A 115343-nucleotide genomic window follows, 5' to 3' on the forward strand; every position below is an offset into this window, starting at 1 on the left:
AGACTGTAGACGCATGCATGCGCCGACCAGAACAACAAAAACGGCATATCGGCTTTAACCGGCGAGTATAACGGGATGAACGCAGATGCGAAGGCGCTGGCCGCAAGCTTCGACCTCGAGAAGCTGACGCCGGAGTTCTACGACAACCCCTATCCGACCTATCGTGCACTGCGGGAGAACGAGCCGGTCAAGCGCCTGCGGAGCGGCACCGTGTTCCTGACCCGCTACGATGATCTCGTCACGACCTACAAGAACACGAAGTCGTTCAGCTCGGACAAGAAGCGCGAGTTCGCGCCGAAATACGGCGACACCCCGCTCTACGAGCACCACACCACGAGCCTCGTGTTCAACGATCCGCCGTCCCATACCCGCGTCCGCCGCCTGATCATGGGCGCGCTGTCGCCGCGCGCGATCGCCAGCATGGAGGGGGACCTGATCAAGCTGGTCGACGGCCTGCTCGATGCCATCGAAACCAAGGGCGCTTGCGAACTGATCGAGGATTTTGCCGCTTCGATTCCCATCGAGGTGATCGGCAACCTGCTCGACGTGCCTCACGAGGAGCGCGGGCCGCTGCGCGACTGGTCGCTGGCGATCCTGGGTGCTCTCGAACCCGTAGTGTCGCCCGAAGTAGCTGCGCGCGGCAACAAGGCGGTGGCGGACTTCCTCGCTTATCTGCAGACGCTGGTGTCGCGGCGGCGCGCGAAGCCGGGCAATCCCGAGCGCGACGTGCTGACGCGTTTGATCCAGGGGGAAGAGAACGGCGAGCGGCTGACCGAGAAGGAGCTGCTGCACAATTGCATCTTCCTGCTCAATGCCGGCCACGAGACCACCACCAACCTGATCGGCAACGGCCTCGTGGCGCTCGACCGCCATCCCGACCAGAAGCAGCGCCTGATCGAGAACCCGGACATGATCAAGACTGCGGTCGAGGAGATGTTGCGCTACGAGAGCTCCAACCAGCTCGGCAACCGCATGACCACCGAGAAGGTCGAGCTCGGCGGCGTCATGCTCGATGCCGGCACGTCGGTGACGCTGTGCATCGGGGCTGCCAATCGCGACCCCGCGCAGTTTCCCGACCCCGAGCGTTTCGATATCGCGCGCACGCCGAACCGGCACCTCGCCTTCGCCACAGGCGCGCATCAATGCGCAGGCATGGCCCTGGCGCGGCTGGAAGGGGCGATTGCGATCTCGCGCTTCCTGGCGCGCTTTCCGAACTATGCCGTCAGCGGTCAGCCGGTGCGCGGCGGACGGGTGCGGTTCCGCGGCTTCTTGAGCGTGCCCTGCGCGCTTGGCTGAGGGGCCGGCAACCAAACTGCGAAAACAACCCCATGCACAGTAGAGCCTGGGTCGCGGAACGGTGCCCTGTGGCCCGGCAGAACCACCTGACATTTCGGGACTATCAGGCCGCGCCGCGCCATCGGCGCATCAAGGCTTCCGAGCTGACAAACCGATACCCACATTCATTTGGGCGCGACCCGCCGGTGCAGTCGATTGACGCCCCCGCGCGCAGCAATGGAGTGACGGCAGATGAGCTCGTCGGTCATTGATTTCATCGCAACAGAAGCGCGCTTCGGGGCCCGTAATTACGAGCCGATCGGGGTCGTCCTGTCGCGCGGCGAAGGTGTCTGGGTCTGGGACACCGAAGGCAACCGGTACCTTGATTGCCTATCGGCCTATTCGGCGGTCAGCCAGGGCCACTGCCACCCCAAGATCCTGGCGGCGATGGTCGAACAGGCGCACAGGTTGACGCTCACCTCGAGGGCCTTCCACAACGACCAGCTCGCCTTGTTCTACGAGGAGATCGCCGCGCTCACCGGTTCCCACAAGGTGCTGCCGATGAACAGCGGCGCCGAGGCGGTGGAAAGCGCGATCAAGTCGGTCCGCAAATGGGGCTACGAGGTGAAGGGCGTGCCGGACGGCCAGGCCGAGATCATCGTCTGTGCCAACAATTTCCACGGACGCACGCTGGGCGTCGTCGGCTTTTCAACCGACCCCGAGACACGCGGACACTTCGGGCCGTTCGCGCCGGGCTTCAAGGTCATCCCGTTCGGCGACGCCGCGGCGCTTGCGGAAGCAATCACCCCAAATACGGTCGCCTTTCTGGTCGAGCCGATCCAGGGCGAAGCCGGTGTCGTCATTCCTCCGGCCGGCTATTTCACTGAGGTCCGGGAGCTCTGCACCGCCAATAACGTGATGCTGGTGCTCGACGAGATCCAGACCGGGCTCGGTCGCACCGGCAAGCTGCTCGCCGAACAGCACGAGGGAATTGAGGCGGACGTGACGCTGCTCGGCAAGGCCCTGTCCGGCGGCTTCTATCCGGTCTCGGCCGTGCTCTCGAACAACGACGTGCTCGGGACATTGCGACCCGGGCAGCACGGCTCCACCTTCGGCGGCAACCCGCTTGCCTGCGCCGTGGCCCGCGCGGCGATGCGCGTGCTGGTCGAGGAAGGCATGATCGAGAACGCGGCGAGGCAAGGCGCGCGCTTTCTGGAGGGCTTGAAGGACATTCGCGCCAATACGATCCGCGAGGTGCGCGGGCGCGGCCTGATGCTGGCGGTCGAGCTGCATCCCGAGGCCGGGCTGGCACGCCGCTATTGCGAGGCGCTTCAGGGCAAGGGCATCCTCGCCAAGGATACCCATGAGCATACGATCCGCATCGCCCCGCCGCTCGTGATCACAAGCGACCAGGTCGACTGGGCGCTGGAGCGGTTCGCCGCGATCCTGACGCAGGATTTCTCTTGAGACTGGCTGCGTCGGAAGATCGCAATGCCGGCCGTGGCCAAGGACGAACGATTCCACAGTCTGTGCGTTGAAAGTCGTGGGCGATTACGAGTTGGGAGCTAGGATCATGCTTCCGCGTGGCGTTTGCCTGACGGCTGTTTTGGTTGGCGTCTCGATGCTGACGACGAGCGCGCCAGCCCAGGGACCTCTCGGACACGGACGGGGTGGAGGACCACCAGGACCAGCCGCAGCGCCGCCATCAGCACCACCGGCCATGGCCCGCCCGGCAGCACCACCGGCTATGGCTCGTCCAGCCGCACCGCCAGCAGCACCGCCAGCCATGGCACGTCCGGCGGCTCCGCCAGCCATGGCGCGTCCCGCCGCGCCGCCAGCCATGCCGCAGCGACCGGCGATGGCGCCACGTCCGGCGCCCCACATCGCCTCACCGCCACCGCGTCCGACCCCACAAATCAGTGCCCCCCGAGCCGCCCCGCAGGTGGCAGCGCCCCGGCGCGAAATCCAGCGCCCGCCGGCAGCGCCGCAACGTCCGGCGATGGCGCCGCGGCCGACGCCGCAGATCGCCGCCCCTTCGCGCCCAAGTGCACCCCCGGCCGTGAGCGAGCGTTCGGGACCGCCGCGTGAGATGCTTTCGCGCCAATCCGCGGAACGCCAAGACCGCATCGACCGCTTGCAGCAGCGCGTGCAGCAACTGCAATCGCAGAAACCGGAAGGCGCAAGGGCGCAGCAACAGCAGCAACGGCTGCTGCAGTCGCAGAGCCGTCTTCTTGAGCGCGAGCAACGCGTGCAACAGCGCTCGCAGCACGTCGAGCAGCGGCAGCGCGACATGCTGTCGCGCCAGACGACGGAGCGCCAGGCCCGCATCGAACGCCTGCAGCAGCGGGTGCAGCAATTGCAGTCGCAAAAGCCCGAAGGCGTGCAAGCGCAACGGGCGCAGCAGCGAATGCTCCAGGCGCAAAACCGCTTGCTTGGCCGAGAGCAGCGCGCGCAGCAAATTGACCTGGCGCGCCAGCAGCGGCTTGGGCTGCAGGCTCCGGCGGAGCGCGCTCCGGCACTTGCAGCCGCTGCGCAGGCCGCCGAGCGCGGACGGTTTGCGGAACGCTTCCGCGAGCAGTCCACTGCGCTGACCCAAGCGGCTCTCGTCACGCGCCAAAGCGGCTGGGCACCCCGGCAGGCCTGGCGTCACCGTCATCCCGCGGTGTTCGTGGCTTGGCTTGGGCCCGTGTTCTGGCCTTACGCCTATTCCGACATCTTCAACTACACATTCTGGTCGTATGGCTACGAGCCCGGATATTGGGCGTACGCCTATGACGACTTCGTCGACACCGTGTTCTGGGGCGGTGACGGCCCCTACTCCGCTTATGCCAGCACCAACTCGTATGACTACCCTCAAGCCGGCGGCGGCTACCGCGCGCGCCAGCGTGCCAGCGTGAGCCCGCAGACGCTTCAGCAATTGTGTGCCACGCCGGACAAGGGCGTGACCGCCTGGCCGCTTGCCGATATCGCACAGGCGGTGCGGCCGACGCCGGAGCAACGCGCATTGCTGGACGAGCTCAAGACCGCGGCGGCCAACGCTGCCGGTGTGTTCAAGGATTCCTGCGCGGAGACTTATGCACTGACTCCCCCTGGCCGCTTGCGCGCGATGATGAACCGCATCAGCGCGACGCTTGAAGCCGTCAAGATCGTTCGACCGGCACTGGAGAATTTCTACAACTCGCTCAGTGACGAGCAGCAGGCCCGCTTCAACGCGCTTGGCCCCAATGTCGGCGAGCGCTCGCCGCAGCAGCAGGAGGCGAGTAGCGAGGGCTGTGGCGATCCGAAGTCCGGGCTGACGCAGTTGCCGATCCAGAGGATCGAGGCTGTGCTCCACCCAGCCGGCAAGCAGAAGGAGGCGCTCGACCGCCTCAGCGAAGCGACGGCGAAGGGCGTTGAGGGCCTACAGGCGGCCTGTCCGAACGATGCGCCGCTGACACCTGTCGGACGGCTGGAGACGATGCAGCATCGGCTCGAGGCCATGCTGACGGCCGCCAAGCTGGTCGAACCCGCCCTGGACGAGTTCTATGCCACGCTGAGCAGCGAGCAGAAGGCGCGCTTCAACAGGCTGCAACAGTTCGCAGCCCAATGAGGGCGTCGCGTTCCCTCGTTGCAATTTGCAGCGGTCGAACGACGTCAGGTGACGTAATCGTTCTCCAACGAAAGCAAGCCCGCGATTGAGGGAGGGATCATGACAGCCTTAGCTTCCTCCATAAAACACGACATTGCTGCGGCGTACGCCGCGTGGGATTCAGCATTCAACAAAGCAGATGCCAGGGCTATCGCGGCGACTTACGTGCCAGACGCCAAATTGTTGCCGCCGACGCATCAAGTGATATCCGGTCCGACAGAGATCGAGAGCTTCTTTGCTGGGCTGTTTTCAAGCGGATTCACCGATCACAGGTTGGTCGTCATCGACACCGGTGGAGATGAGAAGATCGTCTACGGCACGGCCCATTGGAGCGCCAACGGTAAGACACCGGATGGCACCCGCCAACCTGCAGGCGGCATCGCAACCCACGTGTTTGAGCGACAGGAAGATGGTTCGCTGAAGCTGAAGTTGCATACTTTCAATTGAGCTGACCGTCGCCTGATCCGGCACGAGGAGGCTTCTCGTGGATATCGCGCAATGGCTTCGCGGTCTCGGGCTGGAGCGCTACATAAAGACCTTTTGTGACGCTGAAATCACGTCCGAAATTTTGCCAGAACTGACCGAAGCCGACCTGCGGGAGCTTGGCTTGCCACTCGGCCCACGCAAGGCTGTGCTAAAGGCAATCCATGCACTCGCTGCGCCGATCACCCCGGTGGCGGTCGAGGCCAATCGCCCTGCCGGCTACGTGAAGCCATCGATCCCTTCGGACGCGGAGCGTCGACAGCTCACAGTCATGTTCGTCGACCTGGTCGGCTCGACTGCACTTGCTTCAGGGCGCGATCCCGAGGAGCTGCGTGACCTCTTGCAGGCCTACCACAACACCGTGGTCGGCGAGATCGACCGATTCGAAGGCCACATAGCCAAGTTCTTGGGCGATGGCGTACTCGCTTATTTCGGCTGGCCGCGGGCGCACGAAGATGAGGCGGAGCGCGCCGTTCGCGCTGGGCTTCGGGTGACCAAGGCGGTCGCATCGCTTACCGAACCCAGTGGTGCAGCGCTCGCCGCTCGCGTCGGCATCGCAACCGGTCTGGTCGTCGTCGGCGAGTTGATTGGCGAGGGAGAGGCTCGCGAGCGCGCAGTCGTCGGCGAAACACCAAACTTAGCAGCCCGACTGCAGGGTTTGGCCGAGCCCAGTGACGTGGTGATTGCCGAGTCAACGCGCCGCCTACTCGGAGAAGCTTTCACATACCACGACCTCGGCAGAGTGCCTCTCAAGGGGTTCCCGGAATTGGTGCAGGCGTGGCTGGTCATTGGTGAAGGCGCAGCAGAGAGCAGGTTCGAGGCCCAGCACGGCATGGCAACGACCGCACTGGTCGGACGGAATGAAGAACTTGCATTGCTCTTGGACCGCTGGGAGCAGGCAAAGGAGCGGGAAGGACAGATCGTCCTGCTCGGCGGCGAAGCCGGCATTGGCAAGTCGCGGCTCGTGCGAGCCTTACGCGACCAAGTCGCACGTGTGCCGCACACGCCACTGAGCCATTTCTGTTCACCATTTCATACCAACACCGCATTGTATCCCGTCGTTGGCCTCCTTGAACGAGCAGCGGCAATACGGCGGGAGGACGCTTCCGACGAACAGCTCGACAAACTCGAGGCCATGCTCGCGCTTGGTACGGACGATGTGCAGGAGAGCGCGCCGATTCTCGCGGACCTCTTGGCAATCCCGACACGGGACAGATACCCACCCCTTGCACTTAGTCCACACCAGAAGAAGGAGCGAACATTCCAGGCCCTTCTGGAACAGATACAAGGCTTGGCGGCAAGACAGCCGGTCCTTGCCATTTACGAGGACGTCCATTGGGCGGACCCTACCATGCTCGAATTTCTCGATCGGCTTGTCGACGAGATGCAGCGGCTTCCGATCTTGATGATCATTACCTTCCGGCCCGAGTTCGTTCCGCGCTGGACGGGTCATGGACACGTGACAGCGCTCTTTCTAAGCCGATTAGGACGTAGGCAAGGGGCGGCAGTCGTTGACCGGATTACGGGCGGCAAAATACTCCCCCAGGAGGTGCTTGAGCAGATTTTGGCCAAGACCGATGGCGTGCCGTTGTTCGTCGAGGAGCTCACCAAGGCCGTCGTGGAATCCGGACTGCTCAAAGACCACGGCAGCCGCTATGAATTGATCGGCCCGCTGCCGCCGCTAGCGATTCCGACGACGCTGCAGGACTCGTTGATGGCCCGCCTTGATCGGTTGGCGCCGGTCAAGGAGGTTGCCCAGATTGCAGCTTGCATCGGACGCGAATTCGGACACGATCTTCTCCGCTCCGTAACGGCGCTCGACGAACACGCGCTCCAGCATGCTCTCAATGATCTATTGGCGGCGGAACTGATATTCCGTCGTGGCGTGCCTCCGAATGTTGGCTACAGCTTCAAACATGCGCTGGTGCAGGACATCGCGCACGAGAGTCTTCTAAAGAGCAAGCGGCAGCAGATCCATGCCCGCATAGCTGCAGCTCTCGATCAACATTACCCTGCCCGTGCTGAGGCAGAGCCGGAGACGATCGCTCTGCATCTCACCGAGGGTGGACTGGTAGGAAAGGCGGTGGACTATTGGCTGCGGGCCGGCCGCATTGCGGCTGGGCGTTCCGCAAATCTCGAAGCGATCACTCATCTCACAAGGGGGCTGGAGGCGCTCAAGTCCAATCCACCAGGCCCGGAGCGCGATCGTCAGGAACTCGCTTTGCAAACAGCAATCGGAGGTCCACTGATTGCCATCCACGGATACACGGCTCCGCAGCTTGGCACAGCCTTCAACAGGGCTCATGCGCTCTGCTATGAACTCGACGACACGGGTGCGTTGTTCTCCACCCTTAGCGGCAAATTCATCTTCCACTTCGTGCGCGGCGACTTTGCTGCCATGCAGAGCCTCGTTGCCGAAACGCAGCGCGCCGCCGAGCGCACCAGTGACACAGCACTGGAACTAGCTGCGCATCGTCTGGCTGCGCTCACCGCCATGCATGCCGGTGATTTTCTAACCGCACGCTCGGAGTTCGAAACGATCTTGAGGCGCTATCAACCAGGGGCGCATCGGCCGCCGCCTGTGCACTACGTACATGACCCGAAGGCCTCGGCGCTACCCTACTTAGCGATTGTGCTTTGGATTCTGGGTTACCCCGAACAGGCTCAGCGGACTAGCCGTGCCGCATCTCAATACGCTATTGAGTTGAATCAGACGAACCTTACCGCGCATGTGCAGGTCTATGCCGGGGCGGCCACTGCGGAGCTAATGGGTGACGTGGCGGCCGTCAAAGCGCACGCCGAGGCCATCATCGATCTCGCCGATCAGAACAGCTTGAACTATTGGCGCGAGAGCGGCCTCATCCTGCGGGGCTGGGCCATGGCCCAAGAGGGCAACGTGGAGGGCGGCCTGGAGCTCATGCGCCTCAGTCTGAACGAGCGGAACAGGCTCGGAGCCAGTTGGTACCAGGTTCGGTACTTATGGATGCTCGCGGCCACCTACCTCCACTTAGGTGACTACGACAACGGCGTCGCTGCCCTTGCCGAAGCAAAGGTCCTTGCCGCGCGCAGTGACGAGCATATGTGGGAGGCAGAACTTGCATGCATCGATGGCGAACTGCACCGGATTCGTGGTGCTCCAGCTGACGAGGTCGAGGGGTATTTGCAAACTGCACTCAAGGTCGCCCAAAGCCAGAGCGCAAAGTCCTTTGAATTACGTGCCGCAATGAGTTTGGCTCGGCTTTGGCACGACCAGGGTAGGATAGCCGACGCGCGGTGCCTTCTTGGCTCGGTTTACGGTTGGTTTACGGAAGGCTTCGAAACGCCGGACCTTCGTTCCGCCAAGGCGCTCATGGAGGAGCTTTCCCGATCATGATCGCGCGCCTTTTCAAGCTTCAGACGTTGCCGCACAGCGAGCACACAGATGATACGGCAACCCTGTACTTGCGTTATTGGATCTGGACACGAGGCAATTCCGCTGTGGGTCACAAGCAGTGCTGCTCTGGACGATCAGCCCGACTTCCTTTTATGAGTACACGGCCTTTCTGTCCTCACGCGGCGGAAATCGTCTTCCGCTCAGCACTTCGCATCTGTGATCGCTTGAGGCTGCTCTACCTCATTCAAGCCAATGGCGTTGCATTGTTGGAAATGGGAAGATAGCTCGAGGTCAGCCAGATGATACCAGTATTCTGCCTCTGCGAGCAGCTTCCATTTGTTCATGCTGTTGTACGCGGCCTGTTGACGGCACAGTGAGCTCATCGCACGCAAGCGTCGCACTTTCTCCACCGCGAACCTCCCTCCGCGCCCGCTTGGTCGCAAGCGCATTTGTGTCGGCAGAGCTTCGCAGATCGAATTGACGAGTGATAGTCCGGGATTCGACGGTAAAATCGATGATAGCGCAATCGTCTGACTTTTCACGAGACACTCGAGGCAACTACACCACCGTCCGATGTCGCTGGATGCAGGTCTTCAGCACCTCGTCCATCGGCTTGCCCCACCATTCGTTGGAGAAGATCTCGATCTCGGAATAGCCGGCAAAGCCCTGCGCTTCGACCGCTGCACGCACCGATTTGATGTCGATGACGCCGTCGCCCATCATGCCGCGGTCGTTGAGGATGTCCCTGGTCGGCACCAGCCAGTCGCAGACATGGAACGCCAGCAGGCGGTCCCGGCCGGCGCGTGCGATCTGGTCCATCAGCTCCGGGTCCCACCAGATGTGATAGACGTCGAGCGCGACGCCGAGCATGCCGGTGCGGCCGGGGTCGAGCCGGTCGCAGATATCGAGCGCCTGCTTGGTTGTGTTCACGCAGGCGCGGTCGGCCGCATAGGCCGGATGCAACGGCTCGATCGCCAACGGCAGCTTGGCTTGCCTCGCGTAGTCGAGCATGTCAGCGAGCGCTTCCTCGACCTGCCCGCGCGCTGCCACCAGATCCTTCGAAGCCTCACTGCCCAACCGCGAATATTGCGGCAGGCCGCCGACGACGAGGACGATGCAGGGCGCGCCCAGTGCCTTGGCTTCATCGACACAGCGCCTGTTATCGTCGCGCACTTCGCCCCGGCGCGAGACATCCGAGGTGAACATGCCGCCGCGGCAATAGCCTGAGAGATCAAGGCCAGCCTCGCGCACCGCGCGCGCGACGCGGTCGAGACCGACGTTCGCGACCTGGTCGCGCCAGGGATCGATGGCTCGGATGCCGTGCTTCGCGCAGGCCTCGATGATGGCGACGAGGTCACCCTGCTTGCGGACGGTCGCCGTGTTCAGCGACAGCCAGCGGTGGTCGGACGAAAAATCGCGCATCAGGATTCGATACCGTGGGTGGCGAGCACGGTTTTCATCCGTTGCGTCGCGAGTTCAGGGTTGGCGAGCAGGCCGGCCTTGTCAGCGAGACGGAACAGTTCGGCCAAATGCAGCGTGGACCGCGTGCTCTCCTGTCCGCCGACCATGGTGAAGTGATCCTGGTGTCCGTTGAGATAGGCCATGAACACGACGCCGGTCTTGTAGAACCGCGTCGGCGCCTTGAAGATGTGACGCGACAGCGGGACCGTCGGGCCAAGCACGTCGTGGAAGCCGGCCTCGTCGCCTGCCGCCAGCCGCGACAGCGCGTAGGACGCCGCCGGCGCGATGGCATCGAAGATGCCGAGCAACGCGTGTGAAAAACCTTCGCTATCGCCGGCGATCAGCTCCGCGTAGTTGAAATCGTCGCCGGTATACATCTTGATCCGCTTGTCCAGACGCCGGCGCATGTCGATCTCGCGCTGCTTGTCGAGCAGCGAGACCTTGACGCCGTCGACCTTGGCGGCATTGCCGTTGATGATGGCGACGGCAATGTCCATGGCCTTGTCGAGATCCCTCGTGCCCCAATAGCCCGCCAGCGCCGGATCGAACATGTCGCCGAGCCAGTGGATGATGACGGGCTCACGGACTTGCGAGAGCACGCGGTCATAGACTTTGGCGTAATCGTCGGCATTGCGACCGAGTTTTGCGAGGGCCCGCGAGGCCATCAGGATGATGCGGCCGCCGACTTTCTCCACCGCCGAGATCTGCTCTTCATAGGCGCGGATCACGTCGTCGAGGCTCCCAGCGTCCTCGACCGCGAGATGATCGGTGCCTGCACCGGAGAACACCAGCGCATTGCGCCGCTTGGCGGCGGCGACCGAGCGCGTGATCAGCTCCAGCGAGGTCGGCCAGTCCAGCCCCATGCCGCGCTGCGCGGTGTCCATGGCTTCGGCAACGCCGAGGCCGAGGTCCCAGACGTGCTCGCGGAAGGCGATGGTCTTGTCCCAGTCGACGGCGGCCGACAGCCAGGGATCGTTGTCGGCAAAGGGATCAGCCACCGTGTGCACGGCCGAGAAGGCGATGCGGTTCAGCGGCCCCTCGAGCTTTGCGGGGAACGTGCGCGAGGCCGCGAGCCGATAGGTCTCGATCGAGCGATCGGCTTTGGGCAGCTTCAGCGACAAAGACGACATCGGTTGGACTGGCTTGTTCATGATTTCGAACCTCTCCCCGTCATTGCGAGCGAAGCGAAGCAATCCAGACTGCCTCTGCGGAAAGATTCTGGATTGCTTCGCTTCGCTCGCAATGACGGCTCAGTAGACATCGGGATTATCCGACTGACCTCAAACCTTGATGGGCGCGACGTCGATCCAGCGCCGCTCCTTCCAGCTCTTCAGCGCGCATTCGGCGAGCTGAACGCCCTTGGCGCCTTCGAGCAGTGTGAACTTGTAAGGGGCGTCCTCGTAGACGTGGCGGATGAACATCTCCCATTGCTCCCTAAAGCCGTTGTCGTAGGTGACGTTGTCGGGCAGCTTCTGCCAGTCGCCGTAGAAGTCGTGCAGCCGCTTCTCGTCGGGATTCCACACCGGGCGCGGTGTCGCCTGCCGCGCCTGGATCATGCAATCGGTGAGGCCCGCGACCGCCGAGCCGAGCGTGCCGTCGACCTGAAAGGTGACGAGGTCGTCGCGATAGACCCGCGTCACCCAGGACATGTTGATGTGGGCGATGATGCCACCCTCCAGCTGGAACGTGGCGTAGGCGGAATCGTCCGCGGTTGCCTTGTACTTCTGGCCCTGCTCGTCATAGCGCTCGGGGATGTCGGTGTTGCCGATGCAGCTGACGCTCTGGACGTTGCCGAAGAGGTTGTCGAGCACGTAGCGCCAGTGGCAGACCATGTCGAGGATGATGCCGCCGCCATCCTCATCGCGATAGTTCCAGGACGGCCGCTGCGCCTCCTGCCAGCCGCCCTCGAATACCCAATAGCCGAACTCGCCGCGCACCGAGAGGATGCGCCCGAAGAAGCCGGAATCGCGCAGGAAAGCGATCTTCTTCAGCCCCGGCAGGAACAGCTTGTCCTGCACCGTGCCGTGCTTGACGCCCTTGGCATTGGCGAGCTTGACGACCTCGACGGCCTCCTCGAAATTCGTCGCGATCGGCTTCTCGCAATAGACGTGCTTGCCGGCGTTGATGGCCTGGGTCAGCAGGCCGGGCCGCGCCTGCGTCGTCGCGGCGTCGAAGAACATGGTGTCGTTCTTGTCGGCGAGCGCGGCATCGAGATCGGTGGTCCAGCGGGTAATGTTGTAGCGCTTGGCCAGCGCCTCGACCTTGTCGGCGCTGCGGCCGACCAGGATCGGGTCGGGCATGACACGGTCACCGTTCTTCAGGCGCACGCCGCCCTGGTCGCGGATCGCGACGATCGAGCGGATCAGATGCTGGTTGAGCCCCATCCGGCCGGTGACGCCGTTCATGATGAGGCCGAGGCGTTGGGTGGTCATGCCAATTGCTCCTGAGATCTTGGCTGGGCGAGCGGGCGCAATGCCAACCAGTCCGGATGGACCGACGAGGCGAAGCCCGCGCAATGAAGCGATCCCGTCAGGAGATCGCCGTCGTGAATGGAGAGCCGGATGCCCCGCCTGGCATCGGCATAGAGATCGGGATGCGCGGCGGCGAAGGCCTGAGCTTCTGCTATGGGCGTTTCACCGAAGCCATCGACGTAGTGGTGGCCGTTCCGCTCGGCGTGGGTGACGCCGATGAAGGCACCGAGCGCAAGATCCTGCTGCACGGCAAGGCCGGCCTGGCAGGTGAGGTCCTCACCAGTGATGAAGAAGGCTTCGCCTTGCGCGCTCCATTTCGCCACACGCGTGGCGTTGATGATGGACTTGTAAAGTCCCTTGCAAGATTTCGAGGAGATGCCGCGATAGCCGAGCGCCCGTGCTGCCGGGAACGCGTCGTAGGAATCGTCGGCTTCGTCGATGATGAAGCCGCGTGTGCCCAGCGCGCCGAGCGGCGTTCGCCGCGTAATGTCGCGCGGCATCGGCTGCTCGACATAGAGCAGGCGCGCGGCAATCGGGCGCAGCGCGGCGTCGCGATTGAGCCCGTCCATCAGCGCCTGTAACGCGGCGAGATCGGCATACTGCTCGTTGGCATCGAGCGTCACCTTGTAGTCGCGTCCAAGCGTGTCGAGCTGCTTGCCGATCCGGGCGAGCCGCGCCGCATCGGCAGCCGGATCGCCGGACAGCTTGAGCTTGAAAAAGCGCGCGCCGGTATTCTCGCGCGGATCGGCAATGCCGCCCTCACCCTCGACGACATCATCAAGGCCGACGGTATGCCTGATGGCAACACGCGCCAGCGGCACCCGGCCGGCGAGAAACGTCCTGATGTCCCGCTCGCTCAGGTCAGGAGAAAGCCGCGCATCGATGCCGGCGATGTTCGCGGCCATTCCTTCAAAGAAGCTGGTCCCTATCGCGCGCAGCAGCGCATCGAGGATGGCCTTGTCGATCTCCGCCGGGCCATAGGCCGCAGCCAGCCCCGGAATGTTCTCTTTCGCGCAGGTCGCGATCTGGGCACCGATGCAGGAGGCATGCAGATCGAACGCCGTCTGGAAGCCGGTCCGTGCCAGATAGAGTCCGCGCGCGATCTCCAGCGAGCGACGCAACTCGTCCACCGTCTGCGCTGGCGACAGCTCCGGCCGCTTGTCGAACCACTTTGGTACCAGCAGCTCGGCGCTGACACCGACGGCGGTGCCCCGGCCCTCGACCTCGATCTCGGCCCGCACGAACAGCTGCGGCGTCGCGTTGATCGTGATCGCACCGAAGCGGAACGGCCGCGCGAACTGCACGGGACGTTCGAAGAAGGCGATGTCTCGCAGCTTCAGGCGGGGGGACATGGTTTCAGTCCAACGCCCCTTGCGAGAAGAAATGCTTGCGGATGCGCTGCACCAGCTCCGTAAACACCGGGTCGGCCATCGCGTCGAGCGAGCGCGGGCGCGGCAGCGGCACGTCGTAGATCGCGGCGATCGCGCCGGGGCGCTCGGTCATGACCAGCACGCGGTCGGCGAGGAACACGGCTTCCGGAATCGAATGCGTGATCAAGAGCACGGTCTTCTTCGTCTCGCGCTGGATCCGCATCAATTCGACATTCATGCGCTCGCGTGTCAGCGCGTCGAGCGCGCCGAACGGCTCGTCCATCAGCATGATTTTCGGGTCGTGCACCAGCGCGCGGCAGATCGAGGCGCGCTGCTGCATGCCGCCGGAGAGCTGCCAGGGCAACTTCTTCTCGAAGCCTTCGAGGCCGACCAGCTTCAGCAGCGACTTGGCGCGGTCGAGATATTCCTGGCGCGGCAGGCGCTTCATGTCGATCGGCAGCATCACGTTGGAGAGGATGTTGCGCCAGGGCAAGAGCAGCGCGTTCTGGAACACGATGCCGACATTGCCGTGCGGCGTCGTCACCTTCTGGCCCTCGACCAGGATCTCGCCCGTGGTCGGCGCCAGCAGACCCGAGATCAATTTGAGCAGCGTCGACTTGCCGCAACCGGATGGGCCGACCACGACGAAGAACTCGCCGTCATTGATGTGGAAGTCGAGCGGCCGCAGCGACGGCACGTCGCCGTCGCGCGTCCGGTAGGTCTTCGACACGCCCGACAGCTTGATGCCCGACGCATCGCCGGCAGCCCGGTCGCTCACCAGTCTCAGATGAGCGGCCGACTGCGCGGTTTCACTCATGACAGTCGCAGGTTTCACGAGCCGCTCTTCGGCAGGTAATCGCTGGTGTAGAAAGCCTTCGGGTTCTCCTTGGCCTTGGCGTCGAGGCCGCCATATTCGACCAGCAGGTTGACGGTCTCGGTCATGTTCTGGTCGGTGACCTGGAACGGCCGCTTGCCCTTGGTCTCCGCGGTCCGGTAGAGCGGGATGGTCAGCTCAAAACCCTGCGTCAGCGTGTCGATCTTGCCGCCCTTGGGGTTGGCATCGAGGATCGATTGCGCCGCCGCCTTCGGCTCCTTCTCGGCAGCTTCGACCGCCTTGGTCGTCGCCGACATGAAGCGGCGGACGAGGTCCGCATTGGCCTTCACATAGTCGGTGTTGGCGATGACGCCCGAGGAGACCATGTTGATGCCGTAGTCGGCGAACTTGATCGGATAGACATCCTTGCCGGTGGCGTCCTTGATCTTCATCGACTGGTCCATGACGTAGCCGAGCAGGAGATCGGCCTGGCCGTTGATGACGGCGTTGAGCTTGGTCTGGCCGTCGCCGGCGACGGTCTTGAAGTCGCTTTCCTTCAGGCCGGTCTTCTTCAGGAACAGCGGCCAGATCTGCGTCATGGAATCGGCCGGCGTGATCGCCACCGTCTTGCCCTTAATGTCTTCAGGCTTCCTGATGTTCTTGTCGGCGAAGCCCATGGCGGACATCGGGCTCGTTTGCAGCAGCACGCCGGTTGCGACCACGGGCGCGCCCTTGATCGCGGCGCGCATCATGGTGGGGACGTCGACATAGCCGAAGTCCGCGGTCTTGGCGGCAACCGCCTGCGTGGTCGCAGCCGAGCCGCGGCCTTCCTGGATCTCGAGCTCGATGCCTTCGGCGGCGTAGATGCCCTTGGCCTTGCCGTAATAGAACGGCGCGTGCTCGCCATAGACGTACCAGTTCAGCATCAGCACGACCTTGTCGGCTGCCTGCGCCGGCATGGCTGCGAACGCCATCAGTGCTACGGATGCAGCTCCAATCAACCGCTTCATCGTTTTTCTCCCTTGCCGTTGGTTGCGTCGGCCGTTGGTGGCCGCTCGTTGCTTTAGTCAGGATGCAAAGATCATGTCCTCGCGCTGGCTGACATGCCAGGGAATGACCAGCTTCTCGACCCGGTCGACGATCCAGAACAGGACCACGCCGAGCAGCGCCAGGATCACCAGCGCCGCGAACATCGTCGGCAGGTCGAAAGTGCCGATCGAGCGCTGCATCACGTAGCCGATGCCGGAATTGGAGCCGACGAACTCGCCGACCACCGCGCCGACCACGGCCAGCGTCACCGACACTTTGAGACCGGAGAAGATCGCCGGCAGCGCATGCGGCAGGTTCACCGCGCGGAACACCTGCAGGCGGCTGCCCTGCATGGCACGGGCGAGATCGACCATATCGGGATCGACCGATTTGAAGCCTTGCACCGCGGAGACCACGACCGGGAAGAAGCCGAGCAGGAACGCCGAGATCACCTTGGGAATGATGCCGAAGCCGAACCACACCACAAACAGCGGGGCGATCGCGATCTTCGGCACCGATTGCGAGAACACCAGCAGTGGATAGACGTAGCTCTCCACCGTCTTCGAGCCCGCGATCAACATCGCGACGGGAATGCCGAACAGTGCCGACAGCAGGAAGCCGCAGACGGTCGCATAGGTGGTCGGCCAGGACTGGCGCAGCAGCTCCGGCCATTCGGTGCGCAGCACGGCGACGACGTCGAGCGGCGCCGGGATTTGGTACGCGGGGATTCTGAACAGCCGGATCGCGAGATCCCAGGCGACGACGATGAAGACCAGGAACAAGAACGGCCGAACCCAGGCTGCATTCAGCAGCTTGGAAACAGCGTTTTGCGGCTTCGGCTCGGCCAATTTTCACTCCCGGCAGTCTTTTCGTTATGGGGAGAAATTAACCCGTTGGATAAATACTGTCCAGAGCTTTCCCTGTGACGTTTTGTGCTCGGGGTTCCGGGAGCTTTTGGGGACGGGACTATCGCCTTCCGTGTCCCGGACGCGCTGCAATGTAAGCGTTGCTGCGCTGCGTCGGGGCACGGGGGCGGAGTGAGGTGCACGCGCCTCCACGTGGTCATTGCGAGCGCAGCGAAGCAATCCAGAATCTTTCCGCGGAGACAGTCTGGATTGCTTCGCTGCGCTCGCAATGACGGAGCAAGGCGCCCCATCATGGCTACGGGCTACACCGCCTGCACGACCGCGGCGCGCGACTTCGGCGTCTTCGCGATCTCGAACAGCGCCGCGGATTGCCCCGTCAGCGCGGCCAGCACCAGGCCCACCATATGCGCCAACCGCTCCTCCTTGGCCTTCTTGTCCAGGAGATCGCGGCCAAAGATCACGCTGAGCGTTGCCGAATTGGAGAGATAGAAGAAGCTGAGCGCTGCAATCGAGATGTAGAGCTGCACCGGATCGACCGCGACCTGGAAATCGCCGCTATCGACGCCGCGGCGCACCACGGTGCGGATCATCTCGACGAAGGGCGAATGCATGGACTTGACCTTGGTCGATTTCTTCAGGTGCTTGGCGCGCGCGAGGTTCTCGGTCTGCAGCAGCGAGAGGAATTCGGGATTGCGCAGGAAGTAGTTCCAGGTGAACTCGATCAGGCGGCGGATCGCCTCGGGCGGATCGAGATGTTCGAGGTCGAGCCCGCGCTCCTCGCTGCGGATCTTGTCATAGGCGCCTTCGAGCACCGCGAGATAGAGCTCGTCCTTGTTGCCGACGTGATAGTACAGCATGCGCTTGTTGGCGCCGGCCTTGGCGGCGATGCGGTCGACGCGCGCGCCGGCAAGGCCATGGGCGGAAAACTCCTGCTTGGCGGCTTCGAGAATGCGCAGCCGCATCCCCTCGGGGTCGCGCTGCCATTTCAGAGTTCGCTTTGCCTTCGCCAAACCGGGTGCTCGCTGGGTGCCGACAAGACGCGTGTAGCACGCGAGCGTGAGTTTGAGAATGTTCGTCATTCCGGGGCGCGCCTCTTGGCGCGAGCCCGGAATCCATTGGGCGGCAGAGTCAGCCGCGAAATGGATTCCGGGTTCGATGCTACGCATCGCCCCGGAATGACAGAATCACTCCACCGGCTTCGGCGAACGCTCCAGCAGCACGGTCTGGATTCCGCAGGTGCCGTTGCGCACGGTCATGATGCGCGTCCCCGGCTTGCGGCCGGTGCGCACATCGCTGACGTCGAGTCCGCTCGCGATCAGGCGGGCGCGGGTGGCGTCGATGTCGCCGACCCGCCAGCTCAGGCCCCAGAGCCGGTCATGCGCGGCATCGCCGCCCGCGACCGGGCGGCGCACCACCTCGACGATGAGGTCGCCGCAGCGGAAGAACATCAACTGGCCCCAGTCCTGGTGCGAGCGGTCGAGCGCGAGATCAAGACCGAGCCGGGCGCCGTAGAGCGCGGCGGCGCGCTCGGAATCCTCCGTGGTGACGACGACATGGTCGAGCCCCTCGATCGGCGCGATGTCGGTCACGGCGGACTTCGGACGCTCGTCGGCCAGTTCCAGGAAGAACATGCGCACGCCGCGCGTCAGCTCGGTGGCGGCCCGCGTGCGCTTCCAGTGCAGCACGGCGTCGGTGGCGGCGTCGCTGCTCTCGACCTCGGCGACCGTATCAGGCCTCAGGGCCACCCGCTCCAGCCGCCGGTGCATCTTGCCGATGTCGGCGACACGAAAGCACAGGCTGGCGAGGATGCCTTCCTGGTCGCCGAGCAGTGCGCGCATGCGGTCGGCGGTGACGCTGAACCCGTGAGGGGCCATCAGCTCGACGGTCACGTTGTCGAGGGTGAACAGCACCCGGTCGGCGCCCTCGCCCGAGTTCTGCCAGGCCGGCGCGCGGGCGAGCAGCGTCTGATAGGCCGCCTTGGCCGCACCGATATCGCCTACGAGAACGACGATGTGATCGAGGCCGATGATCATTCTGCACCCTTTTTGTGGACGGGGAACCCCGGGAGCGAAAGACGGCGTTTGTCCGGGCTTGGCATGGGCCAGTGATGGTCGTATTCCCGGACCATGCTGACCTCAAGCGCTTCGGGCGGCAGATTTGCGAATAATTTCAGCGTCCCCCCGGAGCGGAACCGGTGCTAGAGTAATCTCGCCGGCCGGGACCACAAGCGCATCACGGACAAGCAATGCAGGCTCTCTTCATCGGACAGACCTATATCGACGTCGTTTTCATCACCGACCACATGCCGACCGGCGACGAGAAACACGTGGCGCGTGACTACGCGGTCTCCTTCGGCGGCAATGCGGTGACGGCCGCGTTCTGCTGCGCCAAGCTCGGCATCGTGCCGGACCTGATCGCGACCGCAGCCAATGACTGGCTGGGGCGCATGTTCCAGGACATGTGCGCGAAGTACGGCATCTCGCTGCATGGGCGCAAGGTCAACCAGTCCTCGCTCTCCTTCATCATGCCCAAGGACGGCAAGCGCGCCATCGTCCGCTGCCGCGACGACGAGCACATCCACCCCTTTCCGATGCTCAATCTCGGCGGCTGCCGCGCGCTGCATGTCGACGGCCACCAGCCGGATGCCGCCATCCACTACGCCAAGGTGTGCCGCGAGGCCGGCATCCTGACCTCGCTCGACGGCGGCGGCCTGCGCACCAACACCCATGAGCTGCTCGAATTCATCGACGTCGCCATCGTCGCCGAGCGCCTGTGCGAGCAGATGGATCTGACGCCGGAGAAGATGCTCGACTATCTCAAGAGCCGCGGCTGCAAGATCGGCGGCGTCACCATGGGCGAGAAGGGCCTGTTCTGGTACGACGAAACAGGCACGGTGCAGGTGATGCCGGCGATGCCGATCCCGCGCGAGCGCGTGATCGACACCAACGGCGCTGGCGACGTCTTCCACGGCGCCTATGTCTATTCCTACCTCGCCCATCCCGGCAAAAGCTGGCGCGAGCATTTCGACTTTGCCCGCGCCGCCTCGACCTACAAGATCCAGCGCCTCGGCAACGAGGCCGGCTTGCCGACGCTGGTCGATATCGCCAAGGTCAGGCACGAGTTCGAGGTCAGGGTCTAGAAAGAGATGGGGCGGGTCTTCGTTGCCGGCAGCATCAACATGGATGTGGTGGCGACGGCCGATCGCCATCCACGAATCGGCGAGACCGTCGCCGGCCGCCAGGTCCTGTATTTCCCAGGCGGCAAGGGCGCGAACCAGGCGGTCGCGGCCTCGCGGTTAGGGGCGCGGACCACGCTGATCGGGCGGCTGGGCAGGGATTCGTTGGGCGCTGAGCTGAAGGCCTTTCTCGGCGACCAGGGCATCGACCTCGGCTATGTCGTGGAGACGGCCGAGGCGCACACCGGGACGGCCATCATCACGGTGGCCGAGGCCGACAACACCATCGTCGTCGTTCCCGGAGCGAACGGGCTGGTCGGCGCTGATGACGTCAAGGTCGTGCCGCTGCTGAAGGGCGACGTCGCCGTCAGCCAGTTCGAGATTCCGCTGCCGACGATCGCTGCCTTCTTCCACCGCGCCCGCGCGGCGGGGGCAGTGACCGTGCTGAACCCGGCGCCGGCGCAGAAGATGCCGGGCGAGCTGCTGGCGCTGGTCGACATCCTCGTGCTGAACGAAACTGAGCTCGGCTTCCTCGCCGGCGTTGAGCTCTCCGAGAGCGACGCGGCCGACCGCATCATCGATGTCGCGCGAAAACTTCAGGCGCGCGAGGACCAGACCATCTGCGTCACGCTCGGCAAGCGCGGCGTGCTCGCGCTCGCCGGGCACGAGGAGATCTCGGTGGCCGGCCGTGTGGTGAAGGCACTCGACACCACCGGCGCCGGCGACTGCTTCGTCGGCGCGCTCGCCGCGCAACTCGCTGATGGCGCGCCCTTGCGTGAGGCGCTGACGTTCGCCAATGCCGCCGCCTCGATCAGCGTGCAGCGCATGGGCGCCGGACCGTCGATGCCGACGGGGGCGGAAGTGGCGGCGATACTGTAGAGGCCTCTTCGCCTCTCCCCGCTTGCGGGGAGAGGTCGGAATTTGCGAGAGCAAATTCCGGGTGAGGGGGACTCTCCGCGAGTCCGACTGCTATCCTATGCGCGGAGAAAGCCCCTCACCCCAGCCCTCTCCCCGTAAGAACGGGGAGAGGGAGAAGAACTTCATGCCAGCGCGCTCTTGAGGTCGAAGCTCTCGTCCGCGGCCTGCTCCGGCGTGATGGAGCGGTCCATAGCCTGCAATCTCCGGCCGAACATGTGATCGCCGGCGCGGTTGATGGATTCGATTCCGAGCAGCTTGTCGCCGTGATAGCAGAACGCCGAGAATGCCTTCTTGGCGGGATCGCCGCGCAGCACGACGCGGTCGTAGCCGGTCGTCAGCCCCGCGATCTGGAGCTTGTCGTCGCCCTGATCGCTCCAGAACCAGGGATGGCTGTCGTACGGTTTCTTATCCCCGGTCAGCTTTGCTGCGAGGCAGCGGGCCTGATCGGTGGCGTTCTGCACCGATTCCAGCCGCAGCGATCCGCCGAAGCGCGGGCTTGCGAACAGCGCGCAATCGCCAATGGCCGAAATGTTGGGATCAGCCGTCGACAGATATTCATCGACGATGATGCCGGCGGCGACCGGCAGCCCTGCCTCGGCCGCGAGTTCGATGTTCGGCAGCACGCCGACGCCGACCACGACGAGGTCGGCCGGCAGATGCCGCCCGTCGCTCAAGGACACGCCGGTGACCTTGCCGGCCTCGGCTTCGATCGAGGTCGCCTGCACACCGAGATGGATACGGATGCCGGCCTCGCGGTGGCGCGCCTGAAAATATTCGGAGACCTCCGCCGTCACCGCCCGCGCCATCACACGCGGGGCGAGCTCGAGCACGTCGACCTCGAGGCCCTTGATGCGGGCGGTCGCGGCGAATTCGAGGCCGATGAAGCCGGCGCCGATGATCACGGCGCGCGTCTTCGACGGCATGATCGCGCGCAGCGCCTCGCTGTCATCGAGAATGCGCAGATATTTCACGTCGGGCAGATTGGCATTGGGCAAATCGAGCAGGCGATTGCGCGCGCCGGTCGCCAGCACGAGGTGCCAATAGTCCAGCGTCTCGCCGGATGCGAGATGCACCTTACGCGCGGCGCGGTCGATCGAGGCGGCGCGGCCGGCGATCAGTTCGATGCTCTGGTCCTGGTAAAACTTCTCAGGCCTGAACATCAGGCTCTCCGGGCCCGCGGAGCCCTTGATGTAGGCCTTGGACAGCGGCGGCCGCTGATAGGGCAGATGCGGCTCGTCATTGATCAGGCAGATGCGCTCGGCAAAGCCGGCCTGGCGCAGCGATGCCGCGATCTGGTAGCCGCCATGGCCGGCACCGACGATGATCACCGGGCCAGTCATCGGACAGCCCATTTCCGGAAGACACGAGCGTGACCCATGCCGCCTCCTCTCTCGCTGATTTTGCTTGCTGGCCTTGCGAGGAGCCGGCGCTCGTGTCCGTCCCTTGGCGAAAGCGGCTCCATTTGAGCCTATCGTTCCGCCCGGCGCAAGAGCGGTGGTTCGGGGATTGTCACCCCTGCCCTTCTGCGATTTAGTTCGAGCCTCGACCTCCTGCCGGAGAATCCAGATGACCGCTCCCGTCTCAAAGCCCGACGATCCCGCCCTGCTCAAGGTCGACGGCCCGATCGCGACCATCACGCTGAACCGCCCTGCCGCATTCAACGCGATCGATCTTGCGATTGCCCAGAAGCTCGAGCAGCTCGCAACCTATATCGAAGGCGCCGACGACATCCGCGTCGTGGTGCTCGAAGGCGAAGGCCGCGCGTTCTGCGCCGGCGGCGACCTGCAGACGATCGGGGCCGCCGCCGAAGCCGGCACGGTGACGCCCGTCGTCGGCGAGCTATTGAAGCACTATCACGCCTTCATCGAGATCATCAGGCGCATGCCGAAGATCTCGCTGTCGAGCGTGCACGGCTCGGCCGCCGGCGCCGGCATGGGCCTCGCCTTCGTCACCGATCTCTGCATCGCCGCTGACGATGCCAAGTTCACGCCGGCCTATGCCAAGATCGGGGTGTCGCCGGACGGCGGCTCGACGGTCGGCATCGTCGGCACGGTCGGCTCCCGCCGGGCGCTGCAGATCTTTCTCGCCGAGGATAATTTTACCGCGCAGCAGGCCTATGAATGGGGCTTGGTTGCCAAGACCGTCCCCGCGGCCGAGTTGAAGACCGCGACGCGAAAACTTGCCGAGCGTCTCGCGCAGAACCCGCCGGCTTCGATCGCCGGCACCAAGCAGCTGGTCTATCAGGCGGCGACCACGCCGGTGAAGCAGCAGCTCGATGCCGAGGAGCACAAGATCATCATGGCGATGAACACGGAAGCGTTCCGCACCGCCGTGAAGAAGTTCACGAGCAAGGGGAAGTAGCGAGGCGGTGGCTCAGCCCTTCGCGGGGCCATTCCTCTGCATGAAGTCGAAATCGCAGCCCTCGTCGGCCTGCAGGATGGTCTCGTTGAACAGCCAGGCGTAGCCGCGCCGCGCCTCTTCCGGCGCGGCCACCGGCTTCAACGCAGCGCGGCGCCGCTCCAGCTCGGCGGCGTCAACCAAGAGCTCGATGCTGCGCTTGGCCACATCAAGGCGGATCATGTCGCCGTTCTCAACCAGCGCCAGCGGCCCGCCGACGGCGGATTCCGGGGTGATGTGCAGCACGATGGTGCCGAACGCGGTGCCGCTCATGCGCGCATCCGAGATGCGCACCATGTCCTTGATGCCGCCGCGCGCGAGCTTCTTCGGGATCGGCAGATAACCGGCTTCCGGCATGCCCGGCGCGCCCTTCGGGCCGGCGTTGCGCAGCACCAGCACGTCGTCGGCGTTGACGTCGAGATCGGGATCGTCGACCCGCAAGGTCATGTCCTCGACGGATTCGAACACGACGGCGCGCCCGGTGTGCTGCAGCAGCTTCGGGCTGGCGGCGGATTGCTTGATGACCGCGCCGCGCGGGGCGAGATTGCCGTGCAGGATGGCGAGGCCGCCCTCCTTCTTGATCGGATTATCACGCGGACGAATCGCATCCTGGCCTGGCACGTCCTCCGCATTCGCCGCGATCTCCCGCAACGTCTGGCCGCTGATGGTCTTGGCATCGAGGTCGACGAGATCGCCGAGCTGCGCCAGCAGCTTCGGCACGCCACCAGCGTGGTGGAAGTGCTCCATATAATGCTCGCCGGACGGCTTGAGATCGACCAGCACCGGCACCTCGCGACCGATCTGGTCGAACGCTGCGAGATCGAGCCGGTGCGGCGAGCGATGCGCCATCGCGGTCAGATGGATCAAGCCGTTGGTCGAGCCGCCGATCGCCTGCAGCACGACTTGCGCGTTCTTGAACGAGGCCGGCGTCAACACGTCGCTCGGCTTCGGGCCCTTGGCCTTGGCCATCTCCGCGGCAACCTTGCCGCTGGCCTCGGCGAGACGGAAACGCTCGGCATGCGGCGCGGGAATCGTCGCGCTCATCGGCAGCGACAGGCCCATCGCCTCGATCATGCAGGCCATGGTCGAGGCCGTGCCCATCACCATGCAGGTGCCGACCGATGGCGCCAGCCGGCCGTTCACCGCCTCGATCTCGGCATCGTCCATGTCGCCGGCGCGATATTTCGCCCAGAGGCGGCGGCAATCGGTGCAGGCCCCCAGCACCTCGCCCTTGTGATGACCGACCACCATGGGACCGACGGGGATGACCACGGTCGGCAGATCGGCGCTGATCGCGGCCATCACCTGCGCCGGCAGCGTCTTGTCGCAGCCGCCGATCACGATCACCGCATCCATCGGCTGGGCGCGGATCATCTCCTCGGTGTCCATCGCCATCAGATTGCGCAGGTACATCGAGGTCGGATGCGCAAAGCTCTCCGCGATCGAGATGGTCGGGAACACGAAGGGCATCGCGCCCGACAGCATCACGCCGCGCTTGGCGGCTTCGATGATGTCAGGGACGTTGCCGTGGCAGGGATTGTAGTCGCTATAGGTGTTGGTGATGCCGACGATCGGGCGCTCCAGCGCGTCGTCAGAATAGCCCATGGCCTTGATGAACGCCTTGCGCAGGAACAGCGAGAAACCGGCATCGCCATAGCTCGTCAGACCCTTGCGCAAGCCACTCGTCATCAGGGCGCTCCCTTCAGCTTTTGTCGTGGTGGTAAGGCCAGCGCCCTGATTGTCAATAACTCGACTTGCAGGCCTGACGCTTGGTTTCTGGCACTCCTGAGCACCGCGCGGCATTGCCGCACGGGACGGCGCCGAACGCGCAGGGAATCTCCCGTTTCCAGCCTCTCCAGCGTGGATCGGACCCGACCCGCCGCCCAGCCGAAGTGAATTCCATTGAACGCAACTAAGAATGATTAGCAAGTAGTTGCACGGCCGGCCATTCTGTGGAATTGTTCTTGCGAATGACTTGCAATCGCAGGGGCTTCGCGTGAACCAAGCTCCTTGCGTCGATCAGTGTCCTTGGTTCGCGCGGGTTGGTGGATGTCGTGCTGAGAAAGTTGAGCTTGCGGGGCGCAATAACGGCCGCAATTGTCGTCGCCGGTCATCTGGCGAGTTGCGTCTCCGCCTCTGCCGACGACGGTCCACGCGGCCTCGCCTATGCCTGGCCCGGCTCAGCACCGGCCCCCGGCGTCAGCAAGCTGACGGGAGGTTTGCCGTCGGCTCATTCGGAAATCGACACCGAGCACATCTTCGGTTTCAGCATGGGCTCCGACATCGGCAAGCCCGGCGAAATGGAGATCGAGTTCGAGAATGTCGGCGCATTCGGCAAGCGCTCCGGCACTTACGCAGCCTGGGCCAATCTCAATCAGGTCAAATACACGGTCTCGGACAACTTCCGGATAGCACCCGGATTCGCACTGACCGGACATCACATCAATGGCGTTCCGGGATTTGCCGATCATCGCGACGTCGCTTTCGGCGGGGTGGCGCTCGAACTGCGCTACAAGCTGCTCGATCGTACCGTCGCGCCCTTTGGGCTGACCCTCCATGCGCAGCCCGGCTGGAGCCGGATCGACGACGGCAGCGGCATGCACATCGCGCAATATGGCGCAGAGTTTGCCGCGCTGTTCGATCGCGAGCTGGTGAAGGACAGGTTGTTCGCCGCCTTCAACGTCTGGTACGGGACCGGCGGAACCCGCGAGACCCTGACCAATCTTTGGCGACACGATTCCGAGATGCAGCTCCAGGCCGCGATCTCCTACGCAGTGAATCCCGACCTCCTCTTCGGCCTCGGCGTACGCTACGCGCGGGCCTATGACGGCGGCGGCCTCGACCGCTTTTTGGGAGACGCCGTCTTTGCTGGCCCAACCTTCTCCTACAACATCTCGAAGGAGGTCGGCATCTCCGGCACCTGGCAGATGCAGGTTGCCGGCCAGGCGATCGGCGACGTTCGCAGCCTCAACCTCGATCAGTTCGAGCGGCACCAGGCGCTGTTGCGGCTCAACCTGCATTTCTGATGTGCGGGCCCGCAGTTACGCCCGCGGCCTCCGCGGCGCAACGTTTCCGGGACTGTCGGCCAAGCGCGCCCTCAGGCGCAGCCCTGCGAAGTCGAGAAACGCTCGCAGCTTCGCCGGCATGAAGCGGTTGGGCGAGTAGACGAAGCTGACCGGCTGCGGCGGCGGTTGAAAGTCCTGCAGGACCGCAACGAGCTCTCCAGACCTCAGCGCATCCGACGCCAGATAGGAGAACACGACGGTGATCCCGATGCCTGCGCGTGCGGCATCGATGGCCGATTCCAGATTGCTCGCAATGAAGCGCGACCGCACCGGCACTGCATACTCGGTCTGCCCTCGTTTGAATCTCCACGTGCCCGGCGATTGAAGCGGAGGATAGCTGATGCAGTCGTGGGCGGAGACATCATCGGGAGCCTTCGGCGTTCCCCGCAGCTTCAGATAGGACGGGCTGGCGCAGGCGACGCGGTGAATTTCCCCAACGCGCACGGCGATCAGGCCGCTGTCGGCGAGATCGCCGACACGAAGCGCGACGTCAATGTTCTCGTCCAGAAGGTTGAGCGTCCGGTCCTGCAAGATGAGCTGAACATCCACCTCCGGAAATGCCGCAAGAAACTCGGCAAGGATCGGCTGCAAGCATAGCCGACCGAGCGCGACCAGCGTCGTGATGCTGAGATCACCACGCGGCGTGGTGTATTCGCCGGAGGCAACGCGCTCGGCTTCGGTGAGATCGGCGAGAATTCGCTTGGCCGCGGCGATGTAGGAGCGACCGGCGTCCGTTGGGACGAGCGCGCGGCTCGAGCGATGAAACAGCTTGGTCTGGAGGTGCTCCTCGAGCTCCGAAACCTTCCGGCTCACCGTTGCCAACGGCATTTTCTGACGGCGCGCGGCGGCGGACAGGCTGCCCGCCTCCGCCACCGCCAGGACCACCGACATGCTTTCGAGACGATCCATGGGACACTTCCATATTCTGGAAGGAAAGATCCCGATTTTGCCAGATACCCACCATTTCCGGAAGTGCCTATTCCTTCCCGCACCCAAACCGAAGGAGAGACGAAAATGACCCAGACCAGAACAGGCACTGCCCTCATCACCGGAGCTTCGACCGGAATCGGCGCGATCTACGCCGATCGCCTGGCGAAGCGCGGCCACGACCTCATCCTCGTTGCGCGCAACAGGCAGCGGCTCGCATCGCTCGCGCGCAGGCTCGGCAACGAAACTGGCCGCAAGGTGGAAACGGTGGAAGCCGATCTCACATCCCCTGCCGACCTCCGCCGCGTCGAGCAACTCATCAGAACCAACGGCGACATTTCGGTGCTGGTCAACAACGCCGGCGTCGGCGCCTCGGCCCCGCTGATCGATTCCGACATCGACAAGATGGAAGACATGATCCGTCTCAACGTCGGTGCACTGACGCGCCTGACCTACGCAGCGGTGCCCGGATTCATCGCCCGCGGCCACGGCACGATCATCAACATCGCTTCCATCGTCGCGATCGCGCCGGAGCTGCTCAACGGCGTCTACGGCGGCTCGAAAGCTTTCGTGCTCGCATTCACCCAGTCACTCGTTCACGAGCTCGCCGGGAAGGGCATCCGCATTCAGGCCGTGCTGCCGGGCGCCACTGCGACGGAGTTTTGGGACATCGCGGGCACGCCGGTTCACCAGCTTCCGGCAGAGATCGTCATGTCGGCCGACGACCTGGTCGACGCCGCCCTCGCCGGTCTCGACCTCGGCGAAGTCGTGACGATCCCGGCGCTGGCCGACAAGTCGGAGTGGGATCGCCACGAGAGCGCGCGGCTTGCCATGACGAACAAGCTCTCGAGCACTATTCCCGCCCCTCGCTACAACCTGCACACGCACGTGAATGCGTGAGCGAACAACCGGCATCAAACGGAGATCACCATGTCACGCATCATCAGCCAATCGTCCACCTTATCCATCGCCCTGCGCCGCACGATCAGTTGGCGCGAACAGTCTGAACGCCTGCTCGCTTACGCCGAACCGATCAGCCGGATCGGTCTCTACGCCTCGCTCGCAATCATCTACGGCTGGTTCGGCGGGATGAAATTCACCGACTACGAAGCACAGGGACTCGTACCCCTGGTCGAGAACAGTCCGCTGCTGCGATGGTTCTACACGCTGTTCTCGGTGCGCGGCTTCTCGACCTTTCTCGGCTTCGTCGAACTCAGCATCGGGCTCCTGATCGCGCTCCGCCTGTCCAGCCCGATCTACTCCGCGGCCGGCGGCCTGTTGTCGGCCGGGCTGTTCGTCACCACGCTGAGCTTCATGATCTCGACGCCCGGCGTCGTCGTGCCGGAGCTCGGGGTCCCCGCGATCACGGTCGCTCCGGGTCAGTTCCTGCTGAAGGACGTCGGCCTGCTCGCCGCTTCCTTCTGGGTGTTCACGGACTCGCTGAAGGCCGTCATCCGCAGGTGAGAGCTCAGCCACAGCGCAATAGCCGAACTCGAACAGGAGCCCCGCCATGAAAATACGATTCAACCTCGGCGGGGCTCGCGCTGCTCGCGGTGTTCGCCATCGATAGCAGCGAGAAGGATCCGACCACCGCCATCCAGCAGAATCACCGCCAAGGAGAGAAACATGAGTAAGCGTCTCGACTACAACCAGATCGCGCCGGCAGGCATCAAGGCGCTCGGGGGCGTCTACGGATACGTCCTGCAGAGCCGGCTTTCCGCCACGCTGATCGAGCTGGTTTATCTGCGGATCTCTCAGATCAACAATTGCGCCTACTGCCTGGACATGCACACCCGCGACCTGCTCAACAAGGGAGAAAAGGTCGAGAAGATCGCGCTGCTGCAGGCATGGCGCGAGGCCGGAAATCTCTTCGACGAACGCGAACGGGCTGCCCTGGCCTGGGCGGAAACGGTGACGCGGGTCGCCGAGACCGGCGTGCCCGACGAGGCATACCAGGCCGCACGCGCTGTGTTCGAAGAACGTGAGCTCGTGGACCTCACGATCGCGATCAGCCTGATGAACGCCTACAACCGCATGGCCATCAGCTTTCGCGCAATGCCGGCGGCTGCCGCCGGTTGATGCGCTCACCGACAACATCCTGCACAATCCGAAAGGACATTCACATGACGAAACGTGGAACCGTGGTTGCGGCGGCGCTGATCGCCGCAATCAGCCTGGCTTCACTCTCGGCACGATCCGAAGAGCCACGACTGGGCGACATCAAGCGCACACATCTCATGAAGGAAGCGCTGAGTGCGCCCGGGCGCGAGGTCATCCAGGTTCGCGTCGACTTTCCTCCGGGCGTCGTTGCCGTCAGGCACAGTCACCCGGGCGAAGAGCTCGTCTATCTGATCGAAGGCGAGCTGGAATATCGGCTCGACGGTAGAGAGCCCGTGATCCTGAAGGCCGGCGACGTGCTGCTCATTCCTCACGGAGTGCATCACGCCGTGAAGAATGTCGGCAGCGGCAACGCCGCGGAGCTTGCGACCTACATTGTCGAGACCGGCAAGCCGCTGTTGACGCTCGGCCGGTGAACGATCTCTACCGCTTATTCCAGTCGATCACACGATCCGGATCAGCGTCGAACTCCATGCTGCAGAACGTGCCGCCCTGGAAATAGTCGCCGACCGGGTCCGGCTTCAGCTTGGCCTGCTCGGCCATGGCGTGCTCACGGAAATCTTCGGCGCGGCCGGTGGGGCGATAGCCGAATTCGTAGGCGCGGTGGTTGTCCCACCAGGCGCGCTCGTTGAAAGAGGCGCCGTAGAATATCTCGAAATGGATGTCGGGATGCTCGAGCCCGATGCGGCAGAGCTGCACGAGATCGTCCGGCTTGAGCCAGATCGAGAGCCGGCGCTTGTCCAGCGGCATGTCGCCGAAATTGCCGATGCGAAGGCACGTCACCTTCATCCCATGCTTGTCGGCGTAGAGCGCGCCGACGGCCTCGCCGAACACCTTGCTGACGCCATAGCGACTGTCGGGCCGCGCAGTGACGTCGGTGCCGATCTTGTGATGGCGCGGATAGAAGCCGACGGCGTGGTTCGACGAGGCGAACACCACGCGCTTGACGCCTTTGCGGTACGCCGCCTCGAACAGATTGTAGCCGCCGATGATGTTGGCCTGGAGGATCTGATCCCAGGTGCCTTCGACCGAATAACCGCCGAAATGGAGAATGCCGTCGACGCCCTCGCAGATCGCCTCGCATTGCGCGAGATCGGCAAGGTCCGCGGCCTTGAATTTTTCATCGGGGCCGAGATCGGCCGGCGGCTTGATATCGGACAGAAGGAGATCCGGGTAGATCGGCGGCAACAGCTTCCGCAGGCTGGTGCCGATTCCGCCCGAAGCTCCCGTCATCAAAATACGCGCCATGTCGTCCCTCGCCGTTGGTGATCGAATTTGCGGTCACGTGTCTCTAATGATAGCAGGATTGTCCAGAGGGAACGAAACGAGAGAACCGGCATGAATGAGGCATCGTCCCACACGGAGGAACGGCCAGGCTGGCGGCCGGCGACCTATTACCCCGATCCCGCGATCAAAGCGCTCGATCCCCGCTTCGAAAAATACTGGCTGAAGCTTTCGGCGGTGGAGCGGCTGGCGACCGGCCTGCGCTGGGCCGAGGGGCCGGTGTGGTTCGGCGATGGGCGTTATCTCCTGTGCAGCGACATCCCGAACCAGCGCATCCTCAAGTGGGAGGAAGAGACCGGTGCGGTCAGCGTGTTCCGCAAGCCCTCGAATTTTGCCAACGGCAACACGCGCGACCGGCAAGGCCGGCTGATCACCTGCGAGCACGGCGGCCGGCGCGTGGTGCGCACCGAGTATGACGGCAGCATCACCGTGCTGATGGATCAATTCAACGGCAAGCGGTTGAACTCGCCGAACGATGTCGTTGTCAAATCGGACGGCTCCATCTGGTTCACCGATCCGACCTTCGGCCTGCTCGGCAATTACGAGGGCTACAAGGCCGAGCCCGAGATCGAGCCCAACGTCTATCGGCTTGATCCCGATACCGGCAAGGCGACCATCGTCGCCGAAGGCGTGCTCGGACCGAACGGCCTGTGCTTCTCACCGGACGAGAAGATCCTCTATGTCGTGGAATCGCGAGGCGTGCCCAACCGCAAGATCCTCGCTTACGACGTTTCGCCCGAGGGCACCACGATCTCGAACAAGCGCGTCCATATCGATGCCGGGCCGGGCACGCCCGACGGCATGCGCTGCGACATCGACGGCAATCTCTGGTGCGGCTGGGGCATGGGCGATCCCGAGCTCGACGGCGTGGTGGTGTTCGCACCCGACGGTGTCATGATCGGCCGCATCGCCCTGCCCGAGCGCTGCGCCAATGTCTGCTTCGGCGGCGTCAAGCGCAACCGCCTGTTCATGGCCGCGAGCCAGTCGATCTACGCGCTTTACGTGAACACGCAAGGTGCTGTGGGGGGATAGACGCGCCGCGGGCACGGTCTCGTAGGGTGGCAAAGCGAAGCGTGCCCACCATCTCTCGTTCGTCGCGCGATGGTGGGCACGTCGCGCAAAGAGCGCGCCTTTGCCCACCCTACGAGATCTTTCCTCGGAATGCGAAACTCTCTGGCGTCATTCCGGGGCGCGCCTCTTCGGCGCGAACCCGGAATCCATTGTGCGACGGAGTTTGTGGAGGAATGGATTCCGGGCGCGTCGCTTCGCGACGCCCCGGAATGACAGGACAGCGATAAAAAACGCTGGAGGGGTTGCCCGCTCCGGCGCTTCGTTTGTTCAGACGGAAGAACTTACGCCGCGTTGAAGCCGGCGACGGCCTTCACTTCGAGGAAGTCCTCGAGGCCGAACTTGCCCCACTCGCGGCCGTTACCGGACTGCTTGTAGCCGCCGAACGGCGCGGTGCGGTCGTTGGGCACGCCCTGCAGGTTGACGTTGCCGGCGCGGATCTGGCGGCCGACGCGCTTGGCGTCCTCGACCGTCGCACCCGTGACGTAGCCCGCGAGGCCATACGGCGTATCATTGGCGATCTTGACCGCGTCGGCTTCGTCCTTGGCGCCGATGATGGTCAGCACCGGCCCGAAGATCTCTTCGCGCGCGATCGTCATGTCAGGCGTGACGTCGGCGAAGATGGTCGGACGGACATAGAAGCCCTTGTTGACGCCTTCGGGCAGGCCAGGACCGCCGGCGACGAGCGTTGCGCCCTCGTCGATGCCCTTCTTGATCAGGCCCTGGATCTTGTCCCACTGACCGCGATTGACGACCGGGCCGATGGTGGTGCCTTCGGCGCGGGGATCGCCCGCCTTGGTCTTGTCGGCGACGGCCTTGGCGATCGCGGCGACTTCCTTCATCTTCGACAGCGGCACGATCATGCGCGAGGGCGCGTTGCAGGACTGGCCGGAATTGTTGAACATGTGCATCACGCCGCCGGTCACCGCCTTGGTGAGGTCGGCGCCTTCGAGGATGACGTTCGGCGACTTGCCGCCGAGCTCCTGGCTGACGCGCTTCACCGTGGGCGCTGCGCGCTTCGCAACGTCGATGCCGGCGCGGGTCGAGCCGGTGAAGGAGATCATGTCGATATCAGGGTGCTCGCTCATGGCGGCGCCGACCTCGGGGCCGAGGCCGTTGACGAGGTTGAACACGCCCTTGGGCACGCCGGCTTCATGAAGGATCTCCGCGAAGATCAGCGCCGAGGTCGGCGTGAACTCAGATGGCTTCAGGATCATGGTGCAGCCGGCGGCGAGCGCGGGCGCGACTTTGCAGGCGATCTGGTTCAGCGGCCAGTTCCAGGGCGTGATCATGCCGACCACGCCGATCGGCTCGCGCAGCACCATGGCGGTGCCGACCGGCTCCTCGAAATGATAGTTCTTGAGCACGTCGAGCGTGGTCATGAGATGGCCGAGGCCGGCGCCGGCCTGCAGCTTCTCCGCCATCGGCAGCGGTGCGCCCATCTCGTCGGAGACGGCGGCGCCGATCTCCTTGAGGCGGCCCTTGTAGACCTCGATGACCTTGCTGAGCAGCGCGACGCGCTCCTCGCGGCTGGTCTGGGAGAAGGTCTCGAAAGCGCGCTTGGCGGCGGCAACCGCCTTGTCGACGTCGGCCTTGGAGCCGAGCGCAACCTCGTACATCGCCTCTTCCGTCGCCGGATTGATCACGGCGGTGGACTTCTTGACGGCGGGGTCGACCCAGGCGCCGTCGATGTAGAATTGCATGCGATTGACCATCGTTAACCTCTTCTTGGGGGCTTGGAGGGGGCGTTTCGGCAGGCATCCTTGCACGAAAGCGCCGGCAATTGAACCCGCCATATGCGGGGCCAGCGTTGCGGCGAGCGGAGGTTATATGAGCCGATGGCGGGAACGAGGCAAGGTGGACGACGGCGTCATTCCGGGGCGACGCGAAGCATCGAACCCGGAATCTCCAGATTCTGGGTTCGATGCTTCGCGTCGCCCCGGAATGACGAGGCAGTTACCTCCGCTACACCGCCATCTTCCGATGCAGCACCGGCCCGCCGGTGGTGAGGCTTTCGGCCGCATCGATGATGGCGTTGGCGTCGATGCCATAGTGCCGATAAAGGTCCGCGATGCTGCCGGTCTGGCCGAACTGCTCGACACCGAGCGCCTCGGCGCGATGGCCACGGACGCTGCCGAGCCAGCCGAGCGCAGACGGATGGCCGTCAATCACGGTCACGATGCCGCAGTCGCGCGGCAGCGGCGCGAGCAGCTTTTCGATGTGGCTGAGATGCTGCACGCCGCGGCGGTCGCGCCGCAATTTCCGCGCGGCGGTCCACCCCGAATGCAGACGGTCGGCCGAAGTGATCGCGAGCAGGCCGACGTCACGGCGGCTCTCGCCGATGAAGCCGGTCGCCTCGATCGCTTCGGGCGCGACCGCGCCGGTATAGGCGATCACGACCTCGGCATTCGGGCCCGGCTTGCGCAGCCAATAGGCGCCGTCGGTGATGCCCTGTCGCAGCTCCGGTGTCATGATCCGCTGCGCCTGCTCGATGGCGCGTGTGGAGAGGCGCAAATAGACCGAACCGCCCTCGCCCGGTTCGCGCTGCATGTGCTCGAAGCCGAAAGCCATGATCACGGCGAGCTCGTCGACGAAGGCCGGCTCGAACGAGGCCAGGCCGTCCTGCGCCATGCCGATCAAGGGCGTTGCGATCGACTGATGCGCGCCGCCTTCGGGCGCGAGCGTGATGCCGGACGGCGTCGCCGCCACCATGAAGCGCGCGTCCTGGTAGCAGGCGTAGTTCAGCGCATCGAGGCCGCGCTCGATGAAGGGATCGTAGAGCGTGCCGACCGGCAAGAGCCGCTCGCCGTTAATCTGGTGCGACAGGCCGAGCGCCGAGAGCATGATGAACAGGTTCATCTCGGCGATGCCGAGCTCCAGATGCTGGCCCTTTGGCGAAGCGTCCCAATTGTAGGTCGAAGGAATTTTCTCGCTGCGGAACAAGTCCGCCTTCTCGGCCCGCGCGAACAGGCCGCGGCGGTTGACCCAGGGGCCAAGATTGGTGGAGACGGTGACGTCCGGCGAGGTCGTGACGATGCGCCTGGCGAGCTCGCTGTCGCTGCGCGCGATCTCGTTCAGCACGAGGCCAAAGCCCTGCTGGGTCGACATCTGCGGCGACGGCTTGAAGGCGAGCTGTTGCGGCACCTCGACGACGGGCGCCGTGAACCGGCGGCCATCCTGATTGAACGGCACCCGCGCGAGGAAGGCCTCGAGCTCGGCTGCATCCTGCGGCAGCCCTTCGAACTTGTCCCATTCGTGTCCGGGCCGGATGTTCTGGCTGTCGCGATATTTCTCCATCTGCGCAACCGTCATCAGGCCGGCGTGGTTGTCCTTGTGGCCCTGGAACGGCAAGCCGACGCCCTTGATCGTGTAGGCGATGAAGCAGACGGGGCGGTCGTGGTCGATGGAATCGAACGCCTCCAGCATGCTCGCCATGTCGTGGCCGCCAAGATTCGACATCAGCGCCAGCAGCTCCTCGTCGCTGCGCTTGTCGATCAGTTTTGTGATCGGGCCCTGGTCGCCGATCTCGTCATGCAGATGTTTTCGGAAGGCCGCGCCGCCCTGGAAGCACAGCGCCGCGTAGAGCGCATTCGGGCAATTGTCGATCCACGTCTTCAGCGCCTCGCCGCCGGGCTCGGCGAAGGCCTCGCGCATCAGGCGGCCGTATTTCACGATGACGACGTCCCAGCCGAAATTGCGGAACATGGTCTCGAACTTTTCCCAGAGACCTTCGCGCACGACGGCATCGAGCGACTGCCTGTTATAGTCGACCACCCACCAGGTGTTGCGCAGGCCGTGCTTCCAGCCCTCCGCGAGCGCCTCGAAGATGTTGCCTTCGTCCATCTCGGCGTCGCCGACGAGCGCGATCATCCGCCCCTCGCGGCGATCCTTCATCCAGCCATGCGCCTTGACGTAATCCTGCACCAGCGAAGAGAACAGCGTCTGCGCGACGCCGAGGCCGACCGAGCCGGTGGAGAAGTCGACGTCGTCGACGTCCTTAGTGCGCGAGGGATAGGACTGCGCGCCCTTGAAGCCGCGAAAATTCTCCAGCTTCTCGCGGCTCTGCCGGCCGAACAAATACTGGATGGCGTGGAACACCGGGCTCGCATGCGGCTTCACCGCGACGCGGTCCTCAGGGCGCAGCACGTGGAAGTACAGCGCCGACATGATGGTGGCTAGCGAGGCGGACGAGGCCTGGTGGCCGCCGACCTTGAGGCCATCCGCATTAGAGCGGATGTGGTTGGCGTGGTGGATGGTCCAGGACGACAGCCACAGCGCCTTGCGGCTGAGGGCGGTCAGGATGTCGAGACGGGCGCGGTCAACGGGCATGGCGATGCTCCGGGAAATATGCACCGATCATACGCCTGCGCGGTGCGTCAAACTTCTCAATTTTTCGCGCCATCCCCGCCGATATTGGGATACTTTACCAACGCAGCGGACAAAATGCAGGTTTCATCCCAATGCCCGAGCTCGACGCCATCGACCGCAAGATCCTCAGCCATCTTCAGAACGACAGCCGCCTGACCATGCAGGAGCTCGCCGACAAGGTCGGGCTCTCGGTCTCGCCCTGCCATCGCCGCGTCAAGCTCCTGGAGGAGCGCGGCGTCATCTCGCGCTATGTCGCGACCGTCGACCAGAAGGCGCTGGGACTGCATGTCAGCGTGTTCATCTCGATCAAGCTGGCACGGCAGAAGGAGGAGGATCTCAACCGCTTTGCCCGCGCCATCTCGAAATGGGACGAGGTGCTGGAATGCTATCTGATGACCGGGAACCGCGATTATCTGCTCCGCGTCGTCGCCGCCGACCTCGCCTCCTACGAGACGTTCCTGAAGACCAAGCTGACCCGGCTTGACGGCATTGCCTCGATCGAGTCCAGCTTTGCGCTCAGCCAGGTGAAATATTCGATCGCGCTGCCGGTGTGACCAAGCGTCCGCCGGATTGCATGTTGTCACATGGGCGCAACAAACCCCGCCGATGGTCGTTGTGCTGGTATCCGAGCCGAGAGAAGAACCCATGACCGCAGCCGATCGCAAATCCGAGATATCCAAGCGCGAGCGCATCATCCAGGAAATGGCCGACGATCTCGACGAGGAACTTGAGATGGAGCTGGATGATGCCCGTCTCGACGAGCTCCTCGACGAGACCGGAACGCTGAAACCGACGGTCGATCGCAGGCTCTATTTCCGGGAACTGCTTCGCCTCCAGGGCGAGTTGATCAAGCTCCAGGACTGGGTGCAGAGCGAGAGGAAGAAGGTCGTGGTGCTGTTCGAGGGCCGCGATGCCGCCGGCAAGGGCGGCGTGATCAAGCGCATCACGCAACGGCTCAATCCGCGTATCTGCCGCGTCGCGGCGCTCCCCGCGCCGAACGAGCGCGAGCGTACGCAATGGTATTTCCAGCGCTACGTCGCGCACCTGCCGGCCGGCGGCGAGATCGTGCTATTCGACCGAAGCTGGTACAACCGCGCCGGCGTCGAGCGCGTGATGGGCTTCTGCTCGGAGGCGGAGTACCAGGAGTTCTTCAAGACCGTGCCGGAATTCGAGCGCATGCTGATCCGATCCGGCATCATCCTCGTCAAGTACTGGTTTTCGATTACCGACGACGAGCAGCAATTCCGATTCACCATGCGCATCAAGGATCCCCTGAAGCAGTGGAAGCTGAGCCCGATGGACGTCGAGTCCCGCAGTCGCTGGGAGGCGTACACCAAGGCCAAAGAGACGATGCTGGAGCACACGCATCTGCCGGATAGCCCGTGGTGGATCGTCGATGCCGTGGACAAGAAGCGCGCCCGGCTCAACTGCATCGCACACCTATTGACTCAGATCCCGTACCAGGAGGTCGTGCGGGCTCCGGTGACGCTGCCGCCGCGCGTGCGACATCCCGACTATCAGCGAGGCCCGGTCCCGCCAGAGATGTACGTGCCGGCGAAATACTGACACTCCTACCGCCACGGCTGCACGATGATCTTGGTGTGGGCTTCGGGGTTGGCGAGATCGGCAAAGGCCTTGGCGACGCCGTCGAGGCCGACTTCGGCGGTTACCATCGCGGCCGCGTCCACCTGCCCTTCGGCGATCAGGCGCAGCGACGCAGCAAACTCCTCCGGGGTGTAGCCGAGCACGTATTGGACGTTGAGCTCCTTCATGATGCCGAGCATGGGCTCGCTTCTGTCGCTCTCCATGCAGACGCCGACCACGACGATGCGCGCATCGCGCGGGGCACCCTCGAACACCTGTTGCAACAGGCCGGGCACGCCGACGCATTCGAAGATGATCGCGGGCTTCAACGCGGGCAGCATGGCCTGGAACGGCGGCCGCGCCGCCTTCTCGGCCTCCGACATCTGCGCGTGCTCGGCCCAGGTCGCGTAAGGCTGCGACGTTCGGGGATCGACGACGATGTCGGCACCGAGTTTTGCGGCGAGCGCGCGCCGCGCCGGCGAATAGTCGGCCGCGACGATCGGATGCAGCCGTTTGAGCTTCAGCGCGGCGATCACCGCGAGTCCGACCGGGCCGCAGCCGATCACGAGCGGTACCTCGCCGCCACGGATATTGGCTTTGGCGACGGCATGAACGCCGACGGCGAGCGGCTCGGTCAGCGCGGCATGCTCCGGCGCGAGGCCGTTGGGTACTTCGAGCAGCAGCGCTTCGCTCAGCAGCATCGCCTCGGCATAGCCGCCGATATTGTCGTTGGAGTAGCCGATCCCTTCGATGCCCTGCGGCGTCACCAGCGCGGGAAGCGAGCAGACCTGGGTTCCCGGCTTCAGCTTGCGCGATGTGCCGGGGCCGTAATCGACGATCTCACAGCAGAATTCGTGGCCGAACACGACGTCGCGGCTGAGGTCCATCGGCTTGCGCCCGGTCTTCCGCGCCATCTCCACCATGCGATGGGCGTGCTGGCGCGCGTGCAGGTCGGAGCCGCAGATGCCGCAGGCGAGCGTCTTGACCAGAACCTGGCCGGGGCCCGGCGTCGGCTCGGCCATCCGACCTACGACAATCTCACCGTTCCTGAAAATCGCGGCGCGCATCCGGCTCCTCCCCTTTGGAGCGAGTGATAGCACGAAGCAGGACGTGCAAACTTGCGTCAGGGGTTCGGGGACCGCTCTTCCAGCACCAGCAGCTGGGCGCGGCGCACCCGCTCGCGATGGGCGATATAAAGACCGCTGGCGACGATGAAGGCGGCGCCGACGACCGTCCAGATATCCGGGACCTCGCCGAAGATGAAGAAGCCCAGAATGCTGACCCAGAGCAACTGCGTATAGGAGAACGGCGCCAGCACCGAGGCATCGCCGTAGCGATAGGCCAGCACGATGATCCACTGGCCCACGGTCGAGGCGACGCCGATCACGATGCCCAGCCCGATCGCGGTCCAGCTCGGCGTGACCCAGACGAACGGCACCATGACGCTGAGGATCGCAACGCCGGTCAGCGCGGAATAGGCCATGGTGGTGAGCACCGCTTCGCGACCGCTCATCATCCGCGTCAGGATCAGCGCGGCGGCCCAGCAGAACGCCGAGATGATCGGGAAGAATGCGGCGGCATGGAACGCGCTCGTGCCGGGCCTCAGGATGATCAGAACGCCCGTCAGGCCGATCGCGGTCGCGATCCAGCGGCGCATGCCGACCTTCTCGCTCAGGAAGATGATCGACAGCGCGGTGACGAATAGCGGCGAGACGAAGCCGGTGGCGGAGGCTTCGGCGATGGGCAGAAATGCAAGCCCGGTGATGAAAAACAGCGACGAGCCGAGCAGTGCGGCGCCGCGCATCAATTGCAGACCGAGCCGCTCGGTGCGCATCGCATGCAGTGGCGAGCCCGGCAGCATCACGGGCGTGAATAGCAGCGCGAACGTGACGAAGCGGATCCAGGTGATCTCGATCGAAGGCAGGCTGGTCGACAGATATTTCGCGGTGACGTCGGAGCAGCCGAGGAAGATCGTCGAGAGCAACACCAGCGCAATGCCCTTGAAGGGATGATCGACGCGCGCAGGCGCGCGGCGAGCCTGCTGCTTCTTCTCCGGAACGGGCATGGGAATACTGTCGAGCCTTGCGGCTGCGGCGGGCGGCGGTGTCACGGCTGGAACCCGGGCAAAATGCGAATCGAGAACAGCCGTAAAAAACGACATCTGCTCCGCATTCACAACTTCCGAAAACAGGATGCCGATATGCGCGAGCCGCCGCGCGCGTCAATGCTCCGTTAATCTTGCCCGTTGTGCACTACAGCATGGGCAGGCCGCGCGGCTTCGGCCCGCGCGGAAACACCGCGTCGAGCGCCGCAATCTCGTCCTTCGTCAGCACGAGGTCGCCTGCTGCCGCATTCTCGCCGGCATGTTCCGCAGACGAGGCCTTCGGAATGGCGAACACCGTAGTCGCACGGGTGAGAAAGCTCAGCGCAACCTGACGCGGCGTCGCACGTCGCGCCTCCGCGATGCGCGCCAGCACGGCGCCGCCCTTGCTGCTGCCTGCGGGGAAATCGTCGTGGCCGAAAGGGGAGTAGGCAACGACGGCAACATTATGCCGTTCACACCACGGGATCACCGCATGCTCGATCGCGCGTTCTTTCAGGTGGTAGAGCACCTGGTTGCAGGCGATCCGCCCCTCGCCGGAGACGTCGAGAATCTCATCGAGATCGTCGGCATCGAAATTGGAGACGCCCCAGGACTTGATCTTGCCTGATTGCACCAGCTCCTCGAACGCAGCGACGGTGTCCTCCAGCGGATAGGAGCCGCGCCAGTGCAACAGATAACAGTCGAGCCGGTCGGTCTTCAGCCGCTTCAGCGAGCGCTCGCAGGCGGTGATGGTGCCGCGGCGCGAGGCGTTGCTGGGCAGCACTTTCGAAACGAGGAACACTTCATCGCGCCGGCCTGCGATCGCATCCGCAATGACGAGCTCGGCATCGCCGTACATCTCGGCGGTGTCGATGTGGGTCATGCCAAGATCGAGCCCGCGCTGCAGCGCCGCGATCGCGCGCTTGCGGTCGCCGTGGTCGAGATACCAGGTGCCCTGCCCGATGACGGAGACGCTGGCGCCGATCTCGCCGAAGGGTTTCTTGTTCATGGTCGCTCCGATCTCCGCTGTTATTTTTCCCTCTCCCCGTTCTTACGGGGAGAGGGTCGGGGTGAGGGGCTGCTTCCGCAAACTCGATAGCAAAGAGACTCGCGGAGGCCCCCTCACCCGCCGCGCTTTGCGCGTCGGCCTCTCCCCGCAAGCGGGGAGAGGCGAAACGTCAGCGCTACAATCCGCCGATTTCGGCCACCAGCACGCTGCCGGACGACGACTCCGTGATATAGAGCCGATCCTTGTTTTCGCCACCGATCGCGACATTGGTGCAGTTCGGTCCCGCGCACGATTTGATGCGCGCGATCAGTTCCCCGTTCGGCGCGAACACGAAGACGTGGCCGAGCGAGGGGTGGCCGACGAACAGGCGGCCCTTGGCATCCATGGTCAAGCCGTCGGGGCCGCTGGTGCCGAACAGCGAGCAGAAGCGGCCGACCTTGGACACGCTGCCGTCCTTCATGAACGGCAGCCGCCACACCGCGTTGTCGCGCGTCATCGCGACGAACAGCACGGTTTCGGCTGGGTCGAGCACCAGGCCGTTCGGACTGATGCCGGTGTCGAGCAGGCAGTCGAGCCGGCCGTTCGATCCCAGCCGATAGACCCGGCCACTTGGATCGTGCAGGCCGGTCTGGCCCTGATCGGTGAAATAGATATCGCCGTTTGAGGCGAGATGCAGATCGTTGCAGCCGCGGAACGATTCCGAATTGCGCCCGGTCACGACCGGCTTGACGCGGCCGGCTTCGGCATCGAGCTCCATGATGCCATGCCTGTAGTCGGCGACCAGAATGCGTCCGTCGGATGCGATCTTCAGCCCGTTCGGCCAGCCCTCATATTCGATCACGAGCGACCATTCGCCATGGGGCGCGATGCGAAAGATGCGGCCGAACGGAATGTCGACGATATAGAGATTACCGTCCTTGTCGAATGACGGCCCCTCGATGAAGCTCTCGGTCGGTATGTTCGGCCGATTGGCGTCGGCCCAATCGGTTCGCACGCCCTTGCGGCGAAACTTTTCGGGCATGGCGGTGAACAGCCTGGTCTCGATCAGGCGCGGCGGCGTTTCCAGGTACATCATGGTTGTTGTGGATGTTGAAAGGAGCGCGGCACCATACGGCACATTAGCCGGCGCGTCGATTGGGGTGGTCCACATTGCAATGGTGCGGGCGCTGCGTAGGGTGGGTTAGCCCCGGGGCTGCGCGAAGCGCAGTCCCTTGGCGTAACCCCTCTCTTTCGCTTCCGCATTGACGAAGAGTGGTGGGTTACGCTGCGCTAACCCACCCTACGAGACCTATCCCGCCGCGCTCGCGACCTTCGCCTGCTGTGCAGGCACTTCCGTCATCGCAATCAGGCGTTTCAGCTCGGGGATGCAGGAGCCGCAATTGGTGCCGGCCTTGAGCTTGGCGCCGATGTCGGCGGCGGTGCGCGCGCCGCTGGCGATGCTGTCGCAGATGGTGCCGCGGCCGACGCCGAAGCAGGCGCAGACGATGGGGCCGGTCGAGGCCGCGCCTTCGCTTGACCTGCCCGACAGCAGCATGCGGCGCTGCTCGTCGCTGACCTGATCGGCCGCGAACAGACTCTTCACCACCTCCCAGTCGCCGGCATCGTGCGCGGGGCCGACGAACAGGCAGGTCTCGATTCGATTCCCGACAAACGAAGCCGCGCGAAAAACCCCGCCGCCGAAATCGCGATATTCGGCAACGTCCTCGCCGGCGACGCTCTCGAGCCAGGCGGGCCAGCGGGCGAGATCCGCGTTGTCGGCGAAAAGATAGCCGAAGCCGCCGCTGACGGTCACGCGCGTCCACAACAGGTTCTGCGGCAGATCGAGCGGCTTGCGCGACAATGCAAAGCCGCGGAAGACAAATTCGTAAGGCGCGATCGCGGCCGGCGTCGCCTTGGCTTCCGGCTGCCCCGAGAACGGATCGGTGAACGGTGCGACCATCGCCCCGATGCGGCCGTGCGAGGCGTTCATCGCGCTCCAGTGGATCGGCACGAACAGGGTGCCGCGCTGCTGCCACTCGCTGACGACGACTTTCAGGATGCACTGGCCGTAATCGGTGGTGATGCGGGCATAGCCGTCATGGACGATGCCGTATTTGCCGGCGTCGTCGGGATGGATCTCGACGAAAGGCTCAGGCAGATGCGCGCCCAGGCGCTGGCTCAGGCCGGTGCGCGTCATGGTGTGCCACTGGTCGCGGATGCGCCCGGTGTTGAGCCTTAAGGGGCGCGACGGACCGGTCTCGCCGCGCAGCGCCGGCACCTCCGGCGCAACGAAGCGGCCCTTGCCGTCATTGGTGAAGAAGCCGCCAGCAGCGAAGAAGCGCTCGCCGGGCGTCCCGCCTTCGCGCGCCGGCCATTGCACCGGCTTCAAACCATCGAAGGCTTCGTCCGACAGCGAGGTCAGCGCGCCGATGTCGAAATCGCGGCTGCCATTGTTCTCGAATGCCGAGAGCGCGGCATGCTCGCGGAAGATATCGGCGGCCGATTTGTAGTTGAAGCTGTCGCCGAAGCCGAGGCGCTTTGCGGTCTCACTCAGGATCCACCAGTCGGGACGCGCTTCCCCCGGCGCCGGCAGGAACGCGCGCTGGCGCGAGATGCGCCGCTCCGAATTGGTCACCGTGCCTGACTTCTCGCCCCAGGCCAGCGCCGGCAGGAGCACGTGCGGGCCGGCCGCGACGGTGTCGTTGGAGAGCACGTTCTCGGACACCACGAACAGCTCGAGCTTCTTCAGGGCATCGCGCACCATGTCGGCATCGGGCAGCGACACCGCGGGATTGGTGCCCATCACCCAGAGCGCCTTGACCTCGCCGCGGTTGATCGCCTCGAACAGTTGCACCGCCTTCAGGCCTTCATGGGTGGCGATGCGCGGCGCCTTCCAGAACCGCCTGACGCGGTCGATATCAGGCGGCGTGAAGCCCATATGGGCGGCGAGCATGTTGGCGAGGCCGCCGACCTCGCGGCCGCCCATCGCGTTGGGCTGGCCGGTCAGCGAGAACGGCGAGGCGCCCGGCTTGCCAATGCGCCCCGTGGCGAGATGGCAGTTCAGGATGGCGTTGACCTTGTCGGTGCCCTGCGCCGACTGGTTGACCCCTTGCGAATACAGCGTGACGACCTTCTCGGTGTCGCGGAACATCCTGAAGAAGGCGGCGACGTCCTGCTCGGAGAGGCCCGTGGCGAGCGCGGTCGCAGTGACGCTGCCGGCAATGTTGCGCGCGCGCGCCAGCGCATCATCGAAGCCAGACGTGTTCTGCGCGATGTAATCCTGGTCCAGCACGCCATTGTCGGCGAGATGCACGAACAGGCCTGAGAACAGCGCGGTGTCGGTGCCGGGCTTGAGGCCGAGGAACAGGTCGACATCGCTGGCGGTATCGGTGCGGCGCGGATCGATCACGATCATGCGGGCGCCGCGCTCCTGCCTGTTCTTCAGCATGCGCTGGAACAGCACCGGATGACACCAGGCCGCGTTCGAGCCGACGAAGACGAGCAGATCGGCCTGGTCGAGATCCTCATAGCAGCCAGGCACCGTGTCGGCGCCGAAAGCGCGGCGATGGCCCGCAACCGAGGACGACATGCAGAGCCGGGAATTGGTGTCGACATTGGCGGTGCCGACAAACCCCTTCATCAGCTTGTTGGCGACGTAATAGTCTTCGGTGAGGAGCTGGCCGGAGAGATAGAACGCGACCGCGTTGGCGCCATCGCGCGCCACGATGTGCTGCATGCGGTGGGCGACGTGGTCCAGCGCATCGCTCCAGGCGACCCGCTCGAGCACGCCCTTGCAGCGGATCATCGGATAGAGCAGCCGCCCTTCCAGGCCGACGGTCTCGCCGAGCGCGGAGCCCTTCGAGCACAGCCGGCCGAAATTGGCGGGATGATCGGGGTCGCCCGCGATCGCCGCGCTGCCCTTGCCGTCGGGCGTCGCCAGGACGCCGCAGCCGACGCCGCAATAGGGGCAGGTGGTCTTGGTGGTGCGGAGATTTGGATCGATCGCCGTCATATCACGCCGCTTTCGAAGGCTGCGCCAGCGCGCGGCCGAACATCATGTCGGTGCGGATCGAAGCGACCTTGTCGCGATTGCGGATCAGCTCGAGGTACCAGAGCGCATCGATCGTATCGCCGATCAGCACCGCCCCGGTGAGCCGACCGTCGGCGATGACGAGCTTCTTGTAAGTGCCGCGCCTGCGATCCGACAGCACGAGGCTCTCGCTGCCCTCCCCGCCCATGAAGTCGCCAGCGGAGAACACGCTGACGCCGGAGACCTTCAGATTGGTCGAGACCACGCTGCCCTGATAGGCGGCGGGCCGGCCGGCCAGATGCCGCGCCAGCACGCGCGCCTGCTCGTAGGCGGGCTCGACCAAGCCATAGCAGGTGCCGCGATGCTCGGCGCATTCGCCAAGCGCAAAGATATCGGACGCGGAGGTCTGCATCACGTCGTTGACGACGACGCCGCGGTTGACCGCGATCCCCGCCTCCTTCGCCAGCGCGACGTTCGGCTTGATGCCGGCGGCGAAGATCACCGCATCGGCCTCGATGCGGCTGCCATCGGCCAGCTCGACGGCCTGGACGTGGCCCTCGCCGTGGATGCGGGCCGTCGCGGCATTGAGCATGACGCGGATACCCTTGCGCTCGACCAGCGTCTTGAGCAGGTCGGCCGCGGGCGCGTCGAGCTGACGCTCCATCAGCCGATCCATCAGATGCAGCAGCGTCACGGGCGCGCCGGCCTTGGCGAGACCGTAGGCCGCTTCCAGCCCGAGCAGGCCGCCGCCGACCACGACGACGCGCTTCCTAGCCGCGGCCAGTGTCAATAGCAGGTCGACGTCGCGGGTGTCGCGAAACGTGTGCACGCCGGCAAGATCGGCGCCTGGCACGTTGAGCCGCAGCGGCGTCGATCCCGTGGCGAGCACGAGCTTGGAATATTCCATGCTCTCCTCGCCCGCGATCTTGAGCTCACGGCGGCCGACATCGATCTCGCTGACGCGATAGCCGTAGCGCACCGTGACGCCGCGGTCTCGCCACCAACCGGCCGGCCGCAGCTCGATCTCGTGCGAGCCGGTCTCGCCCGCCAGCACGGAGGAGAGGAGCACGCGATTGTAAGCGAGCCGCGGCTCTTCGCCGATCACGGCGACCGCATAGCGGCCGAGCGCGGTCTTGGCGAGCTCGTCGACCAGACGCGCGGCCGCCATACCGTTGCCGACGATAACCAGCGGTTCACTCACAACGCATCTCCTACTCGGCGGCCTGCGCTTGCGCGCCGTAGGCCTCGGACATCATGTAGCCGGACAGCACGCCATAGGCGTCGGTCCAGGCTGCGGCGAGTTCAGGCGTCCAGGCTTCGCCAAGGCCCTTCTCGAGGGTCCACAGCAAGGTGGCGCCGACCACGGGGTAGTGCTCGGCCTTGGCGCCATAATCGACGTGACGCTTGGCGAGCGCGGAGGCCGCGGGAAGAATCGATTCCAGGTTCGACAAGCCGCCGACTACGGCGGCGAGCATGCCCATCAGCTTCTTGCGCTGCTCGGTCATGTCCTCGGGAAACATCGCGCGCACGGACGGCGCCACCTCGAACAGTCGGTCGTAGAACAGCACCGCGGCGGCTTCCGAAATCGGGGCGACCTTGGCGAAGCTCTGCTGAATGAGAGTAATCTGCTCGGGCGTCATAATGTTCTCCTGTCTGTTTCGGTCTGCCTTCGTCCGCGCCATTGCGGACAAAGTTCATGGATCAAACGTCATCAGAGAGACTTCTCCCCGCGTACGGGGAGAAGCGACATTCGCGCCAGTTTGTCGTGCTCACACACGCGCCTCGGCGAGGCTTGGCGCGCCTTCGCCCTGCGGGCTGCGACGCAGGTAGAACCACCAGGTCAGAGCGAGGCAGGAGGCGTAGAAGGCGAGATAGACCACGAGCGCGAGCTGCGGCCCGCCGGTCATGGCGATCGACTTGCCGAAGCCGCTCGGGATCAGATAGCCGCCGACGGCACCGACCGCGCCGATGAAGCCGACCGCCGCGCCGCTCTCGATGCTCGCGGTCTTCAGGGCAGCGCTGCGTGCCGCATCGCCCTTGCCGCGCACCTTGAACAGGTTCTCCTCGCGGAAGATCGAGGGGATCATGCGGTAGGTCGAGCCGTTGCCGATGCCCGTCGTCACGAACAGGATCAGGAACATCGACAGGAAGCCGATGAAATCCTTGTGTCCGACGAAATAGAGCGCGCCGACCGTGGCGCCCGCCATCACGATGAAATTCCAGAACGTGATGATGGAGCCGCCGACCCGGTCTGCGAGCCAGCCGCCGAGCGGACGCGACAGCGAGCCGACCAGCGGGCCGAGGAAGGCGATCGAGATCGTCACGGTGGGGAACTGCGTCTTGAGCAGCAGCGGAAACGCCGCCGAATAGCCGATGAAGGACCCGAACGTGCCGATATAAAGATACGCCATGATCCAGGTGTGCTTGCGCTTGACGATCGCGAGCTGGTTCTTCACCGACGATTTCGCCGTAGTGAGGTTGTTCATGAAGAACACCGCGCCGAACACCGCGATGCCGATCGGCAGCACCCACATCAGGCCGGCATTCTGCAGGAAGATGCCGTCGACGGGCGTCGCCTGATACAGGTTGAAGACGGCGAGCGTCATCAGGATCGGGGTCAGGAGCTGCACGCTGGAGACACCGATATTGCCGCCGGCCGCGTTGAGGCCGAGCGCCCATCCCTTCATCCGGTCGGGAAAGAAGAAGGAGATGTTGGTCATGCTGGAGGCGAAATTGCCGCCGCCGAGACCCGCGGTCGAGGCGACCAGCAGCATGAGCCAGAACGGCGTGTCGGGCTGGCTGACGAAATAGGCGAGCGACAAGGTCGGGATGAACAGGATCGCCGCGCTGAAGATGGTCCAGTTGCGGCCGCCGAACGTCGTCACCGCGAAAGTGTAGGGAAAGCGCATGAAGGCGCCGATCAGGCCCGGCACGGCGACGAGCTGGAACAGCTGGTCGGTGGTGTAGTGGAAGCCGGCCTGCGGCAGCTTGGTGGTGACGATGCTCCAGATCAGCCAGACCGAGAAGCCGATATGTTCGGCGACGATGGACCAGATCAGATTGCGCCGCGCGATCGACTTGCCGGTATTGTTCCAGAACGCCTCATCCTCGGGGCGCCAGTCTGAAATCCAGCTGGAGTTCAGGGTCGGATTCTTCGTCATTGCGTATCCCTTCCAGGCTCACCGCTGCGTCGTTGCAGGCTCTGCCTCCGGTCACGGAGGCGCGCTCCGAGGCTTCACCCCGGTGGCGAGATCACGATGCTGATTGATGATGTTGAGGGACGTCGTCGTTGGCGTCGCGCAAAGACGTTTCAATTTCCGTGCCAGTTGCGCGCACGCAGGAAACACAGGGATTTCAGGATGTTATTCGTATTGCCCGAATCGTTTGCAGGGCTTTTCCGCACGCAAAATTTGCGTTTCGCTCAATCCCTGTGCGACGCACAAGGATTGAGCTTGATGTCGATTAATTAAGCGCGGGCGTATCCCGCGTGAACGCGTGACTTACGCGGCTTCGACGAAGCGATGACGCTCGTAGAGGAATTCGAGCACGCGCTGGCGGCACTTCAGATAAGTGGCGTTGGTCGCGAGGTCGAGCCGCTTGCGCGGCCGCGCCAGCGGCACCTCCAGCACCTCACCGATGCGCGCGCTCGGCCCGTTGGTCATCATCACGATGCGGTCGGACAACAGCACGGCCTCGTCGACGTCGTGGGTGATCATCAGGATGGTGTTGCCGAGCTTCTGATGCAGCGCCATCACCGAGTCCTGCAAGTGGGCGCGGGTCAGCGCGTCGAGCGCGCCGAACGGCTCGTCGAGCAGCAGCACCTTCGGCTCCATGGCCAGCGCCCGCGCGATGCCGACGCGCTGCTTCATGCCGCCGGAGATCTCCGATGGACGCTTGTCCCTGGCATGGGCCATCTGCACGAGGTTGAGATTGTGCATCACCCAGGCGTCGCGCTCGGCACGGGACTTGGTCTTGGCGAAGACCTTGTCGACGCCAAGCCTGACGTTTTCGTAGACGGTCAGCCACGGCAGCAGGCTGTGGTTCTGGAACACCACGGCACGATCGGGCCCTGGCGAGTTCACCTCGCGGTTTTCCAGCAGCACGCCCCCCATCGTGGCGCCGGTCAGCCCTGCGATGATGTTGAGCAGGGTCGACTTGCCGCAGCCGGAATGGCCGATGATCGAGACGTATTCGCCTTTCTCGATCGTCAGATTGATGTCCTTGAGCACCTCCGTGGTGGCGGTGCCGCGGGTGAAGACCTTGTCGATGTGGTCGAGTTTCAGGTAGGCGGTCATGTCCCCTCTCCTCAGTTCTGCGCGGTGCCGCGGGTGACGACCTTGCCGAGCCCCGCGATCAGGCGGTCAAGCACGAAGCCGATGATGCCGACATAGAACAGCGCCAGGATGATCTCGCTGATATGCGAGGAGTTCCAGGCGTCCCAGATGAAGAAGCCGATGCCGACGCCGCCGATCAGCATTTCGGCGGCGACGATCGCGAGCCACGACAGGCCGATGCCGATGCGCAGGCCCGTGAAGATGTAGGGCGCCGCCGCCGGGATCATGATCTTGGCGAAGAATTCCAGCGGATTGAGCTGCACCACCGCGGCGACGTTGCGATAGTCCTGCGGGATGTTGCGGATGCCGACCGCGGTGTTGATGATGATCGGCCAGATCGAGGTGATGAAGATGACGAAGATCGCGCTAGGCTGGCCGTCGCGGAAGGCCGCGAGCGAGAGCGGCAGCCAAGCCAGCGGCGGAATCGTGCGCAGCACCTGGAACAGCGGATCGAGCCCGCGCATCGCCCAGACCGACTGCCCGACCAGCACGCCGAGCGCGATGCCGGCGATGGCCGAGAGCGAATAGCCGAAGGCGACGCGCTGGAGACTGGCGGACAGATGCCAGAACAGGCCCTTGTCGATGCCGCCACGGTCGAAGAACGGATCGAAGATCAGCTCCTTGGTATCCGCAAACACTTTTGAGGGCGGCGGCAGCGCCGAGCCGGCTCTGCGGCAGACCAGCTCCCACACCAGCGTCAGCAGAGCGATCACGACCAGCGGCGGGATCACGCGCACGGCGGTCTCGCGTGCCATGCGTGCGTAAGCCTCAGTACGCGGGGGACGCTTCGGCGTCAGCGTGACGACCGGCGCAATCGTTGCGGCAGGCGTCGCGGTCTCAACCTCGATCTTCGTGGCAGTCATGTTCATCGCTATCTCTCTCCGGCGTGGCAGGGACGATGCGGCCGCCCCTAAAGGCGGCCGCAGGGCTCCATCAGACTTCGACGCGCTTGATCGCGAGCGACTTCAGATAGGCGGCCGGATTTTCGGGGTCGAACACCTTGCCGTCGAAGAAGGTCTCCTTTCCGCGCGAGGTGGTGGCCGGAATGTGGGCGGCCGCGACGCCGAGGGTCTTGGCCGCATCGCGCCACATGTCCTCGCGGTTGACCTTGGCAATCAGCGCCTTGGTATCGAAGTTCGGCTCATACTTGCCCCAGCGGATGTCCTCGGTGAGGAACCAGAGATCGTGGCTCTGGAACGGATAGGAGGCATGATCGCGCCAGTACTTCATGACGTGCGGCGAGTTCTCGACCACCTTGCCGGGGATGCCATAGTCGAACTTGCCGGCGGTGCGATCGTAGACGTCCTCGACCGGGCAGTTGATCCACTGCCGCTTGGCCATGATGGCGGCCAGCTCCTGCTTGTTTTCCGCCTTGTCGGCCCATTGCTGGGCTTCCAGCACGGCCATCAGGATCGCCTTGCTGGCCTTCGGGTATTTGTCGACGAAGGCCGCGCGCATGCCGAAGGACTTCTCCGGATGCTTATTCCAGATCTCGCCGGTGTTGACGGCGGTGTAGCCGATGCCTTGGTGGATGAGCTGGAGATTCCAGGGCTCGCCGACGCAGAAGCAGTCCATGGTGCCGACCTTCATATTCGCCACCATCTGCGGCGGCGGCACCACGATGGTCTCGATGTCCTTGTCGGGATCGATGCCGCCGGCGGCGAGCCAGTAGCGGATCCACAGATCGTGGGTACCGCCGGGGAAGGTCATCGCAGCCTTCACGGCCTTGCCGGACGCCTTCTTCTTCTCAAGCGCCGCCTTGAACGGCGCCGCATCGGTGCCGAGCTTGAGGTCGGCATATTCCTTGGCGACCGAGATGCACTGCGCATCGAGATTGAGTCGCGCCAGGATGTACATCGGCGTCGGCTGGTTGTTCTGCGTCACCTTGCCGGCCGAGATCAGGTACGGCATCGGGGTGAGGATGTGCGCGCCGTCGATGCCGTTGCCTTCGGAGCCGAGCACGAGGTTGTCGCGCGTGGTGCCCCAGGACGCCTGCTTCTGCACGTCGGTGTCAGGCACGCCGTGCTTGGCGAACAGGCCCTTGTCCTTGGCGACGAACAGCGGGCCGGCATCGGAGAGCGCAATGAAACCGAGCTTGGCTCCCTTGACCTCGGGGCCTGCGTCCTGCGCGAAGGCGCCGGCGGGGAAATTCAGCTTGGCGGCGGCGAGCAGTGCGGCGGTCGAGCCGGTGGCTTTCAACAATTGACGGCGGCTGAGGCCAGTCTCGGAGGGCCGGCGAATGCGCTTGGTCATAGGTCGTGTCGTCCTTTTGCGTCGTTGCGGAATGATTGCGTCAGTGCGCACGAGCAGCCCGTCCGTCCGTGACGCCAGAAAAAGGCGCATGCGAACGCGCGACGGGGAGACCCCGTTTGGGTGCGTCAGCAATTCGGATGAGAAGTCTCGCGGGACGGCTTCAATGGCGTCGGCTTGGAACTATTCAAGCTTCATGCCAAGCCCGCCACCGCCAAAAATGATGGATAATCAGATGCTTGGTAATTCCGCGCCTGACTAACGCAGCCCTGTTCCGCACGCGAAATTTGCGGTCTGCTCAATCCTTGTGCGCCGCACAAACGTTGTGCAGTCGCTCAAGCAAGAGGCGGCGCAGTTCTGCCAATCATCCCCCTGCAGCTGACATCTAGCTGAATTTGCTACCTTTTTCGATCGACGCGCCACGGCACACAAATTGCTTCTAAGGTTGCGTCAACGACGACTGCGGCTTGGCCGCATTGATGCAGCCTCTGGCGGCTGCATCCCGGAAGCTCACCTGCTTCGCGGTCTCCGGCTTCAGAGTCCTCGTGACGCGATTCCCAAGGCTTCCAAACTTTCCATAGCCCTCGTGCGCGGCAGGCTGCCCGCACGGCCGATGACGTTCAGCCGCGCCCTCGTCGGGGGCGTGTCGATCTCACTTACGAAGCAAAGGAACCATTGATGTCGTATCTCGCGCCTTCGGAATTCGTCACCAAGATGGTGGATGCGGGCGAGTCCAAGATCTTCATGTCCACCCGGGATACCATTATCCGCGCCTACATGGCCGGCGCGATCCTGGCCCTCGCAGCCTGGTTTGCCGTCACGATCACCGTGAACACCGGCCAGCCGCTGGTCGGCGCGCTCTTGTTCCCGGTCGGCTTCGTCATGCTCTATCTCCTGGGCTTCGACCTCCTGACCGGCGTGTTCGTGCTCTCGCCGCTCGCGCTGATCGACAAGCGCCCGGGCGTTACGCTCAACGGCGTGCTGCGCAATTGGGGTCTCGTCTTCGTCGGCAATTTCGCCGGCGCCTTCACCGTCGCCTTCATGATGGCCTTCGTCACGACCTTCGGCTTCACGCAGGCACCCGACAAGGTCGGCGCCGCCATCGGCAATATTGGCGAGGGCCGAACCCTTGGCTATGCCGCGCACGGTGCGGCCGGCATGGCGACGCTGTTCCTGCGCGGCATGCTCTGCAACTGGATGGTCTCGACCGGCGTCGTCGGCGCCATGATCTCGACTTCCGTCCCCGGCAAGGTCATCGCGATGTGGATGCCGATCCTGGTGTTCTTCTACATGGTGTTCGAGCATTCCGTCGTGAACATGTTCCTGTTCCCGTCGGGCCTGCTGCTCGGCGCGAAGTTCTCGATCATGGATTATCTGATCTGGAACGAGATCCCGACCGTGCTCGGCAACCTCGTCGGCGGCCTCGCCTTCACCGGCATGACCCTCTATGCCACCCACGTCATGACCCTGCCGAAGCGACAGGCGGAGAAGCCCGCGAAGCCCCGCGTCGCGGCCTGATCGAATAGGTATCGACAGGGGAGCCTCGCCCAAGCACGGTGAGGCTCCCCTCTCCCGGTGATGACGATGCCCCGCGGACTCCAGATCTCGGTCGGCCAGCATTCCGACAAGGGTCGCAAGCCCATCAACCAGGACTTTCACGGCGTCCTGATTCCGGAAGAGCCGCTGCTCAGCCTGAAGGGCATCGCGGCCGTTCTCGCCGACGGAATTTCCTCGAGCACGGTAAGCCAGATCGCCAGCGAGTCGGCGGTCAAGAGCTTCCTGATGGACTATTACTGCACGTCGGAGTCGTGGACGGTGAAGACCTCCGCCCGCCGTGTGCTGGAGGCGACCAATTCCTGGCTGCATGCGCAGACGCGCAAGAGCCAATATGCCTATGACCGCGACAAGGGCTATGTCTGCACGCTCAGCGCCATGGTCATCAAGGCAACCACCGCGCACATCTTCCATGTCGGCGATTGCCGCGTCTATCGCGTCGCCGGCAAGGCGCTGGAGCAACTGACCGACGATCACCGCATCATCGTCTCGTCCGAGCAGACCTATCTCGGCCGCGCGCTCGGCATCAATCCGCAGCTCGAGATCGACTATCAGGCGATCGAAATCGAGGCCGGCGACACCTTCCTGCTGGCAACCGACGGTGCGTACGAGTTCGTCGATGCGCGTTTCGTCACGAGTGCAATCGACGAGCACGCAGCCGAGCTGGACGGGGCGGCGAAGGCGATCGTGGAGGAAGCCTATCGGCGCGGCAGCGACGACAACATCACCGTGCAGATCCTGCGGATCGATGCGGTGCCGCAGCGCGATCCGGCCGGCATCTTCAATCAGAGCTCGGAATTGCCGCTGCCGACGCTGCCGGAGCCGCGGGCGATCTTCGACGGCTACCGGATCGTCCGCGAGATCCACGGCAGCAGCCGCAGCCATATCTACCTCGCCGTCGACACCGAGACCGAGCAGCCGGTCGCGCTCAAGCTGCCGTCGGTCGACCTACGCGACAACGCCGCCTATCTCAAGCGCTTCTTGATGGAAGAATGGATCGCACGCCGGATCGACAGCCCGCATGTGCTCAAGCCGCTGTCGCAGTCGCGGCGACGCGGCTATCTCTACGTCGCGACCGAGTTCGTCGAGGGGCAGACCTTGAAGCAGTGGATGACCGACAATCCGCGGCCCGATCTCGAAACCGTGCGCGGCCTCATCGAGCAGATCGCCGCAGGCCTGCGCGCCTTCCATCGCATGGAGATGCTGCATCAAGACCTCAGGCCCGACAACATCCTGATCGACAAGACCGGCACCGCCAAGATCATCGACTTCGGATCGGTCAGGGTCGCCGGCGTGGCCGAGGCGGCGCCGCCAGGGGAGGCCGACGAAATCCTGGGCACCGTCCAGTACACGGCGCCGGAATATTTCCTGGGGCAAGGCGGCTCGCCGCGCTCCGACATGTTTTCTCTGGCCGTGATCTGCTACCAGATGCTGACGGGAAAGCTGCCCTACGGCACCCAAATCGCCAAAATCCGGCGCAAGGCGGATGTGCGAAAGCTTAAATATCGCGCCGCCGACGATGACCGCAACGTTCCCGCCTGGGTCGACGGCGCGCTCCGGCGCGCGCTCCATCCCGATCCCTACAAGCGGCACGAGGATCTCTCGGAATTCATCTTCGAGCTTCGCACGCCCAACCCGGCCTATCTCGACACGCGCATCACACCGCTCCTGGAGCGCAGCCCGCTGATGTTCTGGAAGCTGACAACGGCGGCGCTCGCCTGCGCCGTCGTCGTGCTGCTGGCCTTGCTGCATGCGCGCTGATCGAGATTGCCGCTCGCCACATGATTAATAGCGAGCGGCGCAGCCAGCCCGCCTGCGCTTCTGCTCTGGCAAGCCTCAAACGGGGGCCGCGATCTCGGCGACGAAGTCGCGATAGGAGCGCAAGGGACGACCCAGCATGCCGGTCAGACGCTCGACGTCGCCGGGCTCAGGGATCATTCCCTCGGTGAGGAAACGCTCGCCCATCACCCGCATGTCGAAAGCCATCCAGGGCGGCATGAACTGCCTGAGGTTCTTCTCGAACCCCGCGGTGTCGTCTCCGCCGTAGGCGATCGCGCGGCCGAGCACCTCCGACCAGATCGCGGCGGCCTTCGCGCCAGTGAGTGTCTCAGGGCCAACAAGATTGATGCGTTCGAGCGGAAGCGGCGCTGCGGATGTCTCGCGGCGGATCAGTTCGATCGCAGCGATCTCGCCGATGTCGCGCGCGTCGATCATCGCAAGCCCCTTGCTGCCGATCGGCATCGGGTAGACGCCATATCCGGTCACGGCATCCTTGATCATGAGCTCGTTGTTCATGAAATAGGCGGGCCGCAGGATGGTCGCCTTGAAGCCCATCTGCTCGATCATGCGCTCGACCCCGAACTTGCCGGCGAAGTGCGGCACATTCACGTAGAGGTCGCTGTGAATGACCGACAGATAGACGAACCGCTCGATGCCGGCCTCGCGGGCAAGGTTGAGCGCAGTCAGCGCCTGAGTGAATTCGTCCGGCACCACGGCGTTGAGCAGGAACAGCGTCGAGACGCCCGAAAACGCAGCGCGCACGGAATCGACGTCCAGCAAGTCGCCCTGGGCGACGGCGACACCTGCCGGAAGGTTGGCCTTCTCGGGATTTCGGACGAGTGCGCGCACATCGGCGCCGCGCTTGACGAGTTGCTCGACGACGTTGCGGCCGATGGTGCCGGTGGCGCCGGTAACGAGGATGGTCATGGGATCACTCCGGTTGGGTATTGGAAGACACCCGGAAACTAATGATCCACATGCGAGCCGATAGGCGTTATATTTGGACAGACCGTCTCATTGGTGGAACAGATGGATTTGCTTGCGCTCGCCGATTTCAATCTCGTCGCCCGTCACGGAGGGTTCGGAAAGGCCGCGCGAGCAGCGGGGCGTCCGAAAGCGACCTTGTCTCGACGTGTGTCCGAACTGGAGAGCAGTCTTGATCTGCGTCTGTTCGAGCGCGGCGGGCGCACGCTCAAGCTCACCCAGGAAGGGCGCGCGCTCTATGAGCGGACGGGCGCACTCCTCACCGAGCTCGACGAGACCGCGGCCGCGATCGCCTCGGGCGGGGACAAGCCAAAGGGCAGGTTGCGGATCAGCGCACCCCTGCTCTTCTCGCAAACCGCGATGGGCCGTCTCGCGGCCGGCTTCGCCCTTCGGCATCCGCAAGTCCGGCTCGAAGTCACGACCGATGACCGCTACGTCGACATGATCGAGGAAGGCTTTGATCTCGTGATCCGGGTCAATCCCGATCCGGATGAAAGCCTGGTCGGCCGCATCTTTTTGCGCGACCGAATGCTGGTCGTCGCCAGCCCCGCTCTGAAGCACCCGAGAGGAAACCTCGCCGTTCCGGCCATCTTGCGCGGCGATGACAAAGCTGCGGTTTGGGACATCAGACGGCCAAGCGGCCCATCGCGCATCGCGATCGATCCCGTGCTTCGACTGTCATCCCTGATGATGGTTCGCGATGCCGTGAGAGCCGGTATCGGCGCCGCGAGGCTGCCGCTGTCGCTCGTCAGCCACGATCTTGCCGCCGGCACGCTCGTTCGCTGGGGCGACGTCGAGGGAGCCGACATCGCCCTATGGACGCTCTATCCCTCGCGGCGATTGCTCAGTGCGCGCGTCTCCGCTTTCCTCGATCATCTGAAAGACGCCTTTCCAAAGGGTACGCCCGACGAGTTGGCAGCCTATATCGGGGGATGACTGAGATTTCGCATCCTCACGCCGGCTCGGTCGCCTTCATCCCGAGCGGCTTCGGTGCCATGCCGCCGCCCGGCTTGAGGTGGAATTCGTAAGTCATCAAATGCCACCGCCCGTTCGCCGTGGTGCCGTCGGGCATCTCAAGGTCGTTGCGCGGCTCGACCTTGGCGACGAGGTCGTCCTTCACGCCGAACACCACGTCGGAGTCGAGATATTTGTCACCGTCCATGAAGACGTGCGTGATCAGCGGCTCATAGCCTCTGGCATTGACCAGGAAGTGCACATGCGCCGGGCGCATCGGGTGGCGGCCGGTCTGCACGATCATCTCGCCGACCGGACCATCGGTCGGGATCGGATAGCTGCACGGCAGGATGGTGCGGAAGAAGAAGCGGCCATCGTCATCGGTGATGAAGCGCGCCCGCGCCGAGGCGCCGACCTCATCGTAGTTCGGCTTCTGGGAATCGTAGAAGCCGTCGTCATCGGCGTGCCAGACGTCGACGGGAACGCCGGCGAGCGGCTTGCCCTCGAGGTCGGTGACGCGGCTCTGCACGAACATCCGCTCGCCGGTCTGGTTGTTCGGCGAGATGTCGGTGCCGTGCGCAGTCACCTTGTGCTCGCCGACATAGAACGGGCCGAGCACTGTGGTCTCCGTGGCACCGTCGCGATCCCTGTGATTGACGGCGTCGACCAACATGGAGACGCCGAGCACGTCGGACAAGAGGATGAATTCCTGGCGGGTGTCGGTGCATTTCTGCCCGGTCCGGGTCAGGAAATCGATGGCATATTCCCATTCCGCGAAGGTGAGACCGGTCTTGCTCACGTAATCGTGCAGCGACCTCACCAATTCCTGCAGCAGAAATTTCGCGCGCGTGTCGGGCGTGTGGTCGAAGCTCCTGACGACGGCTTCGGTGAGTTCGGTCTCGGTGAACTGAGTCATCGTGCGTTTGCCCTCGCGTTCTTCTCGTTGGCCCCGGCGGGCTCCTTGCGTTCCGAGCCCGAGTCTACACCAGCCGGCCCGGCCTCGTTAAGCGCAACCGGCTTGGAATGCGGCCGTCATTTCGGTATTAACTTTCCGACAAAACGCCCCGGAGGAACTGATGCTCGCCCCCACCCCCGCTTCGCCCGAATCCGTCGGCATGTCCAAGGCCGCGCTCGACCGCGTCGATGCGCATCTCAAGCGCCGGTACATCGATGCCGGGCGTTTCCCGGGCACGCATCTCCTGGTCTACCGCCGCGGCAAGGTCGCGCACAGCTCGGTGCAGGGCTTTGCCGATGTCGAGCGCAAGGTGCCGGTGAAGGACGATACGATCTATCGCATCTATTCCATGACCAAGCCGCTCACCAGCGTCGCCTTCATGATGCTGGTCGAGGAAGGCCTCGTCGCCATCGACGAGCCCGTCGCGAAATATATTCCGGAGTGGAAGGACCTCGGCGTGTTCGTCGCCGGCACCTATCCGGCGTTCCTGACCCGGCCGCCGTCGCGGCCGATGCTGATCGTCGACCTCTTGCGCCACACCTCCGGCCTAACCTATGGCTTCCAGCAACGCTCCAACGTCGATGCCGCCTACCGCAGTGAAAAGATCGGCGAGGTCGAAAAATCAGGCACACTCCAGACCATGGTCGAGGGCCTGGCCAAGATCCCGCTGGAGTTTTCGCCGGGCGAGTCCTGGAATTACTCCGTTGCGACCGACGTGATCGGCTATCTCGTCGGCAAGATCTCCGGCATGCCGTTCGAGCAGTTCCTGAAACAGCGCATCCTCGATCCACTCGGCATGACCGACACCGACTTCCACGTCCCGGCCTCGAAGGCGCATCGCTTCGCCGCCTGCTATTCCGCCGATCCCGGCGGCGGCATGACCTTCCATGCGGGCCAGCGCCGCGAGGGGCTGACGCTCCAGGACGACCCGGCAACGAGCTCGTTCCTGTCGCCGCCCTCGTTCATCTCCGGCGGCGGCGGGCTGTGCTCGACCGTTGCCGACTATCTGACCTTCTGCCGTGCGCTGCTCAATGGCGGCGAGCTCGGCGGCGTCAGGCTGATCGGGCCGAAGACGCTGGCGCTGATGACCACCAACCACATTCCGGGCGGCCGTGCGCTGCCGGACGTCTCGCGCTCGCTGTTCTCGGAAGCGACCTATAACGGCATCGGCTTCGGTCTCGGCTTCGCCGTGACCATGCGCCCGGCCGAGACATTGATCGCCGGCAGCCCCGGCGAATACAATTGGGGCGGCGCCGCCACGACCTCGTTCTGGATCGATCCGGCCGAGGACCTGATCGCGATCTTCATGACGCAAGTGCTGCCGTCGAGCGCCTATCCGATCCGCCGCGAGCTGCGCAGCATGATCTACGCCGCGATCACTGAAAGCAATCTGTAGCCCACCGCGACGAACCCGCGGCCGTCGGCCGCGGCAGCACGATCGCATATGACTCGCTGCGGCGGCCTGCGAGCACGCCTCGTCCTTCGAGACGGCGCTTACGCGCCTCCTCAGGATGAGGCTAATCGGCGTCAGTGCCCGTTTCGACTGCTGCCGCACACTTCGTCCTCATCCTGAGGAGCCCGCCTAAAGCGGGCGTCTCGAAGGATGGCCACGGGGAAAATCCCTCAGATGCGATAGCCCTGCCCGGCTGCGGGGTCCTCCTATCAGGCGGTCACTTGAGCATTTCCGGCACGATCAGGCGCGGCAGGAACAGCGACACGCTGGGCCAAATGATCACCGCCGCCAGCACGAGTAGCATCGGGATCAGCATGATGACCGTGTCCTTCAGGGCATAGCGCAGCCGCACGCCCGCGATCGAACAGGCGATCATCAGACAGAGGCCGTAGGGCGGCGTCACCAATCCGAAGGCCAGCGAGACGATGGAGATGATCGCGAACTGGACCGGATGCAGATCGACGGACCTGGCGAGCGGCTCCAGCACGGTGCCGACGATGATGATCGCGGGGATGGCGTCGAGAAAGCAGCCCACCACCAGAAAGCAGAAGGCGATGAAGAAGCCGGCCGCGACGGGACCCATGCCCCATGTCGAAACGTTCGCCAGCAGTTCTTGCGGGATCTTGTAATAGGCCAGCAGCCAGCCGAACGCACTGGCGGTGCCGACGCAGAACAGCGCTACGCCGGCGAGGCGCCCAGTGTCGAGCAAGGCTCTGTACAATTCGCGGATTCCCGTCTCGCGGTAGAAGAACGCCGAGAGCACGACGGAATAGAGCACGGCAACGCAGGCGGATTCCGTCGCGGTGAACCAGCCGAGCAGAATGCCGCCGACGATGATGAACGGCGTCATCAGCGCCGGTATCGACCGCCAGATGGCGCATCGCATGTCGACCCAGGTCGACTTCGGATAGGTCGGGTAGCCGCGGCGCACCGCATAGACGTGCACCGTCGCCATCTGCGCGCCCGCGATCAGCAGCCCGGGCACGATACCGGCCAGATACATCGCCGCTATCGAGGTCGAGATCAGACCGCCCCACACGATCATCAGGATCGAGGGCGGAATGACGACCGCAAGAACCGCGGAGGCCGCCGTGATGGCAATGGAAAACGAGAGATCGTAGCCCTCCTTGGTCTGCGCATCGATGAAGATCTTCGATTGGCTCGCCGCATCCGCAGTGGAGGAGCCGGAGATGCCGGCAAAGAACACCGACAGCACGACGTTGATCTGCGCCAGCGACCCCGGCCAGTGCCCGACCATCGAGCGCGACAGCGCCACCAGGCGATCCGTGATACCGCCTATACTCATCAGGTTCGCCGTCAACAGAAAGAACGGCACCGCGAGCAGGATGAACGAGTTGTATGCGTTGAAAGTCTCCTGCGCGAGCGTCATCAGCGACAGGCGCGGCTCGATCAGAAGGATCGGCACGCAGGCAAGACCCAGCGCGAAGGCGACCGGCACCCGCACGATCAGCAGGCCGACGAAGACCCCGAACAGCACCATGGCGGCCTGTCCGGCAGAAAGTACGGTGCCGTTCATTGCTGTGCCCCGACCAGAACGCGCAGTTCATCGAGCATCTGTTCGCCCGCAAACACAATCCATGTCACGCCGGCCACCGGCCAGGCGACGTGGATCAGCCAGAGCGGCAGATCGGCCAGCTCCGACGTCCTGTTCCAGGCGAAGCGTGTGAATTCGATGCCGGCCGACACGAACACGAGGGCCAGTGCCAGCACGCCGAGCCGCGCGAGGATCCGCACTGCGGCCTCCGACCGCCGCGACAAATCGGGCCACACGTCGACCTCGAAATGCTGAGCCTCGCGGATGCCGACCATGGCGCCGATCATGATCGTCCAGATGAACAGGAATCGCGCCATCTCCTCGGTCCAGATGTAGGAGGGAATGAACGGCGTGTAGCGCGAGACGATCTGCAATGTGACGGGGATGACCAGGATGCCGACGCAGGCGGCAAGCAGGAATTCCAACAATTTCGCATAGGCCGCGGTGACGCGACGCCACAGCGACGGTGTGGACGGGACGTGCATTTCGGACATTGGAGCTCCGTACGGCGCTCATCCGCCATGTCCGGGCAGGAAGCGGGGCCTGCCCGGAATGCTGTCGGCGGACAGGGCGGCCTCAGACGACGTTGATCTTCTCGAAAATGCCCTCCGCGCCGATCTCCTTGGCGTAGGTGGCCATCACGGGGTCGGCGAGCTTCTTCATGGCGTCCCGCTCCTCGAACGGAACGCGCTTGAGCTTGCCGGCCTTCTCCAGCGTGTCGAGCTTGACGACCTCCTCGCTCGACTCGAGCTGGCGGCCGTAATCGCCGGCCTCCTTGCCCGCTTTCATGATCGCGTCCTGCAGATCCTTCGGCAGGGTCTTCAGCGTCTTGACGGAAAAGCAGATCGGCCGGATCGACACGGCGTGCTGGGTCAGGTTGAGATGCGGCGCCACTTCATAGAACTTCATCGCCTCGACGCCGGCCGCTTCGTTCTCGCCGGCTGATATCACCCCGTTCTGGATCGCGTTGTAGACTTCGTTATAGGCGATCACCGTGGGGCTCATGCCAACGGCCGCAAAGGTCTTCGACCAGATCGGCGCGCCCTGCACGCGCACCTTGAGGCCCTTGAGGTCGGCGAGGTTCTTGAGCGGCTTGTTGGCGAAGATGTTGCGGATGCCGCCGCCGGCATAACCGATCAGAACCACGTCCGCCTTGGCCGCGACCTCGTCGGCGACTGGCGCCAGGATATTGGCTTCGACCACCTTGTTCATGTGCTCGATGCCCTTGAACACGAAGGGCGCATCGATGAACGGGGCGGCCTTGGCGAAGGTCGACATGTGAGCCGGCGAGACGATGCCGTAATCGACTGCCTTGCCTTGCGACATGTACTCGAAATACTGCTTCTCGAGGCCGAGCGAGGAGTTCCTGTGCAGGGTGAAGTTGACGGGCTTGCCGTAATATTTCTTCACCAGCTCCTCGAACCGCAGCAGGGCCCGATTGAAGGCATGGTCGTCATTGAACTGCACGGCACCGTTCAGTGTGATCGGGGCTTGCGCCCTCAGGATCGACGGCATGCCGATGGTAGCTGCCGCAGTGGTTGCACCGATCCCAGCGAGAAATGACCTTCGCTTCATCGTCTCCCCTCCCTTTGATGCTCCGGCCCTGTCGCCGGGCCGTGAGCGCAGCCGTTATGCGGCTTGCGAGAGGCAAGCGTATGAAAAACCTCGGCGGGACGGAAGTCATTTCGCGTGGGCTGGAGCTACCCCTTCGTCGCAGGACTGCACGTAAACGCCTGCTGCACTGCAACTCGCCGCTTCGGTGTGCGGCGGAGGCGCGAGGTCTCCGGCGATCCCGGAGCGCCTGCGTTTGCCAAAGCTTGCCCGGCCCGTTCGGCTCGCCTCCTTGTTGCTGGAACGACGCTGCCGCTTTGATCCGCGGTCCCCGGCGCATATCGCAACGCAACACGGGGTGTGCTGCGACAATTGCGCTTGCCCTCATCCATTCATCCGATGTTAAACATCCGATGATTGCAGCTGCCGGGCGTGGCAGCCAAATACAAACGAACCAGCCGCGACAGGCCGGACGGGAGAAACGTACGAGTGGCAAGAGCGCGCCCGAGCCCCGTCGACAAGCCGATCAAGCCCGGCCGCATTCGCGCCGTGCTGACGACGCTCGGCCGGGAGATCGCGCAGGATCTCATTCCGGTCGGGACAGCCCTGCCGCCGGAGCCTGAGCTCGAAGCCCGCTTCGGAGTCGGGCGCGGCGTGGTGCGCGAAGCCATCAAGACGCTCGCCGCCAAAGGTCTGGTCAGCGTGCGGCCGCGCCACGGCACGCACGTGCTGCCGCGCCATGAATGGAGCCTGCTCGACCGCGACGTGCTGAGCTGGCTGGTCGGTCAGGACGAGCCGGATCGGGACCTTCTGCTGGCAATCCAGGAGGTGCGCTCGATCATCGAGCCCGCTGCCGCAGCGCTTGCGGCCGAGCGTGCAACAAGGAACGACCGCTGGCGGATCGACACGGCCCTGGCGGCGATGCAGACTGCAAAGGACCAGGCCAGCGCCCTCGCTGCCGACAAGGCTTTCCATCTCGCCATCCTGGACGCGACCCACAATCCGGTCCTCCAGGGCTTTCGCGGCGCGATCGATACCATTCTGGGCACCGTCTTCACCGTTGCCGTCGGCGGCCCCGGCGGCTGGTTCAAGGACAATCTGCCGAACCACGTCATGGCGGCGCGGGCCATCGAGAGCGGCAACCCGGAGAAGGCGCGCGCCGCGATGGAACGGCTGCTGGGCTACACCCGATCGAAGCTGTCGAACCGAAAGACCATTATCGCCGCGGCGGCTCGCAAAGCGGATGGATCGACCCTGCGCGCCGTCAGGAAGCCGAGCCTCAACCGCAAGAGAAAGCGCCATGCACCGTGACATGAGGGGCTCGGCCCGGATCCCCGCTCCGCGCGGATCGCGAGGAGGGTCGCAACCGATACAGATATGCGATTGCGCGAGACGCGGCTACGATACCAGCAATGATCAGTGGGAAATGCCGGTACAGGCATAGCTGAGCGTCAGGGAGGTCGAATGCAGCTGACGGGCAGTCTGAAAGGCCGATCGTCGCGGCTGATGCGCAGCGTCAACTCGCTGGCCGGCGCTGCAATGTTCGTCGCGCCGCTGCTTGCGCTGGTCGCGGTCTGGGCCGCCGTGATCCCGCTGTTCAACGTCAATCCGCGCGTGTTTCCCTCGGTCGGCGCGGTCGGCACCGCCGCGCTTGACTCGATCCGGGACGGCACGTTGTTCGCGCATGTCGGCGCCAGCCTTTTGCGCGTCGGCCTGGGGACACTGATCGGCATCGCCACGGCGGTGCCGCTCGGCATCGCCATGGGCGTCAGCCCGACGGTCGCGGCCTTTCTCACGCCGCTGTTCCGGTTCTTCTCGGTGCTCGCCGGCATTGCCTGGATCCCGATCGCGACGCTGTGGTTCGGTTACGGTTTCGGCGCGATCGTCTTCGTGATCTTCAACGCCGTATTCTTCGTCGTCGCCTACAACACGCTTCTCGGCGTCAGGACCATCCCGCACACGCTGCGCAACGCTGCCGCCTCGCTCGGCGCCGGCCGCTGGGCGCTGCTGACCGAAGTACTGCTGCCGGGCGCGCTGCCCAATATCGTCACCGGCATTCGCACCGGCCTGGGCTTTGCCTGGCGCGGCCTGATCGCCGCGGAGATGATCGCGACCAATGTCGGGCTCGGCTACATGCTGTTCGTCGCGCGCGATTTCTACCGCACCGAGGTGATCGTGTTCGGCATGATCGTGATCGGCGTGCTCTGGCTTCTGATCGACCGTTTGCTGCTGGTCCCGCTGGAACGCGCGACCATCGAGCGCTGGGGCATGGTGAGGCGCGCATGAACGTCCTGCTGCAAATCTGGGCCGGCTATGCCCGCCTGACCCGGCGCTGGCCGGGCATCGCCGCGATCATTCCCTTCATCCCGGTGCTGGCGCTGTGGACCGCGGTCAGCGAGGCCGGGCTGTTTCCACGCGCGTTCTTCCCCGGCCCGGCCGACGTCATCCGCGCATTCTTCACGCTGACCTACAAGGGCATCCTGCCGGACTATCTCCAGGACAGCCTGATCCGGCTCGCGACCGGCGCCGCGGTCGGCATGGCGCTCGGCATACCCTTGGGCATCCTGATCGGCACCAGCCGCTGGGCGCATCGCATCTGCTGGCCGGTGCTGCTGTTCTTCCAGGCCATCGGCGACATCGCCTGGCTGCCGATCCTTCTGATCTGGTTCGGCTTCGGTCTGACGACGATGACCTTCGTCATCGTCTACACCGTGCTGTTCCCCGTCGTGCTCAACACCGTGCTCGGCGTCGAATCGGTACCGCGCGATCTGTCACGCGCCGCCTTGAGCCTCGGGGCTTCGCGGGCGCGCGTGCTCTGGGAGGTGACGCTGCCGGGCGCCTTGCCCAACATCATCACCGGCCTGCGCAACGGACTCGGCTACGGCTGGCGCGCGCTGATCGCGGTCGAGATGATCGTCGGCACGTCGGGCATCGGCTTCATGATGTTCGATGCGCGCCGCGCCGGGTCGACCGTCGAGATCATCCTCGGCATGATCATTCTCGGACTGCTCTGGTACATCGTGGACGCCTGGATTCTCGCCCCGCTCGAGCGTGCGACCGGCCAGCGTTGGGGATTAGTGACATCATGAAGACGCTCTCGCTGCGCAATCTCGGCAAGACCTATTTCGACCCTTATGCAGGCGCGCATGTCACCGCCGTCCACGACGTCTCACTCGAGGTCGAGCCCGGCGAGTTCATCTCGGTGGTCGGCCCCTCCGGCTGCGGCAAGACGACGATCCTGAACATGATCGCCGGCTTCATTCCCTATTCGAAGGGGGACATCCTGCTCGACGGCAAGCCGGTGCACGGGCCCGGCCCCGAGCGGGGCGTCGTGTTCCAGTCGTTCGCGCTGTTTCCCTGGAAGACCGTGCTCGACAATGTCGGCTTCGGGCCGAAGATGCGCGGCGTGCCGAAGGCCGAGCGCGACCGCATCGCGCATGAATATCTCGCGCTTGCCGGGCTCTCGCATGCGGCGCACCGCTATCCCAACGAGCTTTCCGGGGGCATGCAGCAGCGCGTCGGCGTGGTGCGCGCACTCGCCAACAACCCTGACGTCCTCTTGATGGACGAGCCGTTCGCCAGCGTCGACGCGCAGACGCGCATGACGCTCCAGGAGGAGCTGACGCGCATCTGGCAGGAGCGCAAGCCGACGGTGATCTTCATCACCCATGACGTGTCGGAAGCGGTGTTTCTCGCCAATCGCGTGGTCGTGCTCTCGAAGGGACGCGTGCTCGACGAGATCGCGGTCGACCTGCCGCGTCCTCGCATCTGGGACGATCTCGTCAGGGATGATGAGTTCAAGCAGCTCTCGGCGCGCGTGCTGCAGATGGTGCGCGCAGCATGAGCATCGCCTCCGAAGCCCTGCGATCACCCAAGCTGCGCATCGCGCTCGGCGCAATTGCGGCATGGGCGCTGTTTCAGCTCTGGCTGACCATCGCGGCGCCCGGAAAGATCTCGCCGCAGCTCACGGGCACGTCGGAAAAGGTGAACGTGCAGATCGAGCTGCCGTTCACGCCGGAGCGTTTCCACGTGCTCGCCTTCCAGCAATACGGACGCGTCTCGGGCACGGACGAGCATTCGATCGAGCTGCGCGGTGTCAAAAGAACGGACCTCAATGCCGTGGCCCGGCCCTATTGGGTGACGGCGGTGGGGCCGATAAAAGAGGGAGGCTGAGACTATGAAACGACTCTTGCTGCTTGGATTGGCGCTTCTCGCCGGCATGGTGCCGGCAAGCGCCCAAACCCTGACGAAACTCAAGGCCGGCATGGTCACTGGCATCGACCAGATTGGCCTGCCTATCGCGCTCGAGCGCGGCTTCTTCGAGAAGTACGGGCTCGACGTCACGATCGCACGCCCCTACGCCACCGGTGTCGACGCGCTGAACGCGTTGCAGGCCGGCGAGAGCGAGATCGTGCAGGTCGGCGTACCCATGATCGGCGCGGTGCTGCGCGGCATGGACCTCGTCGCGCTGGGCAATTACAGCGGCAACGCCACCAAGGCCGGCTCCGATGCCACGATGGCGATCATCGCGCGCGAAGGCTCGGGCATCGTCAAGGGCGACCTGTCGACGTTGAAGGGCAAGAAGATCGCGGCGTCGTTCGGCACGATCAACCATCTCTACATCCTAGCGACGCTGGAGAAGGCCGGACTGAAACCCGACGACGTAACATTGGTCAACACCCCGCCCCCGGACATGACCGTCGCCCTGCTCGCCAAGGGCATCGACGCGTTCTCGGGCTGGGACCCCTGGCCGATCGTCGCGGGCAAGGACGTGCCGGGCGCCGTCGAGATCATTCGGGGCGGCGACGTGATCTCCTATATCGGCTTCAACGTCGCGTTGCGCCCATGGGTGCAGGCCAACGGCGAGACCATCGAGAAATTCCTCGCCGCCGTCTCCGAGGCCGACCAATGGATGCGCAAGAACCCGAAGCTGGCGGCACAAGTCGCCACGCGCTGGATTCCAGGCCTGAAGCAGGAGGTCGCGGAGGCCGCGATGCAGTTCAACATCCAGCAGGCGGACCGCCGGCTGTCGGCGAACAACTACCGCGCGCTGTGGAGCGCCCAGGACCGGCTCACCCGGCTCGGCATCCTCAAATCCACCTTCGATGTCAATGCGCATATCGAGCCGAAGCACATTCTCAAGGTCATGAAAGACCGTCCTGAGCTGTTCGCCGACCTGCCGCCGATCCCGGAGACGGCGGCGATCACGCCGGGCTACGTGTTCAAGCCCTGAGCATTGTTGCAAACCTCCAGACCGGCGCGCCATGCACGCCGGTCCGGCCCATCGTCTGCAACGCTGGCGGGCGTCTGGTCTAGACGGTCGAGATGCCGTCGATCGGGCTGACATCCCCGACGAAACGCAGCAGGTCGGCCATCGTGAATTCGCCCGGCACTTGCGACGGCAGCGTCGGCTTCCAGGTCTTGCCCTTGAGCCAGAGATACGACTGGTGGTCGCCATGGACGAGGCCGACGAAGACCTCGGCAAGCAGGGTCGCGCCGACCGGGCCGAGCCTTTCGCCGCCGCCACGCTGCTCCGCCTCCTTGAGGATGTAGTACCAGAGCGGGGTGTGCTGGTGCAGGCCATGCTTCTTCGCCACGGCGCCGTCGCTCCCCTTCGAGATTTCCTCCGGCGTCAGCGGATTCTTGATCTTCATGGCCTTGGCGACGTCCTGCCCGGACGGCAATCCGAGCAACACGCCGCGCTTGAGGTTGCGGAACGGCAGGCTGCCGCCGTCACCAGGCAGGGTATGGAGTTGCGGCACGATGAACGGATCGATCTTGCGGGAGGGATTGAAGCCCACGCCCGCAGGATTGTTCGGCAACAGCTTATAGTAGCGCCGCCAGTCGATGATCCAGTTGCTCGAAAGCACCGGAAGCGGGAGCGGCGGCTGAATCGGGTTTGGTGCCAGATCGCCGATGATGCCGCCCGACAGCCCGGTGAACCTGAACAGCAGGTCCAGGGTCGCCGGCGCGAGGCCACCGGGCGTGAAGATCCGGTTGTGGCTATAGACCTGGCGCACCATGCTGTGGCCGAGACGATAGACGGCGCCCGAAAACTCGACGGGCATGTAGGGGATCTTCTTGAAGCGGTAGAAGCGCCGCCCCTGCTCGAGGATCTTCGCGACGATCCCTTTCTCGGTGATCCGCTCCACGAAATCGTGCAGGACCATCCATTGGTAGTGCCAGGTCACGATCCGGCGCGCTTCCTCGAAGATCTCGCCCGCCGGCTTGCCGGACGCCGCGAGCTGATCGCAGACCTTGTTGTGAAACTTCAGCATCGCAAGGTGGGTTTGCGCGACGACCAGGTTCTCGTCGTTGCGGTGATCGCCGATCAGGGCAAACCCCTCGGGATTGCGCGGCAGGTCGTTGCGATGATCGCCGGTGATGTCATCGACGTTGACGGTCTTGCCGATCAGCAGCTTGGGGCCCGGTGTCTTGCCGCTGTCGCTGGCCGAATTGCGCGCGTAGAGATGACGGCTGCCGTCGGGGCCGAGACCATAGACGCTGTCGAGATCGAGTGCGGGCGTGCGGAAATTCGTGACCGCCGTCGGATCGGCTTCCTTCTCGCCGAAGGAGGTCAGATCGAGCGTGATGTCGTGATCCACGAATTGGCCGAGATAGGTGAAACCCGCCGGGACGTTGAGGTTGTTGCCCGCGGCGTCGCCGGGGGCGGGATCCTTCATCGCGTCGGCGAGCTCGCGCAGCGGACCGTCGTCGACAGCCAGCGGCTCCAGGGTCGGAAACATCCGGCCAAACATGCCCGGATCGTCGTGTCCGGAAAGCGTATCCAGAAATTGTCGCGTCGGTTGACGTCCGGCCTTGCCGTGACCGGGATGAACATTCACGTCGGTTCCCATCGCTTGCTCCTGCTCAAATGCTTTAGGGGAGAGGGGCGCCGAAGATGTCACTTCCAAAATTCTCGTTTCAGTATACGTTCAGAAGAATTGCCCCTCAGGGTGTAGTACGATGAAATATTACTACAGATTGCATTCTCTGGGCGGCTCCTACCGCGAGGCTTTTTGCCCCACCAGCCACACAGGCTTTTGATCGTCCGAAGCTCGAGCAGGAAAGACTAAGGCGCGATCGACGCGTCGGCTGAATCTCTCAGCGCGTCAGCGCTTGGCAGCGAACCGCGACCAGATCTCAGCGTCCGTGTAGAAGTCCACGCCGCCATCGAGATCTCTCACCAGCCACTCGCCGAGATAGACGATCTGTGTGCCGCTGCGCCGCTCGTGCCGAAGCTCGAATTTTCCGTCGGCATCCTTCTGCAGCGAGCAATTCGACTGAACCCAGCTCGGCCACTCCTGCAACGGCTGCCCCAAAAATTGCCAGGCAACCAACGCCGCGTTGTCCGACAGGGGTTCTAAGCGCAGTGTCTTGGTCACGTGATCTCCACCATGCGAGTTGTCCCCCGATGAAACGCCTCGGGACCGGAAAGGTTTGGAATCGTCGTTCCGTGGCAGCATGCCTGACCGATTTCAACGGTTCCTCTACTTTTTCGTCCGTGAAAACCCCGGTCCCCGCGCGCCCTAACCGATCGTCTGCAGCACCGGAAACGTCTCCAGCAGCCAGATGCTCACATTCGAGACCGCGCCGGTGAGAAAGCCGATGCCGGTGAGCACCATCAGGACGCCCATGGCGCGCTCGACGTTGACGAGGTGGCCCTTCATGCGCGCGAACAGCGCGGAGAACTGTTCGATCATCAGCGCGGCGATCAGGAATGGGATGCCGAGGCCCGCGGAATAGACCGCGAGCAGGCCGGCGCCCCTCGTCACCGTGGCTTCCGCCGCGGCGACCGAGAGGATCGCGGCGAGGATCGGGCCGATGCAGGGTGTCCAGCCGAACGCGAATGCGAGGCCCATGATATAGGCGCCCCACAGGCCGACCGGTTTGGGGATCGGCAGGCGTCCTTCCCGCATCAGAAAGCCGATCCGCGTCAGGCCGAGGAAGTGCAGGCCCATGATGATGATGACGATGCCGGCGAGGATCGACAGCTCCGCCGACCAGGCACGGATCAGCCCGCCGATCAGCGAAGCGCTGGCGCCGAGCGCCACGAAGATGGTGGAGAAGCCGAGCACGAACAGGAGCGCCGACATCATGATCGCGCGCTTGGAGGCCGCGACCGGCTCGTCGCTCTCGACATGCTCGATCGTGGCGCCCGTGAGGTAAACCAGATAGGGCGGAACCAGAGGCAGGACGCAAGGCGAGAGGAAGCTGACGAGGCCGGCAATCAGTGCGGCCGGAATCGAAACATTTTGCATGATGCAATCGGAGCCATCTCAGGCCCCGTCAGGGCGCGCAGGAACCGCGCCCGGCCCGGAGCCGAACCGGCTCTGGTGTAGCCCATGCCGGAGAATGCGCAACAGAGGCGCACAAAGCCAGGGCTCCGCCCGATGCCCTCCGTGATCACAGATGCGGCATCGGGACGCGCACAAACCTCGCCGGAAAGCGAGATTGGGCGGCGCGGCTACTTCACCACGCGGAGCAGCGGACGCCGGGGCTGGTCCTGCGTCTGCTTGGAAGGGGGCGGCGGCTCGCTGGCAGCGCTCCGCAGCATTTCGTCGCACAGCGCCTTGAGATCGGCACTGTCGATTCCTTTCAGTTTCATCCTGACGTCGAGGATGACGATGGACAGCATCTCGGCCGACTCGCGGCTGTTGCAGGCATTGAGAACCCTGCGGCACTCCTCGAGCGTTTCCAGCACCGACTGCAACTGTTCGTCTGAATGCGACACCGGCGTTCTTTCCGTTAATTCGGCCTGCGAGACGTATCTGTCACGCCCCCTTCGGCCCCCATGGAAGACGATAGATAGCACGAGGCGACTGCGCCTTCGAACCTGATTTCAGTGTGTTTCTGCTGTGGAACCGGGTTCCCGCTCGCATCGCCATGCGGCGCCTTTGGCGACCGCAGCAATGCTCCGGGAGCGAACGCCTGACGCGGTGCGATTGATCCAGCAACGGCGAAGAGCACCGACTCCTGCGCAAGACCGTTCATTGCAGTCAGCGCCGGCACTCCCGCAGCCATCTCGCGGCTCGCAACGGAACTCACGTCATACCCCTCACTCGAGCCGATTAGCCTCGCCCGAATTCCCAGCCCATGGGAGCATCCAAATACCGCCCTAAGGTAGTAAGGATGACGTTCAAAACTCGTCGTTCCCCAACCCGTCGTGGTTGTGGTTTGCGCCAGATTCTGCCAGTTTAGCGTTCCAAAGGGAATTGTATGCACTCCTTGGCGGAAAGGGGCGTTCCTCTGGAGGAACGCCCAAAGACAAATATCAGCGGCCTCTCCGACTGGGACGCCGCCCGCATATTCTTGGAAGTCGTCCGATGCGGAAGCTTTCGCTCGGCGGCCGAGCGCCTGTCTCTGTCGATCAACGCCGTGCGGCGCCGCATCGACGATTTCGAACGCCAGACCGGCACCACGTTATTCACGCGCGACGTCCACGGCACCCATCTGACCGATGAGGGCGCCCTGGTGGTCTCCGCCGTCGAGCGCATGGAGGCAGCCACCTTCGACGTGCTGCGCGCCAGCGATTCGATGGCCAACGCGCTGTCGGGCGAGGTCCGCGTCGCCGTCACCGAGGGGCTCGGCACATTCTGGCTTGCCCCCCGCCTGGTCGAATTCCAGCAGGCCTATCCGAAGATCCTGGTGGACCTGCATTGCGCGATGCGCTCGGCCGACGTCTCGCGCCACGAGGCCGACGTCGCCATTCATCTGTCCCGTCCCTCGGCGCTGGACATCAAGCTGGTGCGGCTCGGCCGCATGCATCTGATGTTCTGGGCCTCGGAGAAATACATCGCAAAGCATGGCGCGCCGCGCTCGGCGGCGGAATTGATCAAGCATCGTCTGGTGCTGCAATTCGCCGACCAGCTCGCCGCCAAGGAATCCTTCGAAAGCTTCTTCCCGGGCGTGTCCGAACGTGACCTTCTGGTCATGAAGACCAACGTCTCGAGCGCCAACTATTGGGCGGTCGCGAACGGCGCCGGCATCGGCGTCTTCCCGAGCTACGCCATTGCGCTCGGCGGGAAATTAATTCCACTGGAGGTCGAGCTGAACCGACCGCTGGATATCTGGCTGTCCTACCACCCTGGTAGCGGCCGTATCCCGCGCGTGCGGCACATGATTGACTGGCTGATCGAGGCTTTCAATCCGGCCCGCTTCCCGTGGTTTAAGGAAGAGTTCGTGCACCCGCATGAATTCAAGGACTCGTATATGGGCGAACCCCTGACCCAGCTCTTCGGGGGATTTTCAACCGAAGAACAAAGGTGAAAACAGAGATGAAAGCAGCGGCCAAAAGAATGAAGCAGCGCAGCGCGGGCAAGCCGGACATCGAGCTTGGCAAGCGGATCCGTCTGCGGCGCGTCGAGATGAAGATCTCGCAGGCCGAGCTCGGCGAGAAGCTCGGCGTCAGCTTCCAGCAGGTGCAGAAATACGAGAAGGGCGTCAATCGCGTCGGCGCGGCCCGGCTTCAGCAGATCGCCTCCGCCCTCGATGTGCCCGTGACCTTCTTCTACGACGGCGACAACAAGGCCCGCGAAGTCGAGAGCCTGCTCTTTCTCGATTCGGCCTTCAGCCTCCGCCTGCTGCGCGCCTACAGCAAGATCAAGGATCAGACGGTGCAGCGTCAGCTCGTCTCGCTGATGGAATCGATCGCGGCGAACGAGAGCTGAGGCCGGTCGACGGTCCGGCCTTCACGGCCGACGTTCAATCCGCCGCGTCACGGGGGCGCGGCCGGATTGCACGAGATCGGCCGAAAGATGTCTGCGCGCAACCGCGCGCGGCCGGTCTCGGGGCGGCATGGCCGCCCCTTTTTGTTGGCGGTCTTCCCCCGACCTTTCCGCCTCCGTCGAACGCCGCGCGCCATGCAATCGCAGCACAGGCGGATGCAGGCTCTGCTCTCCCGCGCCGGTTGACCGCGGCGGCGCCTGCGCCGCACATTGCGCCTCGCCACCGAGCAGCGAGCGCGCGATGCCAGACGTTATCAGCACGACCGGAACACCTTACGCCGACGGCAAGATTCTGACGCACACGGCCGATGGCGTCGGCGTGATCACCTTCAACAATCCCGACAAGCGCAACGCGATGTCGCTGGAGATGTGGGAGGGATTTGGCGAGGCGTTGACGGCCTTGCGCGACGACGACACGGTGCGCGTCGTGATCCTGCGCGGCGCCGGCGGCAAGGCGTTCGTCTCGGGTGCCGACATCAGCCAGTTCGAGAAGGTGAGGCACAATGCGGCGGCATCCGAGCAATACGCCAAGCGCAGCGCCGCCCAGCGCGCGCTGCTCGCCGATTATCCCAAGCCGACCATCGCCTGCATCGACGGTTTTTGCCTCGGCGGCGGCATGCAAGTCGCAATGCTCGCCGACATCCGCCTCGCCTCGCAGGACAGCCAATTCGGCATTCCCGCGGCAAAACTCGGGATCGCCTATGGCTATGACGGCTTGAAGCATCTGGTGTCGCTGGTCGGGCCGTCCTGGGCGCGGCTGCTGATGTATACGGGCATGCGCATCGATTCCGCCGAGGCGCTGCGCATCGGCCTCGTCGAGCGCGTGTTTCCGCAAGGCGAGCTCTGGGGCGAGACCATGGCGATGGCCGAGACGATCGCGCAGAACGCCCCGCTCGCGATCAAGGCGGCCAAGATCACAATCGCGCAGGTGCTGAAGGACGAGAGCCGGCGCGACATGGAGGCGATCAAGGTGATCGGCAATGCCTGCATGGACAGCGCGGATTTCCGCGAGGGCCGGCAGGCCTTCATGGAAAAGCGGAAGCCGCAGTTTAGGGGGAAGTAATTTCGTCGTGGAGAGAGGCCAGGAGCACAGCCCCTACAGCGCTCCCAGCACCGCTTTCGTGATGTCAGCCGTGCCATTGCCGCCGCCGAATTCCATCGGCTTGATGCCGCCGGCATAGACCTGGTCCACCGCACGCTCGATCGTCTCGCCGGCTTCCGCAGCGCTCTCGATGCCGTGCTTGTCGGCGAGCCAATCCAGCATCATCGCGGCGGACAGGATCATGCCGGTGGGGTTGGCCTTGCCCTGCCCCATGATGTCGGGCGCCGTGCCGTGGCACGGCTGGAACACCGCGTACTTGTCGCCGATGTCGGCGGACGGCGCCATGCCGAGGCCGCCGATCAGGCTCGCGGTGATGTCGGAGACAATGTCGCCGAACATGTTCTCCATCACCATCACGTCGAAATCCCAGGGACGCTTGACCAGCATCGCCGAGCAGGCATCGACATAGAGCCGGTCGGTCTTCACGTCAGGATGCTTCTTCTCGATCTCGTCGAAGATGCCGCGGAAGAACGCGAACGCCTTGAATACGTTCGCCTTATCGACGCAGGTGAGCGCGCCCGGCTTGCCGCGCGCCTTGCGCCGCTCGGCAAGGCGAAACGAGAACTCGAACAAACGCTCGGAGGTTTTGCGCGTGATCACCATGGTCTCGCGCGCGTCCTCGTGGGTGACGACGCCCTTGCCCATCGAGGCGAACAGGCCTTCGGTGGACTCGCGGATCACGACGAGATCGATGCCGCGCTGGTCCGCGCCGACGATCGGGCTCGGTACGCCCGGAATGAGGCGCGCCGGACGCACGCCGGCATAGAGATCGAAGATGAAGCGCAGCTCGATCTGCGGCGCGATCTCGGTGTTGTCGGGGTAGCGCACCGACGGCAGGCCGCAGGCCCCGAGCAGGATCGCGTCCGCCTCCTCGCAGAGCTTGATGGTGCTATCCGGCATCGACTTGCCGGTCGCGAGATAATGGTTGGCGCCGGCCGGCGCCTCGGTGAAGCGGAAGCCGAGGCCGGACTTCTCGCCGACCTTGCGCAGCACCTCCAGCGCCGGCGCCATGACTTCAGGGCCGATGCCGTCACCGGCGAGCACGGCAATGTGGAAGGCGTTGTTTGCGGACATTTAAGGCCTCAAGGGAGGTGTCAACCAGGTCGTCATTGCGAGCGAAGCGAAGCAATCCAGAACTGCATCCACGGAGACATTCTGGATTGCTTCGTCGCTTCGCTCCTCGCAATGACGAGGGAGAGAGCATTCGTTACGGCGTCAGCACCGTACGCCCGACCACCGCGCCCTGCTGCAATTGCAGCAGCGCGTCGTTGGCCTTGGCGAGCGGTTGTTGCGTCACCGGGATCGGCGGCACCTTCTTGGACCGCACGAGGTCGAGCAGCTCCTGCGTCTCGCGCAAGTTTCCGACATAGCTGCCCTGGATCGTCACCGCCTTGATCGGAATCAGCGGCAACGCCCAGGTCGCGCCGCCGCCGAACAGGCCGACAAGGACGAGCTTACCGCCCTTGGTCAGGCAGTCGAAGCCGAGCTGCGTCGTAGCAGCGTTGCCGACGAGGTCGATCACGGCGCGGATAGGGCCGCCCGCCTTCTTGGCAAGCTGCTCCAGCGCGTCAGGGGCCTTGGGATCGACGGTCGCAAGCGCACCGGCCTTCTCCGCCGCCTCGCGCTTCCTCGCGTCGATATCGACCATGATCGCGCCCTTGCCGCCCATCGCCTTGAGCAGCGACAGCGCCATCAGCCCGAGGCCGCCGGCGCCGAACATCACGATCGGCGTGTCGAAATGCTGCTCGACCTTCTTCAGCGCGCTGTAGGTGGTGACGCCCGAGCAGGCATAGGGCGCGGTCGTTGCAGGATCGAGGCCCTTCAGATTGAGCAGGTAGCGCGGATGCGGCACCAGCATGTGATCGGAATAGCCGCCGTCGCAATAGACCCCGAGCGAGCGCGGCGTCAGGCACATGTTCTCGTCACCGGCGAGGCACGTGGCACATTTGCCGCAGCCGATCCAGGGATAGACCAGCCCGACATCGCCGACCTTCAGGTCGCCCTGGTCGGTCGGCTTCACGTCGGGGCCGAAGGCGAGGACTTCGCCGACCGTCTCGTGGCCCATGGTCAGCGGCAGGTTGATGCCGCGGTCCTTCAACGAGAGCGGCTTGCGGCCATGGCCGAGATCGTAGCCGCCTTCCCAGATGTGGAGGTCGCTGTGGCAGACGCCGGCGGCCTTCACCTTGATCAGCACCTGCGTGCCCGAGGGCTGCGGCGTCGCCTCGTCGACCTCCTGCAGCGGCGCCTTGAAATCGGCAACCTTGAAACTCTTCATCGGCGTCCTCCCGCATGCTTCTTGTTGTCGCGCCACCATGCCATGGTCGGCGCGACCAGACAAACCGGTCTTAGTTCAGGCCAGCGGATGATGGCAAGCCGCGAACTGGCCGGGTGCGACCTGGCGCAACTCCGGTATCTCCGCGCTGCAACGCTGATCCGCGCGCGGGCAGCGGGTGCGGAAGCGGCAGCCGGACGGCGGCGCAATCGGCGATGGCGGCTCGCCGGCCGCCACACTTTCGGCGGGTCGCACGTCCGGATCCGGCACCGGGATCGCCTGCAACAGCAGCGCGGTGTAGGGATGCGCAGGCCGCGCGAACAATTGCTCGGAGGGGGCGACCTCGCAGAGCCGGCCGAGATACATCACTGCGACGCGGTCGCTGACCGCTTTGACCACCGCGAGGTCGTGCGCGATGAACAGCAGCGTCAGACCGAAGCGCGCCTTCATCTCCTCCAGCAGGTTGAGGATCTGCGCGCGAATGGAGACGTCGAGGGCCGACACCGGCTCGTCGCAGACGATGAACTCCGGGTTGAGCACCAGCGAGCGCGCGATACAGATGCGCTGGCACTGGCCGCCGGAGAATTCGTGCGGCAGGCGGGTCGCCACGAGATCGGGGTCGAGCCCGACCGCGGAGAGCACCTCGTGAACGCGCCGTTTGCGCTCGGCGGCATCCTTGATCCCGGCGATGATCAGCGGCTCGGCGACGATGTCGCCGATGCGCCGGCGCGGATTGAGCGAAGCAATCGGATCCTGGAAGATCAGCTGCACGCGGCGGCGCATCCGGCGCAGCGCCTCGCCCTCCATCGCGGTGAGGTCCTCGCCGTCGAACATCACGCGGCCGGACTTGGCGCGGCGCAGTTGCAGCACCGCGCGGCCGAGCGTCGACTTGCCGCAGCCGGATTCGCCGACCAGCCCAAGCGTCTCGCCGCGCGCGACCTGGAGGCTGACACCGGAAACGGCATGAACAATCTTGTTGCCGAGGCCGTATTCGACCACGAGATTGTCGACGTTGAGAAGCGGCGCGGGGCGCGCGGCAAGCTGCATCATGCCTCGACCCCCTCCGTCATCCGGATCGGATGGAAGCACGCATAGAGATGATCAGGCATTTCGGCGCTGGTCAGGACCGGTTTGGCTTCATGACAGCGCCCGCCGGCATAATTGCAGCGCGGCGCGAAGGAGCAGCCCTTCAGCGGGCGCGTCGGATCGGGTGGACGGCCCGAGATCGCCGGCAGCGGCGTATGCGGCGCGGTCTCGAGCTTCGGGATCGCCGCCAGCAGCGCCTCGGTGTAGGGCATGTGCATGCGCTTGAACAAGGCTTGCGTCGGCGCGCGCTCCACCACCCGGCCGGCATACATTACCGCGACCTCGTCGGCGCGGCCGGCGACGACGCCGAGATCGTGGGTGATGATGATCATCGCCATGTGGCGGCGGCGCTGCTCGCGCGCGAGCAGATCGAGGATCTGCGCCTGGATGGTGACGTCGAGCGCGGTGGTCGGCTCGTCCGCGATCAGAAGCTTCGGCTCGCAGGACAGTGCGATCGCGATCGCGATGCGCTGGCGCATGCCGCCGGAGCATTGATGCGGATATTGCGCGAGCCGCTGCTCCGGGGCGGGAATGCCGACGGCGGCGAGCAGCTCGATGCTGCGGGCCTTCGCGGCGGGAGCGTCAAGCTCGAGGTGCTCCTGGATCGTCTCCATCAGCTGCGTGCCGATGGTGAGCACAGGGTTGAGCGAGGTCATGGGGTCCTGGAATACGACCGCGAGGTCGCGCCCGCGCAGCCGCCGCAGGCTTTCAGCCTCGAGCCGCACCAGATCCTCGCCGTCGAACATCACCCGGCCCGTCAGCTTCGCCTTCTTCGGCAGCAGTTGCAGCACGGCGCGCGAGAGCATGGTCTTGCCGCAGCCGGATTCACCAACGATCCCGAGCGTGCGGCCGGCCTGCAGCGAAAGGTCGACGTGATCGACCGCGCGCAGGTTTCCGCGCGGGGTCGGCAGCTCGACCGCGACATCCTCGATGGCCAGGAGCGGCGCGGTCACAGTGCCCCCTGACGTGGGTCAGTGAGAGCCCGCAAGGTGTCGCCGACGAGGTTGAACGCCAGCACCGTCGCAAACAGTGCTGCCGCCGGCAGAAAGGCGAGGCGCGGCGCGACGTCCAGACTGTCACGTCCCTCCCCGATCATGCTGCCCCAGCTCGGCATCGGCGGCGGCACGCCGAGGCCGAGAAAGGACAGCGCGCCCTCGACCACGATGGTGACGGCGACGCCGAGCAGGAAGAAGGCGAGCAGCGGCAGGATGACGTTCGGCAGCAGCTCGCGCAGCAGGATGCGCGCATGGCTCGCCCCTAACGCCTCGGCCGCGATCACGAATTCTCGTCGCGCCAGCGTCAGCGTCGCCGCGCGCGCCACGCGCATGAAGGCGGGAATGCCGAGCACGCCGAGGACGACAGTGAGGTTGGGGACCGACTGCCCGAGATAGGCGACCACCGCGAGCGCGAAGATCAGCGGCGGAAACGCGAGCAGCACATCCATGCTGCCGACCACCAGCGTCTCGAACCGGCCGCGGAAATAGCCGGCCAGCAGGCCGAGCGCGCCGCCGATGACGAGGCCGATCATGGGCGCGATCAGCCCGACCGTTAGCGACACCCGCGCGCCAAAGATCAGCCGGGCGAGCTCGTCGCGGCCGAGCCCGTCGGTGCCGAGCCAATGTTCCCCGGAGAAGGCGGCGCGCCGTTCCAGCATGTCCATATCGGTCGGGTTCTGCAGCGGCAGCACCGGCGCCAGGATCGCTAGCGAAAGGATGATCGCAACCCAGGCGCTTGCGATCCAGAACAACAGGCCGACCTTGGGCTTGCGGCCGACCGGCGCAGCTACCTCCTCGTCCTGGATCGACAGCTCAAGCGTGGCCATGGCGGATCCTGGGGTCGAGCACGGCATAGAGCATGTCGACGATGAAGTTGACGATGACGAAGCCGCAGGCGACCAGCAGCACCACGCCCTGGAGAATGACGAGGTCCCGGGTGTAGATCGCCCCGACCAGCAGCCGGCCGATGCCGGGCAGCGCGAAGATCGTTTCCACGATCAGCGTGCCGCCGAGCAGGCGACCGATATTGATGCCCGTCACCGTCACCAGGGTCAGCGAAGAAGGCTTCAGCGCATGCACCAACAGGATGCGCGATGGCTTGAGACCCTTTGCTTTCGCCAGCGCGATATAGTCCTCCTGCAACGTCGCGATCATGTCGGAGCGCAGCACCCGCATGATGCCCGGCCATTCCGCCAGCGCCAGCGTCAGCGCCGGCAGCACGAAGAAGCGCAAATTGGCCAGCGGCGCCTCGGTGAACGGCACATAGCCGGTCGCCGGCAGCCAGCGCAGCTCGACCGCGAACAGATAGATCAGCAGGATCGCAGTCAGGAACGACGGCATCGACAGCATCGCGAAAGCGCTGCCGGTCATGAAGCGGTCGAACGCACCGCCGGCGCGCGCGGCACAGGCGATCGCAACGGGAACACCGATCAGGAGCCCGATGAACTCGGCCATCAGCATCAGCTGCAGCGAGACCGGGATGCGCTCGGCCACCGCCTGCAGCACCGTCTGCCCGGTGCGAAACGAGCGGCCGAGATCGCCCTGCACCACGTGGCCGAGCCAGCTCAGGTAACGCCACCACAGCGGCTGGTCGAGTCCCATGTCGCGGCGCAGCGCCGCGACGTTCTCCGGCGTTGCCTGATCGCCCAGGATGACGAGCGCGAGATCGCCCGGCAGCAGCGAGGCGATCAGGAACGTCAGCAACGAGACGGCGAGCAGGACCGGCAGCATGGCAAGCAGCCGCCGCGCGACGAAGTTCAGCATCGCGCGGTCATTCCAGCCAGGTGGTCGAGACGTCGATCACGCCGTTGTAGATCTTCGGAAAGCCCTTCAGCTTGGCGCTGGACAGCGCGTAATAGGTATTCTGGAAGGTCCAGAACCAGATCGCCTCCTTGTTGATGAGGCGGCTGATGGCGCAGTAATCCTCGGTGCGCTGGCCGATGTCGGCGGTGACGCGCGCATGGTCCAGAAGCTTGTCGAGCTCGGGGTTCGCGTATCCGGCGAGCGCCAGCGGGCTGCCGCTGCGGAAATTCGCGTACATCTGCGGATCGGGATCGGCGAGATCGACGATGCGCCACGGCGTCAGCTGGAACTGCCGGGTGAAGGCGCGCGTCGGAATCGTGGCCTGGTCGACCTGCTCGATCTCCATGTTGGCGCCGACGCGCTTCCAGAATTGCTGCAGCACCTGGCCGATCATGCGGCCGCGCGGCGTCGCCGTCACCAGCATCTTGAACTCGACCGGCTTGCCGTACTCCTTGATCAGCGCCTTGGCCTTCTCAACGTCGAACGGCAGCGCCCCGTCGTCCTTGCACTTGACCCAGGAGCCGTCGCCGTAAGGATTGCTCGCGGGCCGGCTCAGGCCGTTGCTGATCGCTTGCGACATCTTGGGACGGTCGATCGCCATCACCAGGGCCTGCCGCACCCTCACGTCATCGAACGGCGCCACCTTGGTGTTGAAGGCGTAGACCTGCGCGCCCGAGCCCTTGTAGGTGTGCACGGTGAGCTTGGGGTCCTTCTGCGCCCTCATGATGTTGTCGGCGTCGTTCTCGTCATCCCAGATGATGTCGGCCTCGCCCGATTGCAGCGAGGCAAAGCGCGACTGCGCGTCGGGCAGCGGCTTCAGGACGATGCGGTCGAGATACGGGCGACCCTTGTCCCAGTAGTTCGGGTTCTTCTCCAGCACCATGCGGTCGCCGGCGGTCCATGATTTCAGGATGTACGGGCCGGTGCCGACGGGATTGCGGTTGTAATCGTCGCCCTTGGTCTTCCAGGCGGTCGGCGAATGGATGACGTTGTTCTGGCTCTGGATGGTGATCGTCGCCGGCAGGTTCACGGAAGGATCGGTGAGATTATAGACGATTGTGTATTCGTCCGGCGCCAGCACCTCCTTGACGTTGGTGATGTAGAAGGCGCAGCGGCACTTGTTGGCGGGGTCCTTCTGCCGGTCGAAATTCTCCTTGAAGGCCTGCGCATTGAACGGCGTGCCGTCGTGGAATTTGACGCCTTCGCGGAGCTTGAAGGTCCAGGTCTTGTAGTCCTCGGAATGGCTCCAGGACACCGCGAGCTTCGGCGCGGCCTCGCCCTTGTCGTTCAGCGTCGTTAGCGTGTCGAAGATCGCGGCGGCAGCGGTGAAGGTCGAGGTGTCGTAGACGCCGACCTTGAGCGGATCGAAGCCTGCGATCTCCAGCTCCTGTCCGACCGTGATGCTGCCGCCTGATTTCTGCGCCTGCGCTGGCGTTGCCAGTGCAAATGCCGCAACGAGGAAAATAGGCACGCGCCTGCGTGCCAAGGCCGCCGCGTTCGTCATGGTTCCTCCCGGGATCCCTCGTCCGATGTTTCGGATCGTGAATGACTCGGAGGCGAGCTTGGCGACAAATGCCCGCCTCGGCAAGAGGAACGAACGAGAGTTCGAACGCCGCATGTGGCGGCGATGAGACTCAGGATGTCGCGGCCGTTTTGCCTGGCGGAATTGCCGTACCGTCCGCAAGGCCGATCTCCTGGCGCAACGCGTCGGTGTGCTCCCCGAGCACGGACACGGTCTTGGCCGGCGCCGTGTCAGCCCCCGACATCCGAAACGGCAGGTTGAGCACCTGGAACGAGCCGCCCTCGTCCCGCACCTCGGAGAGTGCCTGGCGGTGCGCAAGCTGCGGATCGGCCAAGGCCTCGGACACGCTGCGATAGGCCGAGGCCGGCACGCCGGCAGCGCCAAGCACGCGCAAGCACGCATCGGTCGAAAGCTGCCGCGACCAGATTTCGACGCCGTCCATCAGCTCGGCCCAGTTCGCGCGCCGCGCGGCATAGGTGGCGAAACGCGGATCGGAGACCCAGTCCGGGCGGCCGATCACCCCCATCAGGGCCTGGAACGTCTTCTCGCTGGCGATCGTGATCATGACGTAGCCGCTTGCCGTCTCGGTCGGTCCGAACATCGGGCGTGGCGGCGGCGGCACCGCGAATTGCGAGCTCTGCAGCTCGGTCAGCGTCAGCGACAGCATGGTTTCCAGCATGGAGACGTCGATGTGCTGGCCGGCGCCCGTCACGCTGCGTTGATAGAGCGCCGACGCGATCGCGCCAAAACCATAGGTCCCGGTGACGACGTCGGCGTGGTAGATACCGCAATAGTCGGGACGGTTGCGGCCCGGCTGGTAGGCGAGATGGGCCATGTCATAGCCCGAAGCCGCGTGGATCACCGGGGCGTAGGCCGGCAGCTCGGCCGAAGGGCCGGTCTGGCCATAGCCCGAGATCGAGCAGTAGATCAGCCTCGGGTTGACCTGACGCAGGCTGTCGTAGTCGAGCCGAAGGCGGCGCATCACGCCGGGACGGAAATTCTCGACCAGAATGTCCGACGTCGCGGCCAGCCGACGCACCGCCTCCTTGCCGTCCTCGGATTTGAGGTCGAGGACCACGCTCTTCTTGCCGACATTGAGCTGGCCGAACGCGGTGCTGCAGCCGTTGCGGAGGGGAGGCCGGGTCCGCATCGTCTCCCCGCCGTCGGTCTCGATTTTGATGACCTCGGCACCCATGTCGGCGAGCATCCGTGTGCAATGGGGCCCGGCGATGGTGGTCGAAAAATCCAGCACCCGCAGGCCCGCGAAGGCCTTTGTCGTCTTCCCCTCATGCTTATCTGCTAGCTGCATGCCTGCCTGCGCCCTTGAACTCGTGGAACCATCGAAGATCTTTGTTGTTGATGCGGCGACCCTAGAGGGCGGCGGCTGAGTAGGAAAGTGTTTACCGAACAGACGTGCCGCGTGGGCGGGCTTTGGATTTCCAGCACAACTGGACCCGTTCTTGCATAGCAGCAAGCGGGGTCGAAAGAGGGCGGTTGTTCTTGAGGGTCTTGTTCGTCACCACAGAGATGGACGACTTCGTTCGCGTCGGCGGATTGGGCGCCGTTTCCGCCGCCCTCCCCCGCGCACTTCGCTCCTTCGCCGATATCCGGATCATGCTGCCCGGCTATCGCGACATCATCGAGCAACTCACGCATATTCAGGTCGTTGGCCGCTGTCCCGCATTCGCGGAGATGCCGGCCTGCTCGCTCGGCCGTGCCGCGACCAAGGACGGCCTGCCGGTCTATGTGCTGTTGTGCTCGCAGCTCTACGACCGACCGGGCAACCCCTATGGCGACGAGCTCGGGCGCGATTGGCCCGACAACGACATCCGCTTCGCGCGCTTGGCCTCGGCCGCGGCTGAGCTCGCCATGGGCAAGCTGGACAAGAATTGGGCAGCAGACCTGATCCATGCCAACGACTGGCAGGCCTCGCTGGTGCCGGCCTATCTCGCCTGGCAGGGCGCCAAGCTGCCGTCCATCCTGACCATCCATAACCTCGCCTATCAGGGCCTCTTCCCGAAGGACTCGTTGCGGCGGATCGGCGCACCGGAGAGCTCCTTCCACATCGACGGCGTCGAGTTCTACGATCAGGTCTCCTTCCTCAAGGCGGGCCTCGTCTACGCCTCGCACCTCACCACGGTCAGCGGCACCTATGCGCGGGAGATCACCACGGCCGAGTTCGGCTGTGGCCTCGAGGGCCTGCTCCGCCTGCGCTCGGACGCCGCCGAGCTCACCGGCATCCTCAACGGCATCGACGAGAGCTGGGACCCGCGCTCCTGCGCCCAGCTCGCCCAGCAATTCGGCGCCGGCGACTGGGTCGGCAAGAAGGCCAACGCGGATTACGTCCGCAAGCAGTTCGGGCTGGCGGTCTCGCGCGGGCCGATGTTCGGCATCGTCGCGCGGCTCGTGCACCAGAAGGGGATCGACCTCGTGCTGTCGGCGGCGGACGAGATCGTCGATGCCGGCGGGCAGATCGTGGTCACCGGCTCCGGCGAGCCGGCGCTCGAGCAGGCCTTGATCGACGCGCACCGCCGCCGCCCCGACGCCATCGGAGTTGCGATCGGCTTCAACGACGCCCAGGCGCGGCGCATCTTTGCCGGCAGCGACTTCACCTTGATGCCGTCGCGGTTCGAGCCGTGCGGGCTCAGCCAGATGTACGCCCAGCGCTTCGGCTCGCTGCCGATCGGCCACCAGACCGGCGGCCTCGCCGAGACCATCAGCGACGGCGAGACCGGCTTCCTGTTCTCGAGGCCGTCGCGCGAGTCGTTCCTCGGCGGCGTGCGGCGCGCCTTCTCGGCCTTCATGGCCCACGACCAGCTCGACACGATGCGCCGCAGCGCCATGGGGCGCTCGTTCTCCTGGAGCATCTCGGCCGGCAGCTACAGCGCGCTGTACCGCAAGCTGGCGTCGGTGTGAGGCACCGCTGTCATTCCGGGGCGCGCCGTTTGGCGCGAGCCCGGAATCCATCGTGCGGCCGGAACGCTCGGAGAAATGGATTCCGGGTTCGCGCTCCGCGCGCCCCGGAATGACAAGCTGCAACGAGCTTGCCTCGAGTCCCTATTTCCCGCGCACATCCATCTGCGAACGGCCGATCCAGGCGCGATTAAGACACCGTGTCATCCAGTCAGGCTGCGCTTCGCCCCGCAGCCGCGCCTGCGCTTCCTGGTAGGGACCGACATAGCGCAGCCGGCCAGGCAATTTCGGATAGACGCGCCGGATCCACCGCAGCGCGTGATCGGCGGATCGGATCGCACGCGCGTCGAGCTCGAAGCCGAAGCCCGCGCGCAAGCGCTCGGGCAGCATGCTCGCGGTGAGCGCGCAATACCAGCGCGGCGGCCGCAGCCACGGGCGCGCGCCGCTGAATATCTGCGCGGCGATCTCGCGCGCCGCAGGGCCAACGGTCAGCGTCTCCGACTGCGCCATTGCCTTGGTGTAGGCGACGAAGCCGGACCAGTCCGCCGGCAAATCATCCCCCTTCAATCCGAAGAGGGCGCCGTACAGCCTGGCCTCGCTCCAATAGCGATCGCGCTCCTCCGCCGAGAGTGGCGGCAGCACCAGATCATGTACCATAAGCGCGGTCTCGACCAGCGTGGCATGGACCCAGCGCAGCGCGGGGATGTCGTTGGCGCAGTAGCGCGAGCCGGCTGCGAACGGCCCCACGGTCTCGGGCATCTCGCCGACGATCATGCTGTGACGCCGATGTAGCTGCCGGGACGACAGCAGCGCCCGGTCCAGCGAGCCGAACACCATCGTAAAGACGATGTCGAAGGTGCGATGGAAGCGGCCGATCGGATCGGCAAGGGTGCGCGAATGCTCGGCGATCGCCGCCGCCACCCAGGGATGGGCCAGTTGCAGCAGCAGCGCACGGCCGGCGCCGAGAAAGAGCACGGCCTCCCGGTCGATCTGCCAGGTCAGTGAGGCCGGACCGAATACGCCCGCGACCGGTCCCGCCGCGTTGGCACGCAGCGTATCGAGCGACTCCTCCAGATCTTTCTCAGCGACCAATTGCAAGCCTCGCGACGAAGATACGGCGACCATACTCCGGACCGCGCGCCTGCGAAATCGTCGTCGTGCAAAGCAATGACGAACAGGACCCTCATTCCGCAGCCATCGGCATCTCGTCCATATGCTCGTGCAGCACGACGCCGGCGAGCGGATCGAATTCGCCGATCCAGGGCTTTCGCGCCAGCACCGATTTCGTGTGCGCATAGCCGGCGTGCCAGCGCCGCGTGATCCCGGACGGACTGAAGTCGATATCCTTGGTATGGGTCTCGTGCTCGAGCTGAGGCGCCAGCAGCCGCACCACATGCATGCGGGTTGGACAGCCGTAGCTCGTCAGCTCCCTCACCGCGGGATCGTTGCGGTCGCTCTCGGGCAGCCGCGCCGCGAGCTGGTTAATGACGTGGCGCAGACGATGGGCCTGCTGCTGTCGCACGATCTGGCTGGCGATGCGGCTGGAATATTGCACGTCCTTGTGCCGGTTCAGCACCTCCGCCATCGTGGTCGGCTCCGGCCCGACCGGATTCCACAGATGCACGGAGAAGATCAGCGAGTTCCTGCGTGGATTGTCGTCGAACACGGCTTCGGTCGGCGTGTTCGACAGGATGCCGCCGTCCCAATAGAGCTCGCCGTCGATGCGCACGGCGGGGAAAGCCGGCGGCAGCGCGCCCGAAGCCATCACATGCTTCACCGTCAGCTCGCCGTCGCGGCTGTCGAAATAGCGCATTTCGCTGGTGCCGACATGAGCCGCACCGACCGTCAGACGCGGCGCGCAGCGGTTGGCGAGATCAAAATCGACGAGCTCGCTCAGCGTCTTCTCCAGCGGCGCGGTCGAATAATAGCCGGCGTAATCGGCGCCCAGCGGATAGGAATCGCCGGCATGGGCCAGCGGATTGGGCCGGAAGAAACCGGCAATGCCGTGGGTCACGGTCGACCAATAGGCCAGCTTCTCGTTGAAGCCGGGAAACGCGGCTCGCCAGTCCCAGACCGGCTTCTGCTCCATCCGCTTCCAGAACTCCCGCAAGCGCGCGAGCCGGTGCTCGGGCGCGTTGCCGGCGATGAGGCTTGCATTGATGGCGCCGATCGAGGTGCCGATGATCCAGTCCGGCTCGATGCCGGCTTCGTGCAAGGCCTGGTAGACCCCGGCCTGGTACGAGCCGAGCGCGCCGCCGCCCTGAAGCACGAGCACGACCTGACCCGGCAGGTCGTGCTGCTTATGCTGAGAATTGTCCTGCGTGCCCATATCTCGCTCCTGGTGAGCTTGCACTGTTCGAGTATTCGACTTGCTGCGCCGGCCCATGTCAATGCGCGGTCCAACCGCCTTCGACCGGCAGCGCAACGCCGGTGATCGAGGCCGCCGCGTCCGTCGACAGGAACACCGCGAGTGCGCCGAGCTCCTCGACCGCAACAAAGCGCTTGTTCGGCTGTTGCGCCAGCAGCACGTCGCGGATCACCTGATCGCGGGAGATGCCATGGGCCTTGGCCTGGCCGTCGATCTGCGCCTCGACCAGCGGCGTATGGACATAACCAGGGCAGATTGCGTTGCAGGTGATGCCCTGCTCCGCCGTCTCCAGCGCCGTCACCTTGGTGAGGCCGACGATGCCATGCTTGGCGGTGACATAGGCTGCCTTGAACGGCGAACCGACCAGGCCGTGCGTGGAGGCAATGTTGATGATCCGGCCGAAACCGTGCTGCCGCATTGCCGGCAAGGCCAACCGCGTGGTGTGGAAGGCCGAGGACAGGTTGATTGCGAGGATCTGGTCCCACTTCTCGACCGGAAACTGGTCGAGCGGCGCGACATGCTGGATGCCGGCGTTGTTGACCAGGATGTCCAGCCGGCCGGATTGGGCCACCGTCGCCGCGATCATCTCGGCGATCGATTTCGGCCTCGTCATGTCCGCCGGCGAATAGCTGGCCTTGACGCCGAACTCGGCGGCGATCTGCTCGCGCGTCCGGCCGATCTCGCTGGCGACACCAAGGCCATTGAGCACGATGTCGGCGCCCGAGGCGGCGAGGGCCCGCGCGATACCGAGACCGATGCCGCTGGTCGACCCGGTGACAAGCGCCACCTTGCCGGCAAGCACGCGTGATGAAGCGGACGTCTGCGTCTTGATGGGAATATTCATGATCCAGACCTCTTCTCAGCGCGACACCGCGCCAGGCTGGAGCGAAATGTGCGGGATCTCCGGGATTTGCGGAAATGCCGGTTGGCTTCCGAGTCGATACGTCCGCGCTATCGCAGGCGGGATGTCATTTTTCGCCCTGATCGGCTAGATTTCCGGTCGATTTTTGCTGGGAGCCGATCCATGGAAATGCACCAGGTCCGCTATTTCCTCGCGGTGGCGCAGCTCTTGAACTTCACGCGCGCGGCCGAGGAATGCAACGTCACGCAGCCCTCGCTGACGCGAGCGATCAAGCAGCTCGAGGCCGAGCTGGGCGGCGACCTGTTCCGCCGCGAACGCCCCGCCGCGCAATTGACTGAGCTCGGCCAGCGCATGCATCCACTCCTGAAGCAGTGCTATGACGCGGCCATCGGCGCGCGCTCGCTCGCCTCCTCGTTCAGGAGCGGAGAGATCGGTGCGCTCCGCATTGCGCTGACGCATTCGATCGACCTCGCTTTGCTGATTCCGCATCTCAACGAGATCAAGCGGCAGTTCAACCGGCTCGAATTCCGCTTTCTGCGCGGCTCGGGCCGGGAGGTCGGCGACTTCCTGAAGAAGGGCGAAGCCGAGCTCGGCATTGCGGCCGAGATCGACGAGGCCTGGGACCGGCTGGATGTCTGGCCGCTGTTCACCGAGAGCTTCGAGCTCGTCGTCGGCGATGGGCACCGGCTGGCCGGCCGCAGCTCGGTCGAACTGGACGATCTGCGATCGGAGCTGCTGCTGAGCCGAACTTTCTGCGAGCACGCGCGCCGCATCTCCGCGAGCCTGCGCGAGCACGGCATCGACATCGAACAGGGTCATGAGGTCTCGAACGAGCGCGACTTGATCGAGCTGGTCGAGGCCGAGATGGGCGTCGCCATGGTGCCGCACACCTCGCCCGTGCCGGAGCGGCTGACCCGCGCCGCGGTCACGGGGCTGGACGCCCGCCGCACCGTCAATCTCTATGGGGTCGCCGGCCGGCAACGCACCGCCGTGGGCAACGCCGTGATGCGCATGCTGCGCGGCGCCGACTGGCGCGAGATCGCGGGGTAGTCTTTACAGTGTCGACCGCCCTTCTCCTCTCCCCCTGTGGGAGAGGGTGGCTCGCCGCATAGCGGCGAGACGGGTGAGGGGTATCTCTCCGCGACTCCAATCCTCTTTTGTGATTGCGGAGGCAACCCCTCATCCTGCGCTTCGCGCCACCTTCTCCCACAAGGGGAGAAGGAAGAAAGCGTAGCTCAATTCTCCTGGCTCGCGCGCTCCAGCGCTTCGACCAGATCCTCGATCTCCATGCGCTTGCGGAAATCCGGATCGACAAAGCGGGCTTTCACGATGCCGTCGCGTCCGACCAGGAACACGGCCGGGATCGGCAGCATCCAGCCGTCATTGCCGTGGAATTTCGCCATGTCCTGATAGGACAGCAATTGCTGGATCTCGGCACCTAACCAGATCGCGAGGTCGAGCGACAGCGCATAGCCGTTGTCGAGATCCGTCAGGATCGGAAACGGCGCGCCGGATTCGGCCTTGAGCTGCCCGGTATATTCCTGCGTCTCCGGCACGATCGCGACAACCTGCGCCCCCATCGCCTTGATGCGGTCCAGCGCCTGGACCACGGCGCGGACATTGAGCCGGCAATAGGGACACCAATGGCCGCGGAAGAACATCACCGCGACGGGGCCTCCCTCCAGCAGCGAGGGCAGCGACACGAGACGGCCACCCTCGTCGGGCAGCATGAACGGCGGCATCGGGTCGCCCGGCCGCGGCGCGGTCTCGCCGCCGCCGTTGTCGCTCAATCGCGCGACCAGGCGATCGACCGCCTCGCCATAGGCCGGAAAGACCTCGCGGCTGGCATCTGCATAGGCGCGGAGCTGTTCGTTCAGCGTGCTGTCCATGTCGCGGCAGCGCTGGAACGCGAGCCTGAGCTGTTCGGCATCGGCTGGCGAGAGAGACGTCATCTTCCTGCTCCGGCTTCCTTGCGGGCGAATATTAGTTTCCCGGTTCGCCCGCCCGCAAGGGGCGACCGCAATCGGGCGTGCTGGCATCGGACGCCGGATGTTGCGAAAGCGGAAATGCCGATGCCCAATCGGTTCGATAGCTGCCGCCTATCGGCATAGCGCGGGGCTATCGCATCGAAAGCAAGCCGGCATTTCAACATGGAAAAGGTCTCGACGAAGCTCCTGCCATAGCCCGCGGCCATCAGGGCTCGCGGCCAACAGAGGAGACTTTCCATGTCTAGCCATCTCACAATGTCGCGCGTGGTTTGGACAGGCGTTGCCGTTCTCGGCGCGCTGACATTTGCGACGCCGGTTTTCGCCGGCGAATGTCCGGCCGGCAAGACCAAGCCGAATGCGCAGCCGATGGTCGACTACAAGCCTGTCGGCGTTACCGACGTGACGCTCGGCGCGATCGATCTCGGCAAGCAGCCCGCCCGTATTGAGGGCCGCGAGCTGCGCTTCCGCAAGCTGACCATCGAGCCCGGCGGCATCGTGCCCTGGCACAGCCATGACGACCGTCCGGCCCTGATCTTCGTGCAGCAGGGCGAGATCGTCGAATACGCCTCCAACTGCGTCGACCCGATCGTGCACAAGGCCGGCGACATCCGCCCCGAAGTCCACGGCACCTCGCACTGGTGGAAGAACCTCGGCAAGGAGACCGTCATTCTCTATGTCGGCGACGTCCGCAAGGATCCCAACGACCGCCATATGTAATTCCGTGCGGCCATCCTTCGAGACGCCCGCTTCAGGCGGGCTCCTCAGGATGAGGACGGAGTGTGCGGCAGCAGCCTCGGCGGCCACGATGTCGCTTAGCCTCATCCTGAGGAGACGCCACCGGGTCGGCGCAGAGCGCGGCCCGATGACAGGCTCCGCGGTCGTCTCAAAGGACGAGGCGCGCGCTCGGGGCATGCCGGGGCATGAGGGAGCGCAACGACATGACCGATCTTTCCGCATCGATCAAACCGACCGCGACGACGATGAATGCGCATTCCCCTGGCTTCGCGTTTCGCTCGCTCGTGATCGGCCTCACCGCATTCCTGACGGTCGTCGATCTCTTCGCGACGCAGGCGATCCTGCCCTCGCTGACACGGCACTACGGCGTCACACCCGCGGCAATGGGCTTTGCCGTCAATGCCAGCACCTTCGGCATGGCCGCAGCCAGCCTCGTCGTCGGCTTCTTCAGCCCGCGTATCGACCGGCGAACGGGCATCCTGCTCAGCCTGGTCCTGCTTGCGGTTCCCACCAGCCTGCTTGCTGTCGCGCCCAATCTTGCCGTCTTCACCGCGTTGCGGGTCGCGCAGGGCCTGTGCATGGCGTCCGCCTTCGCGCTCACCCTCGCCTATCTCGGCGAGCAATGCAGCGCCATGGACGCCGGCGGCGCCTTTGCCGCCTACATCACCGGCAACGTCGCCAGCAACCTCGTCGGCCGGCTGATCTCGGCCGCATTGGCCGATGGCCTCGGCCTCGCCTGGAACTTCTACTTCTTCGCGGCGCTCAATCTTACCGGCGCAGCGCTGGTCTATTTCACCGTCAACCGCGTGCGGCCGATGCATGCGATGATGCCGGCGGCTGCGCCGCTCGCCGCCACCATCGCGCATTGGCGCAATCCGCAGCTGCGCGCCTCTTTCGGCATCGGCTTCTGCATCCTGTTCGCCTTCATCGGTACCTTCACCTACGTCAATTTCGTGCTGGTGCGGCCGCCGCTGTCGCTCGGCATGATGGATCTCGGCCTCGTCTATTTCGTCTTCCTGCCGTCGATCGTCACGACGCTTCTGGCCGGCAGGGTGGCGGCCCGGCTGGGAACGCGGCCCACGATCTGGGGCGCGCTCGCTGTTGCCGGGCTCGGCCTGCCCTTGATGCTGTCGCCGCGTCTGGGCGAAGTGCTCGCCGGCATGGTCCTGGTCGGGGTCGGCACATTCTTCGCACAGGCCGCCGCGACGGGTTTCGTCGGACAGGCCGCAGCCGATAATCGCGGCATCGCCAGCGGGACCTATCTTACGTGTTACTTCTGCGGCGGACTGGTCGGTACGGCCGTGCTCGGGCGCCTGTTCGACGCTTTCGGATGGCAGGCGTGCGTATTCGGCGTGGGCGCGGCGCTCGCTGCCGCAGCCCTGCTTACATTCGCCCTGAAACGCTAGCGCTTGGCCGGCGCTTCCTGCGGCGGCTCGTCGTCGGCGATCGCGCGCCAGGCGGCGCCGTCGAGATCGTCGTACTGGCCGCTCCTGAGCGACCACAGGAAAGCGACGAGACCGGCACCTCCGAGCATCAATGCTAGCGGGACCAGGATGACCAGTATCTCCATTACACGATCTCCCGCGAGGCGCTGCGGGCGCGCAGCGAGTTCAGCATCACCAGGATCGACGATCCGCTCATGGCGGCAGCGGCGATCAGGGGCGTCACGACGCCGCTGATCGCAACCGGCACCGCGAGCACATTGTAGCCGATCGCAAGCCAGAGGTTCTGCCGCATCAAATGCAGCGCCTTGCGCGAGGCGTCGATGGCGGCGACGACGGGAGCCAGCGGCCGGCCGAGGAAGACGAGATCGGCGGTGGCCTGGCTGAGATGCGCGGCCGAGATCGGCGACATCGAGACATGGGCCGCCGCGAGCGATGGCGCATCGTTCATGCCGTCGCCGACCATCAGCACTTTCGCACCGCGCCGTTTCAGCTCCTCGATCCGCGCGATCTTGTCGGCCGGGGTGACGCCGGCGCGCCACTCGGGGATGTCGAGCGATTGAGCCGCGGCCTTCACGGCCGGCTCGCGATCGCCGGACAGGATCTCGATGCCGATGTTGCGCGCCTTCAGAGCCGCGATCACCGCCTTGGCATCGGGTCGCAGGCCCTGGCGAACCGAGAGGATGAATTTTTCGCTGCCCTTGCTGAACGCGACGATGGAAGCTTCGGGATCGACCAAGGCGCTGGCGACCAGCGCCTCGGCACCGCAGAAGGAGGGACGGCCGAGGCGAAGCTCGAGGCCGTCGACGGTCGCACGGACACCCTGCCCGGCCTCCTCCACTGCACTGAGGATCGGAGACTTCGCACCGGCAGCTTGCGCGACGGCGGCAGCCACCGGGTGATGGCTCGACAGTGCGAGCCGGCCGGCGAGTTCGAAGACATCGGTGGGAATGTCGGCGGCATTCATCACTTCGAGCTCGGGCAGCGTCAGCGTGCCGGTCTTGTCAAAGATCACATGGTCGGCTTCAGCCAGCCGCTCGATCGCATCGCCCGCATTGAGCAGAACACCGGCCTTGAACATCGCGCCCGAGGCCACCGTCTGCACCGTCGGGATCGCAAGCCCTAGGGCGCAGGGACAGGTGATGATCAGCACGGCGACGCCGGTCACGATCGCATCGTGCCAGCTCGCACCGGCGAGGACCCATCCGAGAATGGTCAGGAGCGCGGTCGCATGCACCACCGGCGCATAGAGCCGCGAGGCCCGGTCGGCAAGGCGCATGTAGCGCGAGCGCGCCTGGAGCGCGTTGTCGAGCAGCCGCGTGATCTCGGCGAGCAGCGTCGCCTCGGAGGCAGCCGAGACCCGCACCCGCAAGCTGCCGGAGATGTTCATCGATCCCGCATAGACCGGCGTGCCCTGCTCGGCCGTGACATAGAGCGTCTCGCCGGTGATCAGGCTCTGGTCGATCTCGGAACGCCCTTCGATCACGGTGCCGTCGACCGCGCAGCGCTCGCCGGGCCGGAGCAGCACGATGTCGCCCGGGTTGATCGCCGCAACCGGCACCTGCGAGATCTCGTCGGGCCCGATGAACTTCGCTGCCGTCTCCGCCTTCAGCGCGGCGAGATTGCCGGCGACCGCGCGGGTCCGCCGCCGCATGTTCTGATCGAGGAAGCGGCCGACCAGGAGGAAGGTCAGCAGCATGATCGCGGCGTCGAAATAGGCATGCTCGGCGTGGTGGATGGTCTCGACCACGGACATGCCGAGCGCCAGGATCACGCCGATCGAAATCGGCACGTCCATGTTGGTGGTCTTGGCCGACAGAGCGCGCCAGGCCGAGCGAAAGAACGGCTGGCCGGCATAGGCCGCCGCCGGCAGCGCGATCAGCGCCGACAGCCAGTGGAAGAAATCGCGCTGCTCCGGCAGCATGTCCGAGACGTTGCCGGACCACACTGGGATCGACAGCATCATCACGTTCATGGTGGCGAACGCGGCGACCCCGAGGCAGCGCAGCAGGAAGCGGGATTCGGCGACCTCGGCCACTTCCGCACTCTCGGTCTCGAACGGATAGGCCTTGTAGCCGAGCTCCTCGAGCCGATCGATGAAGCGGCCGGGGTCGAGCGTACCCGCCTTCCATTCCAGCGCAACGCGGCGGTCGGTGAGGTTGACGCGGGCCAGCGTGACGTCCGGGATGGCCGAGAGCCCACGCTCGATCTTGGCCATGCAGCCGGCGCAGTGGACGCCCTCGACGGCGAGATCGATGTGACGGCGGCCCTCGCCCGCATCGCGGACGTAGTGAGAGAAATCGCGCGTGACCTGCATGACGGAATCCTTCAGTTCAGGATCACGCGGTTGCGCGACATGAACACGCGCGTCCCCCGCGCCTCACCCTCGATCACCAGGTCCCATTGGCCCGGCGCGACGGACACCGCATTGCCGCGATAGAGGCCGATGCCGGATTCGCTGAGCTCGACGGTGAGGTCGGCGCGCTTGTCGGTCGGCCGCTCCAGCCTGCCGCCGAACTTCAGCCCGGAGATCGGCTGGCCGCCGGCATCGCGGGCCTCGACCTGGACCGAGGCGCCGCCGTCGTTGCGGCGCTCGACATGGGCGTTGACCTTCCACTTCCGCGCGGCTTGGTCCTGCGCCGCGGAGATCTCGCGCTCGTAAGTCAGGCCCGCGGCATAGGGGCTGTCGACGTCGGTGCCGGGCAGCGTTGCGATGGCGAGCTTCATCATGGTGGCATTGACGCCGATCACGAGGCCGAAGAAAGCGACCAGCATCAGGAAGACCTTGGTTCCGGTCAGCGGCTTGGATGACATGGTGGTCTCCTGATCTTACGGCGCGACAAAATTGTCGGTGGCGCTCGCGGCGACGCCGAGCCCGATGTCCATGACGTGGAAGCGGACCGGAATCGATTTCTCCGGATTGTTTTCGGCCGGCGCGGTGACCAGCAGCCGCAGCTCGCTGGTCGCATCGCGCGGGATCACGATGATCGGACGGTCCGGCGTGACCGAATCGATGCCGACGACGTGCATCGTGGGGTTCACGGGCCCCTCGACGTCGATCGCGATGACGCGGTCGTAGCCGCTCTTGTTCAGCAGCCGCACCGTATAGGCGTTGCGGATCGAGCCGTCGCTCAGCTTGACCGCGACCGGGTTGCGGTCGTGCAGCACGTTGACGTCGAGCAGGCTGCGGGTCGCCAGCGTATAGATCATGAAGCCGCCGACGGCCGCGATAATGGCACTATAGACGACGGTGCGAGGCCGGACGATCCGGTAGATCGGCGCCTTGCCTTCCTGGCGGCGATGGATGTTGATGTCGTTGTCGTAGCCGATCAGCCGCTTCGGCCGGCCGATCTTTGTCATCACGTTGTCGCATGCGTCGATGCAGAGGCCGCACTGGATGCATTCCATCTGCGGCCCGTTGCGGATGTCGATGCCGGTCGGGCAGACCGCGACGCATTGGTAGCAGTCGACGCAATCGCCGACCTGCTGGCCGAGGGCGCGCAGCTCGGCGGCCTTTTTCACCGAGGTGCGCTTCTCGCCGCGGTCATAGCGATAGGTGACGTTGAGCGCCCATTCGTCGGTGAGTGCGGCCTGAATGCGCGGCCACGGACACATATAGGTGCAGACCTGCTCGCGCATGAAGCCGGCGAGCAGATAGGTCGTCGCGGTGAGGATGCCGATCCAGATATAGGCGAGCATCGGCCCCTGGAAGGTGACGAGCTCCTTCACCAGGGTCGGCGCGTCGTTGAAATAGAGCACCCAGGCGCCGCCGGTCCACCAGGCGATCATGAGCCAGATCGAATGCTTGAGCACGATCTCGGAGATGCGCTCCAGCTTCATCGGATCGGACGATTTGTCCTTCTTCATCCGCTCGCGCCGGTCGCCCTCGATCAGGCGTTCGACCGCGTAGAACAGGTCGGTCCACACCGTCTGCGGACAGAGATAGCCGCACCAGATCCGCCCGCCGATGGAGTTCATCAGGAACAGCGCCACCGCGGCGACGATCAACAGGCCCGTGAAGTAATAGACCTCCTGCGGCCACAGCTCGATGAAGAAGAAATAGAAGCGGCTGTTGGGAAGATCGATCAGCACCGCCTGGCTCGGCGCGCCGAGACCGCGATTCCAGCGCACGAAGGGCAGGAAGTAGTAGACGCCGAGGCAGAATGCCATCAGGCCCCATTTGATCCGGCGGAAAGTACCGGAGACGCTCTGGGGATAGACCTTCTTGCGGGCCGCATAGAGCGGCCCGACGTCGTCCGCGGGCTTCAGTTCGTTCGGATTGACGGTCTTGTTCATCGCCTCGAGCTTCTTCAAAGGTGCGATTAAACCTAGACCCGGCACCGCCGCGCAGGTTGATCCAACGCAAACGGGGGCGCTTTTCTTCGCCCCCGCCGGAAGTCGTCGCTCGCGGATCGGCCTATTTGCCGCCGCCGAGCGAGTGGACGTAGACCGCCATCGCCTTGATGGTGGCGGGATCGAGCCGGCCTTCCCAGGCCGGCATCACGCCGGCGCGGCCCTGGCCGATGGTCTCGATCAGGCTCGCCTCGTCGGAGCCGTAGAGCCAGATCTTGTCGGTCAGATCAGGTGCGCCCATCTCCTGGTTGCCCTTGCCGGCGTCGCCGTGGCAGGCGGCGCAATTCTCCGCGAAGATCTTCTGGCCCTTGGGGGCGTCATAGCCGTTGCGGGTCGACAGGCCCGACAGCGACCGCACGTAATTGGCGGCGGTGACGATCTCGTCGCCCTTCAGCACGCCATCCTTGCCGAAGGCGAGCATCTGCCCCTCATGGGTCTTGGCATGGCCCGACCGCACGCCGAACTGGATGGTCTGCATGATCTGGTCGAGCGAGCCGCCCCACAGCCATTCGTCATCGTTCAGGTTGGGATAGCCCTTGGACCCCGTCGCACCCGTGCCGTGGCACGGCGCGCAATTGTCGCCGAACACCGTCTTGCCCTTGGCGCGCGCAAGCGCCAGCAGAGCCGGATCCTTCTGGATGTCGGCGAGCGAGGCCGAGCCCAGCGCCGCCATCTTGTCACCCCGGATCTTCTCGAGGTTGGCGAGCTCGACCGCGACGTCGGCGCGCGAGGAGTAACCGAACAGGCCGGTGGTGTTGCTTTGGATCAGCGGCCAGGCCGGATAGACGATCCAGTAGCCGATCGACCAGACGATGGTGAGATAGAAGGTGATCACCCACCACCGCGGCAGCGGCGTGTTGAGCTCCTTGATGCCGTCCCACTCGTGTCCGGTCGTGGACTTGCCGGAGACGGAATCGATGTCGCTAGAATGATCGGTCATGGTTTCTCACTCCTCCCGCAAGGGCAGGTGCGCTGCCTTGTCGAACGCAGCCTTGTTACGGGGCCAAAATGCGTAGGCGATGATCGCGAGAAAGATCGCGACGAACACCGGTGTCCAGATCGTCGTCACGAGATCGGACGCAAGATTATGGACGGTCAGGATGGCTTTCATCGTTCATGCCTTCTCAGCGAAGATTGGCTTTCTCGTTGTAGATCTTGAAGTCGACCAGCGTGCCGAGCATCTGCAGGTACGCGACCAGCGCGTCCATCTCGGTCGGCGTGCCGGTCTTGCCGTCGAAATTGCGTACGACGGCCTTGGCGTAGCGCTTGGTGAAGGCGTCGGTGCCGGCATTGTCCGGATCGGCCTGGGCCTTCAGGTCGGCGGCGGCATTGGCGAGTTGCTCGTCGCTATAGGGGACGCCGACGGTCCTGAGGGTGCGCATGTCGCCGGCGATCGCATCCGGGTCGATCTCGGCCTTGCTGAGAAACGGATAGCCGGGCATCACGGACTGCGGCACGATCGCGCGCGGGTTGGCCAGATGGGTGACGTGCCACTCGTCGGAATATTTGGCGCCGACACGGGCGAGATCCGGGCCTGTGCGCTTGGAGCCCCACTGGAACGGGTGATCGTACATGCTCTCGGCGGCGAGCGAGAAATGGCCGTAGCGCTCGACCTCGTCGCGCAAGGGCCGGACCATCTGCGAATGGCAGAGATAGCAGCCCTCGCGGACATAGACATTGCGCCCCGCCAGCTCCAGCGGCGTGTAGGGCCTGACCCCATCGACCTTCTCGATCGTGCTCTTGAGGTAGAACAGCGGAGTGATCTCGACGAGACCACCGACCGCGACCACCAGCAGGATGCCGACAATCAGGATGATCGAGTTCTTTTCGAAGATTTGGTGACGTGTCCAGAACGACATTGCTTGAGCTCCTCATTCCGCCGGCTGAAGAGCGACGGGCATCTGGACTTCCTGTTCGCCGACGCGAACCGTCATCCAGAGATTGTAGGCCATGATCAGCGAGCCGATCAGGAACAGGCCGCCGCCTGCGGCACGGATGATGTAGAAGGGATGCATCGCCTCGACGGTCTCGATGAAGGAATATTCGAGGAAGCCGAGCGAGGTGTAGGCGCGCCACATCAGGCCCTGGAGGATGCCGGACACCCACATCGCCGAGATGTAGAGGACGATGCCAAGGGTGGCGACCCAGAAGTGCCAGTTGACGAGCTTGAGGCTGTAGAGGCCCTTGCGATTCCAGGCCCACGGCACCAGGCAGTACAGCGCGCCGAAGGAGACGAAGCCGACCCAGCCGAGCGCGCCGGAATGCACGTGGCCGATGGTCCAGTCGGTGTAGTGGCTGAGCGAGTTGACCACCTTGATCGACATCATCGGGCCTTCGAAGGTCGACATGCCGTAGAAGGCGACGGAGACCACGAGCATGCGCAGCACGGGATCGGTGCGCAGCTTGTCCCAGGCACCCGACAGCGTCATCAGGCCGTTGATCATGCCGCCCCAGGAGGGCATCCACAGCATGATCGAGAAGGTCATGCCGAGCGTCTGCGTCCAGTCCGGCAGCGCCGTGTAGTGCAGATGGTGGGGACCTGCCCAGATGTAGAGGAAGATCAGCGCCCAGAAGTGGATGATCGAGAGCCGGTAGGAATAGATCGGCCGCTCGGCGCGCTTCGGGATGAAGTAGTACATGATGGCGAGGAAGCCGGCGGTCAGGAAGAAGCCGACCGCGTTGTGGCCGTACCACCACTGGAACATGGCGTCCTGGATGCCGCCCCAGGCGACGTAGGACTTCGAACCGAACACCGAAACGGGCAGCGCCGGGTTGTTGCCGAGATGCAGCACCGCGATCGTCACGATGAAGGCGAGATAGAACCAGTTCGCAACGAAGATGTGCGGCTCCTTGCGCTTGAAGATGGTGGCAAGGAAGACGAGCAGATAGACGACCCAGACGATGGTCAGCCACAGATCGGCGTACCATTCCGGCTCGGCATATTCCTTCGACTGGGTGACGCCGAGCAGATAGCCAGTGCCGGCGATCAGGATGAAGAAGTTGTAGCCGAGCACGACGAACCACGGCGCGAGGTCACCGGCAAGGCGCGCGCGGCAGGACTTCTGCACGACATAGAACGAGGTTGCGATCAAGACGTTGCCGCCGAACGCGAAGATCACGGCGGAGGTGTGCAGCGGACGCAGGCGGCCGAAGCTGATCCAGGGCAGATCGAAGTTCAGCGCGGGCCAGGCCAGCTGCGAGGCGATGATGAGGCCGACGAGGAATCCGGCAATGCCCCAGAACATCGCCATGAAGGCCGAGAACTTGATCGGCCCCATGCTGTAGTTCGGGCGGCCGTTGATCTCCTGGGCCGGCAGCGCCGCCGGCCGCTCGAAGTAGCGGTTGACGATGAAGAACACCGCAGCGAGGCTCGCCGCCGCGCTGAGCGCAGCGTGGAACGCGAAGGGCGCATCGAGCGCCTTGGCCGAGGCGATCACGCAGAGGAAAGCGGTGACTGCGAATACGACAGCCAAGCCGCTTTCACCGATGGTCATGGATTTTGAGATGGAGGGCTGGCTCATGCGGATTCTCTCTGAAAGAACACGCTGCCAGAAACCACATCCACCCTCGCGGCGAATTGATTGAAATCAAGATAGATGGATTTCTGTTAATGTGAGCCGATGCAGTGCCGGTTGAAATGCCCTCTCCCCTTGTGGGAGAGGGCAGCGAGAAAGGTGCGGCAAACTCACTTGGTTGAGGGGTTGGTTCCGCACGAAAAGTTTTTCCGTTGAAGCGGACCCCTCATCCGGCGCTTCGCGCCACCTTCTCCCGCAAGGGGAGAAGGGAAGAAAGATAGATGACCTCCGTGAAATCACGGAGGTTGGAACAGAAGGATCCAGACCTCACTCCCGCGCCGTCGCCTTGAGCGCCGCGATGACGTCCTCGCGCGCGATGATGCCGACCAGCTTCTGTGTGCCGTCCAGCACGATGATGCTCCTGATGCGGTGCTCGACCATGATCTGGAGCACGCGCGTCAGCCGCGTGTCGGGGCTGACATAGATGAACTCGGGCGTCATGACGTCGCCGATCTTGCGGCTCATCAGGTCGTCGTAGCGCGGCAACATCTGGCTCGGCGTAAAGGCGAAGCACTTCAGGATGTCGAACTTGGTCACGATGCCGACCACCTGCCCGTCGTCTTCGACCGGATAGGAATTGAAATCGTCGGTCTCGAACATCTCGCTGAGCTGGAACAAATCGAGGTCGCGCTGCACCGTCTTGACGTTGCGCGTCATGTAGCCGTCGACGGTCTGTTCAAGAAATTGGTACACGGCGCGTCCTCCTCGATTCCTCAAACTGGCCGGACGATGGTCAGTGCGACAGCAGCACGCTGCGGACGGTTTGCGTCACCAGATATTGCGTGACGCCTCCGAGGATCAGTTCGCGAAATCTCGAATGACCATAGGCGCCCGCGACGATCAGGCCCGCGCCGGTGTCGCCGGCGACTTTCTCCAACCGCGCAGCTGGGGTTTCGTTTCCTGCGGCCTCGAGGACCCGCGCAGTCGCGGTGATGCCGTGGCGGCCGAGCCAGGCGGCAACGTCGCTGACACCGGCCATCACGGCCGAACGGTCGTCGCCCCGCTCCGGGATTTCCACGATGGTGACGTCCTTCGCCTTGTGCAGCATCGGCAGCGCGCCCGCCACCGCCCGCCGCGCTTCCGGCGTGTCCTTCCACGCCACCAGCACGCTGCGCAGGTCGAGCCAGTTGGCCCGGTCGGGAACGACGAGCAGCGGGCGGCCGGTCTGCATCACCAGGTCCTTGGGACTCGCCAGCGAGAAAGCATCGGAGAAGGCCGGGCTCTGCCCACCGCTGACGACGATGTCGGCGCAACGCGCCTGCGCCGTGACGAAGCGGGCCGGATAATCCATCGCGCTGCGCCACTCCGCGTGTCCACCGCGATTTTTCACGGCCGCGCGGAATTGCGCTTCGAGCCCGGCCAGCCGCCGCTTGATCGAAGCTTCGCCCTCGTCGATCAGCGCTTGCGCCTCTGCGCCGTCGGTGAAATAGAGCGGCGGGACGAACTGCGCCGCAGCGACCCCGACGATGGCCGCCTCGAATCGTTCGGCGAGCTCGCCTGCGACCTGAAGACGCGCTTCGTTGAGTTGATCGAGCGCCAGGCTGACCATGACGGTGGCGTATGTCATCGGGAAATCTCCAGCATTACAGAATTTTTTGAATCCTAGACCTGCTGCCGCGCAACAGGCTGAGCTAGATCAAATCGAGGTCTCTGGCTGCCCACTCTCCCGGAATGGGGAGTCCGGCAGTGGATTCAACGTCCGCGCTTGCCTCCGGCCGAGCCTTGGGCGACATTGCTGAAGCGGTAACGGCATCCTGCCGGTCCGCCGAGAATAGGAGCAGAACCTTGGCGCCGACCCGCGGGAACCATCCGGCAGACGATGGTCGGGGCGAGCATTTCCGAGTCCGCATCGAGGGATTCGGGGTCGGCACCTGGGACCTCGACCTGCAGACTCGCGAGCTCGACTGGTCGGACACGGCCAGACGGCTGTTCGGCCTGCAGCCGGACCAGGCCGTCAGCTACGATCTCTTTCTTTCCCTGTTGGAGCCGGGCGATCGGGACCACCTCCTGAAGGCGATCGGGCGCACATCGGAAGGTGGCGGGGGCCTCGACTTGTCCTTCAAGGTCAGCGGCGCGTCCGGAAACGGCCAATGGATCCGGGCCAGGGCCGGCGTGATCCGGGACGATGCGGGCATGCCGCGTCATCTCAGCGGGATATTCCTCGACATCAACGAGGAGAAGCAGCTCGAAGAGGCCCTGCGGTCCCAGGAGAATCATCTTCGCTCGATTCTCGAAACGGTGCCCGATGCCATGATCGTCATCGATTCACGCGGCATCATGCAGCTCTTCAGCAGCGCGGCGGAGCGGCTGTTCGGCTACAGCAAGCAGGAAGCGATCGGCCGGAACGTGAGCATTCTCATGCCGGAGCCCGATCAGTCGCGTCACGACAGCTATCTCACGCGCTATCTCAGGACCAATGATCCGCACATCATCGGCATCGGCCGGATCGTGACGGGCAAACGCCGCGACGGCACGACCTTCCCGATGCACCTGTCCGTCGGGAAGACGCAACGCGCGGGCGAGCCCCATTTCACCGGCTTCGTGCGCGATCTCACCGAGCACCAGCAGACCCAGGCGCGGCTCCAGGAGCTGCAATCCGAGCTCGTGCACGTGTCGCGGCTGACCGCGATGGGCGAGATGGCTTCCGCGCTCGCCCACGAGCTCAACCAGCCGCTGGCGGCGATCAGCAATTACATGAAGGGATCGCGGCGCCTCCTCGCCGGCAGCACCGATCCCAACATGCCGAAGGTCGAAAGCGCGCTGGACCGTGCGGCGGAGCAGGCGTTGCGCGCCGGCCAGATCATCCGCCGCCTGCGCGACTTCGTCTCCCGCGGCGAATCCGAGAAGCGGGTCGAGAGCCTGTCCAAGCTGATCGAGGAAGCCGGCGCGCTCGGGCTCGCCGGCGCGCGCGAGCAGAACGTGCAGCTGCGCTTCAGCCTCGATCCCGACGCCGACCTCGTTCTCGCCGACCGGGTGCAGATTCAGCAGGTGCTGGTCAACCTGTTCCGCAACGCGCTCGAGGCGATGGCGCAGTCGCAGCGGCGCGAGCTCGTTGTCGCCAACACCCGTGTCGCCGACGGCATGATCGAGGTGGAGGTCTCCGACACCGGCATCGGCTTCCGGGAAGACATCATTCCAAACCTGTTCCAGACCTTCTTCACCACCAAGGACACCGGCATGGGCGTGGGACTCTCCATCAGCCGCTCGATCATCGAGGCCCATGGCGGCCGCATGTGGGCCGAGAGCAACGCAGCGGGCGGAGCGACCTTCCGCTTCACCCTGCCGGCAACCGACGAGAGCTGATCCATGACGACCAAGGGACATGTTTACGTCATCGACGACGACGCGGCGATGCGGGACTCGCTGAACTTCCTGCTGGATTCCGCCGGCTTCGCCGTCACTTTGTTCGACGACGCGCTCGCCTTTCTCGAAGCCCTGCCCGGCCTCGATTTCGGCTGCGTCGTCTCCGACGTGCGCATGCCCGGCCTCGACGGCATCGAGCTCTTGAAGCGAATGAAGGCGCAGCAAAGCCCGTTCCCGATCGTGATCATGACCGGTCACGGCGACGTGCCGCTGGCGGTCGAGGCGATGAAGCTCGGGGCGGTCGACTTCCTGGAAAAGCCATTCGATGACGACCGTCTCACCGCCATGATCGAGTCGGCGCTCCGCCAGGCCGAGCCCGCCGCCAAGAACGAGGCCGTCGCGCAGGATATCGCTGCCCGCGTCGCATCCTTGAGCCCGCGGGAGCGCCAGGTCATGGAGGGGCTGGTCGCGGGCCTCTCCAACAAGCTGATCGCCCGCGAATACGACATCAGCCCGCGGACCATCGAGGTCTACCGGGCCAACGTCATGACCAAGATGCAGGCGAGCAGCCTTTCGGAACTGGTTCGCCTCGCGATGCGCGCCGGCATGCTCAACGATTGAGGCAGGTCAAGGCGACTTCACGGCGCAGTGCTAGCCAGACAGCATGGTTGAGGTCAGCCCACATCGTGCGCGGCCGTCGTCCTCCCCACAACCCACCGTCTTTGTGGTCGACGATGATGCCGCAGTTCTCGGATCCCTGCGGTTCCTGCTGGAGACCGACGGCTTCGCCGTGCGGACCTTCAGGAGTGGCACGGCGCTGCTCAATCTCGGCGCCGCGCCCGGGCCGGACTGCTACGTCATCGACTACAAGATGCCCGACATCAACGGCATCGATTTGACCGGCCGGCTTCGCAAATCGCACCGCGACGCGCCCGTGATCCTGATCACCGGCTATCCCGACGAGAACATCTCGGCCCGGGCCGCGATGGCGGGCATCAAGGACGTGGTTTTGAAGCCGCTTCTCGACGAAAACCTGGTCAAGTGCATCCGCCACGCCATCCAGGACCGCCCCGGAGCGTGACCTAGGGACTCTACGTAGGTAAACATCCCTAAGATAACGCGCGAAATTTCCGGATTGCGTGTTTCATCGTAGCAGTGCTCCATCACAACGGAGATGGCGCAGATGCTGACCCAGACGCTCAACACCCAGGCGATCAACACCCAAATCGGTGGCAAGATTGCTCCTGCCCACCCCGTTACCGACCAGTTCGGCGCGATCGCGGGCCATGTCGGCCTGGTCGCCACCGAGTTCTCCTACGGCAAGGACGAGGAGATCTATGGCGAGGAGGAGGCGGCCGAATATGTCTATCAGGTCGTGACCGGCGCGGTGCGCAGCTACAAGCTTCTCTCCGACGGCCGCCGCCAGATCGGCGCCTTCCATCTTCCCGGCGACGTGTTCGGCCTCGAATCCGGTCCCACTCACCGCCTCGCCGCTGAAGCCATCATCGATACCACCGTCCGCCTCGTGAAGCGCGCCAGCCTGGAAAAGGCCGCCGGCACCGACGTGCAGGTCGCCCGCAAGCTCTGGGCCATGACCGCCGGCGAGTTGCGCCATGCCGAGGACCACATGCTGCTGCTGGGCCGCAAGACTGCGATGGAGCGCGTCGCGACCTTCCTGCTCGAAATGGACCGCCGCCTCGCCGTCGCCGGCATGATGGCACTGCCGATGTGCCGCCGCGACATCGGCGACTATCTCGGCCTCACCTTGGAGACCGTGTCGCGCGCGCTGTCGCAGCTGCACGCTCAGGGCATTCTCGGTTTCTCCGGTGCCCGCCAGATCATGCTGCGCAACCGCCAGCGTCTGCACAATCTCGACGCCTGATCCTCAATCTTCCTCCCGACCCACTTTGGCCGGCTGAATACGTTCAGCCGGCCACTTCTTTGGTGGCGGTCAGACCCGTGCGCCGCGTCTCCGGCATCACAAAGAAGATCAGCAGGAGCCCCGCTGCGGCAACGCCGGACAGCCCGATGAATGCGGTGGCATTGCCGAACTTGTCGCTGACATAGCCGCCAAGCACCGTGCTCAGCGACGCGCCGATGCCCGTTGCGGTGCCGACGATCCCCTGCGCCAGGTTGAAATGCCCGCTGCCGAACGCGACGTCGGCGACGATCAGCGGGATCATCACCGCGAAGACCGCCGCGGTGATGCCGTCGAACACCTGCACCAGCACCAACAGATACGGATCGCGCACGGTCGCAAACAACAGGCCGCGAATCGCCAGAGCACCGAATCCGATCAGCAGCAGCGGGCGCCGGCCCCACGCTTGCGCCTTGCGCCCGACCGTCGGCGACAGCATCGCCACGATCGCTTGCGGAACGACGATGCAAAAGGCGACGAGCACGGTCGCCCATTGGCTCGATCGCGCCGTCACCGCGCTCGCCATCAGCGGCATCATCGCGGCGTTCGCGAGCTGCAGCAGCAGCACGCTGAGCGCGAACACGATGAGCGGGCGCTGCCGGATCAGGTGCCAGATATTGGGATCGCCGCGGTCGGCGGCTTCAGGCGGCAGCTCGCCGTGACAGCGCCTGATGTCGACCTCGTTCTCGCGGATGCGCGACAGAGCGATCAGGGTTGGAATCACGAGCAGGAAGGTGACCAGGAAGACCGAGCGGCTCGATAACAGGTAGCCCGCGGTGCCCATCACCGCTGCCGCGACGCCGTTGCCGAGCGAGGCGAAGCGCGCGTTGCGCCCGAGCCGCTCGCCGATCGCGAGCGGGCCGACGAGGCCGAGGCTGATCGCGGCGATCGCCGGCCCGAGCACGCAGCTCGCCATCGCATGCAGCGTGGCGGCGGTCACCACGACGGCGAAGATCGGCATCGCCGCATAGGCCAGCGCGCAGGCGCCGATGGTCGCGATCGCGAGGGCAGCGACGAGGCGCTCCGATTTCGCGGCATCGATGATCGCGCCGCCCGGCATCTGGCCGATCAGGGCGACGATGCCGCCGATCGACAGCACGAACCCGATCTCGACCTGGGTCCATTTCTGCGTCGTCAGATAGACCGCGATGAAGGGACCGAATCCGGTCTGCACGTCGGCGAGGAAGAAGATGAACCAGTCGAGGCCGCGCAGGCTCTGGCGCGACGGCGCCGGAATGCCCGCAGCCGCCGGCTCCGCGACGTTGTCCTGCTCGACGACGCCGCCGCGATCTGCATGATTCGGCTTCCTCGACAACAGCACGGGCGGTCAGCCCTCCCTGCACCTCACTGAATCGCTTGCAGCGGCTGAAGGCTGCCGGACGCGCCGAGCACGACGATCGGCGTGTCCTCCTTGTATTCCGGTGCGGCCGCGACCTGCGCCTTGGTCAATTCCAGCGTGATGCTGTCCTTCTTGTTGGCGATCTTGCCGAAGCGCAGCGCGTTCCAGTCGACGACGATCTTGCGGCTGCCGACGCCGAGGAAGCCGCCGAAATCGATCGCCGCAGCGCGGACATGACCGGTGCGATCGACGATGACGTCGACGATGCGACCCATGTCCTCGCCGGCGGCGCTGCGAACGTCGCGGCCGAGAACGCCGTGGGCCTCGCTCGCGCCGATGATGGTCACCGATGGCGGTGGCGCGGCGTCCTTGGGCGTGACGGGCACCGTGGAAGCCGGCGGTTGCACATTTGCCGGTGCCTTTGCCTCGCTCGGGGATGCAGGCGGCTCCTCGGCCGCGCGCGATCCGGCGACCGTCAAGCCCGCGACGATCGACACGCCCAAGATCAACCTTCCGATTGCACGCATGACCTCCTCCTCGCGCCTCTAGCGCGCCAGCACGATCGAGACCTGGATCTGACCGCGCGTGCGCAACACTTCCAGCGCCACGTCGTCGCCGTGACGGCTGACGCGAAGATCGACGCTGGATTCGCCAAGGCGCAGATCGCGCAGGATCACCTCGTTGAGGAACGCCGGCAGATGCGGGTTGCGCAGGCGAATCTCGCCGCGCGCGACGTCGAACTCGAGGCCGAGCGCCGCCTCCAGCAACGTGAACGGCGTCGCGCTGGCCCAGGCCTGCGGCGCGCAGGCGACCGGGTACAGCGTCGGCCCGCGCCGCTTCTCGCGCCGGAAGCCGCAGAACAATTCGGGCAGCCGGCGCAAATCCATGTAGGTCGCGGCGTCGAACAGCCCCTTGAAGACATGCGCCACCGAATGCTTGAGGCCGTAGCGCGCCAGCCCCAGCGCGATCAGCGCGTTGTCGTGCGGCCAGATCGATCCGTCATGGTAGGACATCGGGTTGTAGCGCACCTCGCCTTGCGCGACGGTGCGGATGCCCCAGCCCGAGAAGAAATGCGGCCGCATCAGATCGGCGGCGACGAGACGCGCGCGGTCCTCGCGGACCATGCCGCTGAACAGGATCTGCCCGGCATTCGAGGTCCTCACCTTGCAGGGCCGCTTCTTGCCGTCGAGCGCGAGCGCATAGGTGCCGAGCTCCTCGCACCAGAACGCCTGCTCGAAGCGCTCGGCGAGCGCCCTGGCTTCGGCCTCGAGCTTGCGCACGCGGTCCGGCTTGCCGAGCCGCAGCGCGCAACGCGCCGCGAGCTGCTTGGCGGCGAAGACGTAGCCCTGGACCTCTGCGAGCGCGATATTGCCCTCGGCAAGCCGGCCGTCGGCATGGAAGATCGCGTCATAGGAATCCTTCCAGCCCTGGTTCGCCAGCCCTTTCTCGGTCGCGCGCTGGTATTCGACGAAACCGTCTTGGTCGGGATCACCAGGGCCGTCGATCCAGGCCAGCCCCGCCTCGATCGCCGGCCACAGCTCGATCAACGTGGCCTCGTCGCCGGTGCGCTCGAAATAGCTGCCTGCGAGCAGCACGAACAGCGCGGTCGAATCGACGCTGCCGTAGTAATGCGCGAACGGGACTTCCCCGAGCGCCGCCATCTCGCCGCCGCGCATCTCGTGCAGGATCTTGCCGGGCGCGGCGTCCGCGAGCGGATCGACCGCCGCGGCCTGGAAATGCGCGAGCCGGCGCAGGACGCCCTTGGCAATGCGCGGATCGACCCAGAGCATCTGCAGCGCGGTGATGAGGCCGTCGCGCCCGAACGTCGTCGAGTACCAGGGAATGCCGGCATAGGGATAGCGTCCCTGCGGCGTCTCGGTCATCAGCATGTTGAGGTCGGCCATGGCCTGGCACAGCACCTCGTTGAAGATGTTGTTGGAGGTCTCGATGCTGGCCGCGCCCATGGTCGACTGCCGCATCTCGCGGCGGTGCGCCAGCAGACCCGGGAAGAACCGCACCGGCTTCTCCGTCAGCGGCCGGTTGCAGGACACGGCCACGAACAGCGATTTGGCCTGGTGCGGCTCCAGGTCGAGCTCCCAGGTCGCAGCGTTGACCGAGAGCCGCGTCGGACGCGGATCGAAATGCAGGCCGGTGGTCCGCTCGGCGTCGTCAAGGCCGCGATACTCGAACAGGACGTCGGTCGGCCCGAGCAGCCGGCCGGTTCCGACGCCGCGGCGCGGCCGCCGCTCGCCGCGGACCTCGAACAGATCGGCGAAGTCGTTGCCGAACAGCAGCGTCAGCTCGAAGCTGGTGCGCCGGTCGCCATGGTTCTGCACGCCGATGCGCTGGTACGCGGTGCCGCGCCACAGGAAGATGGTGCGCACGACGTGCAACAGGTCCTTTTGCAGAACGAGGTTGCCCTGCCGGTAGATGTCCGGATTGGTGAGATCGACGGTCAACGCCGAATTGTCGTCGCGCAGATTCGAGCCGAGCAGCAGCGGCTGGAGATCGTCGAGCACGAGCTCCAGCCGCGCAAGATAGCGCGTGTCGTGATGGAACAGCCCGTCCGGCCCGCCAGCGGACGCGCCGATGTCGCCGTGGCTGTCGAGCACGATAAAGGTGTCGTCGTGCTTGAGCGAACGCCGCGGCCGGGCCGAGGGCCCGGTCATCGGAATGTAGAAGGGCTGTTCCGCGACCTGTTCCGGGGTCCGCGTCACGGAGACGAACTGGGTTACGGCTTCTGCCGACATGAGCTGCTCCCCTGCGCTTGATTCGAAACGCGACCGACTCGAGAACGCGACTGTTGGTTTACGCGGCGGCTTGCGCGAGCCGGCTCATTTCCTGCGTGACCAGCTCACGATACGGCCCGTGACCCTGCATCAGGCGCTCGGGCGAGCCGTCCTCGATGATCTTACCATTCCTCAACACCACGACACGATCGAAATTGCGCAGCGTCGCAAGGCGATGAGCGATCGCGATCACGGTGCGGCCGCGCATCAGGCGGGACAGCGCCTCGCGGATCGCCTCCTCGGATTCGCTGTCGAGCGCGGCGGTCGCCTCGTCCAGCAGCAGGATCGGCGCGTCCTTCAGGAAGGCGCGCGCGATCGCGATGCGCTGGCGCTGGCCGCCCGACATCTTGACGCCGCGGTCGCCGACCATGGTGTCGAGGCCCTCGGGCAGGCTCTCGACGAAGTCGCAGCGCGCTGCGATCGCCGCGCGCAGCACCTCGTCGTCGGTCGCGTTCGGCCGGCCATAGCGGATGTTCTCGCGAATCGAGCGATGAAACAAGGAAATGTCCTGCGGCACGACGGAAATCGCCTCGCGCAGGCTCAGCTGCGTCACCTTCGAGATGTCCTGGCCGTCAATGGTGATATTGCCCTCGTCGACGTCGTAGAAGCGCTGCAGCAGCGTGAACAGCGTCGACTTGCCGCCGCCGGACTGGCCGACCAGTCCGACGCGCTGGCCGGGCTGGAGGCGCAGGCTGAAGCGCTCGAAGATCTTGTCGCTGCCGGGATAGCCGAAGGTGACGTTGTTGTACGCGATGGCCGCGCCGCTTTTGACCAGGGGCTCGGCCTCGGGATGATCGCGGAGCTCGTGCGGCACCAGCAGCGTGGCGATCGCCTCTGTCAGACGCGCGACGTGCTGGGTGACGTCGACCAGCGCCACCGCAAGATCGCGCGTCGCGCTCAGGATCGAGATGCCGAGCGTACAGACCAGCACGACGTCGCCGGTCGTCGCTTGGCCCTTCTGCCAGAGCGAGATCGCCCAGGCCATCAGCGCAATGGTCAGAAGCACGGTGATGACGGCATGCAACAGCCGCAGCTTCTCCAGATAACGCAGGCTGCGGCTGCGCGCGGTCAGCTCCTGGTTCACGGTCGCGTCGAACCGCTCATGCTCGTGGCTGATGCCGCAGAAGGCGCGCACCAGCGGCATGTTGCTGATGACGTCGATCATCTCGCCGTCGACCAATGCGGCCTTGTCGGCGAAATCGTCATGCAGCGGCTTGCCGGCCGCGGCCAGACGAAACATCGCAACCACCATGCCGCCCGCGATCGCGATCAGGCCGAGCGCCATGTAGGGACTGACGGTTCCAATCAGGATGATTGCCGCAATTGTGGCAATGCACGGCGGCAACACATTCCAGACGAACATGTTCTCGACGGTGAACACCGCGTTCGAGGTCGCGGTGATGCGGCTCGTCAGCATGCCGGGCATCCGGTCCGAGAAGTAGCTCGGGGCGTGCCCGGTCAGATGACGAAATATGTCACGCCGTAAATCGCCGGTGACCCGGACGAAGGTGAAGCTCGCCGTCCAGCTTGCGATCCGCCACAGGAAGTTGTCGGCGGCAATCAGTGACATGAGCAGAATGAATGCCAGCCATACGCCACCGCCATACGAGGGACCGGCCGACAAGGCGTCGACCAGAGCTTTGACGCCATACTGGGTGCCTACGGAGCAGGCAACGGCCCCCACGACCGCGGTCAGGATCACCAAATGCGACGCGAGACGACGCCGGAGATAGCGCAGGACAAAGGCAAATGGCCTACGCGCGTACCCAGAAAGCTGATCCATATGGCTGTCGCCCCGTTATGCTGATTTTTCGTTTCGTTACTGGTCGAGTGAACATCGACCGCTTCGCCTCGGTTCCCGGGCAATCCCATCACGACATGCGGATGCGGACGATGTGCGAAGATGTAGTGGCAGCATCGCGACGCTCCGCCGACGTGTCGAATATGTAACGTTCGGGGGAAGGAACTTCGCAGGTGCGGGAACGTTCCCTCGTCTGGCATTGCCGGTGCCGTTAAGGCGGGGGTTTCAACTTCATGATCGCAGAGGAGATGGTGAGATGCGCATCGCGCAGGTAGCTCCGTTGACGGAGGCTGTTCCACCCAAGCTGTATGGCGGCACCGAGCGGGTGGTGCATTGGTTGACGGAAGAGCTGGTGGCCCTGGGCCATGACGTGACGCTTTTCGCCAGCGGCGACTCGCGGACATCGGCCAAGCTCGATGCATTATGGCCGCGGGCGCTTCGGCTCGACGGTTCCGTGCGCGATCCCAACGCGCTGCACATGGTGCTGCTGGAGCGGGTGCGGCAAAAATGTGACGACGAGGAGTTCGATTTCCTCCACTTCCATCTCGACTATTATCCCTGGTCGTTGTTCCACCGCCAGCCGACCCCGTTCGTGACGACGTTGCACGGCCGGCTCGATCTTCCCGAGCATCAGCCGGTCTTCAACACGTTCACCAAGATGCCGGTCATCTCGATCTCCAATGCGCAGCGGCGGCCGGTGCCGCAGGCGAACTGGGTGACGACGATCCACCACGGCCTGCCGGAGAAGCTGCTGACGCCGAAGCCGGCGAAACAGGAATACCTCGCCGTGCTCGGCCGCATCGCGCCCGAGAAGGGCGTCGATCGCGCCATCAAGATCGCGACCCATTGCGGCATCCCGCTCAAGATCGCCGCCAAGGTCGACCGTGCCGACCAGGATTATTATGACGAGCTGATCCGGCCGATGATCGAGAACAATCCGTTGATCGATTTCATCGGCGAGATCGGCGATCACGAGAAATCGGATTTCCTGAGCGGCGCCCTCGGCCTCTTGCTGCCGATCGACTGGCCGGAGCCGTTCGGCCTCGTCATGATCGAGGCCATGGCGTGCGGAACACCGGTGGTCGCCTTCAACCGCGGCTCGGTGCCGGAGATCATCGACGAGGGCCTCACCGGCTTCATCGTCGAGGACGTCATCAGCGCCGCGGGCGTGGTGAACCGGCTTCCGCAACTCGACCGCACCGCGATCCGCAAGCAGTTCGAAACGCGCTTCACCGCGCGGCGCATGGCCCTGGACTACCTCGCCGCATATCGCAGCCTGACCGAGGCGCAGGCACCGCGGATCAAGCTGGTGAGCAGCGCGGAGTAGACTTTCTACATCGCTGCCGGTCTCTTCCCTTCTCCCCTTGTGGGAGAAGGTGGCGCGAAGCGCCGGATGAGGGGTATGTCTCCGCTCGCAGAACTGTTCGTGAGGAGAGAAACCCCTCACCCGGCTTCGCTTCGCGAAGCCACCCTCTCCCACAAGGGGAGAGGGTACACCTGTCGCACCGCTACATCCCTAATAGCCGCGGCAGCCACAGCGACAGGCCCGGCCAATAGGTCACCACCACGAGGAAGCCCAGCATCGTCAGCAGCCACGGCCACACTGCGACCGTGAGCTCGGTGATCCCCATCTTGGCGATGCCCGAGGCGACGTAGAGATTGAGGCCGACCGGCGGATGGCACAGGCCGACCTCCATGTTGACCGTCATCAGGATGCCGAAATGGATCGGGTCGATGCCGAGCTTGACCGCGACCGGAAACAGGATCGGGGCCATGATCAGGATGATCGAGGACGGCTCCATCACGTTGCCTGCGAGCAGCAGCAGGATGTTGACGAGCAGCAGGAAACCGATCCAGCCCAGGCCCTGGTCGATCATCCATTGCGCCAGCGCCTGCGGCACGTTCTCGTAGGTCATCAGGAACGAGAACAGCACGGCATTGGTGATGATGTAGAGCAGCATCGCCGAAAGGTTGGCCGACGACAGCAGCACGCGCGGCACGTCGCGCAGCTTCAGGTCCTTGTAGATGAACACCGCGACGATGAAGGCGTAGACCGCGCTGACGGCGGCAGCTTCAGTCGGCGTGAACAGGCCACTGTAGATGCCGCCGATCACGATCACGATCAGGAGGATGCCCCAGATCGACTTGCGGAACGCATCGAGACGCTCCATGAAGGTCGCCTTCGGCATCCGCGGATAGTCGTTGCGCCAGGCGCGATAGAACGTCGTCATGCCGAGCAGCGTGGCGAGCGCAAGCCCCGGCACGATGCCGGCGATGAAGAGCTTGCCTACCGAGCTGTTGGTGGAGACGGCGTAGAGCACCATCGGGATCGATGGCGGAATCAGAATGCCGAGCGAGCCCGACGTCGTGATCACGCCGGCGCCGAACCGCTTCGGAAAGCCTTGCGCGACCATCGCGGGCAGGATCACTGAGCCGATCGCCACCACGGTCGCCGGCGAGGAGCCGGAGATCGCGGCGAACAGCGCGCAGGCGACCACGCCCGACAGCGCGAGCCCGCCATACCAATGGCCGACCAGCGAGGTTGCGAAGGTGATCATCCGCCGCGCCACGCCGCCATGAGTCAGGAAGTTGCCGGCCAGAATGAAGAACGGGATCGCCATGATCTCGAAATTCTCGATGCCGGTGAACAGCTTTAGCGCCACCGATTCGGTTCGCACGTCAGTCAGCGTGAACATGAAGCTGAGCACGGTCAGACCCAGCGCAATCGAGATCGGCATGCCGGTCAGCATCAGCGAGATCAGCAGCGCGAACACGATGAAGACGCGCAGGCCCTGCGGCAAGGTGATGACATGGGCCGCATGCGCGAAGCACAGCGCGACGATCAGGACCGGCAGCAGCATCAGGATCCAGCCGAGCGGGCTGCGCTCGTCCCGGACCACCTGGGTGGGCGTGACCGGCGCCGGATGCACCGGATCCGCCTCGACGCCCTCGACGCCCGCCATATCGTGATGCGGCAGCTCGCCGGTGCGGTAGAACGACCAGGCGACCTGCAGGAAGCGGAAGCACATCAGGCCGGAGCCGAGCGGGATGGTGAGATACACCATCCACATCGGCGCTTCCAAATCGTTGGACTGTTGGCCGCTGTGCCACATGTGGCTGACGAAGGCGGCTCCGAAATAGCCCACGATGGCGGTGAACAGCGCGCCGCACAGGAGGCCGAAGGTGATGATGCGACGGCGCGAGCCGCCGGGCAGGATGTTGACCAGCACGTCGACGCCGACATGGATGCCGGTCCGCACGCCATAGGCGGCGCCGAACTTCGCCATCCAGATGAACATGTAGATGCAGAGCTCCTGCGCCCATGACAAATCGAGCGCGGCAAGCCAGGCGAACGTCGCGCGCGCGGGCACCGCGAGGACGGTGAGGTTGCGGGCTTCCGCCCATTTGGCGAGGTCGATCGACAGCCCGGCGCCGTAACGGTGCACCACCGCGACGAAGATGAGCGACGTCGCAGCCGCGATCATCGTCGCGATCAGCCATTCCTCGAGATGATCGAGAAAGCGATTCAGCACACGCAGCAACTTGGTCCCCCCGGATTGGATCATTCAAGCGCAACGGCCGGGAGCGCAATTGCCCCCGACCGTTGGTACTGTTGTTATTGGGCCGCAGCCGTCGGTAACAACGAGAGCTAAGCGCTGCCAAGCTAACGTGATGACCGCCGGATGCGCAAGCCGGCATCCGCGCGAGTCCAAGGCAACGCTTGCTATGCCGCATTGCGGCAGCGCCATCAGCCTTTCCGTTGCGCGACCATGAAGAGGCGCCGGAACGGGAACAGCGTCTGCCCCGCCGCATTCTTCGGATAGGCCCTTGCGACGCGCATCCCGTAGGCGGCTTCGAATGCGGCCTTCTCCTCGCCTTGGATCACGTCGAGATAGCGCGTCAGCCAGGTGCCCTTGGTCCATTCCTTCACGGGATTGTCGCCTTCGAGCACCTGCAGGTATTCGGTCTCCCAGATGTCGATGTTGGCCGACATCGGCGCGAGCAGATCGTGATAGAAGGCCGGCCCTTCCACCGGCGGCCGGGTGACGAGATGCTCCACCTTGGACCGCCATGGGCCGTCGAGCGCAGTCTCGCCGATCAGCACATGCGAAGGCGCGAGGAAATTGCGCGGCATCTGCACCGCGAGCATGCCCCCGGGCGTCACCTTCTCCATCAGCGAGGGAAACAGTGCCGCATGATTGGGCAACCAATGCAGTGCGGCATTGGAATAGATCAAGTCGTACTGCCCAGCGGGACTCCAATGGCCGAGATCCTCATGTGACCATTCCACGTCAGGCGCGGCCTT

At 64.7% G+C, this 115343-nt stretch carries 103 protein-coding genes and 1 pseudogene (1 of these 104 cut by a window edge); 38 read left to right on the forward strand and 66 right to left on the reverse strand.

Translation table 11 applies throughout. From position 1 onward, the window contains the following. Nucleotides 1-75: 75 nt before the first annotated feature. Both I6F20_RS19145 and rocD read left to right on the forward strand, forming a co-directional pair. The gene (locus I6F20_RS19145) at nucleotides 76-1296 is read left to right on the forward strand and encodes a cytochrome P450 (protein WP_225127388.1); all 1221 of its coding nucleotides are present in this window, start codon (nucleotides 76-78) and stop codon (nucleotides 1294-1296) included. A gap of 231 nt (nucleotides 1297-1527) precedes the next feature. Beyond that, complete coding sequence (gene rocD, locus I6F20_RS19150; protein ID WP_225127389.1) at nucleotides 1528-2742, forward strand: ornithine--oxo-acid transaminase; 1215 nt, start codon at nucleotides 1528-1530, stop codon at nucleotides 2740-2742. 278 nt (nucleotides 2743-3020) lie between these two features. Here rocD and I6F20_RS19155 read toward each other — a convergent pair whose 3' ends face one another. Continuing rightward, nucleotides 3021-3167: a hypothetical protein gene (locus I6F20_RS19155; RefSeq protein ID WP_225127611.1), complete on the reverse strand. Its 147-nt coding sequence runs from the start codon at nucleotides 3165-3167 to the stop codon at nucleotides 3021-3023. A 197-nt stretch (nucleotides 3168-3364) separates the two neighbouring features. Between I6F20_RS19155 and I6F20_RS19160 the strand changes: the two genes are divergently transcribed. From I6F20_RS19160 to I6F20_RS19170, 3 genes are all read left to right on the forward strand, one after another. Further along, entirely contained in the window at nucleotides 3365-4864 is a 1500-nt protein-coding gene (locus I6F20_RS19160) for a Spy/CpxP family protein refolding chaperone (RefSeq protein ID WP_225114417.1), read from the forward strand. Between the two features lie 99 nt (nucleotides 4865-4963). Then, complete coding sequence (locus I6F20_RS19165) at nucleotides 4964-5350, forward strand: YybH family protein (RefSeq protein ID WP_050995959.1); 387 nt, start codon at nucleotides 4964-4966, stop codon at nucleotides 5348-5350. Between the two features lie 37 nt (nucleotides 5351-5387). Then, the gene (locus I6F20_RS19170) at nucleotides 5388-8759 is read left to right on the forward strand and encodes an AAA family ATPase (protein WP_225127390.1); all 3372 of its coding nucleotides are present in this window, start codon (nucleotides 5388-5390) and stop codon (nucleotides 8757-8759) included. Nucleotides 8760-8959: 200 nt separating this feature from the next. Here the strand turns inward: I6F20_RS19170 and I6F20_RS19175 are convergent, their stop codons facing one another. From I6F20_RS19175 to I6F20_RS19220, 10 genes are all read right to left on the reverse strand, one after another. Then, nucleotides 8960-9301, reverse strand: coding sequence for a hypothetical protein (locus I6F20_RS19175; RefSeq protein ID WP_346276274.1), 342 nt, complete (start codon nucleotides 9299-9301; stop codon nucleotides 8960-8962). Nucleotides 9302-9317: 16 nt separating this feature from the next. Next, nucleotides 9318-10181 (reverse strand): sugar phosphate isomerase/epimerase family protein, encoded by an 864-nt coding sequence (locus tag I6F20_RS19180; RefSeq protein ID WP_225127391.1) that lies wholly within the window; start codon nucleotides 10179-10181, stop codon nucleotides 9318-9320. Then, nucleotides 10181-11371 carry a dihydrodipicolinate synthase family protein gene (locus tag I6F20_RS19185; RefSeq protein WP_225127392.1) on the reverse strand — a complete coding sequence of 397 codons (1191 nt, stop codon included), beginning with the start codon at nucleotides 11369-11371 and terminating at the stop codon, nucleotides 10181-10183. Before I6F20_RS19185 ends, I6F20_RS19180 begins: the two co-directional genes overlap by 1 nt. 129 nt (nucleotides 11372-11500) lie before the next feature. Further along, the gene (locus I6F20_RS19190) at nucleotides 11501-12652 is read right to left on the reverse strand and encodes a Gfo/Idh/MocA family protein (protein WP_225127393.1); all 1152 of its coding nucleotides are present in this window, start codon (nucleotides 12650-12652) and stop codon (nucleotides 11501-11503) included. After that, complete coding sequence (locus I6F20_RS19195; RefSeq protein ID WP_225127394.1) at nucleotides 12649-14043, reverse strand: enolase-like domain-containing protein; 1395 nt, start codon at nucleotides 14041-14043, stop codon at nucleotides 12649-12651. Before I6F20_RS19195 ends, I6F20_RS19190 begins: the two co-directional genes overlap by 4 nt. Nucleotides 14044-14047: 4 nt before the next feature. Continuing rightward, the gene (locus I6F20_RS19200; protein WP_192893460.1) at nucleotides 14048-14878 is read right to left on the reverse strand and encodes an ABC transporter ATP-binding protein; all 831 of its coding nucleotides are present in this window, start codon (nucleotides 14876-14878) and stop codon (nucleotides 14048-14050) included. A gap of 14 nt (nucleotides 14879-14892) precedes the next feature. Next, nucleotides 14893-15885, reverse strand: a complete 993-nt coding sequence (locus I6F20_RS19205) for an ABC transporter substrate-binding protein (RefSeq protein WP_036025832.1) — start codon at nucleotides 15883-15885, stop codon at nucleotides 14893-14895. A gap of 57 nt (nucleotides 15886-15942) precedes the next feature. Next, nucleotides 15943-16752 carry an ABC transporter permease gene (locus I6F20_RS19210; RefSeq protein WP_225127396.1) on the reverse strand — a complete coding sequence of 270 codons (810 nt, stop codon included), beginning with the start codon at nucleotides 16750-16752 and terminating at the stop codon, nucleotides 15943-15945. A 320-nt stretch (nucleotides 16753-17072) separates the two neighbouring features. Next, a complete protein-coding gene (locus I6F20_RS19215) occupies nucleotides 17073-17780 on the reverse strand; it encodes a TetR/AcrR family transcriptional regulator (RefSeq protein WP_193375190.1) in 708 nt (235 codons plus the stop codon). A gap of 174 nt (nucleotides 17781-17954) precedes the next feature. Continuing rightward, nucleotides 17955-18803, reverse strand: coding sequence for a VOC family protein (locus I6F20_RS19220; protein WP_225127398.1), 849 nt, complete (start codon nucleotides 18801-18803; stop codon nucleotides 17955-17957). Between the two features lie 212 nt (nucleotides 18804-19015). Between I6F20_RS19220 and I6F20_RS19225 the strand changes: the two genes are divergently transcribed. Both I6F20_RS19225 and I6F20_RS19230 read left to right on the forward strand, forming a co-directional pair. Continuing rightward, complete coding sequence (locus I6F20_RS19225; protein WP_057027031.1) at nucleotides 19016-19909, forward strand: sugar kinase; 894 nt, start codon at nucleotides 19016-19018, stop codon at nucleotides 19907-19909. Between the two features lie 6 nt (nucleotides 19910-19915). After that, nucleotides 19916-20824: a ribokinase gene (locus I6F20_RS19230; protein WP_225127399.1), complete on the forward strand. Its 909-nt coding sequence runs from the start codon at nucleotides 19916-19918 to the stop codon at nucleotides 20822-20824. A 161-nt stretch (nucleotides 20825-20985) separates the two neighbouring features. Here I6F20_RS19230 and I6F20_RS19235 read toward each other — a convergent pair whose 3' ends face one another. Then, on the reverse strand, nucleotides 20986-22203 hold the full coding sequence (locus I6F20_RS19235) for an NAD(P)/FAD-dependent oxidoreductase (protein WP_036004678.1): 1218 nt from the start codon (nucleotides 22201-22203) through the stop codon (nucleotides 20986-20988). 226 nt (nucleotides 22204-22429) lie between these two features. Between I6F20_RS19235 and I6F20_RS19240 the strand changes: the two genes are divergently transcribed. Continuing rightward, nucleotides 22430-23224, forward strand: coding sequence for an enoyl-CoA hydratase/isomerase family protein (locus I6F20_RS19240; protein ID WP_057027029.1), 795 nt, complete (start codon nucleotides 22430-22432; stop codon nucleotides 23222-23224). Between the two features lie 12 nt (nucleotides 23225-23236). On the opposite strand, the gene I6F20_RS19245 is transcribed toward I6F20_RS19240, so the two are convergent. After that, nucleotides 23237-24949, reverse strand: a complete 1713-nt coding sequence (locus I6F20_RS19245) for an IlvD/Edd family dehydratase (protein ID WP_225127401.1) — start codon at nucleotides 24947-24949, stop codon at nucleotides 23237-23239. Nucleotides 24950-25314: 365 nt separating this feature from the next. On the opposite strand from I6F20_RS19245, the gene I6F20_RS19250 reads away from it, so the two are divergent. Beyond that, nucleotides 25315-26286, forward strand: a complete 972-nt coding sequence (locus I6F20_RS19250; RefSeq protein ID WP_225127403.1) for a DUF6662 family protein — start codon at nucleotides 25315-25317, stop codon at nucleotides 26284-26286. Between the two features lie 15 nt (nucleotides 26287-26301). Here I6F20_RS19250 and I6F20_RS19255 read toward each other — a convergent pair whose 3' ends face one another. After that, entirely contained in the window at nucleotides 26302-27234 is a 933-nt protein-coding gene (locus I6F20_RS19255; RefSeq protein ID WP_225127405.1) for a LysR family transcriptional regulator, read from the reverse strand. A 105-nt stretch (nucleotides 27235-27339) separates the two neighbouring features. On the opposite strand from I6F20_RS19255, the gene I6F20_RS19260 reads away from it, so the two are divergent. The 4 genes from I6F20_RS19260 (at nucleotide 27340) to I6F20_RS19275 (ending at nucleotide 29786) form a co-directional block, all read left to right on the forward strand. Then, on the forward strand, nucleotides 27340-28152 hold the full coding sequence (locus I6F20_RS19260; RefSeq protein WP_036004628.1) for an SDR family NAD(P)-dependent oxidoreductase: 813 nt from the start codon (nucleotides 27340-27342) through the stop codon (nucleotides 28150-28152). Nucleotides 28153-28182: 30 nt separating this feature from the next. Then, complete coding sequence (locus tag I6F20_RS19265) at nucleotides 28183-28716, forward strand: YkgB family protein (protein WP_225127406.1); 534 nt, start codon at nucleotides 28183-28185, stop codon at nucleotides 28714-28716. A gap of 162 nt (nucleotides 28717-28878) precedes the next feature. Next, nucleotides 28879-29331, forward strand: coding sequence for a carboxymuconolactone decarboxylase family protein (locus tag I6F20_RS19270; protein WP_036025851.1), 453 nt, complete (start codon nucleotides 28879-28881; stop codon nucleotides 29329-29331). A gap of 44 nt (nucleotides 29332-29375) precedes the next feature. Next, nucleotides 29376-29786 (forward strand): cupin domain-containing protein, encoded by a 411-nt coding sequence (locus I6F20_RS19275; RefSeq protein WP_109144534.1) that lies wholly within the window; start codon nucleotides 29376-29378, stop codon nucleotides 29784-29786. Nucleotides 29787-29793: 7 nt separating this feature from the next. Here the strand turns inward: I6F20_RS19275 and I6F20_RS19280 are convergent, their stop codons facing one another. Then, nucleotides 29794-30618 carry an NAD-dependent epimerase/dehydratase family protein gene (locus I6F20_RS19280; RefSeq protein ID WP_225127407.1) on the reverse strand — a complete coding sequence of 275 codons (825 nt, stop codon included), beginning with the start codon at nucleotides 30616-30618 and terminating at the stop codon, nucleotides 29794-29796. 90 nt (nucleotides 30619-30708) lie between these two features. Between I6F20_RS19280 and I6F20_RS19285 the strand changes: the two genes are divergently transcribed. Then, nucleotides 30709-31686, forward strand: a complete 978-nt coding sequence (locus I6F20_RS19285; RefSeq protein ID WP_225127408.1) for an SMP-30/gluconolactonase/LRE family protein — start codon at nucleotides 30709-30711, stop codon at nucleotides 31684-31686. Nucleotides 31687-32006: 320 nt separating this feature from the next. Here the strand turns inward: I6F20_RS19285 and I6F20_RS19290 are convergent, their stop codons facing one another. Further along, nucleotides 32007-33437, reverse strand: a complete 1431-nt coding sequence (locus I6F20_RS19290; RefSeq protein WP_225127409.1) for an aldehyde dehydrogenase family protein — start codon at nucleotides 33435-33437, stop codon at nucleotides 32007-32009. Between the two features lie 250 nt (nucleotides 33438-33687). Then, nucleotides 33688-36051, reverse strand: a complete 2364-nt coding sequence (locus I6F20_RS19295) for a thiamine pyrophosphate-binding protein (protein ID WP_225127410.1) — start codon at nucleotides 36049-36051, stop codon at nucleotides 33688-33690. A gap of 131 nt (nucleotides 36052-36182) precedes the next feature. Between I6F20_RS19295 and I6F20_RS19300 the strand changes: the two genes are divergently transcribed. After that, complete coding sequence (locus I6F20_RS19300) at nucleotides 36183-36644, forward strand: Lrp/AsnC family transcriptional regulator (RefSeq protein WP_027571162.1); 462 nt, start codon at nucleotides 36183-36185, stop codon at nucleotides 36642-36644. Nucleotides 36645-36735: 91 nt separating this feature from the next. Beyond that, entirely contained in the window at nucleotides 36736-37656 is a 921-nt protein-coding gene (gene ppk2, locus I6F20_RS19305) for a polyphosphate kinase 2 (protein ID WP_036037707.1), read from the forward strand. Nucleotides 37657-37661: 5 nt separating this feature from the next. Here ppk2 and I6F20_RS19310 read toward each other — a convergent pair whose 3' ends face one another. From I6F20_RS19310 to I6F20_RS19360, 11 genes are all read right to left on the reverse strand, one after another. Beyond that, the gene (locus I6F20_RS19310; protein WP_225123688.1) at nucleotides 37662-38741 is read right to left on the reverse strand and encodes a zinc-binding dehydrogenase; all 1080 of its coding nucleotides are present in this window, start codon (nucleotides 38739-38741) and stop codon (nucleotides 37662-37664) included. Between the two features lie 56 nt (nucleotides 38742-38797). After that, the gene (locus I6F20_RS19315; RefSeq protein ID WP_057027221.1) at nucleotides 38798-39739 is read right to left on the reverse strand and encodes a DMT family transporter; all 942 of its coding nucleotides are present in this window, start codon (nucleotides 39737-39739) and stop codon (nucleotides 38798-38800) included. Between the two features lie 187 nt (nucleotides 39740-39926). Beyond that, complete coding sequence (locus tag I6F20_RS19320; RefSeq protein ID WP_225127411.1) at nucleotides 39927-40766, reverse strand: aldo/keto reductase; 840 nt, start codon at nucleotides 40764-40766, stop codon at nucleotides 39927-39929. Between the two features lie 175 nt (nucleotides 40767-40941). Continuing rightward, entirely contained in the window at nucleotides 40942-41838 is an 897-nt protein-coding gene (locus I6F20_RS19325; protein ID WP_225127605.1) for an SMP-30/gluconolactonase/LRE family protein, read from the reverse strand. A 216-nt stretch (nucleotides 41839-42054) separates the two neighbouring features. Continuing rightward, complete coding sequence (locus I6F20_RS19330) at nucleotides 42055-44757, reverse strand: nitrate reductase (RefSeq protein ID WP_225127412.1); 2703 nt, start codon at nucleotides 44755-44757, stop codon at nucleotides 42055-42057. Nucleotide 44758: 1 nt separating this feature from the next. Next, complete coding sequence (locus I6F20_RS19335) at nucleotides 44759-45976, reverse strand: NAD(P)/FAD-dependent oxidoreductase (protein WP_074447509.1); 1218 nt, start codon at nucleotides 45974-45976, stop codon at nucleotides 44759-44761. A gap of 10 nt (nucleotides 45977-45986) precedes the next feature. After that, nucleotides 45987-46415, reverse strand: coding sequence for a globin family protein (locus tag I6F20_RS19340; protein WP_036004577.1), 429 nt, complete (start codon nucleotides 46413-46415; stop codon nucleotides 45987-45989). A gap of 129 nt (nucleotides 46416-46544) precedes the next feature. After that, entirely contained in the window at nucleotides 46545-47936 is a 1392-nt protein-coding gene (locus I6F20_RS19345) for an MFS transporter (protein ID WP_225127413.1), read from the reverse strand. Between the two features lie 339 nt (nucleotides 47937-48275). Beyond that, nucleotides 48276-49070 carry an ABC transporter ATP-binding protein gene (locus I6F20_RS19350; RefSeq protein WP_036004558.1) on the reverse strand — a complete coding sequence of 265 codons (795 nt, stop codon included), beginning with the start codon at nucleotides 49068-49070 and terminating at the stop codon, nucleotides 48276-48278. An 11-nt stretch (nucleotides 49071-49081) separates the two neighbouring features. Beyond that, on the reverse strand, nucleotides 49082-49978 hold the full coding sequence (gene ntrB / locus I6F20_RS19355; protein WP_074447510.1) for a nitrate ABC transporter permease: 897 nt from the start codon (nucleotides 49976-49978) through the stop codon (nucleotides 49082-49084). Between the two features lie 64 nt (nucleotides 49979-50042). After that, complete coding sequence (locus I6F20_RS19360; protein WP_225127414.1) at nucleotides 50043-51362, reverse strand: CmpA/NrtA family ABC transporter substrate-binding protein; 1320 nt, start codon at nucleotides 51360-51362, stop codon at nucleotides 50043-50045. Nucleotides 51363-52037: 675 nt separating this feature from the next. Here I6F20_RS19360 and I6F20_RS19365 point away from each other — a divergent pair. Further along, on the forward strand, nucleotides 52038-52877 hold the full coding sequence (locus tag I6F20_RS19365; protein WP_036004575.1) for a formate/nitrite transporter family protein: 840 nt from the start codon (nucleotides 52038-52040) through the stop codon (nucleotides 52875-52877). A 60-nt stretch (nucleotides 52878-52937) separates the two neighbouring features. Then, a complete protein-coding gene (locus I6F20_RS19370; RefSeq protein WP_225127416.1) occupies nucleotides 52938-54674 on the forward strand; it encodes a bifunctional protein-serine/threonine kinase/phosphatase in 1737 nt (578 codons plus the stop codon). A 75-nt stretch (nucleotides 54675-54749) separates the two neighbouring features. Here I6F20_RS19370 and I6F20_RS19375 read toward each other — a convergent pair whose 3' ends face one another. Next, entirely contained in the window at nucleotides 54750-55619 is an 870-nt protein-coding gene (locus I6F20_RS19375) for an SDR family oxidoreductase (RefSeq protein WP_225127418.1), read from the reverse strand. A 102-nt stretch (nucleotides 55620-55721) separates the two neighbouring features. On the opposite strand from I6F20_RS19375, the gene I6F20_RS19380 reads away from it, so the two are divergent. Beyond that, nucleotides 55722-56612, forward strand: coding sequence for a LysR family transcriptional regulator (locus I6F20_RS19380; protein WP_225127420.1), 891 nt, complete (start codon nucleotides 55722-55724; stop codon nucleotides 56610-56612). A 16-nt stretch (nucleotides 56613-56628) separates the two neighbouring features. On the opposite strand, the gene I6F20_RS19385 is transcribed toward I6F20_RS19380, so the two are convergent. Then, entirely contained in the window at nucleotides 56629-57546 is a 918-nt protein-coding gene (locus I6F20_RS19385; RefSeq protein ID WP_225127421.1) for a dioxygenase family protein, read from the reverse strand. 160 nt (nucleotides 57547-57706) lie between these two features. On the opposite strand from I6F20_RS19385, the gene I6F20_RS19390 reads away from it, so the two are divergent. Then, a complete protein-coding gene (locus I6F20_RS19390; protein WP_225127423.1) occupies nucleotides 57707-58981 on the forward strand; it encodes a serine hydrolase domain-containing protein in 1275 nt (424 codons plus the stop codon). A 274-nt stretch (nucleotides 58982-59255) separates the two neighbouring features. Here I6F20_RS19390 and I6F20_RS19395 read toward each other — a convergent pair whose 3' ends face one another. The 3 genes from I6F20_RS19395 to I6F20_RS19405 form a co-directional block, all read right to left on the reverse strand. Next, a complete protein-coding gene (locus tag I6F20_RS19395) occupies nucleotides 59256-60575 on the reverse strand; it encodes a TRAP transporter large permease (RefSeq protein WP_036004535.1) in 1320 nt (439 codons plus the stop codon). Beyond that, on the reverse strand, nucleotides 60572-61087 hold the full coding sequence (locus I6F20_RS19400; RefSeq protein ID WP_057026775.1) for a TRAP transporter small permease: 516 nt from the start codon (nucleotides 61085-61087) through the stop codon (nucleotides 60572-60574). The genes I6F20_RS19395 and I6F20_RS19400 overlap by 4 nt, the downstream gene beginning before the upstream one ends. Before the next feature lie 82 nt (nucleotides 61088-61169). Then, nucleotides 61170-62168, reverse strand: a complete 999-nt coding sequence (locus I6F20_RS19405) for a TRAP transporter substrate-binding protein (RefSeq protein ID WP_225127425.1) — start codon at nucleotides 62166-62168, stop codon at nucleotides 61170-61172. A gap of 465 nt (nucleotides 62169-62633) precedes the next feature. Between I6F20_RS19405 and I6F20_RS19410 the strand changes: the two genes are divergently transcribed. From I6F20_RS19410 to I6F20_RS19435, 6 genes are all read left to right on the forward strand, one after another. Continuing rightward, the gene (locus I6F20_RS19410) at nucleotides 62634-63455 is read left to right on the forward strand and encodes an FCD domain-containing protein (protein ID WP_225127427.1); all 822 of its coding nucleotides are present in this window, start codon (nucleotides 62634-62636) and stop codon (nucleotides 63453-63455) included. Nucleotides 63456-63608: 153 nt separating this feature from the next. Continuing rightward, the gene (locus tag I6F20_RS19415; RefSeq protein ID WP_225127429.1) at nucleotides 63609-64430 is read left to right on the forward strand and encodes an ABC transporter permease; all 822 of its coding nucleotides are present in this window, start codon (nucleotides 63609-63611) and stop codon (nucleotides 64428-64430) included. Continuing rightward, the gene (locus tag I6F20_RS19420) at nucleotides 64427-65233 is read left to right on the forward strand and encodes an ABC transporter permease (RefSeq protein WP_036004520.1); all 807 of its coding nucleotides are present in this window, start codon (nucleotides 64427-64429) and stop codon (nucleotides 65231-65233) included. Before I6F20_RS19415 ends, I6F20_RS19420 begins: the two co-directional genes overlap by 4 nt. Then, nucleotides 65230-65988 carry an ABC transporter ATP-binding protein gene (locus I6F20_RS19425; RefSeq protein ID WP_036004517.1) on the forward strand — a complete coding sequence of 253 codons (759 nt, stop codon included), beginning with the start codon at nucleotides 65230-65232 and terminating at the stop codon, nucleotides 65986-65988. The genes I6F20_RS19420 and I6F20_RS19425 overlap by 4 nt, the downstream gene beginning before the upstream one ends. Beyond that, complete coding sequence (locus I6F20_RS19430) at nucleotides 65985-66317, forward strand: hypothetical protein (RefSeq protein WP_036025891.1); 333 nt, start codon at nucleotides 65985-65987, stop codon at nucleotides 66315-66317. The genes I6F20_RS19425 and I6F20_RS19430 overlap by 4 nt, the downstream gene beginning before the upstream one ends. Nucleotides 66318-66321: 4 nt before the next feature. Beyond that, complete coding sequence (locus I6F20_RS19435) at nucleotides 66322-67377, forward strand: ABC transporter substrate-binding protein (protein ID WP_036037747.1); 1056 nt, start codon at nucleotides 66322-66324, stop codon at nucleotides 67375-67377. A 79-nt stretch (nucleotides 67378-67456) separates the two neighbouring features. Here I6F20_RS19435 and I6F20_RS19440 read toward each other — a convergent pair whose 3' ends face one another. The 4 genes from I6F20_RS19440 to I6F20_RS19455 form a co-directional block, all read right to left on the reverse strand. Further along, entirely contained in the window at nucleotides 67457-69001 is a 1545-nt protein-coding gene (locus tag I6F20_RS19440) for a peroxidase family protein (protein WP_225127430.1), read from the reverse strand. 255 nt (nucleotides 69002-69256) lie between these two features. Then, nucleotides 69257-69529 (reverse strand): hypothetical protein, encoded by a 273-nt coding sequence (locus I6F20_RS19445; RefSeq protein WP_036025895.1) that lies wholly within the window; start codon nucleotides 69527-69529, stop codon nucleotides 69257-69259. Nucleotides 69530-69673: 144 nt separating this feature from the next. Next, nucleotides 69674-70405 carry a cytochrome c biogenesis CcdA family protein gene (locus I6F20_RS19450; RefSeq protein WP_036004503.1) on the reverse strand — a complete coding sequence of 244 codons (732 nt, stop codon included), beginning with the start codon at nucleotides 70403-70405 and terminating at the stop codon, nucleotides 69674-69676. 206 nt (nucleotides 70406-70611) lie between these two features. Continuing rightward, nucleotides 70612-70878, reverse strand: coding sequence for a hypothetical protein (locus tag I6F20_RS19455; RefSeq protein ID WP_025034806.1), 267 nt, complete (start codon nucleotides 70876-70878; stop codon nucleotides 70612-70614). A 485-nt stretch (nucleotides 70879-71363) separates the two neighbouring features. Here I6F20_RS19455 and I6F20_RS19460 point away from each other — a divergent pair, with 485 nt between their 5' ends. From I6F20_RS19460 to I6F20_RS19470, 3 genes are all read left to right on the forward strand, one after another. Next, a complete protein-coding gene (locus tag I6F20_RS19460; RefSeq protein ID WP_036025896.1) occupies nucleotides 71364-72413 on the forward strand; it encodes a LysR family transcriptional regulator in 1050 nt (349 codons plus the stop codon). A gap of 29 nt (nucleotides 72414-72442) precedes the next feature. Then, nucleotides 72443-72814 (forward strand): helix-turn-helix domain-containing protein, encoded by a 372-nt coding sequence (locus tag I6F20_RS19465; protein WP_020608151.1) that lies wholly within the window; start codon nucleotides 72443-72445, stop codon nucleotides 72812-72814. A 298-nt stretch (nucleotides 72815-73112) separates the two neighbouring features. Continuing rightward, complete coding sequence (locus I6F20_RS19470; RefSeq protein WP_225127432.1) at nucleotides 73113-73934, forward strand: enoyl-CoA hydratase; 822 nt, start codon at nucleotides 73113-73115, stop codon at nucleotides 73932-73934. A 33-nt stretch (nucleotides 73935-73967) separates the two neighbouring features. On the opposite strand, the gene I6F20_RS19475 is transcribed toward I6F20_RS19470, so the two are convergent. The 8 genes from I6F20_RS19475 to I6F20_RS19510 all read right to left on the reverse strand — a co-directional run bounded on the left by I6F20_RS19475 (nucleotide 73968) and on the right by I6F20_RS19510 (nucleotide 82960). Continuing rightward, nucleotides 73968-75047: an isocitrate/isopropylmalate dehydrogenase family protein gene (locus I6F20_RS19475; RefSeq protein ID WP_057026781.1), complete on the reverse strand. Its 1080-nt coding sequence runs from the start codon at nucleotides 75045-75047 to the stop codon at nucleotides 73968-73970. A 133-nt stretch (nucleotides 75048-75180) separates the two neighbouring features. After that, a complete protein-coding gene (locus I6F20_RS19480; protein WP_225127433.1) occupies nucleotides 75181-76248 on the reverse strand; it encodes an alcohol dehydrogenase in 1068 nt (355 codons plus the stop codon). A gap of 75 nt (nucleotides 76249-76323) precedes the next feature. After that, nucleotides 76324-77295 carry an ABC transporter ATP-binding protein gene (locus I6F20_RS19485; protein ID WP_074447511.1) on the reverse strand — a complete coding sequence of 324 codons (972 nt, stop codon included), beginning with the start codon at nucleotides 77293-77295 and terminating at the stop codon, nucleotides 76324-76326. Continuing rightward, nucleotides 77292-78284: an ABC transporter ATP-binding protein gene (locus I6F20_RS19490; protein ID WP_225127436.1), complete on the reverse strand. Its 993-nt coding sequence runs from the start codon at nucleotides 78282-78284 to the stop codon at nucleotides 77292-77294. The genes I6F20_RS19485 and I6F20_RS19490 overlap by 4 nt, the downstream gene beginning before the upstream one ends. Continuing rightward, on the reverse strand, nucleotides 78281-79153 hold the full coding sequence (locus I6F20_RS19495) for an ABC transporter permease (protein ID WP_225127438.1): 873 nt from the start codon (nucleotides 79151-79153) through the stop codon (nucleotides 78281-78283). The genes I6F20_RS19490 and I6F20_RS19495 overlap by 4 nt, the downstream gene beginning before the upstream one ends. Then, entirely contained in the window at nucleotides 79140-80090 is a 951-nt protein-coding gene (locus I6F20_RS19500; protein ID WP_036025925.1) for an ABC transporter permease, read from the reverse strand. Before I6F20_RS19500 ends, I6F20_RS19495 begins: the two co-directional genes overlap by 14 nt. Nucleotides 80091-80097: 7 nt before the next feature. Next, complete coding sequence (locus I6F20_RS19505) at nucleotides 80098-81633, reverse strand: ABC transporter substrate-binding protein (protein ID WP_225127440.1); 1536 nt, start codon at nucleotides 81631-81633, stop codon at nucleotides 80098-80100. Between the two features lie 130 nt (nucleotides 81634-81763). Beyond that, the gene (locus I6F20_RS19510) at nucleotides 81764-82960 is read right to left on the reverse strand and encodes a CaiB/BaiF CoA transferase family protein (protein WP_225127442.1); all 1197 of its coding nucleotides are present in this window, start codon (nucleotides 82958-82960) and stop codon (nucleotides 81764-81766) included. A gap of 191 nt (nucleotides 82961-83151) precedes the next feature. On the opposite strand from I6F20_RS19510, the gene glgA reads away from it, so the two are divergent. After that, nucleotides 83152-84567, forward strand: coding sequence for a glycogen synthase GlgA (glgA, locus tag I6F20_RS19515; RefSeq protein WP_057026988.1), 1416 nt, complete (start codon nucleotides 83152-83154; stop codon nucleotides 84565-84567). A 141-nt stretch (nucleotides 84568-84708) separates the two neighbouring features. Here the strand turns inward: glgA and I6F20_RS19520 are convergent, their stop codons facing one another. From I6F20_RS19520 to I6F20_RS19530, 3 genes are all read right to left on the reverse strand, one after another. Then, entirely contained in the window at nucleotides 84709-85656 is a 948-nt protein-coding gene (locus I6F20_RS19520; RefSeq protein WP_225127444.1) for an oxygenase MpaB family protein, read from the reverse strand. Between the two features lie 91 nt (nucleotides 85657-85747). Continuing rightward, entirely contained in the window at nucleotides 85748-86893 is a 1146-nt protein-coding gene (locus I6F20_RS19525) for a DUF3734 domain-containing protein (protein WP_225127446.1), read from the reverse strand. A 58-nt stretch (nucleotides 86894-86951) separates the two neighbouring features. Then, on the reverse strand, nucleotides 86952-87776 hold the full coding sequence (locus I6F20_RS19530; protein WP_225127448.1) for a 3-hydroxybutyrate dehydrogenase: 825 nt from the start codon (nucleotides 87774-87776) through the stop codon (nucleotides 86952-86954). 180 nt (nucleotides 87777-87956) lie between these two features. Here I6F20_RS19530 and I6F20_RS19535 point away from each other — a divergent pair, with 180 nt between their 5' ends. Beyond that, nucleotides 87957-88844 carry a LysR family transcriptional regulator gene (locus I6F20_RS19535; RefSeq protein WP_225127450.1) on the forward strand — a complete coding sequence of 296 codons (888 nt, stop codon included), beginning with the start codon at nucleotides 87957-87959 and terminating at the stop codon, nucleotides 88842-88844. Between the two features lie 185 nt (nucleotides 88845-89029). Here the strand turns inward: I6F20_RS19535 and I6F20_RS19540 are convergent, their stop codons facing one another. Next, nucleotides 89030-89746: a peroxiredoxin-like family protein gene (locus I6F20_RS19540; RefSeq protein ID WP_225127451.1), complete on the reverse strand. Its 717-nt coding sequence runs from the start codon at nucleotides 89744-89746 to the stop codon at nucleotides 89030-89032. Between the two features lie 273 nt (nucleotides 89747-90019). Between I6F20_RS19540 and I6F20_RS19545 the strand changes: the two genes are divergently transcribed. Both I6F20_RS19545 and I6F20_RS19550 read left to right on the forward strand, forming a co-directional pair. Further along, nucleotides 90020-90499, forward strand: coding sequence for a cupin domain-containing protein (locus I6F20_RS19545; protein ID WP_225112673.1), 480 nt, complete (start codon nucleotides 90020-90022; stop codon nucleotides 90497-90499). A 221-nt stretch (nucleotides 90500-90720) separates the two neighbouring features. After that, nucleotides 90721-91923 carry an MFS transporter gene (locus I6F20_RS19550; protein WP_225127453.1) on the forward strand — a complete coding sequence of 401 codons (1203 nt, stop codon included), beginning with the start codon at nucleotides 90721-90723 and terminating at the stop codon, nucleotides 91921-91923. Here I6F20_RS19550 and ccoS read toward each other — a convergent pair. From ccoS to I6F20_RS19600, 10 genes are all read right to left on the reverse strand, one after another. Further along, entirely contained in the window at nucleotides 91920-92087 is a 168-nt protein-coding gene (gene ccoS / locus I6F20_RS19555) for a cbb3-type cytochrome oxidase assembly protein CcoS (RefSeq protein ID WP_008550618.1), read from the reverse strand. The two genes, I6F20_RS19550 and ccoS, sit on opposite strands and share 4 nt — an antisense overlap. Continuing rightward, nucleotides 92087-94276: a cation-translocating P-type ATPase gene (locus tag I6F20_RS19560; protein ID WP_225127457.1), complete on the reverse strand. Its 2190-nt coding sequence runs from the start codon at nucleotides 94274-94276 to the stop codon at nucleotides 92087-92089. Before I6F20_RS19560 ends, ccoS begins: the two co-directional genes overlap by 1 nt. An 11-nt stretch (nucleotides 94277-94287) precedes the next feature. Beyond that, nucleotides 94288-94773 (reverse strand): FixH family protein, encoded by a 486-nt coding sequence (locus I6F20_RS19565; protein WP_225127459.1) that lies wholly within the window; start codon nucleotides 94771-94773, stop codon nucleotides 94288-94290. 15 nt (nucleotides 94774-94788) lie between these two features. Then, nucleotides 94789-96255, reverse strand: a complete 1467-nt coding sequence (gene ccoG, locus I6F20_RS19570; RefSeq protein WP_036037795.1) for a cytochrome c oxidase accessory protein CcoG — start codon at nucleotides 96253-96255, stop codon at nucleotides 94789-94791. A gap of 121 nt (nucleotides 96256-96376) precedes the next feature. After that, nucleotides 96377-97252 carry a cytochrome-c oxidase, cbb3-type subunit III gene (gene ccoP / locus I6F20_RS19575; protein ID WP_225127461.1) on the reverse strand — a complete coding sequence of 292 codons (876 nt, stop codon included), beginning with the start codon at nucleotides 97250-97252 and terminating at the stop codon, nucleotides 96377-96379. Between the two features lie 6 nt (nucleotides 97253-97258). Continuing rightward, nucleotides 97259-97423 (reverse strand): cbb3-type cytochrome oxidase subunit 3, encoded by a 165-nt coding sequence (locus I6F20_RS19580; protein WP_025034779.1) that lies wholly within the window; start codon nucleotides 97421-97423, stop codon nucleotides 97259-97261. A 13-nt stretch (nucleotides 97424-97436) separates the two neighbouring features. Further along, a complete protein-coding gene (gene ccoO, locus I6F20_RS19585; protein WP_036025943.1) occupies nucleotides 97437-98171 on the reverse strand; it encodes a cytochrome-c oxidase, cbb3-type subunit II in 735 nt (244 codons plus the stop codon). Between the two features lie 12 nt (nucleotides 98172-98183). After that, the gene (gene ccoN / locus I6F20_RS19590) at nucleotides 98184-99833 is read right to left on the reverse strand and encodes a cytochrome-c oxidase, cbb3-type subunit I (RefSeq protein ID WP_036004408.1); all 1650 of its coding nucleotides are present in this window, start codon (nucleotides 99831-99833) and stop codon (nucleotides 98184-98186) included. A 321-nt stretch (nucleotides 99834-100154) separates the two neighbouring features. Continuing rightward, nucleotides 100155-100580: a CBS domain-containing protein gene (locus I6F20_RS19595; protein WP_197947488.1), complete on the reverse strand. Its 426-nt coding sequence runs from the start codon at nucleotides 100578-100580 to the stop codon at nucleotides 100155-100157. A gap of 40 nt (nucleotides 100581-100620) precedes the next feature. Further along, complete coding sequence (locus I6F20_RS19600) at nucleotides 100621-101454, reverse strand: universal stress protein (protein ID WP_225127463.1); 834 nt, start codon at nucleotides 101452-101454, stop codon at nucleotides 100621-100623. Between the two features lie 218 nt (nucleotides 101455-101672). On the opposite strand from I6F20_RS19600, the gene fixL reads away from it, so the two are divergent. The 4 genes from fixL (at nucleotide 101673) to I6F20_RS19620 (ending at nucleotide 105072) form a co-directional block, all read left to right on the forward strand. Further along, nucleotides 101673-103190: a sensor protein FixL gene (gene fixL, locus I6F20_RS19605; RefSeq protein ID WP_225127465.1), complete on the forward strand. Its 1518-nt coding sequence runs from the start codon at nucleotides 101673-101675 to the stop codon at nucleotides 103188-103190. A 3-nt stretch (nucleotides 103191-103193) separates the two neighbouring features. Next, complete coding sequence (gene fixJ, locus I6F20_RS19610; RefSeq protein WP_225127467.1) at nucleotides 103194-103811, forward strand: response regulator FixJ; 618 nt, start codon at nucleotides 103194-103196, stop codon at nucleotides 103809-103811. A gap of 43 nt (nucleotides 103812-103854) precedes the next feature. Next, nucleotides 103855-104271, forward strand: coding sequence for a response regulator transcription factor (locus I6F20_RS19615; protein ID WP_225127469.1), 417 nt, complete (start codon nucleotides 103855-103857; stop codon nucleotides 104269-104271). 102 nt (nucleotides 104272-104373) lie between these two features. Then, nucleotides 104374-105072, forward strand: coding sequence for a helix-turn-helix domain-containing protein (locus I6F20_RS19620; RefSeq protein WP_192893282.1), 699 nt, complete (start codon nucleotides 104374-104376; stop codon nucleotides 105070-105072). 43 nt (nucleotides 105073-105115) lie between these two features. Here the strand turns inward: I6F20_RS19620 and I6F20_RS19625 are convergent, their stop codons facing one another. Genes I6F20_RS19625 through I6F20_RS19640 form a run of 4 tightly spaced genes read right to left on the reverse strand, consistent with a single transcriptional unit; the run spans nucleotide 105116 to nucleotide 111019 of the window. Further along, nucleotides 105116-106429 (reverse strand): MFS transporter, encoded by a 1314-nt coding sequence (locus tag I6F20_RS19625; protein ID WP_225127471.1) that lies wholly within the window; start codon nucleotides 106427-106429, stop codon nucleotides 105116-105118. 23 nt (nucleotides 106430-106452) lie between these two features. Continuing rightward, the gene (locus tag I6F20_RS19630) at nucleotides 106453-106974 is read right to left on the reverse strand and encodes a PRC-barrel domain-containing protein (RefSeq protein ID WP_225127473.1); all 522 of its coding nucleotides are present in this window, start codon (nucleotides 106972-106974) and stop codon (nucleotides 106453-106455) included. 18 nt (nucleotides 106975-106992) lie between these two features. Continuing rightward, nucleotides 106993-109197: an amylo-alpha-1,6-glucosidase gene (locus I6F20_RS19635; protein ID WP_036004384.1), complete on the reverse strand. Its 2205-nt coding sequence runs from the start codon at nucleotides 109195-109197 to the stop codon at nucleotides 106993-106995. A 58-nt stretch (nucleotides 109198-109255) separates the two neighbouring features. Beyond that, complete coding sequence (locus tag I6F20_RS19640; protein WP_036004382.1) at nucleotides 109256-111019, reverse strand: ABC transporter ATP-binding protein; 1764 nt, start codon at nucleotides 111017-111019, stop codon at nucleotides 109256-109258. A gap of 274 nt (nucleotides 111020-111293) precedes the next feature. Between I6F20_RS19640 and I6F20_RS19645 the strand changes: the two genes are divergently transcribed. Beyond that, nucleotides 111294-112364, forward strand: coding sequence for a glycosyltransferase family 4 protein (locus tag I6F20_RS19645; RefSeq protein WP_225127475.1), 1071 nt, complete (start codon nucleotides 111294-111296; stop codon nucleotides 112362-112364). A gap of 181 nt (nucleotides 112365-112545) precedes the next feature. Here the strand turns inward: I6F20_RS19645 and I6F20_RS38170 are convergent, their stop codons facing one another. The 3 genes and pseudogenes from I6F20_RS38170 to I6F20_RS19660 all read right to left on the reverse strand — a co-directional run. Then, nucleotides 112546-113826 (reverse strand): TRAP transporter large permease, encoded by a 1281-nt coding sequence (locus I6F20_RS38170; protein WP_036004463.1) that lies wholly within the window; start codon nucleotides 113824-113826, stop codon nucleotides 112546-112548. A gap of 216 nt (nucleotides 113827-114042) precedes the next feature. Further along, a pseudogene (locus I6F20_RS38175) lies at nucleotides 114043-114603 on the reverse strand (TRAP transporter small permease); the annotation flags it as partial. Nucleotides 114604-114785: 182 nt separating this feature from the next. Beyond that, nucleotides 114786-115343: the 3' portion of a methyltransferase domain-containing protein gene (locus I6F20_RS19660; protein ID WP_225127476.1), read on the reverse strand. It continues 213 nt past the right edge of the window; only the last 558 of its 771 coding nucleotides appear in the window; the start codon falls outside the window, past its right edge; its stop codon occupies nucleotides 114786-114788.

It is taken from the genome of Bradyrhizobium sp. IC3123, assembly GCF_020193625.1.
GTDB lineage: Bacteria > Pseudomonadota > Alphaproteobacteria > Rhizobiales > Xanthobacteraceae > Bradyrhizobium > Bradyrhizobium yuanmingense.

Coding starts and splice junctions, on each gene's coding strand:
- I6F20_RS19545 (WP_225112673.1), top strand. CDS start 90,020: ATGTCTAGCCATCTCACAATGTCGCGCGTGGTTTGGACAGGCGTTGCC.
- I6F20_RS19565 (WP_225127459.1), bottom strand. CDS start 94,773: ATGTCATCCAAGCCGCTGACCGGAACCAAGGTCTTCCTGATGCTGGTC.
- I6F20_RS19435 (WP_036037747.1), top strand. CDS start 66,322: ATGAAACGACTCTTGCTGCTTGGATTGGCGCTTCTCGCCGGCATGGTG.
- I6F20_RS19200 (WP_192893460.1), bottom strand. CDS start 14,878: ATGAGTGAAACCGCGCAGTCGGCCGCTCATCTGAGACTGGTGAGCGAC.
- fixJ (WP_225127467.1), top strand. CDS start 103,194: ATGACGACCAAGGGACATGTTTACGTCATCGACGACGACGCGGCGATG.
- I6F20_RS19240 (WP_057027029.1), top strand. CDS start 22,430: ATGACCGCTCCCGTCTCAAAGCCCGACGATCCCGCCCTGCTCAAGGTC.
- I6F20_RS19495 (WP_225127438.1), bottom strand. CDS start 79,153: ATGGCCACGCTTGAGCTGTCGATCCAGGACGAGGAGGTAGCTGCGCCG.
- I6F20_RS19460 (WP_036025896.1), top strand. CDS start 71,364: ATGCACTCCTTGGCGGAAAGGGGCGTTCCTCTGGAGGAACGCCCAAAG.
- I6F20_RS19540 (WP_225127451.1), bottom strand. CDS start 89,746: ATGACGTCTCTCTCGCCAGCCGATGCCGAACAGCTCAGGCTCGCGTTC.
- I6F20_RS19615 (WP_225127469.1), top strand. CDS start 103,855: ATGGTTGAGGTCAGCCCACATCGTGCGCGGCCGTCGTCCTCCCCACAA.
- I6F20_RS19470 (WP_225127432.1), top strand. CDS start 73,113: ATGCCAGACGTTATCAGCACGACCGGAACACCTTACGCCGACGGCAAG.
- I6F20_RS19485 (WP_074447511.1), bottom strand. CDS start 77,295: ATGATGCAGCTTGCCGCGCGCCCCGCGCCGCTTCTCAACGTCGACAAT.
- I6F20_RS19205 (WP_036025832.1), bottom strand. CDS start 15,885: ATGAAGCGGTTGATTGGAGCTGCATCCGTAGCACTGATGGCGTTCGCA.
- I6F20_RS19270 (WP_036025851.1), top strand. CDS start 28,879: ATGAGTAAGCGTCTCGACTACAACCAGATCGCGCCGGCAGGCATCAAG.
- I6F20_RS19190 (WP_225127393.1), bottom strand. CDS start 12,652: ATGACCACCCAACGCCTCGGCCTCATCATGAACGGCGTCACCGGCCGG.
- I6F20_RS19280 (WP_225127407.1), bottom strand. CDS start 30,618: ATGGCGCGTATTTTGATGACGGGAGCTTCGGGCGGAATCGGCACCAGC.
- I6F20_RS19415 (WP_225127429.1), top strand. CDS start 63,609: ATGCAGCTGACGGGCAGTCTGAAAGGCCGATCGTCGCGGCTGATGCGC.
- I6F20_RS19310 (WP_225123688.1), bottom strand. CDS start 38,741: ATGCGCGCCGCGATTTTCAGGAACGGTGAGATTGTCGTAGGTCGGATG.
- I6F20_RS19480 (WP_225127433.1), bottom strand. CDS start 76,248: ATGAAGAGTTTCAAGGTTGCCGATTTCAAGGCGCCGCTGCAGGAGGTC.
- I6F20_RS19630 (WP_225127473.1), bottom strand. CDS start 106,974: ATGCGTGCAATCGGAAGGTTGATCTTGGGCGTGTCGATCGTCGCGGGC.
- I6F20_RS19275 (WP_109144534.1), top strand. CDS start 29,376: ATGACGAAACGTGGAACCGTGGTTGCGGCGGCGCTGATCGCCGCAATC.
- I6F20_RS19195 (WP_225127394.1), bottom strand. CDS start 14,043: ATGTCCCCCCGCCTGAAGCTGCGAGACATCGCCTTCTTCGAACGTCCC.
- I6F20_RS19180 (WP_225127391.1), bottom strand. CDS start 10,181: ATGCGCGATTTTTCGTCCGACCACCGCTGGCTGTCGCTGAACACGGCG.
- rocD (WP_225127389.1), top strand. CDS start 1,528: ATGAGCTCGTCGGTCATTGATTTCATCGCAACAGAAGCGCGCTTCGGG.
- I6F20_RS19260 (WP_036004628.1), top strand. CDS start 27,340: ATGACCCAGACCAGAACAGGCACTGCCCTCATCACCGGAGCTTCGACC.
- I6F20_RS19425 (WP_036004517.1), top strand. CDS start 65,230: ATGAAGACGCTCTCGCTGCGCAATCTCGGCAAGACCTATTTCGACCCT.
- I6F20_RS19510 (WP_225127442.1), bottom strand. CDS start 82,960: ATGCAGCTAGCAGATAAGCATGAGGGGAAGACGACAAAGGCCTTCGCG.
- I6F20_RS19640 (WP_036004382.1), bottom strand. CDS start 111,019: ATGGATCAGCTTTCTGGGTACGCGCGTAGGCCATTTGCCTTTGTCCTG.
- I6F20_RS19300 (WP_027571162.1), top strand. CDS start 36,183: ATGCCCGAGCTCGACGCCATCGACCGCAAGATCCTCAGCCATCTTCAG.
- I6F20_RS19390 (WP_225127423.1), top strand. CDS start 57,707: ATGCTCGCCCCCACCCCCGCTTCGCCCGAATCCGTCGGCATGTCCAAG.
- I6F20_RS19500 (WP_036025925.1), bottom strand. CDS start 80,090: ATGCTGAACTTCGTCGCGCGGCGGCTGCTTGCCATGCTGCCGGTCCTG.
- I6F20_RS19235 (WP_036004678.1), bottom strand. CDS start 22,203: ATGACTGGCCCGGTGATCATCGTCGGTGCCGGCCATGGCGGCTACCAG.
- I6F20_RS19580 (WP_025034779.1), bottom strand. CDS start 97,423: ATGAAAGCCATCCTGACCGTCCATAATCTTGCGTCCGATCTCGTGACG.
- I6F20_RS19560 (WP_225127457.1), bottom strand. CDS start 94,276: ATGCAGGTCACGCGCGATTTCTCTCACTACGTCCGCGATGCGGGCGAG.
- I6F20_RS19295 (WP_225127410.1), bottom strand. CDS start 36,051: ATGCCCGTTGACCGCGCCCGTCTCGACATCCTGACCGCCCTCAGCCGC.
- I6F20_RS19225 (WP_057027031.1), top strand. CDS start 19,016: ATGCAGGCTCTCTTCATCGGACAGACCTATATCGACGTCGTTTTCATC.
- I6F20_RS19620 (WP_192893282.1), top strand. CDS start 104,374: ATGCTGACCCAGACGCTCAACACCCAGGCGATCAACACCCAAATCGGT.
- I6F20_RS19400 (WP_057026775.1), bottom strand. CDS start 61,087: ATGTCCGAAATGCACGTCCCGTCCACACCGTCGCTGTGGCGTCGCGTC.
- I6F20_RS19315 (WP_057027221.1), bottom strand. CDS start 39,739: ATGCCCGTTCCGGAGAAGAAGCAGCAGGCTCGCCGCGCGCCTGCGCGC.
- I6F20_RS19385 (WP_225127421.1), bottom strand. CDS start 57,546: ATGACTCAGTTCACCGAGACCGAACTCACCGAAGCCGTCGTCAGGAGC.
- I6F20_RS19320 (WP_225127411.1), bottom strand. CDS start 40,766: ATGAACAAGAAACCCTTCGGCGAGATCGGCGCCAGCGTCTCCGTCATC.
- I6F20_RS19465 (WP_020608151.1), top strand. CDS start 72,443: ATGAAGCAGCGCAGCGCGGGCAAGCCGGACATCGAGCTTGGCAAGCGG.
- ccoO (WP_036025943.1), bottom strand. CDS start 98,171: ATGTCGTTCTGGACACGTCACCAAATCTTCGAAAAGAACTCGATCATC.
- I6F20_RS19220 (WP_225127398.1), bottom strand. CDS start 18,803: ATGATCATCGGCCTCGATCACATCGTCGTTCTCGTAGGCGATATCGGT.
- I6F20_RS19635 (WP_036004384.1), bottom strand. CDS start 109,197: ATGTCGGCAGAAGCCGTAACCCAGTTCGTCTCCGTGACGCGGACCCCG.
- I6F20_RS19185 (WP_225127392.1), bottom strand. CDS start 11,371: ATGAACAAGCCAGTCCAACCGATGTCGTCTTTGTCGCTGAAGCTGCCC.
- I6F20_RS19365 (WP_036004575.1), top strand. CDS start 52,038: ATGTCGTATCTCGCGCCTTCGGAATTCGTCACCAAGATGGTGGATGCG.
- I6F20_RS19475 (WP_057026781.1), bottom strand. CDS start 75,047: ATGTCCGCAAACAACGCCTTCCACATTGCCGTGCTCGCCGGTGACGGC.
- I6F20_RS19550 (WP_225127453.1), top strand. CDS start 90,721: ATGACCGATCTTTCCGCATCGATCAAACCGACCGCGACGACGATGAAT.
- I6F20_RS19165 (WP_050995959.1), top strand. CDS start 4,964: ATGACAGCCTTAGCTTCCTCCATAAAACACGACATTGCTGCGGCGTAC.
- ntrB (WP_074447510.1), bottom strand. CDS start 49,978: ATGAACATGACTGCCACGAAGATCGAGGTTGAGACCGCGACGCCTGCC.
- I6F20_RS19600 (WP_225127463.1), bottom strand. CDS start 101,454: ATGACATACGCCACCGTCATGGTCAGCCTGGCGCTCGATCAACTCAAC.
- I6F20_RS19380 (WP_225127420.1), top strand. CDS start 55,722: ATGGATTTGCTTGCGCTCGCCGATTTCAATCTCGTCGCCCGTCACGGA.
- I6F20_RS19645 (WP_225127475.1), top strand. CDS start 111,294: ATGCGCATCGCGCAGGTAGCTCCGTTGACGGAGGCTGTTCCACCCAAG.
- I6F20_RS19440 (WP_225127430.1), bottom strand. CDS start 69,001: ATGGGAACCGACGTGAATGTTCATCCCGGTCACGGCAAGGCCGGACGT.
- I6F20_RS19340 (WP_036004577.1), bottom strand. CDS start 46,415: ATGACGCCCGAGCAGATTACTCTCATTCAGCAGAGCTTCGCCAAGGTC.
- I6F20_RS19505 (WP_225127440.1), bottom strand. CDS start 81,633: ATGACGAACGCGGCGGCCTTGGCACGCAGGCGCGTGCCTATTTTCCTC.
- ccoP (WP_225127461.1), bottom strand. CDS start 97,252: ATGACCGATCATTCTAGCGACATCGATTCCGTCTCCGGCAAGTCCACG.
- I6F20_RS19265 (WP_225127406.1), top strand. CDS start 28,183: ATGTCACGCATCATCAGCCAATCGTCCACCTTATCCATCGCCCTGCGC.
- I6F20_RS19525 (WP_225127446.1), bottom strand. CDS start 86,893: ATGGGCACGCAGGACAATTCTCAGCATAAGCAGCACGACCTGCCGGGT.
- I6F20_RS19330 (WP_225127412.1), bottom strand. CDS start 44,757: ATGACGGCGATCGATCCAAATCTCCGCACCACCAAGACCACCTGCCCC.
- I6F20_RS19285 (WP_225127408.1), top strand. CDS start 30,709: ATGAATGAGGCATCGTCCCACACGGAGGAACGGCCAGGCTGGCGGCCG.
- I6F20_RS19230 (WP_225127399.1), top strand. CDS start 19,916: ATGGGGCGGGTCTTCGTTGCCGGCAGCATCAACATGGATGTGGTGGCG.
- I6F20_RS19370 (WP_225127416.1), top strand. CDS start 52,938: ATGACGATGCCCCGCGGACTCCAGATCTCGGTCGGCCAGCATTCCGAC.
- I6F20_RS19160 (WP_225114417.1), top strand. CDS start 3,365: ATGCTTTCGCGCCAATCCGCGGAACGCCAAGACCGCATCGACCGCTTG.
- ccoS (WP_008550618.1), bottom strand. CDS start 92,087: ATGGAGATACTGGTCATCCTGGTCCCGCTAGCATTGATGCTCGGAGGT.
- I6F20_RS19395 (WP_036004535.1), bottom strand. CDS start 60,575: ATGAACGGCACCGTACTTTCTGCCGGACAGGCCGCCATGGTGCTGTTC.
- I6F20_RS19345 (WP_225127413.1), bottom strand. CDS start 47,936: ATGACGAAGAATCCGACCCTGAACTCCAGCTGGATTTCAGACTGGCGC.
- I6F20_RS19535 (WP_225127450.1), top strand. CDS start 87,957: ATGGAAATGCACCAGGTCCGCTATTTCCTCGCGGTGGCGCAGCTCTTG.
- ppk2 (WP_036037707.1), top strand. CDS start 36,736: ATGACCGCAGCCGATCGCAAATCCGAGATATCCAAGCGCGAGCGCATC.
- I6F20_RS19530 (WP_225127448.1), bottom strand. CDS start 87,776: ATGAATATTCCCATCAAGACGCAGACGTCCGCTTCATCACGCGTGCTT.
- I6F20_RS19290 (WP_225127409.1), bottom strand. CDS start 33,437: ATGGTCAATCGCATGCAATTCTACATCGACGGCGCCTGGGTCGACCCC.
- I6F20_RS19245 (WP_225127401.1), bottom strand. CDS start 24,949: ATGACGAGTGGCTTGCGCAAGGGTCTGACGAGCTATGGCGATGCCGGT.
- I6F20_RS19145 (WP_225127388.1), top strand. CDS start 76: ATGAACGCAGATGCGAAGGCGCTGGCCGCAAGCTTCGACCTCGAGAAG.
- I6F20_RS19375 (WP_225127418.1), bottom strand. CDS start 55,619: ATGACCATCCTCGTTACCGGCGCCACCGGCACCATCGGCCGCAACGTC.
- I6F20_RS19360 (WP_225127414.1), bottom strand. CDS start 51,362: ATGACCAAGCGCATTCGCCGGCCCTCCGAGACTGGCCTCAGCCGCCGT.
- I6F20_RS19430 (WP_036025891.1), top strand. CDS start 65,985: ATGAGCATCGCCTCCGAAGCCCTGCGATCACCCAAGCTGCGCATCGCG.
- I6F20_RS19450 (WP_036004503.1), bottom strand. CDS start 70,405: ATGCAAAATGTTTCGATTCCGGCCGCACTGATTGCCGGCCTCGTCAGC.
- ccoN (WP_036004408.1), bottom strand. CDS start 99,833: ATGAGCCAGCCCTCCATCTCAAAATCCATGACCATCGGTGAAAGCGGC.
- I6F20_RS19420 (WP_036004520.1), top strand. CDS start 64,427: ATGAACGTCCTGCTGCAAATCTGGGCCGGCTATGCCCGCCTGACCCGG.
- ccoG (WP_036037795.1), bottom strand. CDS start 96,255: ATGAACAAGACCGTCAATCCGAACGAACTGAAGCCCGCGGACGACGTC.
- I6F20_RS19405 (WP_225127425.1), bottom strand. CDS start 62,168: ATGAAGCGAAGGTCATTTCTCGCTGGGATCGGTGCAACCACTGCGGCA.
- I6F20_RS19255 (WP_225127405.1), bottom strand. CDS start 27,234: ATGGATCGTCTCGAAAGCATGTCGGTGGTCCTGGCGGTGGCGGAGGCG.
- I6F20_RS19350 (WP_036004558.1), bottom strand. CDS start 49,070: ATGACCGCCTACCTGAAACTCGACCACATCGACAAGGTCTTCACCCGC.
- I6F20_RS19325 (WP_225127605.1), bottom strand. CDS start 41,838: ATGTACCTGGAAACGCCGCCGCGCCTGATCGAGACCAGGCTGTTCACC.